The organism is Streptomyces sp. Tek67B01 (assembly GCF_055231995.1).
On the sequence record NZ_JBUYUY010000001.1, the window covers coordinates 5,404,775 to 5,517,686 of the forward strand.

Sequence of the window (112,912 nt, forward strand, 5' to 3'; positions counted from 1 at the left end):
GCCACCGATCCCGAGGAAGCGGTCACCACCGCGATGTTCCTGACCTACACCGCCCAGATGGTCACCGGCCTGCTCGCCGCCGGGGTCCTGGTCCGGTTCCTCGCCTCACGCCGGACCGGGTGAGACGGACCGGCACCGGGCGGCAGCGGGCGGACGGGCGGGATCGGACAGGCCGGGGCGGGGCGTACGGGGCACCGGCGGACGGGCACGGCAGGACAGCGCGGGCGGACAGGCCGGACGGGGGAGCGGGATGCCGGGGGGCGACGGGCTGCGGACATGGGCGGCGGCCGGCGTCGGCTCGCTGCTGGGGGCGCGGGCCCGGCGGCGGTGGGTACACCTGATCCTCGGCGGGGCCCTGCTGATGCCGTACTTCCTCCTCACCGAAGTGGTGGTCGGTGTCATGGCGGGCGTGGGCAACGTCCTCGGCTCCACCCCGCTGACCTTCGCCGCCTACGGCGCCTCCCTGCCCCTGGTCGCCGCGACCGCCGTCTTCGCGCTCGTCCGGCCGATGTCGGTGGGAGCGGTACGGGCCTTGTGCGGGGTGCCGGGCGAGCGGCTGGCGGACGGGCCGGCCCGGTCCTGGCAGGCGCGGGCGCGGACTTCGGCCTGGTGGACGCTCCACCTGGGGGTCGGCGCCGCCATCAGCGGGATGAGCCTCGCGGTGCCGCCCATGGCGGTGGTGCTGATCGCGCTGCCGTTGGTGCCCCGGCTGCGGGAGGTGCCGATGGGGGACGGCTGGTTCCGCTCCACCGCCGCGCCGTACACCGCCCCGCTGCTCGGGATCGGGCTGCTGTGCGGGCTCGTCCTGTGCGCCGCCGCGGCCGGGGCGCTGCTGGCCCGGGCGGCGCCCGTCCTGCTCGGGCCGACCGCCGCCGACCGGTTGGCGGCGGCGGAGGAGCGGGCCGCCGACCTGGCGGTGCGCAACCGGCTCGCGCGGGAGTTGCACGACGCTGTCGGGCACGCGCTGAGCGCGGTCACCCTCCAGGCGAGCGCCGCCCGGCGGGTGCTGGACAGCGACCCCCGCTTCGTACGGGAGGCGCTCGCCGCGATCGAGGACACCACCCGGCGCACGGTCGGCGAGCTGGACGCGGTGCTGGGCCTGTTGCGGGAGGGCGACGGCGCCGACGGGGAGGGCGGGCCGGGGCCCGCGCCGACGCTCGCCGCGGACCTGGAGGGTCTGCTGGCCCGGTCCCGGGCCGCCGGTACCCCGATCACCGCCCACCAGGACCTCGGGCCGCCGGGGGACTGGGCCTGGCTTCCCGCGATCACCTCCCGCGAGGCGTACCGGATCGTCCAGGAGGGTCTGAGCAACGCCCTGCGGCACGGTACGGGCCCCGTCGAGCTGTGGATCGCCGTACGGGGCGAGGAGGACGGTACCCACCGTGAACTGGAGATCACCATGACCAACCCGCCGGACACCGCGGACGGGCCGAAGCCCCGTGGCACGGGGGGCCGCGGCCTGCGCGGCGCCGTCGAGCGGGCCGCCCTGCTCGGCGGCGTCGTCGAGGCCGGACCCGACGGGGGGACGTGGCGGCTGCGCGCCGTCCTCCCGCTGGGCGGGGAGGCGCGATGAGCCGGCCGCCGCTGCGCGTGGTGCTCGCCGACGACGAGCGGATGGTCCGGACCGCCCTGCGCGTGATCCTGGAGGCCGAACCCGACCTCGAAGTCGTGGGCGAGGCCACCGACGGCGCCGAGGCGGTGTCCCTGGTGCGCGCGCTGGCCCCCGACGTGGTCCTGATGGACGTCCGGATGCCCGGGATCGACGGAATCCGCGCCACCGAACAGATCCTCGCCACCACGGCCGAGCCGCCCCGGATCGTCGTCGTCACCACCTTCGAGAACGACTCCTACGTCTACCGGGCGCTGCGCGCGGGCGCCGCCGGCTTCCTCCTCAAGCGCGCCGAACCGGACGAGCTGATCGGCGCCGTACGGCTCGTCGCGCGCGGCGACTCCCTCCTCTTCCCCGCCGCCGTCCGCTCCCTCGCGGCCACCCACGCGGGCGCCCTCTCGGCCACCGCCCCCTGGGTGCGCCGGCTGACCGAACGGGAGGCCGACGTACTGCGCCTGATCGCCACCGGCCTGTCCAACCACGAGGTGAGCGAGCGCCTCGGCGTCGGGCCCCAGACGGTGAAGACGCACGTCGCCGCCATCCTCGCCAAGACCGGCTCCCGCGACCGCACCCAGGCGGTGATCGCGGCCTACGAGGGGGGATTCCTCATGAGGAAAGGCTGAGAACCCGGCCACAATCGGGGCAGAGCGGAACGTCTGACGCCGCTCGCGCGTCTTTCCCGAGGATGAACAAGACGATCAGGCGCGCGTCGGTCTTCTGTCTGCTTCTGGTGGCGGCCCTCTTGGTACGGGTCACCTGGGTGCAGGCGTACCAAGGCCAGGCGCTCGCAGACGACAAGCACAACCGGCGCAACCTCATCGGGCAGTACGAGAACCCGCTGGGGAACATCATCGTGGGCGGCGAGGCGATCACCGGCTCGGTGAAGACCGGCGGCAAGGACTTCCAGTACAAGCGCACCTACGTCGACGGCCCCCTGTACGCGCCGATCACCGGCTACAGCTCGCAGGCCTACGGCGTGAGCATGCTGGAGGGCGTCTACAAGAACGTCCTCAACGGCTCCGACAGCCGACTGAAGACCGCGATGGACATCCTCACCAACAAGCGGGCCACCCCGGGCAACGTGCTGACCACCATCGACAAGGGCGTCCAGAAGGCGGCCTACGACGCGCTGCAGGGCAAGCAGGGTTCCGCCGTGGCCATCGACCCGGCGACCGGGCAGATCCTCGCGATGGTGAACAACCCCTCCTTCGACCCGGGCCGGATCACCGGCGCCACCGACGAGGCGGCCTGGAAGGAACTGTCGGCCGACCAGGGCAAGGCCATGGAGAACGTGGCGCTGCGCAAGCCGCAGGCGCCCGGCTCCACCTTCAAGCTGGTCACCATGGCCGCCGCCATCGAGAACGGCCTGGTCTCCGACATCGACGCGCCCACCGGCATCCCCGGCGCGTACACGATCCCGGGCACCCGTACCGCCCTGCCCAGCGAGGCGGGCAACGACGGCTGCAACAACGTGTCCGTGCGCACCGCGCTGCGCCTGTCCTGCAACAACGTCTTCGCCGACCTGGCCTCCAAGCTCGGCCAGGACAAGATGCGGGCGATGGCGGAGAAGCTGGGCTTCAACAAGGAGACCGCCACCCCGGTCACCGCCCGGCCGGCGAGCAAGTACCCCTCGACGAAGATGTCGATCGACCAGGTCGCACAGACGGGTATCGGCCAGTTCGACGTCCAGGCCACGCCGCTCCAGATGGCGATGGTGACGGCGGCGATCGAGAACGGCGGCAAGCTCGTCGCCCCGCACATGGTCTCGGAGGTCACCGATTCCGGCGGCAACGTGCTGGAGAGCTTCAAGGACCCCAAGTCCGAGCAGGTCATGAGCGCCAAGACCGCCTCGATGCTCCAGGACGCGATGCGCACCGTCGCCACCCAGGGCGGCGGCAAGCCCGCGCAGGTCGCGGGCGCCGAGGTCGGCGGCAAGACGGGCACCGCGCAGCGCGGCGTGAACAACAGCCTGCCGCCGCTCGCCTGGTTCACCTCGTACGGAAAGGCCGACGGCAAGCAGATCGCCGTCGCGGTCGTGATCGAGAACTCGGACACCGACCGTTCCGAGATCGGCGGCGGCAGGCTGGCCGCGCCCATCGCGCAGAAGATGATGGGGGCGTGGCTGAAGAAGTAGCCATCCCCGCGCACGGGGCGCCGCGCCGGGAACCGACACGGTTCCCGGCGCGTTCCCTTACCCATGATCAGAACCGCGCGCCCCCAGGACCTCGACGCCATCGCCGCCCTCCACACCCGGGCCCGTGCGACCTACTACCAGGGCCGTGTCCCCGAGGAGGTCTACGGAGGCGAAGCGGAGCTCGCGCGCTGCCGCGAGGGTTGGGCCCGTGCCATCGTGCGTGCGGGCTCCGAGGGCGGCGTGTTCTGCGCCGAACGGGACGGCGCGCTCACCGGGGTCGCGGCGTTTCGCACCGCCGACGGGGAGAGCACGCTCACCCAGCTCCACGTGGACCCCGACCACTGGCGCCGCGGCACCGGCGCGGCCCTGCACGCCGCCTGCCTGGACGCCTGGCGTCGGGCGGGAGCGGCCAGGGCCCGCCTGGAGGTGTACGAGCACAACCTGCGCGCGCAGTCCTTCTACGCCTCGCTCGGCTGGCGCCCGGAGCCCGAGGCGGCCCGGTCCGGCAGCCACGTCACGCTGTGGCTGCGGGTGGGGGCGGCGTCCGGGGAATGAGACGTTCCGGCGGTTGGTTGAAACGGGAACCGTCCGGACCTCCCGGCCGGACGGAGCCCGAGACCGAGAGAAGAAGGATCATGCGCGTCGAGATCTGGAGCGACATCGCCTGCCCGTGGTGCTACATCGGCAAGGCCCGGTTCACCAAGGGCCTGGCCGAGTTCGCGCACCGTGACGAGGTGGAGGTCGTCTTCCGGTCGTTCGAGCTCGACCCGCACGGCCCCAAGGGCGTGACCGCGCCGGTCGTGGAGATGCTGGCCGAGAAGTACGGCCGCACCCTCGACGAGGCGCGCGGTATGGAGGAGCACGTCGCCGCCAGTGCGCGCGGTGAGGGGCTGGCGTACCGCGTCGAGGGGCGCGATCACGGCAACACCTTCGACATCCACCGCCTGCTGCACCTGGCCGCTGCCCGGGGCCGCCAGGAGGAGCTGCTCGACCTGGCCTACCGCGCCAACTTCGCGGAGGAACGCAGCGTCTTCGAGCCCGAGGTGCTGGTCGCGCTCGCCGTCGAGGCGGGCCTGGACGAGGCGGAGGCCCGTACGGTCCTCGCCGACGACCGCGCCTACGCCGAGGAGGTGCGCGCCGACGAGCGCGAGGCGGCCGAACTGGGCGCCAACGCCGTACCGTTCTTCGTCCTCGACCGCCGCTACGGCATCTCCGGCGGGCAGCCCGCCGAGGTGTTCACCCGGGCGCTGGAACAGGCGTGGGCCGGCCGTGAGGTGACCTCGCCCGAGGTCGCCGACGGCGAGGTCTGCGAGCCCGATGGGGCGTGTGCCGCCCCCGGGGCACGGCAGGCGTCGGCGTAACCGGCGCGGACGGGGGCCCGGGCGGACCGGGCGTGGAGACGGCGGTGGCCTACCAGGCCGCGGCCGCCGCGGCGAGCGCCGGCGTCGGGTCGACCGACAGGGCGGAGGCCAGCGCCGTCAACGACGCCCGCACCGACTCCGGGGAGGCCGCCGGGCCGTAGTGGTTGACCCGGATCATCTCCCGGGCCAGAGCCCCGCCGCCCGCCGCGAGCGGAGCCGTCGGGTCCGCCGAGAGCGCCTTGGCCACCACCTCGGAGGCGTCCGCCACCCGCAGGGTCGTCGCCACGGGCGCGGCTTCCACGGCCACCGGGACGTACGGGGCCACGCCCAACGCCGTCGCGCCCGCGCGGGTCGCGGCGGCCGCGGCCGCGTGCCGGCCCGCCACCGCCGACAGCCCCGCCGCGGCGATCCGGTCCAGGCAGGCCTCCAGCGCCAGCATCTCCAGCTGGGCCGGGGCGTGCGGCAGCGCGGTACGGCCGGCGTCGATCCAGCGCTCCTTCCAGTCCAGCAGCGACAGGTACGAACGCCGGGGCGCGGCCGGGTTCTGCGCGAAGCGGTCCCAGGCGCGCTCCGAGACCGACACCGCCGACACCCCCGCCGGGCCGCCCATCGCCTTCTGCGCGCCGATCACGCACAGGTCCACGCCCCAGGCGTCGGGGAGCAGCGGCTCGGCGGCCACCGAGGCCACCGCGTCCAGCATGAACAGGGCCCCGTGCGCCCGGACGGCCTCGCCGATCTCCGCGACCGGGTTGGTGTTGCCCGTCGCCGCCTCGGCGTGCACCAGCGACACGAAGTCGATCTGCGGGTGCGCGGCCAGCGCCCGGGCGACCTGCTCCGCGGTGACGGCGGTGTGGAACGGCACCGCCAGGTCCACCACCGTCGCCCCGCAGTCGCGCAGCCAGTTGCCGAAGGTGGTCCCGTACGGCCCGGTCACGATGTTCAGCGCCGTCGAACCGGGCCGGGCCCCGGAGCGGATGCACGCCTCCAGCGGCAGCAGCGCCTCGCCCTGGGTGATCACCACGTCCTGGCCGGTCGCGAGCAGCTCCGCCACCCCCCGCTCGATCGACGCGAAGCGGGCGGCGGTCAGCGGCGGGAGGTCCAGCAGGGGGTGGGTCACGGCGGTGCTCTCTTCGTCCGGGGTCACCGGCCGAGCCTACCCAGCACGGACGTAGGGTGCCGCCATGAGCGATGCGCGTGAGGTGAGCGGGGCGGGCCGTCCCGGCGGTGGGCCGGGAGGCGGCCCCGGGGGCGGGTCCGAGGGCGAAGTGCTGCACGTCAAGGGGCGGGTGCTCGTCGGACCCGACGACGTGCGCGACGAACTGTGGGTGATCGGCGGCCGGATCTCCTACGAGCGCCCGCGCGCCGCCCGCCAGATCACCACGGTCACCGGATGGACCCTGCCGGGCCTGGTCGACGCGCACTGCCACGTGGGCCTCGACGCCCACGGCCCCGTCGACGCCGCGACCGCCGAACTCCAGGCGCTCACCGACCGCGACGCCGGCACCCTGCTGATCCGCGACGCCGGATCGCCCTCGGACACCCGCTGGATCGACGACCGCGAAGACCTGCCGAAGATCATCCGCGCGGGCCGGCACATCGCCCGCACCCGCCGCTACATCCGCAACTACGCGCACGAGATCGAGCCGGCCGACCTGGTCGAGTACGTGGCGCGCGAGGCGCGGCGCGGCGACGGCTGGGTCAAGCTCGTCGGCGACTGGATCGACCGCGACGCCGGCGATCTGACCGCCTGCTGGCCCCGCGCGGAGGTAGAGGCCGCCATCGCCGAGGCGCACCGCCTAGGAGCCCGCGTCACCGCGCACTGCTTCGCCGAGGACTCGCTGCGCGACCTGGTCGAGGCGGGTATCGACTGCGTGGAGCACGCCACCGGGCTCACCGAGGAGACCATCCCGCTGTTCGCCGAGCGCGGGGTCGCGATCGTCCCGACCCTGGTGAACATCGCGACGTTCCCGAAGCTGGCGGCGGGCGGCGAGGCGAAGTTCCCGGCCTGGTCGGCGCACATGCGGCGGTTGCACGAGCGCCGGTACGACACCGTACGGGCCGCCTACGACGCGGGAGTTCCGGTCTACGTCGGCACCGACGCGGGCGGCTCCCTGCCACACGGCCTGGTCGCCGCCGAGGTCGCGGAGCTGGTGAAGGCCGGAATCCCGGCGTCGGCCGCCCTGTCCGCCACCGCCTGGGCGGCCCGCGAGTGGCTCGGCCGGCCCGGGTTGACCGAGGGCGCGCCGGCCGACCTCGTGGTGTACGGATCGGACCCCCGGGTTGACGTGGGGACCCTGGCGCAGCCGCTGCGGGTCGTGGTCAACGGCGGCGTCCGGGCGTGAGAGGGGGGAACTCCCGTTCCTTCTGAGGCGGATGATTCGCACACTCGGTCGGAAACCACCCTTTGGGGTGAAGTCACCTCAGGTATGGCCCCGTTCACCCACAGTGCTTAAAGAATCCGAGGGTCGAAGCCGTCGGCGTGCGCGATGTCCCCCATTGGCCGCGCGACGGCACCCATCTCCCCGGGGGTTCCACCATCTTGAACAGCAACACCTTCCGCATGCCCGCGTCCGCCCTGCTCGCCATGGGGGCGGTGGCCCTGCTCACCGCGCCGGCCGCCTTCGCCACCGGAGGCGGCAGCGGCGGCAACGGCGGCGGCGGCGCGGCGGGCGAGGGCAAGGCCGGCGCCGTCGTGCTGCGCGCCGGACTCGACGTCGGCCTGCTGGGAAAGGCCGTCCACGTACCGCTCCAGGCCACGCTCAACGAGGTCAGCGCCCCGGCGGCGGCCGAGAAGACCGCCCTGACCGTGACCCTCGACGGCGCCGAACAGGGCAACCCCGTCAGTGTCCTGCGGGCGGACGTGGCCACCGCCAAGGCGACCGCGGACGCCCACCGGGCGCAGGCCGAGTCGAACCTCGCCAAGGCCTCGGTGCACGTGCCCGGACTCCCACAACTCTCGCTGATCCAGGTCGAGAAGGTCACATCCAAGGCGGTGTGCGAGGCCGGGCGGAAACCGGTGGCCACCTCGAACGTGCTCGGCGCCGTCACCGTCCTCGGCAAGAAGGTCACCCTGTCGGCGGGCGGCCCCACCAAGGTCGAGGTGCCCGGGGTCGGTCTGGTCGACCTGGAGCTGTCCGGTACGCGGACCACCTCCACCACGGCCGCCGCGGCCGCGCTGCGCCTCAAGGTGTCGGTGAACCCGCTGAAGCTGAACGTGGCGCAGGTCGAGGGCGAGATCGTCCTGGCCGAGGCGCACTGCGAGGCCCCTGCGGGCCCCGCGCCGAGCGCGCCCGCCCCCGCGCCGGCGGACGTCAGGACGCAGACGGTGAGCGGGTCCACGACACCCGTGCGCGCCGACCTCGCCGAGACCGGGAGCGGTTCGGCGACCCCGTATGTGGCGGGCGGCGCGCTGCTGCTGCTCGGCGTCGGCGCGGGCGCGCTGATCGTCACCCGGCGCGGCAAGGCCTCGTAGCGCCGCGGGACCGGCGGCCGGGCCCGGGGGGCCCGGGCACGGGGAGTCAGCGCGTGGCGTGCTCCAGCCCCTGGGCGCTCGCGCCCCGGGACGTCACCGCGGCGGTGACCTGCTGGTCGACGCGGGCGTACTCGCTCCGCTTGGCGGCGGTCAGGGAGTCGTCGGCGGCGGCGCACGAGGCGCAGACGACGCGGAACGGAGGCCCCATGTCCGAGTACTGGGTGAGGTATTCGGCCTTCACCACCTCCCAGCGACCCGGGTGCGCGGCGGCCGGAGCGAAGGTGAAGCGGGGCACGGAGGACATGTTGCCGCGCAGTTGGTCGGGCTCGTAGAAGCTGGCGACCTGGTCGCCCATGCCGAAGACCACCCACGTGCCGTTGATCTTCTCGTAGGGCTGCGGCACGTGGTTGTGCGTTCCGATGATCAGATCGATGTCGGGGAGACCGTCGGGGCCGCGAGAGGCGGTCAACGCCTGTGCCAGGTCGCTCTGTTGCCGGTCGGGCGCGGTCTGCCACTCGGTGCCCCAGTGGACGCTGAGGACGACGACGCCGGCGCCCGCAGCCCGGGCGGCGCGGGCGTCGGCGATGATCCGGTTCTGGTCGATGAGGTTGACGGACCACGGCTTGCCGGCCGGGAGCGGGATGCCGTTCGTCCCGTAGGTGTAGTCCAACTGGGCGACCTTGGCGCCGCCGGCCTGGAGCACGGCGGGCGTGGTGGCCTCCTCGGCCGTCCGGGCCGAACCGACGTGCTTGAGGCCGACGCGGTCGAGGTGGTCGAGGGTGCGGGTCAGCCCCGCGTCGCCGTCGTCCAGGGTGTGGTTGGAGGCCGTGGAGCAACTGTCGTAACCGGCGTCCTTGAGGGCGTCGGCCAGCTGGTGCGGGGCCTTGAAGGCGGGATAGCCGGTGTAGGGGCCGCCGGGGGGACCGTACGGTATCTCGTGGTGGCATATCGCCAGGTCGGCGGCGGAGACGATCGGCTTGACCCCGGCGAGTATCTTGCGGAAGTCGTGTCTCTGGCCGGTGCCTTTCGCGTCGTCCGCCGCGCGCTGGATGATCGAGGGGTACGGGATCAGGTCCCCGGTCGCCACCAGGGTGAACGGCTTCCCGGCGGGCACCGCCGGGGCGTCCCGCGCGGGCTTCGGCCCGAGCCGCTGCTCGGCGGCGCCGCCGGCGGCCCCGTGCAGGAGCACCGGTACGGCGTACACCGCCCCGCCGACCAACGCCAGCCCGCCGAGGGCCGCGCCTATCTTCCCCGCTGCGTTCATCCTCGTACCCCCGTGACGACCGCTACCGCTACCGCTGCCGAAACCCGATCCTCGCGCACCCCCGTCCCCACCGCCACGCGACCCGCGCACACCCCGGCCGCCCGGTAGGCATGGGGTCGGGCGGCGGCCGGGCGCGGTCCGGCGCGGGCGGGGCCGGGTCGCGGCGCCGGGCAACCGCCCGGATCGGTGGGACTCGCCGTCCGTGCGGGCCCCCGGCCGGCGGGCGGGAGGCCGTATGTGCCGACCGTCGGGCAGGAGGGCGGTGCGAGGGTTCCCGCCCCCCGGCGGCGGTGGGCCCGAGGGCGGCCCAGGCGGCAACCGCCGTCCGGCACACGGCCGATAGGACGCGGCCCGTCCGTGCCGCCCGCCGGCCGTGCGGCCCCGCTGCCGTGCGGGTCGCCTGGCGACCGGGGCGCGAGCGCGTTGCCGTCGTCCCACCAGGGCGTGTCCGCGAGGTCCCTCCCGGCGGTAGCCGGGGGAGGGACTTTGACGACAGGGCCTAGTGCGAGGCCAGGGCCAGGGCGTGGTCGAGGGCCTGGAGGAGGCGGCCCGTCGTGGGGCGGTCGCGGACCGCGAGGCGGAGCCAGGACGCGTCCAGGCCCGGGAAGGTGTCCCCCCGGCGGACCGCGAAGCCAAGCGCGCGCAGGCGGGTACGGACCTGCTCCGCGCCCGGCACCCGGATCAGGACGAACGGCCCCTGGGCCACCCCCGACACCGAGACCTCCTCGAACTCCGCCAGCCCCGCCAACAGATGCGCCCGGTCCACCGCGATCTGCCGCGCCGCCGCCTCCGCCTCCGCCAGCGCCTCCGGGGTCATGCAGGCCTGGGCCGCCACCAGGGCCGGAGTGCTCACCGGCCACAGCGGCTGCGCCGCCGCCAGCTTCGTGATCACCTCCGGCTCGGCCAGCACGTACCCGATCCGCAGCCCCGCCAGCCCCCAGGTCTTCGTCAGGCTGCGCAACACCACCAGCCCCGGCACGTCCGTCCTCCCGGCCAGCGCCTCCCGTTCGCCGGGGACCGCGTCCATGAACGCCTCGTCCACCACCAGGGTCCGGCCCGGCCGGGCCAGCGCCGCCAGGGTGGCCGCCGAGTGGAGCACGGACGTCGGGTTGGTCGGGTTCCCGACCACCACCAGGTCCGCGTCCTCCGGTACCGCCGCCGGGTCGAGCCGGAACCCGTCCGCCGCCCGCAGTACCACCCGCTCCACCTGGTGGCCGGCGTCCCGCAGGGCCGCTTCCGGCTCGGTGAACTGGGGGTGCACCACCACCGGCCGTACGGCGCCCAGGGCCCGTGCGATCAGCACGAACGCCTCCGCCGCCCCCGCCGTCAGCAGCACCCGCTCGGCCGGCAGCCCGTGCCGCTCCGCCACCGCCGCGCGGGCCGCGCGCCCGTCGGGGTACGCGGCGAGATCCCCGAGGGAGGCCGCGATCCGCTGCCTGAGCCACTCCGGGGGCGTGTGCGTACGTACGTTGACCGCGAGGTCGACCAGCTCCGCGTCCGCGTCCCGTATCTCCGCGTCCCCGTGATGGCGCAGGTCGTGCCCCTGCGCGGTGGCCACGGCGCAGGTCGCCGCCACCGACCGGCGTTTGGGTACGAGGAGTTCCCCGCCCCCCGCGAGCGCCGCCGCCTCCGCCACCGAGCCGGTGCCGACGCCATCGAGCGCCGCGTCCGAGGGGTGCGGTACGGGGATCGTCGCCAACTTCTCCGCGGGGTAGCCGAGCAACGGCACGCCGAAACGTTTCGCCGCGCCCGCGATCCCCGCCTCCCTCGTCTTCGGCTCCACCGTGGCCAGCGCCGTCACCGCGTCGGTGGCAAGCCCCGCCCCCCGCAGCGTCTCCTCGACCAGCGCGCAGACCTCCGCCACGGAGACCCCCGCACGTCCGCCCACCCCGACCACCAGCCGGGTCGCGTACTCGCCCACCGAAGCCCTCCCTCCGTCGTCCTGTCGAGTCATTGTCGGGCCGCCGTCGTCAAAACGTCTCCGCCCCGGCCCGCGCGGGGAAGTGCGCGCGGCGCCGCCAATCGGTATGCAGTGGCACATGGCCGTGATCGTGGCGTTGGGCGCGTTCCTGATGACCCTGGCGGGCGGATGGACGGCGCAGCACGTCACCGACCGCCGCCACCTCGTGCTGGGGCTGGCCGGCGGGCTGATGCTCGGGGTCGTGGGCCTCGACCTGCTCCCCGAGGCGATGCGGGCCGCGGGCCGCCAGGTGTTCGGCGTCCCGCTCGCGCTGCTGCTCTTCGTCACCGGATTCCTGCTCGCGCACGTCGCCGAACGCGTGCTCGCCGTACGGCAGGCCGCGCACGGCGCCGAGAACGGCGCCCCGCACGCCCAAACCCAAGCCGACGCCGACGCCCACGTCCGAGCGCACGATCAGGCCGGCGCGCACCGCACCCCCGAGGTCGGGCTCGCCGCGGCCGCCGCCATGGTCGGCCACAGCCTGGCCGACGGGGTGGCCCTGGGCGCCGCCTTCCAGGTGGGCGGCGGTATGGGCGTGGCCGTAGCCCTGGCCGTCGTCACGCACGACTTCGCCGACGGGTTCAACACGTACACGCTCACCAGCTTGTACGGCAACGCCCGCAGGAAGGCACAGATGATGCTGCTCGCGGACGCCGTGGCACCGGTCGTGGGCGCCCTCTCCACACTGCTGTTCACTCTTCCGGAGGAACCGCTCGGGGCGTACCTCGGTTTCTTCGCCGGCATCCTGCTCTACCTGGCCGCCGCCGAGATCCTGCCCGAGGCACACCACCGGCACCCCGCCCTGTCCACGCTGCTCTGCACGGTGGGCGGGGTGGCCGGGATCTGGCTCGTGGTCGGCCTCGCGGACTGAGCTCACGGCCGAGCCGCCGCCGCGGCTTCCGCGAACCGCCGGGCGACGGACGGCCGCGCCGCCCAGTGCGTGTGCAGGTAGCTGGCGTGCACACCGCTTTGGACGAAGCCCTCGACGCGGCGTTCGGGGTGGGTGAAACCCCAAGCGGGGGCCGCGCCGGCGCCCGGGTCGATCACCGTCCGGTGGAACTCGTGCCCCCGCAGCCGGGTCCCGGCGACGGCGAGCGCGCTGTCCGACACCGCCACCGCCTCGCGGTAGCCCAGCGTGAGGCGTTCCGACATCCGCGCGTCGGCGTCGAGCACCCCGCACATCGGCTTCCCGTCCAGCGACCGCGCCAGGTACAGCAGCCCGGCGCACTCGGCCGCCACCGGGCCGCCCGCGGCGGCGAAATCCGCGACGGCGCGGCGCAGCGGCGCGTTGGCGGAGAGCTCGGGCGCGTACACCTCGGGAAATCCGCCGCCGATCACCAGGCCGGTGGTGCCTTCGGGGAGGGCCTCGTCCCGCAGCGGGTCGAAGGTGACGACGTCCGCGCCCGCGGCGCTGAGCAACTCGGCGTGCTCGGCGTAGGAGAACGTGAACGCCGCGCCGCCCGCGACGGCCACGACGGGCCGCGGTCTTCCGGCGGGCGGTTCGAGTTCCGCCGTCGAGGCCTCCGTCGGGGACCCGTCGCCCTCCGGCGACCACGCCTCGCACTCCAGCGGCGGGGCCGTACGGGCCAGGGCCATCAGGGCCTCCAGGTCGCACCCGGCCCGCACCTGGGCAGCCAGCGCCGCCACCGCGGCCAGGGCGTCGGCCCGCCGCTCCGCCACCGGCACCAACCCCAGGTGCCGCGACGGCGCGGCCACCTGCGGCGCCCGCCGCAGGACGCCCAGGACCGGCATCCCGGCCTCCTCCAGCGCCTCCCGCAGCATCACCTCGTGCCGGTCGGAACCGACCTTGTTGAGGATCACCCCGCCCAGGCGCACCCGGGGATCGAACGACGCGAAGCCGTGCACCAGCGCCGCCACCGACCGCGACTGCGAGGACGCGTCCACCACGAGCACCACCGGCGCGCGCAGCAGCTTCGCGACCTGCGCCGTCGACGCCAGCTCACCCCGCCCCGCGGCCCCGTCGTACAGCCCCATCACGCCTTCGACGAGGGCGAGGTCGCAGCCGGCCGCGCCGTGCGCGAACAGCGGCGCGACCAGTTCCGGCCCGCACATGAAGGCGTCCAGGTTCCGCCCCGGCCGGCCGGTGGCCAAAGCGTGGTAGCCGGGGTCGATGTAGTCGGGCCCGGCCTTGTGCGGGGACACGGCGAGGCCGCGCTCCGCGAAGGCCGCCATCAGGCCCGTCGCCACGGTGGTCTTGCCGCTGCCGGAGGACGGCGCGGCGATCACCAGCCGCGGCATGTGGAGCGAGGTCACCACTCGATGCCCCTCTGGCCCTTCTGGCCGGCGTCCATGGGGTGCTTGACCTTCGTCATCTCGGTGACGAGATCGGCGAACTCCACCAGTTTGTCAGGCGCGTTGCGGCCGGTGATGACCACGTGCTGGGTGCCGGGCCGGTCGCGCAGCACCTCGATCACCTCGTCCACGTCGATCCAGCCCCAGTGCATCGGGTACGCGAACTCGTCCAGCACGTACAGCCGGTGCGTCTCGGCGGCCAGGTCCCGCTTGACCTGCTCCCAGCCCTCCTTCGCCGCCTGCTCGTTGTCGAGCTGCGCGTCGCGCTGCACCCAGGACCAGCCCTCGCCCATCTTGTGCCAGACGACCGAGCCGCCCTCCCCGGAGGCGCCGAGCACCTTCAGCGCGTTCTCCTCACCGACCTTCCACTTCGCCGACTTGACGAACTGGAACACCCCGATCGGCCAGCCCTGGTTCCAGGCGCGCAACGCCAGCCCGAAGGCGGCCGTCGACTTTCCCTTGCCCGGGCCGGTGTGGACGAAGACGAGCGGACGGTTGCGGCGCTGGCGCGTCGTGAGCCCGTCGTCCGGAACGACGGACGGCTGTCCCTGCGGCATTACGCGGCCCTCCTGTTGGGGGTGGTGTTCGAGGTCACTGAGGTACGTACGTTCTTCACCAGGCCGGCCAGCGAGTCGGCCCGCAGCCCGTCGAGCGTGACGGCCGGCCCGCCGAGGTCGGCGGCCAGCGCCCCGGCCAGCCCCAGCCGGACCGGGCCGGTTTCGCAGTCCACGACCACCGAGGCCAGCCCTTGGGCCGCCAGCATCCGCGCGCTGCGCCCGGACAGCTCGCGCGGGTCCCCGCCGAGCGCGCCCGCCGACGTCGCCCGCCCGTCGGTGACGACCACGAGCAGCGGCCGGCGCGAGGGGTCCCGCAACCGCTCGATCCGCAACACCTCGTGGGCCTTGAGCAGCCCGGCGGCCAGCGGGGTCCGCCCGCCGGTCGGCAGCCGCTCCAGCCGGGCCGCCGCCGCGTCCACGGAGGAGGTCGGCGGCAGCGCCAACTCGGCGCCCGAGCCGCGGAAGGTGATCAGACCGACCTTGTCGCGGCGCTGATAGGCGTCCAGCAGCAGCGACAGCACCGCGCCTTTGACCGCGCTCATGCGCTGCCGGGCGGCCATCGAACCCGAGGCGTCGACGAGGAACAGGACGAGGTTGCCCTCGCGGCCCTCGCGGGTCGCCTGCCGCAGGTCGTCCGCCCGTACGACCAGCCCGCGCCCGCTGCGCCCGCGCGCCTTCTGGTGCGGCGCGGCGGCCTGGATGGTCGCGGCCAGGTGCAGCTTCGTCAGTTGCCCCCGGGGACGCCGGGCCCCGGTGGTGCGGCCGTGCGCGGTCCGGGCGCGGGAGCGGCGGCCGGCCGCGCCCTCGCCGAGGCCGGGCACGCTCAGCATCTTGGTCCGGAACGGCTCGGCGGCCCGTACGGGCGCCTGTTCGGGCGCGGCATCGGCACCCTCGGGGGCGGCGGGAGCGGTCCGCGGCTCGGGTGCTTCCTGCGGCCCGGGCGCCTCGGGGGCTTCGGGCGCCTGAGCGGCGTCGGGCCCCTCGCCCTGCGGGGGTACGCCGCCACCTCCGTCGGGACCACCGTCGCCCGGGCCGTCGTCGCCCGAACCACCGTCGCCCGGGCCGTCGTCGTCGGGCCCCTCAGGCTCCGGTTCCGGCTCCTCGTCGGGGAACCGGTCCAGGATCTCGTCCAGCTTGTCCTCGTCGAGGCCGGGCGCGTCGAAGGGGTTGCGGCGGCGCCGGTGGGGGAGCGCCAGCAGCGCGGCCCGCCGTACGTCCTCCTTGCGCACCTCGGTCCGCCCCGCCCAGGCGGCCAGGGCCGTCGCGGTGCGCGCCATCACGATGTCGGCCCGCATGCCGTCGACCTCGAAACCGGCGCAGGTTGCCGCGATCCGCAGCAGCGAGGTGTCGTCGAGCACGACCTTCGGCAGCAGCGCCCGCGCGGCGACCACCCGGGCCCGTACCTCACGTTCGTCATCGGCCCAGCGGTTCGCGAAAGCGGCGGCGTCGTCCTCGTAGGCGAGCCGGCGGCGCACCACCTCGACGCGCTGGGCGGGCTCGCGCGAGGCCGCGACCTCGACGGTGAGCCCGAACCGGTCCAAGAGCTGCGGGCGGAGCTCGCCCTCCTCGGGGTTCATCGTGCCGACGAGGAGGAAGCGGGCCGCGTGGCGTACGGAGACGCCCTCGCGCTCGACGTAGGAGGCGCCCATCGCGGCGGCGTCCAGGAGCAGGTCGATGAGGTGGTCGTGGAGGAGGTTGACCTCGTCGACGTACAGGATGCCGCGGTGCGCGGCGGCGAGCAGGCCCGGCTCGAAGGCCTTCACGCCCTCCGACAGGGCCCGTTCGATGTCGAGGGCGCCGACCAGGCGGTCCTCGGAGGCGCCGACGGGCAGTTCCACCATCCGCGCGGGGCGGACCGTGCCGCCTCCGGGCTCGTGCGGGCCGTCGGGGCAGGCCGGGTCCGGCGCCGCGGGGGCACAGGAGAACCGGCAGCCGGGCACGACGTCCACCTGTGGCAGCAGCGCGGACAGCGCCCGGACGGCGGTGGACTTGGCGGTGCCCTTCTCGCCTCGCACGAGTACGCCGCCGACCGCCGGGCTCACGGCGTTGAGCAGGAGCGCCAGGCGCAGGTCGTTCTGGCCGACCACGGCGGTGAACGGGTAGGGCGTGCTCATGCGGTGGCCCCTCCTTCGTGTGTGGGGGTGTGCGTGCGTGGGCGGTTGCCGGCCGCGGTCGGGGCGTGCGCGGCTTCCGCGGCCCGGGCCCGATGTGCGGGCCCCCCGGGGGCCGCTGCGACCGGTCGGGTGTGGTGCGCGAGTCCGTCCGGGGCCGCTGCCGCGGGCCGCCGGGTGTGGTGCGAGGGGCGGCCGGGGGCCGCCGGCGCGTGCCGGGTGTGGTGTGTGGGTGTGCTGCGGGGTGCCGCTGCGCGGGGCCGTCCCGCACCCGCCCTTCCGCCGTTCCCCGGGGCTCCGCCCCGGACCCCGACCGCGCCCGGGCGCATCCCCGGGCCGGATGGCGCGGAGCGCCGTTTCGGCCCCGCCGGCGTTTGGGGCGCGGGGGTCCGGGGACCGGCCCCCGGCAACGGCGCCGCAAGCCCGGCACACCCGGCCTGTCCGGCGATCGAGGACCGGGTCCGGGCGGAGCCCGGGGAACGGAGGAAGGGCGGGTGGGCGAGAGCCGCCCGCGGGGCCGGGGGCCTCATGGCGCGCCCGGGGGCAGGAAGGGCAGGCCCGTCGGGGCGCCACCCTCGATCAGCCCCAGCAGCGCAGCGGTGTCCGCGTGCTCCTCGATCAGGTCCCCCAGCAGATCCAGCTGCCGCTCCCGCAGCCCCGCGAACGACGTATCCGCCGCCGGAACGAACCGGCGCCCCGCGGCAACCGCCACCTCCCGCAGGAACGCCCGGCGGAAGCCGTCCGACTCCAGCGAGCCGTGCCAGTGGGTGCCCCACACCTCACCGACCCGGCAACCGTCCAGGAACGGCTCCCCGCCCAGCACCTCGGCGACCCCGTGGTGGATCTCGTACCCCTCGACGGGCTCGCCCAGCGCCGAACCGACCGGCCGCGCAAGGGTCTTCTCCGCATCGAACCGCACCCGAACCGGCAGCAACCCGAGGCCCGCCACCGACCCGGCCTTGGACTCGACCTCGTCCTCGATGTGCTCGCCCAGCGCCTGGAACCCGCCGCAGATGCCCAGCACCGGCCGCCCCTCGGCGGCCCGCCGGGCCAGCGCGTCGGCGAGCCCCCGCTGCCGCAGCCACTCCAGTGCCTTCACCGTGCCACGGGTTCCCGGTACGACGACCAGGTCCGCGTCGGCCAGTTCCTCGGCCCGGTCCACGAACCGGACGACCACGCCCGGTTCGGCGGCCAGCGCGTCCACGTCGGTGAAGTTCGACATCAGCGGCACCGCGCACACCGCCACCCGCAGCAGGTCCTCGCCGACCGGAGGGGCCACCACGGACTCCCGTACCGCGCCCCGCAGCGACACCCTCAGCCCGTCCTCCTCGTCGATGCCCAGGCCGTGCCGGTACGGCAGCACGCCGTACGTGGCCCGGCCCGTCAGCCCGCGCAGCATCTCCATGCCGGGCTCCAACAGCGAGACGTCGCCACGGAACTTGTTCACCATGTAGCCGGCGATCAGCGACTGGTCCTCGGGCGACAGCAGCGCCGTCGTCCCGAAGAACGAGGCGAAGACGCCGCCCCGATCGATGTCCCCGACCACCACGACCGGGAAGCGCGCGGCCCGCGCGATGCCCATGTTCACGATGTCGGTCCGGCGCAGGTTGATCTCGGCCGGACTGCCCGCCCCCTCGCAGATCACGGCGTCATACGTGCCCCGCAGCTCCTCCAGGCAGTCCGTGACGATCCCGAGCAACCGCTCCTGACGTCCGCCGTGGTAGCCGCGGGCGCTCATCTCGCCCACCGGCTTTCCCAACAGCACCACCTGGCTGCTGCGGTCACTGCCGGGCTTGAGCAACACCGGGTTCATCAGCGCCGTCGGCTCCACGCGCGCGGCCTGCGCCTGCATCGCCTGGGCCCGGCCGATCTCCGCGCCCTCGCGCGTGACGAACGAGTTCAGCGACATGTTCTGCGCCTTGAACGGCGCCACCTTCACGCCCTGTCGGGACAGCCAGCGGCAGATGCCCGCCGTGACCACGCTCTTGCCCGCGTCCGACGTGGTCCCAGCGACCAGCAGACCGCCGCCCCGCTTCGAGCCGCTCATGCCCGCCCCTTCCCCGATTGCCGGGCCGGCCACCAGGCCGACCGCGCTGCCGATCGCGCTGTCGACCACCGTGTCACCGCACAGCGCAGTGCCACACACGTCCCCAGTGCCACCCACGTCACCCGCTGCGAAAGCCGTACCGCCCGCTCGATGTCCGACACCTCGACCGGCCGCCCGGCGGCGCCGTTCAACACGGCCCGGTGCTCGACCCGGCCGCCGTACGCGAGGGTTCCGCCCAGCCGTACGCCCAGCGCCCCGGCGAAGGAGGCCTCCACTGGACCGGCGTTGGGGCTCGGGTGCGCGGCGGCGTCGGCGCGCCAGGCCCGTACCGCCCCCCGCCGGTCGGGTCCGACCAGTACGGCGGCGAGCGCGGTCAGCCGGGCGCCGGGCCAGCCCGCGACGTCGTCGAGCCGGGCGGAGGCCCATCCGTAGCGCAGGTAGCGCGGCGACTTGTGGCCCACCATCGCGTCCAGGGTGTTCACGGCGCGGAACGCCAGCAGCCCGGGCACGCCGGCGAGGGCGCCCCAGACCAACGCCCCCACGACCGCGTCGGAGGTGTTCTCGGCGACCGACTCCACGACCGCGCGGGCCAACTGCTGCTCGTCCAGGGCCTGCGGGTCGCGCCCGCACAGGTGCGGCAGCCGCTCCCGCGCCACCTCGCCGTCCCCGGCGGCGAGCGCCCCGCCGATGGCGCGGGCCTCCCGACCGAGCGAGGTGCCGCCGACGACGGCCCAGGTGGCGGCGGCGGTCAGGGCGATACGGGCGACCGCGGGCCGGGAGCGCACGGCGCGGGCGCCGAGCGCGCCTATCGCCGCCGCGCCCCCCGCGCACGTCAGGGTGTGGACCACGCCCCGTACCCGGTCGTCGCGCCACAGGGCGCGTTCGAGGGCGGCGGCGGCTCTTCCGAAGGCGGCCACGGGGTGCCCCCGGCGCGGATCACCGAAGATCCGGTCGCCGATCAGGCCCGCCGTGGCGCCGTACGCGAATACGCGATCGGCACGCATGGTGGCAGTTGTGTCCTCGCTCAGGGTCCGCGCCCTGGTTCGTGGTGTCCGGTGGCGAGAGTTCCTGGCTCCCGGGACGCACGGACCGCGTGCTCCCGGTGACAGTGGCGGGACCGCGCCGGATTCGCACCGGACTTCCTCTCCATGCCGCCGTATTGGCTCGGGCAGTCCACCACGCACCGCGAACGCCCGTCAACTTGCCGTTGACCTGCGGCGAGGGGGGTGGGGCGGCCGGGGCGGGGGCATGCGAAAGCTCCCCACGGGAATCCCGCGGGGAGCTTTCGACGGTCGTCGCGTCAGCTGACGATCAGATAGATCGCGTAGGCCACGGCGAGGCCGCAGAGCGCGAAGCACGCGTAGGCGCCGCTGCGGGCCGCGGTGGCGGCCCCACCCTGCTCGGTGGCCGCCTCGTGCCTGGAGAGGCCCACCAGCCCCAGGGTGAACAGGGCCACGAGGGCGACGGTGGCGGAGAGGCTGACCCCGAAGACGGAGCCGAGTGCTGCCCAGTCGATCTTCATACCGCTGATTCCTCTGTCGTTCTCGGGGTCAGACCGCCGCGGCCGGAGCCACGGGTGCCGGGGCGGCCGCCGGGATGGTGGCCTTGAGGTCCTCGTCGGTCACCGCGGCGGTGGTACCGGCGGCGGCGATCGGCGGGACGGTGACGGCGGCCATGGCCGTGGTGACGACGCCGGGAGCCTCGGCCGACTCGGCCTCCGTGACGTTGTGGTGGTCGACGACCTGGCGGCGCGAGATGAACCAGATCGCGGCGCAGGAGGCGACCAGGAAGACCACGACGGCGGCGACGCCGACGTTGCCGGTGCGCATGACCATCTCGGCGCCGGCGCCGACCAGGGCGGCGGCGGGCAGGGTCAGGCCCCACGCGATGAACATGCGGGTGGCGGTGGACCAGCGGACCACACCGCCCTTGCGGCCCAGACCCGCGCCCATGACCGCGCCGGAGCAGGCGTGGGTGGTGGAGAGGGAGAAGCCGAGGGTGGAGGAGGCCAGGATGACGCTCGCGGCCGAGGTCTGGGCGGCGAAGCCCTGCTGCGGGTGGAGGTCGGTCAGACCGCTGCCCATGGTGCGGATGATGCGCCAGCCGCCCAGGTAGGTACCCATCGCGATGGCCATGCCGGCGGAGACGATGACCCAGACCGGCGGGTTCGCACCGGAGTCCAGGGCGCCGCCCGCGACGAGCGCGAGCGTGATGATGCCCATCGTCTTCTGGGCGTCGTTGGTGCCGTGGGCGAGGGAGACGAGACCGGCCGAGGCGATCTGACCGGCGCGGTACCCCTTGGTGGCGGTCTTGCCGCCGACCTTGCCACCGAGCTTGTACGTGAGCCGCGCGGCGAGCATCGCGGCCACACCGGCCACGATGGGAGCGGCGACGGCGGGGATGAGCACCTTGGTGACGACAACGCTGCCGTTGACCGCGCCGAGGCCGGCCGAGGCCACCGCGGCGCCGATCAGGCCGCCCATCAGGGCGTGGGAGGAGCTGGAGGGAAGCCCGACCAGCCAGGTGACGAGGTTCCAGAGGATCGCGCCGACCAGGGCGGCGAAGATCACTTCAGGCTGGATGCCCTGCTCGTTGACCAGGCCCTTGGAGATCGTCTTGGCGACCTCCACGGACATGAACGCGCCGACGAGGTTGAGCACGGCGGACATGGCCACCGCCGTCTTGGGCTTGAGAGCGCCGGTCGAGATGGTGGTCGCCATCGCGTTGGCTGTGTCGTGGAAACCGTTCGTGAAGTCGAACACGAGAGCGGTGATGATCACGATCCCGAGGAGAAGCGTTATGTGCTCCATTTACCCAGGCTTCTGTTTGGCGTCAGTGGCTCGGCGACCGTAAGCAACCTGAGTGAACGGAAGATGAACTGGGGGAGGTCGGGTGGTGTCGCGGCTCCGGGCGCGATCGGGGCCTTCCTCCCGGTTCGGCCCCAGATCCAACGAAAAAGGCACGTCACGGCGGGTGATCGGCTCTCACGGGCAGGCGTTTCCGGGCGTCCCGGTGGCTCCTCGCGCCCCTCCCGACGAGACCCAGATCACGGTCGCCGGCGGCGGGCCGGAAGTGTTACCCGACGTTACCCACCGTTGTCCGGCGGTTGCGGAATGACTTACTCCGGTGGCCTCCACACCGTCGCGCCTGGACACTGGAGCGGTGCGTACCGCCACAGCGACGGCAGCGGCCGTCACCGCGACCTTGATCGGTGCCGGCGCGGCCGTCGTCGCGGCCGGCCGGTACGCCGCCGACGCGGCCCTCCGCCCCGAACCCGGGCGACCCCTGCCCGGCGGCCCCCGACTCACCGTCCACTCCACCGCGGCCGGCCGGGTCGCGCTGACCCGCTCGCTCGCCTCGCTGCGCCCCGGCACGTACGGCCTGGACGCCCCGGGCGTGCACGCGGTGGTCGGCCCGGTCCTCGCCGATGTCCCGCACGGCCCCGACACCGTCGTACGCCGCCTCCTCGCCGTCACCCACGGCAGCCTCGACCCCGGTACCCGGGTCGCCCTCACGCCCCAGGTCCACCTCGGCAACCCGCGCGCGGCCCTCGGGCTCGACCACGCCGACGTCGACGTCCCCGGCGAGCTCGGCCCGCTGCCCGCCTGGTTCGTCCCGGCGGCCCGCGACACCTGGGTCATCACCGTGCACGGACTCGGCGGCACCCGCGAGCACCCGATGGTCGTCATGCCGCTCCTGCACCGCCACGGGCTGCCGGTCCTCGACCTCGCCTACCGCGGCGACCTGGGCGCTCCCCGTTCCCCGGACGGTCTCGGTCACCTCGGCGAGTCGGAGTGGCGCGACGTGGACGCCGCCATCCGCTACGCCCTGCGCTACGGCGCCCGCCGCGTCATCCTGTACGGCTGGTCCACCGGCGCCACCATGGCCCTGCACGCTGCCGAGCGCTCGGCCCTGGCCGGCCGGATCTCCGGTCTGGTGCTGGACTCCCCGGTGCTCGACTGGCACACCACCCTGCGCGCCCTGGCCGCGGCCCGACGCACCCCGGCGCCGCTGATGCCGTTCGTGGTCCGGGCCGCCGAAGGCCGTGCGGGTCTGCGCGTCGACCGGCGTCCCCCGGGCGCGGACCCCGGCGCGCTGCGGATGCCCGTCCTGATCTTCCACGGGCCCGACGACACCATCGCCCCCTGGGGACCCGCCCGCCGGCTCGCCGATGCCCGCCCCGACCTCGTCACCTTGAAGGCGGTCCGGGACGCACCGCACGGCGCGATGTGGAACGCGGCCCCGGAGGACTACGAGGAGACCCTGCGCCGCTTTTTGACCCCTCTTATGTGAAAGCCCTGTGGCAGACGGGGGGACGTGGTGGTCTTGTCCCGGTATGCACGCTCGATGATCCGTGGAAACGGCCCGTTCCGTTTGGGCTTTCGGCCAGTGACGGGCGAGACTGCTTCCGTGACGTCCCGAAAGCCTGATGAGCAGTTGGCTCGCGACTCCAGACTCCGACTCGTCTCCCCGCGCTCCGTCGCCGCGGCCCGCAAGGCGGTGACCGACCGGCGGACGCGAACCACCCCCCGGCCCCCGGCGGGCACCCCCGCGACGGCCGACCTGGCGAACCGGGCCCGAGCCTCACTGGCCGACGCGGTACGGCTGGCCCGCTGGGCCGAGCGGCACCTCGGGGCCGGGGACGGGGGCAGGCCCGCCCCGGCGGGCGCGCTGCCCGCCACCGATGTCGAACGGGCCGCGGAGGACCTGCGCCTGACCCACGGCCAGATCCGGGTCGGCTGGGACCGGGCCCGCCTCTCCGGCCTGGTCGAGGTGCACGGCGGCCACGCCCGGCCCGGCTGGCGCCTGCGCGCCTGGGACCGCGACGACACCGCGGTCCTGCGCGGCTGGGTCGCCCTGTTCGACGCCTGGTCGCTCGTCCACCCGGCCCCCGCCGACATCGCCCCCGCGGCCGTGGCCGAAGTCGTCGAGGCCATGCCCCAACTCCTGTCCCTGCTCCAGCTGTCCGCGGGTCCGGTGACCGTCCCGGACCTGCTGGACCTGCTCGGCCAGCGGGTGACCGAACTGCGCGACGAGCGCTGCGAGGTCCCGTACGCCGCCTCAGCCGCGGACTCCTCAGCCGCGGACCCCTCCGCCATGGACCCCTCGACCGCGGGTGCCTCCGCGCACGACGGCCCCGTGGCCACGGCGGTCACCGCTCAGGCGACCGCGCCGCCCGTCCCCCTCGCCCGCCTGCTGCGCTGGGCGCTCGGCGGCCTCGCCGCCGTCGACGCCGTCACCCTCGGACCCGCCCGGGCCGCCCTCACCCCGCTCGGCAGCTGGGCCGTCTGGGTCAAGCTGGAGCAGATCTGCGTGGCCGCGCAGAGCCCGGCGGGCAACATCGAACAGTCCGCCGCCGCCATGCTGCGCGGCTGCGCCCGACTCACCCCGGGCCCCGCCCGCGCCGAGTACCGGGCCTGGCTCGCCGCCCGGCCCGTCGGACACGCCGTCAGCGAACTGCTCCAGGCCGCCCGCGGGGAGGACGCCCTGCTGCGCGGCCTCGCCTTCGAGGCGCTGCGCGTGGTCGGCGCCCCCGCCGAACCCGACGTACGCGCGGCCGTGCGCGATCCGGCGCTGCGGCCCTACGCCCTGCTCTGGCTCGCCGAGCACGACGGGGTGGACCCCGACGAGGCGCAAGGCGTCCTCACCGCCGAGGAGTCCACCTGGCTCTGGGTGGACACCGCCGCGGCCATCGCGGACCACGGCGAGGCGGAACTGCTCGCCCGCCACCTGGACTCGGCCGTGCGCACCACCGTGCCCCGGCTGCTGGACGAGGTCCGCGCGGTCGGCCACCCCCGCACCGTCCAGGTCCTGGTCGCGCTGGCCGCCGCCCACCCGGACCCGGCCCTGGCCAAGGCGGTCCGTCGGGCCGCGTTCCAGGTCCACACCGGCGGGGCGTAGCACCGAGCGGGCTCGGGGAACGTACGCTGCGCCGGCGTCAGACCTGCGGCGCGTACGTCCCGAAGCTCCAGATGTTGCCCTCGGCGTCGCGGGCCATGTAGTCCCGCGAGCCGTAGTCCTGGTCGGTCGGCTCCATCACGATCTCCACGCCGTGCTCCGCCGCGCGACGGTGGTGCGCGTCCACGTCGTCCACGACCACATAGACCCCGACGGGGCCGCCGTCCGCCATCGCCTTGTCGAAGACCCCGCCGCGGCCCTTGCTGCCGAGCATCACCGCGCCGTTCCCGTACGACAGCTCCGCGTGCATCACGGTGCCGTTCTCCCCTTCGTAGACGGCGACCTGGGTGAACCCGAAGGCCTCGGTCAACTGCTGGATCGCGGCCTTTGCGTCGCGGTAGAGCAGCGTCGGAACGATGGACGGATACCCTGCCATGACGATCACTCCCTCTCGTGCGGTGCGGTGCGGTGCGGTGCGGTGCGGTGCGGTGCGGTGCGTGCGTGCCGCGCGGTGCGGTGCGGGTGCGCGGATCTGCGGTCCTGTGACCGGCCGTGCGGTCATGTGACCCGCACCACAGCATGGCAGGGCTCGTCGACAGTCAGCGGAAGGTGTCGCACTGGGCCATGTCACCGGTCCGGTAACCCTGGTAGAACCACTGCCGACGCTGCTGCGCCGAGCCGTGCGTCCAAGTCTCCGGGGTGACCCGCCCCTGGAACTTCTCCTGGATCCGGTCGTCGCCCACCGCCGCCGCGGCGTCGAGACCGTCCTGGATGTCCTGGTCGGTGAGGCTGGTGATCAGCGGGCGACCGGTGGACTCGTCCGGGGTCCTGGTCGCGTTGTGGGCCCACACCCCCGCGTAACAGTCGGCCTGGAGCTCCACCCTGACCGAGCTGCTGTCGGCGCCCGTCCGTCCGTCCTGGGACTTGCGGAGCGTGCCCGTCAGGTTCTGGATGTGGTGCCCGTACTCGTGGGCGACCACGTAGGCCTGGGCGAAGGGGCCGCCGTTCGCGCCGAACTTCGTCCGCAGCTCCTGGAAGAAGCCCAGGTCGAGGTAGACCTTCCGGTCACCGGGGCAGTAGAAGGGGCCGACCGCCGAGGTGGCCGCGCCGCAGGCGGTGTCCACCTGGCCGGTGAAGAAGACCGTCGAGGCGGGGACGTATTGGGCGCCGCGTCGCTGGAACTCCTGCCGCCAGTAGTCCTGCGTGCTGTTCGTCACGGCGACGAGCCGGCAGTCCTCGCGGGTGTTGGCGTCGTGGCCGGTCCGGCAGGTCTGCTGCACCTGGGCGGCGGAGGAGGGGCTCGTCACCGGCCGGGGGCTGCCGCCCGACAGCCCCAGCTGGTCCGGACCCACCCCCAGCAGCAGCCCCAGGACCAGGGCGATCAGACCGACGAGCCCCCCGCCGATCGTGGCCCTGCCGCCCGGGACGCGGCTGCCGCGCTGGTCCGAGACCTCCGACGTGTCCAGATTGGCGTCGTCGTCGAACTGCATGCCGCACCGCCCTCGCTCCCACGTGACCGCACTCGCGGCGACCGTCACCGTCCTTGCCCTGATACGTGCCCCGGAAGTCGCGGGAGATCCGTGCGCCGAACGAAGGACCGGGCGCGGACCCCGGCCGGGCCGCGGAGACGACCGGCAAACGCCCGCCGGCGGGACGGGAAGCCGGCCGGGCGGCCCTAAAAGTGGTTGCGCCCCCCCGGTAGAATGTCTTCATGGCAAATCTCCTCGCGGATTAGCGGCGTCGAAGCCTCGCGCGTCCTGCCCCCCTTCCGCCGTCCCCACCGCCCTGGAGTATTTCCGTGATCACCGCAACCGGCGTCGAGCTGCGCGCCGGCGCCCGCGTCCTCATCGAGTCCGCTTCCTTCCGTGTCGCCAAGGGCGACCGCATCGGTCTGGTCGGCCGCAACGGAGCGGGCAAGACCACCCTCACCAAGTGCCTCGCGGGCGAGGGCCAGCCCGCCGCCGGTTCCATCACCCGTTCGGGCGAGGTCGGCTACCTGCCGCAGGACCCGCGCACCGGTGACCTCGACGTACTGGCCCGCGACCGGATCCTCTCCGCGCGCGGGCTCGATGTGCTGATCAAGAAGATGCGCATGAACGAGGAGCGCATCGCCACCGGATCCGGGGGCACCCGCGACAAGGCGATGAAGCAGTACGAGCGCCAGGAGACCGAGTTCCTGACCAAGGGCGGGTACGCCGCCGAGGCGGAGGCCGCCACCATCTCGGCCGCCCTCGGTCTGCCCGACCGGGTGCTCGGCCAGCCGCTGCACACCCTCTCCGGTGGTCAGCGCCGCCGTGTCGAGCTCGCCCGGATCCTCTTCTCGGACGCCGACACCCTGCTCCTCGACGAGCCCACCAACCACCTCGACGCCGACTCGATCGTCTGGCTGCGCGACTACCTCAAGAACTACCGCGGCGGATTCATCGTGATCTCCCACGATGTCGACCTGGTCGAGACCGTCGTCAACAAGGTGTTCTACCTGGACGCCAATCGTGCCCAGATCGACGTCTACAACATGGGCTGGAAGCTGTACCAGCAGCAGCGCGAGGCCGATGAGAAGCGCCGCAAGCGCGAGCGCCAGAACGCCGAGAAGAAGGCCGCGGCCCTCAACTCGCAGGCCGACAAGATGCGCGCCAAGGCGACCAAGACGGTCGCCGCGCAGAACATGGCCAAGCGGGCCGAGCGGCTGTTGTCCGGCCTGGAGGCCGTCCGGGTCTCCGACAAGGTCGCCAAGCTGCGCTTCCCGGACCCGGCGCCCTGCGGCAAGACCCCGCTGACCGCGGAGGGCCTGTCGAAGTCGTACGGCTCGTTGGAGATCTTCACCGACGTCGACCTGGCCATCGACAAGGGCTCGCGCGTCGTCATCCTCGGTCTCAACGGCGCCGGCAAGACCACCCTGCTGCGGCTGCTCTCGGGCACCGAGAAGCCGGACACGGGCACCGTGATCCCCGGACACGGCCTCAAGCTCGGGTACTACGCCCAGGAGCACGAGACGCTCGACCCGGAGCGCACGGTCCTGGAGAACATGCGCTCCTCCGCGCCCGACCTGGACCTCGTCGCCGTCCGCAAGACGCTCGGCTCCTTCCTGTTCTCCGGCGACGACGTGGACAAGCCGGCGGGCGTCCTGTCCGGCGGTGAGAAGACCCGTCTGGCCCTGGCCACGCTGGTCGTCTCCTCCGCCAACGTCCTGCTGCTCGACGAGCCCACCAACAACCTCGACCCGGCCAGCCGCGAGGAGATCCTGGGCGCGCTGCGCACGTACAAGGGCGCCGTCATCCTCGTCACGCACGACGAGGGCGCGGTGGAGGCCCTGGAGCCGGAGCGGATCATCCTGCTGCCGGACGGCGTGGAGGACCTGTGGGGCCCGGACTACCGGGACCTCGTGGCGCTGGCCTGAGCCCGAGGGGCCCCGGCGGGCCCCGGCGGGCCCCGCGCGAGGTTGATCCAGTTGCTTATGGATCATTCGGCTCACGTGTGATCCATCATCTGAGTGAGGCGGTCTCATACCGTCGCACCGACACGACGGCCCCGGCCGTACCCGCGCGGGTACGCGACCGGGGCCCGTCCACTTTCCGGCGTCCTGCCCCTGACCTGGTAATTCCTTGCGCGGAGGTGGCAGTGTGACGCAGGTCATGCGGCGGCGGGGGAGATTCCGTCCCGCTCTCGTGTCCACTCCTCGAGAAATGCCGCCGTACCGACCTTGCTGAATGGGTGGCCAGGATCGCGGGGAGGGGTGATCATGAGAAGTCCAGAGCGCACTTCCCATGAGGAGGCACGGGTGGCCGAGACTCTGAAGAAGGGCAGCCGGGTAACCGGCGCCGCGCGCGACAAGCTCGCGGCAGACCTGAAGAAGAAGTACGACTCCGGTGCGAGTATCCGGGCGCTGGCCGAGGAGACCGGCCGGTCCTACGGATTCGTCCACCGGATGCTCAGCGAGTCCGGAGTCGTGCTGCGCGGTCGCGGCGGCGCGACCCGCGGCAAGAAGGCGGCCTCGGCCTGACCCTGGCCGTCACGGACGGTTCTTCGGTGGCCCCCGGTCGGCTGTATGTCCGACCGGGTGGTTACTGTGCAGTCACTTAGCCGGGATTACCGGCCGACTGCACACCGGAGGCACCGAGATGGCTCTGCTCGACAAGGACGGCGTACGGCTCACCGTGGACGACACGGTCGCCACGGTGACATTGACCAATCCGGCCAAGCGAAACGCTCAGTCCCCCGCGCTCTGGCGGGCTTTGGCGGAGGCCGGACGGTCGTTGCCGGGGAGCGTCCGGGTCGTCGTACTGCGCGGCGAAGGCAAGTCCTTCTCCGCCGGCCTCGACCGCCAGGCGTTCACGCCCGAGGGGTTGGAGGGTGAGCCGTCCTTCCTCGATCTCGCGCGCGGTTCGGACGAACTGCTCTACAGCACCATCGCCGAGTACCAGGAGGCGTTCACCTGGTGGCGGCGCAACGACATCATCTCCGTCGCCGCCGTGCAGGGGCACGCGATCGGTGCCGGCTTCCAACTCGCGCTCGCGTGCGACCTGCGGGTGGTCGCGGACGACGTGCAGTTCGCCATGCGCGAGACCAGCCTGGGCCTGGTTCCCGACCTGACCGGAACCCAGCCGCTGACCTCGCTGGTGGGTTACGCCCGGGCGCTCGAAATCTGCGCCACGGGCCGCTTCGTCCATGCCGAAGAGGCCGAACGGGTGGGACTGGCGAACCTCGTCGTCCCGGTGGACGAGCTCGAGGCGGCCGTCCAGGACCTGGCCACGGCCCTGCTGGCCCCGCCGCGCGACGCGGTCATCGAGACGAAGGCACTGCTGCGCGGCGCCGTGTCGCGCCCGTACGACGAGCAGCGCGGTGCCGAGCGGGCGGCGCAGGCCCGGCGGCTGCGCGACCTGGCCGGCCTTTCCGACTGAGCGCCCCGGGTGGGCGCTCCGGCCCGCCGCGAACCCCTCCGGTCCCTCTCAGGGCGCGCACGCGCCCTGAGAGCGGCGGAGGGGTTTCGCGCTTACGGTGGTCGTGAGTCCGCACGCTCGAAGGGACACACGATGACCGAATTCGTGCCAGGGGCGGCCAAGGACGCCGCCGACCGGGGCCGCACCTCCATCGCCGACGGCGTGGTCGAGAAGATCGCCGGGCTGGCCGCCCGTGAAGTGGTCGGCGTCCATGCCATGGGCAGTGGCTCCGGCCTCTCCCGTACCTTCGGCGCCGTCCGCGAGCGCGTCCCGGGGGGCGCCAAGTCCTCCGCGTCGCGCGGGGTGAAGGCCGAGGTCGGTGAGCTCCAGACCGCGCTCGACCTGGAGATCGTCGTCGACTACGGCGTGTCGATCCGCGAGGTGGCCCGGGCGGTCCGGGAGAACGTCATCTCGGCGGTCGAACGGATGACGAGCCTGGAAGTCGTCGAGGTCAACATCGCCGTCAGCGACGTCAAGCTGCCGGACGAGGAAGACGAAGAACCGGAATCCCGTCTCCAGTAGCCGAAGGAGCCCCGCATGAGCATGGCGGTCGTCGGCCTGGTGGCCGGCATGGCACTCGCGTTCGCCGGGTACTTCGGCGGCTTCGGGGCCTTCCTGCTGGTGGCGGCCCTGGGCGCCATCGGCTTCGTCGTCGGCCGGTTCCTCGACGGGGACCTGGACATCGCCGACCTGTTCCGTCCGCGCGACGGCCGGCGCAGGTGAGGCGTCGATGAGCGGTACGAGCACACCGCGGGCCACGCCCCCGCAGGTACCGGCCGCCGAACGGGGATCCATCCGGATCGCCGACCGGGTCGTCGCCAAGATCGCGGCGCAGGCGGCCCGTGAGGCGTTGGCGCAGGCCGGTGCCGTGCCGGCACACCCGCACGCGACCGTCACCGTGCACCACGACATCGCCCGGGTACGGGTGAGCCTGGAGCTCGGGTACCCGTCCGACCTCACCGCCCAGTGCGCGGCCGTGCGTCGCGAAGTGGCGGAGCGGATCGAGCGGTGCGCCGAGATGACCGTGCCGGAGGTGACCATCGACGTCGAGCGTTTGCGCCCCGTCGGGGGCGGCCCGGCCGCCTCCGGTCACGCCCGGCGGCTGCGGTGACGGGTCCGCGCGCGCGGCGCTTCTGGTCGGCGCGGCGGGTCCCGGCGGGGCTGACCGCACTGGTCGTGCTAGCGGTGACGGGGCTGTGCCTCTACGACATCGCGGCGGTACGGGCCCACCGCCCCGGCATGCGCTGGCGCCGGGAACTCAGGGAGCAGTTGGAGCGGCAGACCCCCGCCGACACCAAGGTCGTGATCGCCGGCGCGGTCCTGGCGGCGGCCGGGGCGTTGCTCCTGCTGCTCGCGCTGACGCCCGGGATGCGCCGGCTCCTGACCATGCGGGCCACGGAGGTACGGGCCGGGCTCGGGCGCAAGGCGGCCGGGCTGGTGCTGCGCGACCGGGCGATGGAGGTGCCCGGGGTGCGGTCGGTCCGGGTGCGGATGGGCCGCTCCCGGGTCAGGGTGCGGGCCGCCTCGCACTTCCGCGAACTGGACGAGGTACGGGCCGACTTGGAGGCGGTACTCGCCGTCGGCATCGAGGAACTCGGACTCGCCCACCCGCCGGCGGCGCGGGTACGGGTCCAGCGGAAAGGGTGACGGTGACGCGATGCTCGGGGTGGTGAACCGGGTGCTGATGGCCCTGATCGGGCTGGTGCTGCTGGCGATCGGGGTGTCGGTGCTGACCGGGTCGTGGCCGTCGGCCGGCCGGCACGCACCGCTGCTGACGGCGCGGGCCAGGCGTGCCCACTTGCACGTGGAGGGCTGGTGGTGGTGGGCCGTGCTCGGCGGGCTGGCCCTGTGCCTCCTGCTGGCGCTGTGGTGGCTGCTGGCCCAACTGCGGCGGTCGAAGCTGTCGACGGTGGCGGTGGACACCGGGGACGGTGCGTACGCCCTGCTGCGGGGGCGCGCGTGGGAGGAGGCGGTGGCCGCGGAGGTGGGCGCGCTGGACGGGGTCGCCGGATGCAAGGTCGCGCTGCGGGGTCGGCGGGACGCGCCCGCCCTGCGGGTGCACCTGGAGCTGGAACCGCACGCCGTCCCCTCGGACACCCTGGCCGCCCTCGCGGGCCCGGTCCTGGAGCACGCCCGTGCCTCGACGGGGTTGACCCCGCTGCCCACGGAGGCCCGCCTCGCGGTGACCTCCCACCCCGCGAGCCGGGTCACCTGACGGTCACCCGTACGGGGGCCCCGCCCGCGGCCCGGCGCGAGGCCCCCGAACGGGTTTCGCGGGCCGGGCCCTCTGCCCGCCCCCCGCCAGGACCGTTGCCCCGGGCCGGGCTGCCGCAGGGCACTTCGCCCGGTCGGCGCCGGCCGCCCGCGGTGTCCGCGCCCCCAGGGCCCGGCCCCACGCCGAGCCGCGGACATGACGGCTTCGGCCGTCCGGGTCCGGCCCTGCGCCGGGCCCCGGGCGGCGGTGGCGTCAGTGGTGGTGTCAGAAGCCGTGGCGGGCGCCGCCGTCGACGGGGAGCATGACGCCCGTCAGGTACGACGCCGCCGGGGAGAGGAAGAACGCCGCCGTGCGGCCGAACTCCTCCGGCGTGCCGTAGCGCCGCAGCGGGATGCGCGATTCGTTCGCCGCGCGCGCGGCCGCCGCGTCACCGGACAGGCCGTCCAGCTCCCGCACCCGGTCCGTGTCGATGCGCGAGGGCAGCAGCCCGATGACCCGGATGCCCCGCGGACCCAGGTCCACCGACAGGGACTTGGCGAAACCGGCGAGCCCCGGGCGCAGGCCGTTGGAGATGGTCAGGCCGGGGATCGGTTCGTGGACCGAGCCCGACAGCACGAAGCCGATGACCCCGCCCTCGCCCAGCTCGGCCGCCGCCGCCCGGGCCAGCCGCACCGCGCCCAGGAAGACCGACTCGAAGGCGGCCGTCCACTGCTCGTCGGTGTTGTCGGCCGCCGCGCCCGGAACCGGGCCGCCGACGCTGATGAGGATGCCGTCGAGGCGGCCGAAGCGTTCCACGGCCGTCGCGACGAGCCGCGCGGCCGCCGCCGGGTCGGAGTTGTCCGCCCCCACGCCCACCGCGCCCGGGCCCAGTGAGGCGGCGGCGGCGTCCGCGCGCTCCTGGTCCCGGCCGGTGACGACCAGCTTCGCGCCCTCGGCGGCCAGTTCGCGCGCGGAGGCGTGACCGAGGCCGCGGGTGGCCCCGGTGACGATGTAGACACGGTCCTTCAATCCAAGATCCATGCCGGACACGCTACGCCGCGGCGGTCGCCGGCTCCGATGCGGCCTTGGCGGCGGCCTCGTCGCGGTCCCGCTTCTCCCGGCGCACCAGGATCACCCACCCCACCGGCACGGCCGCGGCGAACAGCCACCACTGCACGGCGTACGCCATGTGCGGGCCGATCGAGTCGTGGTCGGGCTCGGCGACCGGCTCCGGGCTGCCGCCCGCCGGGACCGGCGCGGTGAGTTCCAGGTAGCCGCCGAGCACGGGCCTGCCCACGTACGCCGACTGCTGGGCGCTGTTGACCAGCATCACCTGGCGCTCCGGCAGGCCTTTGCGGTCCTTGATGCCGCTGTCGCCGCTCGTCTCGTCGGCCTTGAGCCGCCCGGTGACCGTCACCTCGCCCGTGGGCGCGGCCGGAACCGGCGGATACGCGGCGGAGTCCTCACCGCCCGGCACCCAGCCGCGGTTGACGAGCACCACCCGGCCGTCGTCCAGCACCAGGGGGGTCACCACCTGGAAGCCGACCTTGCCGTCGTTCGAGGTCCGCATCCGTACGACCACCTCGTGCGCGGAGTCGTAGGTACCGGTGGCGGAGACCGCGCGCCAGTAGTCGTTCCTCGGGACGGTGTGGCCGGGGGAGGTGAGCTCGCTCACCGGGCGCGGCTTCCCGGACAGGTTCCGGGCGATCAGCTCGTTCTGCGCGACCCGGTGCTCATGGCGGTGGTACTGCCAGAACCCCAGCTTGATCATCGAGGGGATGAGGGCGAGGGTGATGAGGGTGAGGCACACCCACTGCCGGGTCAGCACAAAGCGGTACACGCCCACGACGGTACCCCCACCCGCGCGGGCCCCGGTCGCCGGGTGGCGTCATCACGAGGCGCCGGCCGCGCTGCCCACCTTGTCGACGATCCCGGCCTTGCCCTCGGCGCGGGCGCAGTGCGCCCCGCAGTACCAGTGGCCGTCCGCCTCGACGCCCTGGCCGATGATCTGCACGCGGCAGTGCTCGCAGATGGGCGCCATCCGGTGGATGGCGCAGGAGAAGGAGTCGAACACGTGCCGAGCACCGTCCTGGGTCTCCACGTAGAACGCCAGGTCGTAATCGTTTCCGCATACTTCGCAACGGGCCATGCGCCACAGGGTGGGACCGGACGGGCGGCTCGGGGAAGAGGGCGCGTGGCGAGTCGCGCGAGGGTCACCCGTCTGCCGGAGCCACATCCCGCAGGAGCTGGGTGAAGGCGGCCTCGTCGACCACGGGCGTCCCGTAGGACTTCGCCTTCACGGTCTTCGACGTCGCCGAGTCCGGGTCGTTGGTGACCAGGAGGCTGGTGAGCCGCGACACACTCGTCGCGACGTGCAGCCCGGCCTCGACCGCCCGGTCCTCCAGGAGGTCCCGGTCGACGGAGGTGTCCCCGGAGAACGCGATCCGCATGCCCTGCTTGAGCGGCTTGCCGTCCTCGAACCGGCCCGGGTTGGGGTGCGGGCACGGCGGCCGCTTTCGGGAGGGCCGCCAGCTCGTCGCGCCGAAGGGGCCCTGGTAGCCGACGCGCGGCGCGGCCGGCGAGTCCGACCACTCCGTCAACGGGCGGCATTCCAGCAGGGGCAGCCGGACGCCGTCCCGGGCGGCGGCGTGCAGCGAGGGACGGAAGGCCTCGGCCAGCACGCGGGCGTCGTCGAGCGCGTGGTGGGCGCGCTGCTGGACGACGCCGAAGTGCGCGGCCAGGGACTCCAGCTTGTGGTTGGGCAGCGGGAGGTTCAGCTCCTTCGACAGCGCGATGGTGCACAACCGCTGACGGACCGGCGCCGCCGCGGCGGCCCGGGCGTACTCCCGGGCGATCATCTGCCAGTCGAAGATGGCGTTGTGCGCGACCAGCACCCGGTCCGCGAGGCGGCCGGCGAACTCCTCGGCGATGTCCTCGAAGAGCGGGGCGTCCTGGAGCATGTCGCTGGTCAGGCCGTGGATCCACACGGGCCCGGGGTCCCGGCGCGGGTTGACCAGGGTGTACCAGTGGTCTTCCACGTTGCCCTGCGCGTCGAGCCGGTAGACGGCGGCGGAGACTATCCGGTCGTCGCGCGCGAGCCCGGTGGTCTCCACGTCGACGACCGAGTACCCCTGGGGGTAGGCGGTCGGCCACGTCGTCTCTGCGGTCGTTCGGTCGTCGAGCATGGTCACAGAGGATATCGGCCCCCGCTGACACCCGTGTCCCGATGGTGGGGGGTCGGCCGGCGGAACCGGTGGGTCAGCGGGGGCCCGGCGGGTCCGGCGCCAGCAGCGCCCGCGTCAATGCCCTTACGGAGAGCAGGAACAGCCGTTCCGGATCGGGCGGCCTGGTCAGGGCGCGCGAGAGCGCCGGGTCGCCGGGCGCCGCGGCCGGGTCCCAGAGCTCGCCCTCGGCGGGGGACTGGGTGGGGGAGCGTTCGCGATTGCGCTCCACGAGCAGGAAGCCGACGATCTGGAACTGGACGGCGCGCACCGCGTCGGCGGCCCGGGCCCCCCGGAGCCCGGCGGCGCGGACCTCGCGCACGAGGGCCTGCTGGGCGGGCAGGAACATCCGCTCGGTCAGCCCCCGTTCGTGCACCATCGCGATCAGGTGCGGCCGCTCGCGCAGTTCGCGGCGCAGCAGTCGGGCCACGGAGACGATCCGCTCGGCCGGGGTGCGGCCCGACGGCCTGATCTCGCCCATCTCCCGCACGGTCCGCTCCACGAGGGCGTCGAGAAGCGATTCCCGGTTGCCGACGTGCCAGTAGATGGAGGTCACGGCCGTACCGAGTGCCGCGGCGAGCCCCCGCATCGTGAGCGCCGCCGGGCCGCTCCGTCTGACCAGGGACACGGCGGCGTCCAGCACCTCCTCACGGGTCAGCGAGCTTCGTGCCATGGGTACGCCACCGATCTGTCGGTCCGTCAGTTCTCCCGGTCGCGGGTCTTTACCCTTCATCGTCAGCGGTGTAACTGTGTTACAGAGCCCAGTGCGGTCCGGGACGAGGACGACCCCAGTGAAGGGTGGTACACCCATGGCACGCGTACGGTACGGAGCGCGCACGGACGCCGAGATCGCGGCGTCCCGCGAGAAGAGCGCCCGACTCCCCGACATCTGGTCGACGGGCGTGGTCGCGGTCTGGGAGAGCGACCCGGAGGTGGTCGCGGCGGTCCTGCCGCCCCCGCTGAAGCCCGCCGAACGGCCCCTGGTGCGGGCCAACATCAGCAAGGTCGACCTGCCCGGCTACCCGCTCGGCGCCGGCTCGGTGGCCGTCGCCGCCCGCCACGGCGACGTCGAGGGCTGGTACCCGCTGGTCATGCCGATGACCCACGAACGCGCGCTGATCGGCGGCCGGGAGGTGTTCGGCGAACCGAAGAAGCTGGGCGAGGTCACCGTCGAGCGCGACGGCCTGGTCGTACGGGCCTCACTCGCCCGCCACGGCATCGCCTTCGTCGAGGTGCGCGGAGCCGTCGACGGCGCCCTGCCGCTACCCGAACCCACCACCAAGACCGACTTCTACTTCAAGTTCCTGCCCGGCGTCGAGGGCTCGGGCCTCGAAGCCGACCCGGTGCTCGTGCACTGCACGCGCAACGAGAAGGTCCGCCGGCTGGAGCACCTCACCGGCGACGTGGTGCTCCGCGAGTCGATGTTCGACCCGGTGGCCGATCTCCCCGTACGCCGCATCGTGGAACTCACCATCGGCGAGAAGACCACCGACCAGAAGGGCCGCGTCGCCGAACGCGTCAGCGCCCGGGACCTGCTCCCGTACATCCACCAGCGCTACGACGACCCGCTCCAGATCCTCGACGGGCCGCCCGAAGGGAGCGTGTGAGATGCGCCTCGAACCGGGACAGGTCGCCGTCGTCACCGGCGCGGCCGGCGGCATCGGGCTCGCCATGGCCCGCCGATTCGCAGCCGAGGGACTGAAGGTCGTCCTCGCCGACGTCGAGGAGGGCGCCCTGCGCGAGGCGGCTGCCGAACTCTCGGCCGACGGCGCCGACGTACTGGCCCGGCAGGTCGACGTCGGCGAACGCGACTCGGTCATCGCCCTCGCGGACGCCGCCTACGAGGCCTTCGGCGCCGTCCACGTCCTGTGCAACAACGCGGGCGTCGGCTCCGGCGCCGAGGGCCGGATGTGGGAGCACGAGCCCAACGACTGGAAATGGGCCTTCTCCGTCAACGTCTGGGGCGTCTTCCACGGCATCCAGGCCTTCGTCCCCCGCATGATCGCGGGCGGCGCCCCCGGCCACGTCGTCAACACCAGCTCCGGCGACGGCGGCATCGCCCCGCTGCCCACCGCCTCCGTCTACGCCGTCACCAAAGCCGCCGTGGTCACCATGACCGAGTCGCTCTACGCCCACCTCAAGGCCGAGGGCGCGGCCGTCGGCGCCTCCGTCCTCTTCCCCGGACCGCACATGCTGCGCACCGGCCTGTGGGAGTCGCACCGCAACCGGCCCGAGCGCTACGCGAAACAGCGGCCGCGCAAGACCCCGTACCGCAGCCTCGACCAGTACGAGGCCGCGATGAAGCAGGCCGGCCACGAGGTGCGGTTCACCCCCGTCGAGGAGGTCGCGGCGCACGTGGTCGACGGCATCCGCGCCGACCGGTTCTGGATGCTCCCGCAGAGCGAGCACAGCGACCGGCAGATCCGCGCCCGTTCGCGGTCGATGCTCGACCGCGCCAACCCCGCCTACCTCGAAAGCTTCATCCTCGACTGAGGAGCAGAGGAGCTCGCCGTGAACGCGTACGAAGACCCGTACCTGATCATTTCCTCCGACTGTCACGCGGGACTGCCCACCGAGCGCTACCGCCCCTACCTCGACTCCCGATTCCACTCCCGGTTCGACGAGTTCCTCGGGCAGCAGGGCGCCCGCCGCGAGGAGGCCACCCGGCTCGGGGTCCGCAACGAGGCCTTCGCCGACAAGTGGTTCCACGACCACGAGGAAGGACTCCGGGGCGGCTGGGACGTCGGACAGCGCCTCAAGGAGCTCGACGGCGACGGGGTCGCCGCCGAAGTCGTCTTCCCCGACGCGGACGCCGTCGACAGCCGGACCGCCGCCCCCTTCGGCGTCGGCCTCGGCCTCTCCGGCGACCAGGACCCCGAACTCGGCATGGCGGGCGCGCAGGCCCACAACCGCTGGCTGGCCGAGTTCGTCTCCGAACACCCCGAACGGCACTGCGGAGTCGCCCTGCTGCCCATCACCGGCGAGCCGGCGAAGGTCGTAGCGGAGATCCACCGGGCGAAGGAGTCCGGGCTCGGCGCGCTGATGATCCCCTCCATGTGGGTGGACCGGGCGCCCTACCACGACCGCCGCTACGACCCGATCTGGGCGGCGGCAGCCGAGACCTCGATGCCGGTCGTCACCCACTCCGGGGCCGCGCCCCGCCACGAGTACGGGGACCACCTCGGCATCTACGTCTCCGAGGTCACCTGGTGGCCGGCCCGCCCCCTGTGGTTCCTCCTGTGGTCGGGGGTCTTCGAGCGCCACCCGGGACTCAGGTTCGGCGTCGCGGAGTCGGGCTGCTGGTGGCTGCCCAACCAACTGTGGTTCATGGACCGGCTCTATCTCGGCGCGCACGGAGGCAAGAAGCTCTCCCCGTTCGCGGAACTGAAAAGGCCCCCGAGCGAGTACCTGGACCGCCAGGTCTTCATCTGCGCCACCAACACCAAACGGCGCGAACTGGCCCAGCGCTACGAGATCGGCGTGGACAACATCCTGTGGGGCTCCGACTTCCCGCACCCCGAGGGCACCTGGCCCGAAACCCGCGACTGGCTGCGCAGGACCTTCCACGACGTCCCGGTCGGAGAGACCCGCCGGATGCTGGGCCTCGCGGCGGCCGACGTCTTCGGCTTCGACACCGCGAAGCTGGCCCCCCTCGCCCGCCGGATCGGCCCGACCCCGGCGGAGCTCGGGCAGAGCGCCGACCAGGCGTCGGTGGAAGCCTCCTGGGCTGGCTCACGGGAGGTGGGCCGACACTGGCTGACCGGCCACGACTTCCCGACGCTGGGGGTCTCGTCATGACGGGGGACCGCTACACGGTCATCTCGGCGGACTGCCACGCGGGAGCGGACCTGCTCGACTACAAGCCGTACCTGGAGAAGCGGTTCCACGACGAGTTCGACGCGTGGGCCGCCGACTACGTCAACCCGTACGAGGACCTCCTGGCGGACAGCGCGGACCGCAACTGGAACTCGGCCCGGCGCCTGTCCGAGCTCGAAGCGGACGGCATCGTCGCGGAGGTCGTCTTCCCGAACACCATCCCGCCGTTCTTCCCGAGCGCGGCCCTGATGGCGCCCCCGCCGACGGCGGGGGAGTTCTCGCTGCGCTGGGCGGGGCTGCGGGCCCACAACCGCTGGCTGGCGGACTTCTGCGCGGACGCCCCGGGCCGCCGGGCGGGCGTGGTCCAGATCCTGCTGAACGACGTCGAGGCGGCGGTCGAGGAGATCCGTCGCACGAAGGAGGCCGGCCTGACGGGAGGTGTCCTGCTCCCCGGCGCCCCTCCCGGCTCCGGCGTCCCGGAGCTCTACTCCACGGCCTACGACCCGATCTGGGCGGTGTGCGACGAACTCGACGTCCCGGTCAACCACCACGGCGGCTCGGCGTCCCCGCCCCTGGGCGACGAGCCGGCCGCCCGGGCGGTGTTCATGGTGGAGACCACCTGGTTCTCGCACCGCGCCCTGTGGCACCTGGTCTTCGGCGGGGCCTTCCGCCGCCACCCGGGCCTCAAACTGGTCCTGACCGAGCAGGGCTCCGGCTGGATACCGGGCGTGCTGGACATGCTGGACTACTACCACGCCCGCCTCGTCGCAGCCTCCGCCACCGCCGAGGCCAAGTTCGGCGCGGGCCTCGCGGAGTCGATGGGCAAGGGCCCCGGCGAGGTCTGGCGCGACAACTGCTTCGTGGGGGCGAGCTTCATGCGCCCCCACGAGGTCCCGCTGAGGGAGCGGATCGGCCTCGACAAGATCATGTGGGGCAGCGACTACCCCCACGACGAGGGCACCGCCCCCTTCTCCCGCGAGGGCCTGCGCATCGCCTACGCGGGCCTTCCGAAGGAGGAGGTCGCCGCCATGGTCGGCGGCAACGCGGCCCGCGTCTACGGCTTCGACCTGCCCCGGTTGGACGCGGTGGCCGCCACGTGCGGCCCCCTCGTCTCGGAGATCGCCGAGCCGCTGACCGAGATCCCGCCCGAGGCCACGAGCCCGGCCTTCGCCCGCGGCGGCTCGGTCCGCGTCTGGTGAGAGCGCGCCACCCGCCGGAGCGGCTCAGTTGACGTAGCCGAGCCGCTCCGGCGCGATCAGCTCGGCGCCGGTGAAGGCGGACCTGCGGTCCACCTCGATCCGCAGGCGGTGCAGGCCGGCCAGCGGGGCGAGGTCCACCACGCCGGCGGATTCGACGATCCGCAGCCGTTTCAGCTCGGGCAGGTCCACCAGCGGCCCCAGACCGCCGGGGAACCCGCAGCGCAGCAGCATCAGCTCGGTCAGCCTCCGGTAGGGGGCCAGCACGCCCAGGTCCACCGACACGGTGTGCCGGATCTGGAGCGAGGTCAGGCCGGTGAGCGGCTGCCGTCTCGCCAACTGCCCGTACTGTCGCTCTCCGGCGATGGTGAGGTCGCGTACCGCCGGCAGGCCCTCCAGCCCGTCGAGGGTCAGGCCGCGGGCGCCCTGCCACAAGGTGAGCTTCACCAGTCCTTCGGCCGCGGGGATGTCCCCGATGGTCCGCTCCTTGGGCTCGAACCCGATCACCAGCGACCGCAGGGTCGGGATGCCGGCGAGCGGCGCCAGTGAGAGCCCGTCGGGAACGTAGCCGAAGGCCAGGCTCTCCGGGGTCAGTCCGCCGATCGGCTCGATGCCGGTCAGGCGCGGGCAGTCGAAGACCCCGAGGTGTTCCAGCGCGCGGTGTCCGTCGAGGGCCGCCAGGTCCCTCAGCTCCGGACTGCGCTGCATCACCAGCCACCGCAGATCCCGCCGGGCGGTGATCTCCGGCGGCAGCGGCCCGTCCCAGGTGAGGTGCACCCGGTGGATGTGCGGCAGTCCCCGGAAGGCCCTCAGCTGCTCGGGCGTGCGGATGTGCAGGTGGGCGACGCTCAGGGGAGCGCCGGCCAGGACCGCGTCCGCGTAGTCCCCGGTGGGGAAACGGCCCCAGGACTCGGACAGCTCGTGGCCCACCTCGTAGCGGTCGTCGCGCCGGAAACCCGCGATCACCTGGAGCGCCCGGTCGCCACCGATCAGCGCGGCCGTGCGCACGGTCGCCGCGGCCTCCTCCTCACTGAGGTCCACCGGCTCCGGGAGCAGCTCCAGCACCAGCTCGCCCGCCTTGGCCAGTTCCTCGGCCTGGGCCGTGCTGTGCGGGGGCAACAGCAGCGCCGTGCGTGACTGCACCTCGGCCCGTACCCGCGGATCGAGCTCGGGCGCGTGCTCCAAACAGGCCGCGGCCAGCAGCACCAGCCGGCTGCGGTCCCGCTTCACCTTGTCCGCGCGCCGCAGCAACTGCGTCAGCATGCGGGCGCGTTCGTCGGGGCGGGCGTGCCCGACGGCCATCCGGACCACGTCGTCCCAGGCGTCCTCGTGGGCGTTGCGGATCAACACGCCGAAGTCGCGGGCCTCCACCGCCGCCTTGGCGCCCAGGTAGTCCTGGAAGGTGCGGTGCACGAAGTGCACGGAACCCGGCACGGGTTCGCGCAGCAGCCCGCTGCGGATCAGCAGGTGCTTGAACACCCGCTCGGTGCTGCCCTGCGCCCGCACCTGCGGCATGGCGTCGAGCCACTCGTCCAGCATCTCCACGACCTCGTCACGCGCCGCCTCCACCTGCCCGTTGCGGATCAGCCAGTACGCCAGCCGCTGGAGGAGCGCCGTCTGTTCGTCCCGGCTGAGGTAGACCCCTTCGACCCCCGATATGTCCCGCTCGGTGTCGCGGCGGACCAGCAGCATGTCCAGCGCCGCGTCGTAGAGTTCCTTGCGGGCGCGGGGCAGCTGCATCCGCCGGTCCCGGTTCAGCGCGCACAGCAGCGCGCACATCAGCGGGTTCGTCGCCAGCTGCCCCAGGTCGCGCCGAGCGCCCACCGACTGGATCAGCGTCCGCTCGAAGGTGTCGAGCCGCGCCCGCTCCTCGGCCGAATCGCACTCCTCGCGGGCGGAGTCGTGCCAGTGCGTGATGAACGCCCGCACGTTGTCCCGCTCCATCGACACCAGCGACAGCGGGGCGAAGCCCTGTCCCTTGAGCCAGTCCTCCGGGACCGCGGACGGGCGCGTGGTGACGACGTAACGCGCTTTGGGGAAGGCCGCGATCAACGAGCGCAGCCAGGCCTCGGTCCGGTTGCGCAGTCGCTGGGGTACCTCGTCCACCCCGTCCACCAGCACCAGGGCCCGGCCGCTCGCCAGGAGGCCCTCGGTCCAGCCGGGCGGAGCGGTCAACGGGACGCCGGAGGAGCGGAGCCAGTCCTCGGGGACGGGCAGGGCCTCGGAGGCGTGGAAGGAACGCAGCCGCAGGACGAAGGGGACCAGCGTGTTCCAGTGGGCGGGCCGGCGGCGGAAGCTCTGGCGGGCCGCGTTCAGCGCCAGCCACTGGACCAGGGTGGACTTGCCGGAGCCGGCCGGGCCACGCAGCAGCACCCGGTCCGAGCCCGCGATCGCCCGCTCGGCCTCGACGGTGGTCCCGTGGGAGCCCGGCTCCTCCAGGAGCGGGTCGCCGGTCACCGCCAGGCTGATGTAGGCCAGGTCCAGCGGCCACTCCCGCCGGTCCTGGCCGAGCGTCAGCCCGTAGAGCTGGAGGCGGCCGTGGGCTTCGGTGATGTACTGCGTGTACTGCTGCTCGAAGTGCGCCTGTTTCGCGCCGGGGAGTTCCGCCGACTCCTCCAACTGCCGCAGTGTGCGTTCCAGTCGGCCGGTCCGGCGGATCAGTTCCAGGTCGGCGTGGGGCTCGAAGTTCGGGAGGGTGGTGGCGTACTCGACCACGTGGAGGCAACACAGGGCGGCCAGCCGCAGGTAGAGGGCCTCGGCTCGTCCGCCGAGGCCCGGTGGGGGCGGGGGCAGGGCCGCGGCCAGGGTCGCCGGGTCCAGGTCCACGGCGAAGAGCGCCTCCAGCCCCAGGGGTCCCAGCGAGGCGAAGGAGTCGGCGACCGCGTCCAGGGCGGCCAGCCGTTCGTGGTCGGGCAACCCGGCGGCCGCCTCGCCCAGCCGGGCGGCCAGCGCGGTCGTCAGCGTCCGTATCTCCGTGTCGCCCAGTTCCGCCGGACGGCGCCACCGCGCGGCCGGGGCGGCCGGGTCGGGCGTCGTGCCGGCCCCCGGGGCGCGCGTGAGGAGCGACTTCGTCAGCGTGCTCGCCGCCGTACCCGCCACCCGTAAGAGAACTGCCTCGAACCCGGTCACACGGCCCTCCCCAGCCTGGCCGACCAGTATGAGGGGTACCCCCGGTAACCCGGTCGGATACCGATCGGTAACAACCTCTAGCGGCGTCCCCGGGAGCGCCTCTATGGTGCGGGCATGCCGAACCTGCCCGATGTCGTGCTGTGGTCCATACCCGCCTTCGTGCTGCTCACCGTCATCGAGGTGGTGAGCTACCGCCTCCATCCCGACGAGGACGCCACCGGGTACGACACCAAGGACGCGGTCACGAGCGTCACCATGGGGCTCGGCAGCATCGGGTTCGACCTGCTGTGGAAGATCCCGGTCGTCGCGGTCTTCACGGCGGTCTACGAACTGACCCCGCTGCGCGTGCCCTTCCTGTGGTGGACCGCCCTGCTGATGCTGCTCGCCCAGGACTTCCTCTACTACTGGCAGCACCGGCTCCACCACGTCATCCGCATCCTGTGGGCCTGCCACGTGGTCCACCACAGCAGCCGCAGGTTCAACCTCACCACGGCCCTGCGCCAGCCCTGGACCAGCGCGACCACCTGGTGGTTCTACTTGCCGATGGTCGCCCTCGGGGTCCACCCGGCCGCGATCCCCTTCTGCTACGGGATCAACCTCCTCTACCAGTTCTGGGTCCACACCGAGCGCATCGGGAAGTTGCCGCGCGCCTACGAGTACGTCTTCAACACCCCCTCGCACCACCGCGTCCACCACGCCTCCCAAGGCGGTTACCTCGACCGCAACTTCGGCGGCATCCTGATCGTCTGGGACCGGATGTTCGGGTCCTGGGTGGGGGAGACGGAGCGGCCCGTCTACGGGCTCACCAAGAACATCGACACCCACAACCCGCTGCGCGTCGCGACCCACGAGTACGCCGCCATCGCCCGTGACGTACGGGCCGCCCGCACCTGGCGCGAGCGGGCCGGACGGGTCTTCCGGGGCCCCGGCTGGCAGCCGGCCCCCGCCACCGCCGCCGAGCCCGCCAAGGCCCCGGCGGAGCACGCCGCGTGAGCGCCACCGACTCCCGTACCCCCTCCTGGGCCCGCCCGGTACCGGACGACACCCGCGGCCGGGTCCTGCTCGTCGCGTTCGCCGCCGCGTGCGCGCTCGACCTCGTCGCGCTGCTCGCCGGTTGGCACCTGGGGCACGTCCTCGCCAAACCGCTGCTGATGCCGCTGCTCGTCGCGTACGTGGTCACCCGAGGGGCGCCCCGGCTGCTGGTCGCGGCCCTGCTGTTCGGGTGGGGCGGGGACCTGGCGCTGCTCTTCGACGCCGACCCCGCCTTCCTGATCGGCATGGGCTCCTTCGCCGCCGGGCACGTTTGCTACCTCCTGCTCTTCGGCAGGGGCAGGACGCACCCCGCGCTCGGGGGCGCGTACGCCGCCGCGCTCGTCGGCACCGTCGCGCTGCTCTGGAACGACCTCCCGGTCGGACTGCGCGTGCCCGTCGCCGGGTACAGCCTGCTCCTGACCGCGATGGCCTACCGCTCCAGCGCCCTCGGGACGCGCGCGGCGATCGGCGGGGCGCTGTTCCTGCTCTCCGACACCCTCATCGCCACCGGCGTGGCCGACTGGCCGCAGCCGCCCCGCCCGGACCTGTGGATCATGGCCACCTACCTCGCTGCCCAGTACCTGCTGGCCACGGGCGTGCTCGCCACCGGCCAGGCGTACGGTAGGTCAGTCATACAAGACTGAACCAACCTGATCGGGAGGGCAGCACCACCATGCGTGCCACCGTCATCCACGCCCCGCACGACATCCGCGTGGAGGAGGTGCCCGACGCTGCGATCCAGCGCCCCGAGGACGCCGTCGTCCGCGTCCTGCGTGCCTGCATCTGCGGCAGCGACCTGTGGGCCTACCGCGGCGAGGCCGCGCGTCAGCCCGGCCAGCGGATCGGCCACGAGTTCCTCGGCATAGTCGAGGAGACCGGCTCCGCCGTGTCCGGCCTGCGCGCCGGAGACCTCGTCGTGGCCCCCTTCATGTGGTCCGACGGCACCTGCGACTACTGCTCCGAGGGCCTGTACACCTCCTGCGTGCACGGCGGCTTCTGGGGCTCGGTCGGCCACGACGGCGGTCAGGGCGAGGCCGTCCGCGTGCCCCACGCCGACGGCACCCTCGTGAAGCTGCCCGCCGACGCCGCCTCCGACGAGCACCTGCTGACCGGTCTGCTCGCACTGTCCGACGTCATGGGCACCGGCCACCACGCCGCGGTGGGCGCCGGCGTCCGCGAGGGCTCCACGGTCGCCGTCGTGGGTGACGGCGCGGTCGGCCTGTGCGGTGTCCTCGCGGCCAAGCGGCTCGGCGCCGAGCGGATCATCGCCCTGGGCCGCCACAGCGCCCGTACGGACATCGCGAAGTTGTTCGGGGCCACCGACATCGTCGCCGAGCGGGGCGAGGCGGCCGAGGCGGCCGTGCGCGAGCTCACCGGCGGCCAGGGCGCCCACTGCGTGATCGAAGCGGTCGGCACCGAGCAGTCCATGCGCACCGCGGTGAACATCACCCGCGACGGCGGGGCCATCGGGTACGTCGGCGTCCCGCACGGCAGCGGCACCGGCCTCGACCTCGGCGTGATGTTCGACCGCAACATCACCCTGCGCGGTGGCGTCGCCCCGGTGCGCGCCTACATCCCGGAGCTGCTGGAGGACGTGCTGAGCGGCGCGATCGACCCGGCGCCCGTCTTCGACCGGGCCGTCAGCCTCGACGAGGTGCCGGACGGCTACCGCGCCATGGACGACCGCAGCGCCCTCAAGGTGCTGATCAGGCCCTGACGGGCCGGAACGGCCCGCGGGGGCCGGCCGGGCGACTCGCCGGCCGGCCCCCGCGCGCGTTCGGTGCCACCTCACCGCTCGGTTACTTGACGGCCTTGAGCGCGTCCACCACGCCGTACCCGTAGTAGCCGGTCTGACCCCACTTGCTCTGGCAGGTGGTGGCGTCGATCAGCGTGCCCGCGGCGTCGTAGATCTTGTCCGGGCAGGCCGTCTTCGTGGCCTGGGCCTTGAGCATCGCCTGCAACTGCGCGGGCGTGGCCGAGGGATGGGCGCTCTTGAGCAGGGCCGCGACGCCCGCGACGTGCGGGCCGGCCATCGAGGTGCCCTGCTTGTAGCCGTAGCCGCCGCCCGGGAGGGTGGACAGTACGCGGCCGTTGGCGTCCGGGGTGTCCGGTATCTGCCACTTGTCGCCGCCGGGCGCCGCCACGTCGATGACGCCGAGGCCGTAGCTGGAGTAGTAGGAGCGCACTCCCTTGGCGCCGGTGGCGGAGACCGAGACCACGCCCGGCAGCTGCGTCGGCAGGTCCAGGCAGTCGTGCGGGTCGACCGTGCGCGGCGTCGGGGTCCCGTCGTCCGGGCTCGTCGTGTCGGTGATCGAGTGGGAGGCCAGGTCCCAGTTCTCGTTGCCCGCGGACGCCACGTTGAGCACGCCCTTGCGCTCCGCGTACTTGCTCGCCCGACCGAGGGCCTCCACCAGCGCCTTCTGGTCGTCGTCCGACTTGCAGTTGAAGTACCAGGGATCGACGTAGTAGCTGTTGTTGGTCACCTCGATCCCCTTCTCGGCGGCGAACATGAAGCCGCAGACCACCGCTTCGGTGTAGAAGAGGCTGGTCCCGGGCTCGCTCACCTTGATCGCGGCGACCTTCGCGCCCGGCGCGACCCCGACGACGCCGATGCCGTTGCGCGCGGCCGCGATGGTGCCCGCCACGTGGGTGCCGTGGTCGCTGCCGTCCGGGTACGGGCGCCAGGCGCCGTCCGTGGTGTCGGCGACGCCGCCGACGCAGTTGGCCGACTGACCCTTGGAGAAGTTCGGGGCGAGGTCCGGGTGGGTGTCGTCGACACCCGTGTCGATGACGCCCACCGTGACGTCCGGGCTGCCGGCGTTGACGGCCTGCGCCTGGTCGGCCTTGATCGCCCGCAGGTCCCACTGGTCGGGCTGCAGCGGCTCCTGCCCCGGCTGGGCGCTCGCCGCCGCCTTGGCCGCGTCCGCGGCGTCCAGGCGCTGCGTGGTGCCCTCCTCGGTGGTCTGCACCGTCGTGAGGGGAGCCGTGCGGGTGGCGCCGACCGACACGAACAGGCCCCGCTGGGCGCGCAGTTGCTTGGCGAAGTCGGGATTTTGGGAGTGGGCGACGATCACCCCTATCTGCTCGTACGAGGTCACCACCGTTCCGCCGGCCCGTTCGACGGCCTTCTTGGCCGCGGTCACGGTGGCGTACGTGTTCAGGTTCGCCACGTACGACAGCTTCGGGCCGGAAGTGTCGGGCTTCGCGCCGGCCGCCGCGTCCGCCGTCGTGCCGAGGGGCGCGGCGGAGGCCGCGACCGAGGGCAGGAAGGCGAGCGAGGCGGTGAGGGCCAAGGCGACGGGTACGGCGAGACGGCCGTGCCTCTTGGGGGATCGTGACCCCAGCTGAGCCATGGGTTCTCCACATCATCGTGAGAGAGCCGTCCGTGCGCGATCGCGCGGGACGACGGGTTCATGACAGGCGAACCTAGTGGCGACCTTCACCGTTGCGCCATCAGTTCGAGGAATCGGGTGAAACAAGCGAGGCCGGAAACGGGGCGCGGAAACGGAACGCGTTGAACCGTCCCGTCGCGCGAGCCGTGCCGTTGTCAGGGGGACCGGCGTTACCGCCCCCCACACGGAGGTTGTTGTGTCCGTACCCGCCCCCTCGCACCCGCGTCACAAGGAGAGCCCCCGGTGACAACCCAAGCAGCGGCGCAGCCGCCCGGCGGCGTGGAACCACGTCCGGCGGCCCCCACGGCCGAAGCGTTCGAACGCGTCCAGCAGAGCCCTGAGTTCGCCGAACTGCGCCGCTCCCAGCGTTCCTTCGCCTTCCCGCTCACCGTCGCGTTCATCGCCTGGTACCTGCTGTACGTCCTGCTCTCGAACTACGCGGGCGGCTTCATGGGAACCAAGCTCTTCGGCAACATCAACGTCGCCCTCGTCCTCGGCCTCGCCCAGTTCGCGACGACCTTCCTCATCGCCTGGCTCTACTCGCGCCACGCCGCCACCGCCCTCGACCCCAAGGCCGCGGCCATCAAGGCCCGCATGGAGGCCGGGGAATGAGCACACCACTGCACCTGACGGTCGCCGCCGGCGCCACCGAGCACCGCCCGCTGATCATGACCCTCTTCGGGCTGTTCGTCGTCGCCACCCTGATCATCACCATCTGGGCCGGCCGGCAGACGAAGGACGCCGCCGACTTCTACGCCGGTGGCCGCCAGTTCACCGGTTTCCAAAACGGCCTGGCCATCTCCGGCGACTACATGTCCGCCGCGTCCTTCCTCGGCATCGCCGGGGCCATCGCGCTCTTCGGCTACGACGGCTTCCTCTACTCCATCGGCTTTCTCGTCGCCTGGCTGGTGGCCCTGCTGCTCGTCGCCGAGCCGCTGCGCAACTCCGGCCGCTACACGATGGGTGACGTCCTCGCCTACCGGATGCGCCAGCGCCCCGTCCGGACCGCCGCCGGCACCTCCACCATCGTCGTCTCGATCTTCTACCTGCTCGCCCAGATGGCGGGCGCGGGCGTGCTGGTCTCGCTGCTCCTGGGCATCACCAGCGACGGCGGCAAGGTGGCGGTCGTCGCCCTCGTCGGCGTCCTGATGATCCTCTACGTGACCATCGGCGGGATGAAGGGCACCACCTGGGTGCAGATGGTCAAGGCCGTCCTGCTCATCGCCGGCGCCCTGCTGGTCACCTTCCTGGTCCTGTTGAAGTTCCACTTCAACATCTCCGACCTGTTGGGCAAGGCCGCCGAGAACAGCGGCCAAGGCGCGAAGTTCCTGGAGCCCGGCCTCAAGTACGGCAAGGACGGGATCACGAAGCTCGACTTCATCTCCCTGGGCATCGCCCTCGTCCTGGGCACCGCCGGGCTGCCCCACATCCTGATCCGCTTCTACACGGTGCCCACCGCCAAAGCCGCCCGTAAGTCCGTGAACTGGGCCATCGGCATCATCGGCGCCTTCTACCTGATGACGATCGCCCTCGGCTTCGGCGCCGCCGCGCTGCTTAAGCGCACCGACATCCTCGCCTCCAACAAGGCGGGCAACACCGCGGCCCCCCTGCTCGCCCAGGCGGTCGGCGGCGGTCCGGACTCCACCGGCGGCGCCGTCCTGCTCGCCGTCGTCTCCGCGGTCGCCTTCGCCACCATCCTCGCCGTCGTCGCGGGCCTGACCCTGGCCTCCTCCTCGTCCTTCGCCCACGACATCTACGTGAACGTCATCCGAAAGGGCAAGGCCACCGAGAAGGAGGAGGTCCGCGCGGCCCGCTGGTCCACCGTCGTGATCGGCGCCGTCGCCATCGGACTCGGCGCCCTCGCCCGCGACCTCAACGTCGCCGGCCTGGTCGCGCTCGCCTTCGCCGTCGCGGCGTCGGCCAACCTGCCGACGATCCTCTACAGCCTGTTCTGGAAGCGGTTCACCACCCAGGGCGCGCTGTGGTCCATCTACGGCGGCCTGGTCTCCTCGGTCGTCCTGGTGCTCTTCTCCCCGGTGGTCTCCGGCAAGCCCACCTCGATGTTCAAGGACGCGGACTTCTACTGGTTCCCGCTGGAGAACCCCGGCATCGTCTCCATCCCGCTCGGCTTCCTCCTCGGCTGGCTGGGAACCCTGCTGTCGAAGGAGAAGGCCGACCCCCTGAAGTTCGCGGAACTGGAGGTCCGCTCCCTGACGGGAACAGGCGCCCACTGAAATACTCCAGACACCCCTCGTGGCCGTGTCGTACTTCCCTACGACACGGCCACGCCAGGTCTCGTTCGTTCGGGCGCCACAACAAGTCACGGGCGTCGCGTAGGCTCGAAAGAAGCGCACGCATGTCTCACCCGAGCTGCGCGACCTCTATGAACCGGACAGGGGAGGGGGCCCACAGTGCTTCTCGACACGTACGGCCGCGTAGCCACTGACCTGCGCGTCTCGCTCACCGACCGGTGCAATCTGCGCTGCACCTACTGCATGCCCGAGGAGGGCCTGCAGTGGTTGCAGAAGACGGACCTGCTCAGCGACGACGAGATAGTCCGGCTGATCCGCATCGCGGTCACCCGGCTCGGCATCACCGAGGTCCGCTTCACCGGCGGCGAACCGTTGCTGCGCCCCGGCCTCGTCGGCATCGTGGAGCGGTGCGCGGCCCTGGAGCCGCGACCCAAGATGTCGCTGACCACCAACGGGATCGGCCTCAAGCGCACCGCACAGGCGCTCAAGGCCGCCGGCCTGGACCGGGTGAACGTTTCCCTGGACACCCTGCGTCCCGAGGTGTTCAAGACCCTCACCCGCCGCGACCGCCACCACGACGTCATCGACGGCATGGCCGCCGCCCACGAGGTCGGCCTCACCCCGGTGAAGATCAACGCCGTGCTGATGCCCGGCCTCAACGACGACGAGGCCCCCGACCTGCTCGCCTGGGCCGTGGAGAACGAGTACGAGCTCCGCTTCATCGAGCAGATGCCGCTCGACGCTCAGCACGGCTGGAAGCGCGACGGCATGATCACCGCCGGTGACATCCTGGCCTCGCTGCGCACCCGCTTCAACCTCACCGAGGAAGGCGCCGAGGAGCGCGGCTCCGCCCCCGCCGAACGCTGGCTCGTCGACGGCGGCCCGGCCACGGTCGGGGTCATCGCCTCCGTCACCCGTCCGTTCTGCGGGGCCTGCGACCGCACCCGCCTCACGGCCGACGGCCAGGTCCGTACGTGCCTCTTCGCCACCGAGGAGTCGGACCTGCGGGGCGCGCTGCGCTCGGGCGCCCCGGACGAGGAGATCGCCCGCCTGTGGAAGGTGGCGATGTGGGGCAAGAAGGCCGGCTCCGGCCTCGACGACCCGAGCTTCCTCCAGCCCGACCGCCCGATGTCGGCGATCGGCGGCTAGCGGCCACCCGGCACGTCACGAGGCCCCGTCCGGCGACCGGACGGGGCCTCGTGACGTTCCCGGGCGAAGCTCCGGCGCACCTGCGGCGAACCTCTAGCGCTCGCGCTCCGATCCCTCGGGCTGGACCCACTCCTCCAGCTTCACGACGTCCTTCAGGAACCCGCGGACGTCGAGGAACCGGGAGAGGTGCTCGCGGTGCTCCTCGCACGCCAGCCACGTCTTGCGGCGCTCCGGCGTGTGCAGCTTCGGGTTGTTCCACGCCAGGACCCAGACCGCCGCGGCGCGGCAGCCCTTGGCGGAGCAGGTGGGGTCGGTGCCGGGGGCGCTGGTGTCCGTATCAGGGGAGTTCACAGCCTCAACCCTACAAACGGAAGGGCGACGCCGAGCAGCCACGGGGGGAGCTGCCCGGCGTCGGTCCGTCGCTCCGACGGGGGATGCGGAGCGCGTAGGCAGTATGTCACGCAGGACCCGGCGCGGTGCACCGGAACTTCATGATTGATCTGAGGTTTTCTTGAGGTTTCCCGCCTCCAGTGCCGGGTGCACAGGAGGCGGCAGGAAGTGCGAGGGCAGCGAGGGCGCCGACTCGCGTCCCGCGTTGGCGATGACCACCGCGACGTAGGGCAGCAGAGCGCCCGCAACCAGCGTCACGATCGCCACGGGACGCTCCACGTTCCACAGGAACACGGTCGCGAGGACCGACAGGGTCCTGATCGTCATGGAGATCACGTACCGGCGTTGCCTGCCCCGCACGTCCTCACTGAGGCCCATCCGCGCTCCGGTGATCCGGAAGACCTCGGCCCCGTTCCGCTTCGACCGTTCCACGTTCCACCACCCGATCCACCCGCCGGGCACTCCCGGCCCGGACACTTCCACCGTACGCCGCCGCCACCGCGGCGAGGAGAGGGGGTGCCCCCCGATTGGCGCTGTCGGGCATGCGGCGCCCGCGGCCCGGGCCGAGACTGGCCGCACCTGCGCACACCGCGCCACGAGGAGGCTCGACATGCATTGGTTGTGGGCGATCATCGTCGGTTTGGTACTGGGACTGATTGCCAGGGCCATCCTGCCGGGCAAGCAGCACCAGCCGATCTGGCTGACCGTGATCTTCGGCATCATCGGAGGCGTCCTGGGCAACGCCGTGGCCACGTGGATCGGTGTGCACGACACCAAGGGCATCGACTGGATCCGGCACCTGCTGCAGCTCGCCGGGGCGGTCGTCATCGTCGGACTCGGCGACATGATCTACATGGCCCTGCGGGGCGACCGACGACGTCAGATGACCTGACGCCTCCAGGCGTACGACGAAGGGGCCGGCCGGACTCACGTCCGTACCGGCCCCTTCCCGCACACCGCGCGGTCAGCCCGTGACCTCGACCGCCGCCAGGTTCTTCTTGCCGCGGCGCAGCACGAGCCAGCGACCGTGCAGCAGGTCCTGCGGGGCCGGCACCGCGTCCTCGGCGGTCACCTTCACGTTGTTCACGTAGGCGCCGCCCTCCTTCACGGTCCGGCGGCCCGCGGACTTGCTCGCGACCAGGCCCGTCTCGGCGAACAGGTCCACCACCGGGGGGAGCTCCGCGACCCGGACGTGCGGCAGCTCCGACAGGGCGGCGGCCAGCGTCGCCGGGTCCAGGTCCGCCAGCTCGCCCTGGCCGAACAGCGCCTTAGAGGCGGCGATCACGGCGGCGCACTGCTCGGCGCCGTGCACCAGCGTCGTCAGCTCCTGCGCCAGCGCCCGCTGCGCGGCGCGCGCCTGCGGTCGCTCGGCGGTCTGCTTCTCCAGCTCCTCCAGCTCCTCGCGGGACTTGAAGGAGAGGATGCGCATGTAGCCGGAGATATCCCGGTCGTCCACGTTCAGCCAGAACTGGTAGAACGCGTACGGGGTGGTCATCTCCGGGTCGAGCCAGACGGCCCCGCCCTCGGTCTTGCCGAACTTCGTACCGTCCGCCTTGACCATCAGCGGCGTGGCCAGCGCGTGCGCCTGGGCCTGCGGCTCCAGCTTGTGGATCAGGTCGAGACCGGCCACCAGGTTGCCCCACTGGTCCGAGCCGCCCTGCTGGAGCGTGCAGCCGTAGCGCCGGTACAACTCCAGGAAGTCCATGCCCTGGAGCAGCTGGTAGCTGAACTCGGTGTAGCTGATGCCCTCCTGGGACTCCAGCCGGCGGGCCACCGAGTCCTTCGTCAGCATCTTGTTGACGCGGAAGTGCTTGCCGATGTCCCGCAGGAACTCGATGGCGGACAGCCCCGCGGTCCAGTCCAGGTTGTTCACCATGACCGCCGCGTTCTCGCCCTCGAAGGAGAGGAACGGCTCGATCTGCGTACGCAGGCGCGTCACCCAGTTCGCGACCGTCTCCGGGTCGTTCAGGGTGCGCTCGGCGGTCGGACGCGGGTCGCCGATCTGGCCGGTGGCCCCGCCGACCAGCGCCAGCGGCCGGTGGCCGGCCTGCTGGAGCCGGCGGACCGTGAGCACCTGCACCAGGTGGCCCACGTGCAGCGAGGCCGCCGTCGGGTCGAATCCGCAATAGAACGTGACGGGACCGTCCGCGAACGCCTTGCGCAGCGCTTCTTCGTCGGTGGACTGGGCGAACAGCCCGCGCCACTTCAGTTCGTCGACGATGTCCGTCACGGTCGTGACTCTCCTTGAACGAGATAACGAGATAACGCGATAACCAGAAAGCGGGATGAAAGAGGTGCCGAGGGGTTTCCCCGCCAGTCTAGGCGGGCGGAGCGGACCCCTCGGACGCCCTCGCCGCTCAGACGCCCTTGCTGACCGAGCTCATGTTGAAGTCCGGGATGCGCAGGGGCGGCATCGCGGTGCGGGTGAACCAGTCGCTCCACTCGCGCGGCAGGGTCTTCTCGGTCCGGCCGGCCTCCGTGGCCCGCGAGAGCAGGTCCACGGGGGACTCGTTGAACCGGAAGTTGTTGACCTCGCCGATGACCTCGCCGTTCTCCACCAGGTACACCCCGTCCCGGGTCAGGCCGGTGAGCAGCAGCGTCGCCGGGTCCACCTCGCGGATGTACCAGAGGCAGGTCAGCAGCAGACCGCGCCCCTCGTGGCCGGTGCCCGCCACCATCTCCTCCAGGGACTTCTCGCCGCCCCCGTCCAGGATCAGGTTCCCGAAGCCGGGGGAGAGCGGGAGCCCGGTCAGGCCCGCGCTGTGCCGGGTCGTCGTCAGACGGGCGAGCTCACCGTCGCTGACCCAATCCGTCGCCGGGACCGGCAGGCCGTTGTCGAACACCGAGGCGTCGTCTCCGGAGCTGTGCGCGATCACGAACGGCGCGGACTCCAGGCCCGGCGCGTTCGGGTCACTGCGCAGCGTCAGCGGCAGCGCGGACAGCCTGTCGCCGATGCGGGTGCCGCCGCCGGGCTTGGAGAAGACCGTCCTGCCCTCCACCGCGTCCCGGGCGGAGGCCGACCACATCTGGTAGATCAGCAGGTCCGCCACGGCCGTCGGCGGCAGCAGGGTCTCGTACCGCCCGGCCGGCAGGTCGAAGCGGCGCTCCGCCCAGCCCAGGCGCACGGCGAGCTCGGCGTCCAGCGCGGTCGGGTCCACGTCCTTGAAGTCCCGCGTGGCCCGGCCGGCCCAGGCCGAGCGTTGACGGTCCGGGGACTTCGCGTTCAGCTCCAACGTGCCGTTCGGCTGGTCGTGGCGCAGCCGCAGCCCGGTCGAGGTGCCCACGTAGGTGGAGACCAGCTCGTGGTTGGCGAAACCGTACAGCTCCCGGCCGCCCGCGCGGGCCCGGGCGAAGGCCTCGCCGAGGGCGGGGGCGAAGTCCGTGAACACCGCCGAGGAGGTCTCGGCCGGTGCATCGGTGAAGTCGGGCGAGGCCGGGGTGCCGGCGATCAGGGGCTGGGCGTCCTCCGCCGGTGCCGCGTTCCGCGCGGCCGCCTCGGCGGCCCGCACCAGCGGCTCCAGGTCGTCCGCGGTGACGGCCGAGCGCGACACGACCCCCGAGGCCGTGCCCTCCTTGCCGTCGACCGTGGCGATGACCGTGAGGTTCCGGCCGCGGGTGACGCCGTTGGTGGTGAGCGCGTTGCCCGCCCAGCGCAGGTTGGCCGTCGACTGCTCGTCCGCGATGACAACGCATCCGTCGGCGGTGGAGAGTTCCAGGGCCCGCTCGACGATCTCGTGGGGCTTGGTACGAACCGACATCAGCGTCCGGCCTCCTGGGTCGTGTTCAGGATGTTCACGTCACGGAACAGCGCGGACGGGCAGCCGTGGGAGACGGCCGCGACCTGTCCCGGCTGCGCCTTGCCGCAGTTGAAGGCGCCGCCCAGCACGTACGTCTGGGGGCCGCCGACCTTCTCCATCGAGCCCCAGAACTCGGTCGTGGTGGCCTGGTACGCCACGTCGCGCAGCTGTCCCGCCAGCCGGCCGTTCTCGATGCGGAAGAACCGCTGCCCGGTGAACTGGAAGTTGTAGCGCTGCATGTCGATCGACCAGGAGCGGTCGCCGACCACGTAGATGCCGCGCTCCACCCCGCCGATCAGGTCCTCGGTGGACAGACCGCCCGGGTCGGGCCGCAGCGATACGTTGGCCATCCGCTGCACCGGCACGTGGCCCGGCGAATCGGCGAAAGCGCAGCCGTTGGAGCGTCCGAGCCCGGTGAGCTTCGCGATCCGGCGGTCCAGCTGGTAGCCGACCAGCGTCCCGTCCTTGACCAGGTCCCAGCTCTGCGCCCGCACGCCCTCGTCGTCGTAGCCGACGGTGGCCAGGCCGTGCTCCGCCGTCCGGTCACCGGTCACGTTCATGATCGACGAGCCGTACTTCAGCTCACCCAGCCGGTCGAAGGTGGCGAAGGAGGTACCGGCGTACGCCGCCTCGTACCCCAGCGCCCGGTCCAGCTCGGTGGCGTGCCCGATGGACTCGTGGATGGTCAGCCACAGGTTGGACGGGTCCACGACGAGGTCGTAGCGGCCGGCCTCCACGCTCGGCGCCCGCATCTTCTCGGCGAGCAGCCCCGGGATCTGCTCCAGCTCGGAGTCCCAGTCCCAGCCGGTGCCCGTCAGGTACTCCCAGCCGCGCCCGGCCGGCGGGGCGATGGTGCGCATCGAGTCGAACTCGCCGGTGGAGGCGTCGACGGCAACCGCGGTGAGCTGCGGGTGGACGCGTACCCGCTGCTGGGTGGTGGAGGTGCCGGAGGTGTCGGCGTAGAACTTGTTCTCGTGGACGGCGAGCAGCGAGGCGTCGACGTGCGTCACGCCGTCGGCGGCAAGCAGCCGCGTGCTCCACTCGGCCAGCAGTGCCGCCTTCTCCGCGTCCGGCACGTCGAAGGGGTTCACGTCGTAGGCGGAGATCCAGGTCCGGTCGGCGTGCACCGGCTCCGCGGCCAGCTCCACCCTCTCGTCGGAGCCCGCCGCCCTCAACACCTGCGCCGACAGCTTGGCCATCGCCACGGCCTGCGAGGCCACCTTGGCGGCGCCGTCCATGGTCAGGTCCACGCCGGACGCGAAGCCCCAGCTGCCACCGTGCACCACGCGCACCGCGTAGCCGAGGTCGGTGGTGTCGGAAGTCCCGGAGGGCTTGGCGTCCCGCAACCGCCAGGAGGCGCTGCGAATCCGCTCCAACCGGAAGTCGGCGTGGTCGGAGCCCAGCGCGCGCGCCCGCGCGAGCGCCGCGTCGGCCAGCGCCCGCAAGGGCAGCGCGGTAAAGGCCGCGTCGATGGAATGGGGCACGGAATTCCTCCCGGGGTCGGAGCCGGTCGCCCCGATCATGTCGCGCCCGGGGCCGTTGTGCACACTTCTTTCTGTAGAGACTCCACAGAGGCTGCGGCAAGGCCCTGTCGGGCCCCGATTCTGCTTATGCAGGCCCGGACCGATAGGTTTTTGCCCATCACACAGCTAAGCGAAAGGGTGATCCGTTGAGCCGCTCGGTTCTCGTCACCGGAGGAAACCGGGGCATCGGCCTCGCCATCGCCCGAGTCTTCGTGGAAGCGGGCGACAAGGTCGCGATCACGTACCGGTCCGGCGAGCCGCCGCAGGAGCTCACCTCCCTGGGTGTCCTCGCGGTCCGCTGTGACATCACCGACTCGGAGCAGGTGGAGCAGGCCTACAAGGAGATCGAGGACAAGCACGGCGCGGTCGAGGTGCTGGTGGCCAACGCCGGCATCACCAAGGACACGCTGCTCATGCGGATGTCCGAGGAGGACTTCGCGTCGGTCGTCGACACGAACCTCACCGGCACCTTCCGGGTCGTCAAGCGGGCCAACCGCGGGATGCTGCGCGCCAAGAAGGGCCGCGTCGTCATGATCTCCTCGGTCGTCGGCCTGCTCGGCGCGGCCGGCCAGGCCAACTACGCCGCCTCGAAGGCCGCCCTGGTGGGCTTCGCCCGCTCGCTCGCCCGTGAGCTCGGCTCCCGCAACATCACCTTCAACGTCGTCGCCCCCGGTTTCGTGGACACCGACATGACGAAGGTGCTCACCGACGAGCAGCGCGCGGTCATCATGCAGCAGGTGCCCCTCGGCCGCTACGCGCAGCCCGAGGAGATCGCGTCGGTCGTGAGCTTCCTGGCGTCGGACAACGCCGCGTACATCACCGGAGCCGTCATTCCCGTAGACGGCGGATTGGGCATGGGTCACTGATCACCATGAGTGGAATTCTCGAGGGCAAGCGCATCCTCATCACGGGGGTGCTGATGGAGTCGTCCATCGCCTTCCACGCCGCGAAGCTGGCCCAGGAGCAGGGCGCCGAGGTCATCCTGACCGCCTTCCCGCGGCCGACGCTGACGGAACGCATCGCCCGCAAGCTGCCGAAGCCCGCGAAGGTGATCGAGCTCGACGTCACCAACGAGGAGCACCTGGCCCGCCTGGAGCAGCTCGTCCGCGACGAGCTCGGCGGCCTGGACGGCGTCGTCCACTCCATCGGCTTCGCGCCGCAGGACGCCCTGGGCGGCAACTTCCTGAACACCCCGTTCGAGTCGGTCGCCACCGCCATGCACGTCTCGGCGTTCTCGCTGAAGTCGCTCACCATGGCCTGCAAGCCGCTGTTCCCGCACGAGGGCGCGGCCGTCGTCGGGCTGACCTTCGACGCGCAGTTCGCCTGGCCGCAGTACGACTGGATGGGCCCGGCCAAGGCCGCGCTGGAGGCGACCAGCCGTTACCTGGCCCGCGACCTGGGCAAGGAGAACATCCGCTGCAACCTGGTCTCGGCCGGTCCGATCGGCTCGATGGCCGCGAAGTCCATCCCGGGCTTCTCCGACCTGGCGGAAGTGTGGAACTCGCGCTCCATGCTGGAGTGGGACATGAACGACCCGGAGCCGACGGGCCGGGCCATCGTGGCCCTGCTGTCCGACTGGTTCCCGAAGACCACGGGCGAGATCGTCCACGTGGACGGCGGTCTGCACGCCATGGGCGCCTGACCCTTCGAGTCGAGCCCGTTACGTCCGTACGGCGGTGGCCGCGCTTCCCTCCCGGGAGGCGCGGCCACCGCCGTTTCGGCCCCTGTGGGCGCGGGTTTCGCGGGGGGTGAGCGACGTCCGTGATCGGACGTTCGTCGTCTGACCGGATCTTCCCGAGTCGAAAACCGGGACTTGTGCCTGCAAACTGACCGGGCCGGGATCTTCCCGGGTCCTTCGGGGAGGAGGTGCGGGCGTGGGCGCGAGGCAGAGCCGAGCGGTCTCACTGCTGGTCACCTCGGTGGCGCTGGTCGCCCTGCTGGTTCCCGGGGCCGTCGCGCGGCCCGCGGGCGGTGGGAGCGCGCCGGGGGGCCCGGCCGGAGGCCCGAGCACCGGGGGCCCGACCACCGGAGGTCCGGCGAGCGGGGACCCGGCCGTCGTGGACCCGGCCGAGATCCCCGCCGAGCCGCCCGTGCCGTCCGAGCCGGCCGCCCGGGAGCTGTTCGGCGCGGACTGCGACACCGTGATCGACGCTTCGCAGGTGACGGCGTACTGCCACAACAGCTTCCCGCGGACCGACCTGGTACGGCTGCACATCGAGTGCGACCGGTGGTGGGACATCGACGGGGACGGCGCGGCCGTCGCCGTGGGGCCGGCCGGCCGGGTCGAGCTGAGCGGCCGGTGCTGGAAGGAGGTCCGCTCGGCCTGGGTGAGTCACGAACGCGGTTGATCCGACGGGTCCCGCTCGCGACGGCAGGCGAACGGGTAGCCCGCGGCCTCCGAGGCGGCCGTGTCCGCGTCCCCGCGCCGGATCGCCTCGATCAGCCGGGCGTGGTCCAGGTGCGTCTGCGGACTCAGTTCCGGGCCGACGTCCGTCCGCAGCCAGTCCGCCACCAGGTCGCCCAGGTCCGCGTACAGGCCGACCAGTACCTCGTTGTGCGAGGCCGCGACCACCGCCATGTGGAGGCTGACGTCCGCCGCGACGAACAGCTCCGCGTCACCGCTCCGCCAGGCCTCCTCGCGCCGGACCAGCAGCGCGTCCAGTTGGGCGAGGTCCCGCTCGGTGCGACGCTCCGCCGCCAGCCGGGCCGCCGAGGACTCCAGCGTCGAGCGCAGCTCCGCGATGTGCCGGGGGTCGGCCGCGGCGAAGCGCCGGTGCATCACGCCGGCCAGCTCGCTGGTCGCGAGCACGTACGTGCCCGAACCCTGCCGGATGTCGAGGAGACCGTTGTGGGCCAGGGCCCGGACGGCCTCCCGGACCGTGTTTCGGGCGACGCCCAGCAGCTCGACCAGCTCGGGTTCGGTGGGAATGCGCGCGCCCACGGGCCACTCACCGGAGGTGATCTGGTTCCTGAGCTGGGCGATCACCTGGTCGACGAGCGCGGATCGCCGGGGCGAGGTCAGCGGCATGCGGTCGGGGTCCTCTCGAGAGGTGGGACGCGAGGAACGTGCGCCGGGGGTGGACAACCAATCATCCCATGATTCTATGATGGAGCAATGTCCGAGGATGAAGTCCAGACCGTGAACCGGCCCCAGATCACCCCCACGGCTCCGCCGCGGCCCCGCACCGCCTCCACCACCCCGGAGCCGGCGTGGCTCGGTCCCCTGCTCATCGTCGCCGTCGTGCTCGCCGCGCTCAACCTGCGGCCCGCCATCACCAGCCTCGGCTCCCTCTTCGAGGAGACCCGTACCGGCCTCGACATGAGCGGCACCGTCGCCGGACTGATCACCTCGGTCCCCGCCCTCTGTTTCGCGGTCTTCGGCGTCACCGCGCCCCGCCTCTCCCGCCGCTTCGGACCGGCCGCCGTGGTCTGCGCCGGCATGGCCGCCGTCGCCGCGGGCCTGCTGATCCGCCCCTTCGCCGACAACGCCGCCGGGTTCCTCGCCGCCAGCGCCCTGTCCCTGGCCGGCATAGCCCTGACCAACGTGCTGCTCCCGGTGATCATCAAGCGCTGGTTCCCGGACCGCGTCGGCACCATGACCGGCCTCTACTCCATGGCCCTGGCCGCCGGCACATCCCTCGCCGCCGCCGCGACCGTCCCGCTCACCTCCGCCCTCGGCGGTAGCTGGCGCACCGGCCTGCTGGTCTGGGCCGTCCTCGCCCTGGCCGCCGTCCTGCCCTGGCTGCCCATCGCCGCGGCGGCCCGCCGAGCCCGGGACGCCGCCCCCGCCGCCGGGGCCCCCGACACCGGCCCGCGCGTCGCGCGCAGCCGCACCGCCTGGGCTCTGGCCTGCTACTTCGGCCTCCAGGCCACTGGCGCCTACGTCACCATGGGCTGGCTCGCCCAGATCTTCCGCGACGCCGGTGTCTCCGCCTCCACGGCCGGTGTACTGCTCGCCGTCACCATGTTCATGGGCGTCCCGCTCGCCTTCGTGATCCCGCGCCTCGCCGGCCGGATGCGCCACCAGGGCCCCATCGCCGTCGTCCTCGGCCTCTTCGGTTTCCTCGGTTACGCCGGCCTCTGGCTCGCCCCGGCCGGCGGCGCCTGGGCCTGGGCGCTCCTGCTCGGCGTCTCCAACTGCGCCTTTCCGCTGGTCATCACCATGATCGGACTGCGGGCCAAGTCGCCCGCCGGGGTCGTCAAGCTCTCCGCCTTCGCCCAGAGCACCGGTTACCTGATCTCCATACCCGGCCCGCTGCTCATCGGTGCGCTCTACCAGCACAGCGGGGGCTGGGACCTGCCCCTGGCCCTGATGGCCGGGCTGCTGGTCCCGCAGATCGTGCTCGGCGTGCTCGCCGGGCGGGACCGCACGATCGAGGACGAATGCGGCGTGGGAGACTGAGCGGCATGTCGCCCGTACTCGAACCGAACCCCCAGAACGGCCACCGGAAGCTCGGCCTCGTGCTCGGCGCGATGCTCGTCGTGACCGTCGTCATCGCCGTCATCGCCACGATCGCCTCCCCCTGACCCCCGTCTCCCGCCGGGTACGGGGTAGGGACAACCCCCGTACCCCTAGGGGGTCAGGCTCAGGGTGATCTGGGGTGTGCCCCGGATGGGAGCCGCCGCGCCGGATCAATAGATTCGACATCGCGAGCCAGTCCCACCAGCACACCCAGGGAGGCGGCCATGTCGGCCCCCACGCACACCCCGTCCGTCCCCCGCCGTCGCACCCCGCCCGCCGGTACGGGCGCCGACGCCCGGCTGCACTGGTGGGCGCCGGCGCTGCCCGCGCTCGCCTTCTGCTTCCTGCTGCTGCTCCTGGCCGGATCGGGTGAGGCACACGCCGCGAGCGGCGAGGGCCCCTCCCTGGTCCACGTCACCGCACAGCTGTGGCGCGCCGTCGGCTGACCGGCGCACGCCGGGGCGCGCGGGGGGCGCAAGGAGACGCCGCGCCCGGTCCTCGAACCCCTCAACACCCCGCGCCCCATGGTTCGTTTCATGCGAAGCTGGGCTCCATGAGCGCCGACACACCCCGCAGGATCGTCCTCCTCCGGCACGCCAAGGCCGAATGGTCGGACGGCACAGACCACGAACGCCCGCTGGCGGAACGCGGCCGACAGGACGCACCGGCCGCCGGTCGGAAGCTGGCCCGGACCGGCATCGACTTCGATCTGGCCCTCTGCTCGACCGCCACCCGGACCCGCGAGACCTGGAAGCTCGCCGTCCAGGAGCTCCCGCACCGGCCGAGGACCACGTACGAGGAGCGGCTCTACGACGCCTCGCTGGGCGAACTCATCGCCCTGCTGAACGAGACCCCGGACGAGGTGGCCGACCTCCTGGTCATCGGCCACAACCCCGGGATGCACGCCCTCGCCGACGCGCTGTCCGCGACGGCCCAGGGCGACGCGCTCCAGCGGATGAGCCGCGCTGGCTTCCCGACCTCGGCCCTCGCCGTCGTCTCCTTCACCGGCACCTGGAAGTCCCTGGAGCACGGTGTGGGCACCTTGCTGGACTTCTGGACCCCCTCGGACCACTGAGGCCCCGGACCACGCTCGCGCAGGATTGACATACGACAGGTGCCCGGCCGGGATGTCCGGCCGGGCACCTGTCGTGAGCAGACCGCTCGGTCCGTAACGGTGCGGGGATACGGAGGCCCGTCAGACCAAGTCGGCGGCTTCCACTTCCTCGCGGGTGATGCCGAGCAGGTAGAGCACCGCATCCAGGAACGGCACGTTCACCGCCGTGTCCGCGGCCTCGCGGACCACCGGCTTGGCGTTGAAGGCGACGCCCAGCCCGGCCGCGTTCAGCATGTCCAGGTCATTGGCGCCGTCCCCGATCGCCACGGTCTGCGCCAGCGGCACGCCCGCCTCCGCCGCGAAGCGGCGCAGCAGCCGGGCCTTGCCCGCACGGTCCACGATCTCGCCCGTGACGCGGCCGGTCAGCTTCCCGTCGACGATCTCCAACACGTTCGCCGAGGCGAAGTCCAGGCCGAGCCGCTCCCGGAGGTCGTCCGTGACCTGGGTGAAGCCGCCCGAGACCACGCCGACCTGGTAGCCCAGCATCTTGAGCGTCCGGATCAAGGTCCGGGCACCCGGGGTGAGCCGCACCTCGGCGCGCACCTTGTCCACGACGGAGGCGTCCAGACCCGCGAGCAGCGCGACCCGTGCGTGCAGCGACTGCTCGAAGTCGAGCTCGCCTCGCATAGCCCGCTCGGTGACCTCGGCGACCTCGGCCTCACATCCGGCGTGCGCCGCGAACAGCTCGATGACCTCGTCCTGGATCAGGGTCGAGTCCACATCCATCACGACCAGGCGCTGCGCCCGGCGGTGCAGCCCCGCCGACACCACCGCCACGTCGACGCCGATCTGGGCGGCGGCGGTCGCCAGCGCGGTCCGCAACGGCTCCGTCGCGGCGCCGGAGACGGCGAATTCCACGGCCGTCACCGGATACTTCGCCAGCCGGAAGATGCGGTCGATGTTGCCGCCCGTCCCGGTGATCCTGGCCGCTATGGCCGCCGTCGACTCGGCGGTCAACGGGTGACCCAACACGGTCACGTGCGAGCGGCCACTGCCACGCGGCCGGTTGTCGCCGGTGCCGGACAGGATCTCGGCCTGCATCTTGAGCGACTCGGCCCAACTGTGGACGGTGGCCCGCAGCTCGCCTTCCGTGCCGCCGACGGGCATGGTGACGAGGGCGCACAGGACGATGCGGCCCCGGGTGACGACCTGCTCGATGTCGACCACGTCGACGGAGTAGGCGGCGAGGGTGTCGAACAGCCCGGCGGTGATCCCGGGACGGTCCTTGCCGAAGATCTTGACGAGGAGGGTGGGGACGTCGGAGGTCTGCGAAGCGCTCATGGTCCTCTCACCGTATCTTGACCACTCCCGGACCAGGACCCCCGTCCCACCCAGCGGTCACAAGCTTCCCCGTACGTTCGCCCGCGCGCCATCCCGGCGTGGCGTCGGAGTGTCCCGGCGCATCCTTCCGTACGGGGCTCTCGAGGTGGCATTCGACCGGATCTGCTCCCCTACGCGGAGGCTCGACAAGGCCCCGATTCCACATGTGGGCCCGGGCCTGAAATAGTTCCCCCGGATGTTCGCCATCCCTAGACTCCCTGACGTCGGGCTCCCTGACGGCAGGGGGCTTCTCGGGGGACTTAAGTGGGGCTGGAGTGCCGGAACTCGTACTGGAATTGAATGGCAGGACCTGGACGCTCGATCCGTCCAGGTCGTACTCGCTGGGGCGCGATCCCCAGGGGGACATGGTGATCGATGACGCCCGGGTGTCGTGGCGGCACGCCACCATCACCTGGAACGGCCGTGGTTGGAGCCTTGAGGACCACGGCAGCACCAACGGCACCTATGTGCACGGGAGTCGGGTCCAGCAGACCGAACTCGTGCCCGGTACGCCGGTACACCTCGGCAACGCGACCGACGGGCCGCGGCTGAATCCGAGCGCCGCCGTCGCGGCGGCCGCCGCGGCGCCCGCGTACCAGGGGCAGGTCCCCGCGTACGAGGCCCCGCCGCAGCAGCCGCCGCAGCAGCAGGCCTGGCAGCAGCAGGCCGCGCCCCAGCAGCAGGCGCAGCAGCACTTCCCGCAGCAGGCCCAACAGCCGCCGGCGCAGCAGCACGCCCAGGCGCACTTCCCGCAGCAGCAGGGCGGCGCCGCCCACCCCGCACAGGGCGCGGCCCCCGGCTACAGCGACCGCAGCCCGACGACGTTCCACCAGATCGACGTCGGCCGCGTCATGCGCATCGGTCGTGCCCTGGAGAACGAGCTCGTCGTCTCGGACCTCCAGGTCTCGCGCCACCACGCGGAGTTCCGCTCCACCGGCGGCCGTTTCGAGATCCACGACCTCGGCAGTCACAACGGCACCTACGTCAACGGCCAGCCGCTGCCCAAGTCCGGCACCGCGCAGCTCGGCCCGAACGACATCGTCGGCGTCGGCCACTCGACGTTCCGGATCGTCGGGGACCGGCTGGAGGAGTTCGTCGACACCGGCGAGGTCTCCTTCTCGGCCCGCCACCTCACCGTCACCGTCGACGGCGGCAAGCAGATCCTCAAGGACGTCACCTTCGGCGTCCCGGAGAAGTCGCTCATCGGCGTCATCGGCCCCTCCGGTTCAGGCAAGTCGACTCTGCTCAAGGCGCTGACCGGCTACCGGCCCGCCAACCAGGGCGACGTCCTCTACGACAACCGCAACCTGTACAAGCAGTTCGCGGAGCTCCGCCAGCGCATCGGCCTGGTCCCGCAGGACGACATCCTGCACAAGGAGCTCAAGGTCAGCACGGCCCTGAAGTACGCGGCCAAGCTCCGCTTCCCCGGCGACACCGCCGAGTCCGAGCGCGCGGCCCGCATCGACGAGGTGCTGCGCGAGCTCAAGCTCGACATCCACAAGGACAAGAAGATCACCTCGCTCTCGGGTGGTCAGCGCAAGCGCGTGTCCGTCGCCCTGGAGCTGCTCACCAAGCCGTCCCTGATCTTCCTGGACGAGCCCACCTCCGGACTCGACCCGGGCATGGACCGCGACGTCATGCAGCTCCTGCGCGGCCTCGCCGACGACGGCCGCACCGTGCTCGTCGTCACGCACTCGGTGGCCGAGCTGTCCATCTGCGACAAGCTGCTGGTCATGGCCCCGGGCGGCTCGGTCGCGTACTTCGGCCCGCCCGCCGAGGCGCTGAACTTCTTCGGGTACTCCACTTGGGCCGACGTGTTCTCCGCCTTCGAGAACTTCCGCGACTACGACTGGGCCGGCCGCTGGAAGGGCTCACAGCACTACCAGCTGTACGCCGCCGACATCGACGCGGTGGCGCCGCAGCCGGTCACGATGCCCCCGCAGCAGCAGGTGAACCCGCCGAAGCCGCAGGCATGGGGATCACAGCTGTGGACGCTGATCCGCCGCTACGTCTCGGTGATCGCCTCGGACAAGGGCTTCCTGGCCCTGATGGTGCTCCTGCCGGCGGTCCTCGGCGTGGTCTCCATCGTGATCCCCGCGAAGTTCGGCCTCGCCCCTCCGACGCCGCCGAGCCGCTTCAACGGTGACGCCGGCACGATCATGCTGATCCTCTGTGTCGGCATGTGCTTCTCCGGAGCGGCGAACTCGGTCCGTGAACTGATCAAGGAACGGGTCATCTACGAGCGGGAACGCGCGACGGGCCTGTCCCGGTCGGCCTACCTCATGTCGAAGGTGATCGTCCTCGGCCTCATCACGGCCATCCAGGGCGTGATCATCTGCGCCATCGGCTTCACCCCCCGCAAGCTGCCGGCCGAGGGCCTGATCATGCCCCCCGCCGTCGAGCTCTGCATCGCGGTCACGTCCCTGGGCTTCACCGCCATGATGTTCGGCCTGGTGATCTCCTCGCTGGTGAAGACCGCCGAGAAGACCATGCCGCTGCTGGTCATGTTCGCGATCATCCAGGTCGTCTTCACCGGCATCCTGTTCCAGCTCTACGACAAGATCGGCCTGGAGCAGTTCGCCTACCTGATGCCGTCGCGCTGGGCCGTCGGCGCCGCCGGCACCACCCTGAACCTCGGCAAGCTGATGGCGCCGTGGGACCCGGAGAACCCCACCAACACCGACCCCCTGTGGGACCCGAGCGCCGGCCAGTGGTTCCTGGACATCTTCGTCCTGCTCGCCCTCGGCGTCGCCTGCGGCTTCGCGGTGGCCCGCCTGCTGCGCCGCCACGAGCCCGAGGTCATGCGCAAGTAGCACGACCCGCGCCCGACGCGCCACGCACGAACGCCTCAGGGCGGCACCCGGAAGACCGGGGGCCGCCCTGAGGCGCATGGGGGGCTGCTCTGCCGCCAGAGGCCTAGTAGGCGCTGTTGACGTTGTCCATCGAGCCGTAGCGGTCGGCCGCGTAGTTGCAGGCGGCGACGATGTTCGCGACCGGGTCGTAGAGGTCGAACTTCGTGCCCTTGACGTGGTAGGCGGCGAAGGTCGGCTGGATGACCTGGAGGAGACCCTTGGACGGGATGCCGTTCTGGGCGTTGATGTCCCAGTTGTTGATCGCCCGCGGGTTGCCGCTGGACTCACGCATGATGTTGCGGTGGATGCCGGCGTAGGTGCCCGGGATGCCCTCGCGCTTCATGATGGACAGGGCTTGCTTGATCCAGCCGTCCAGGTTGTTCGCGAACACCGGGGTGCGGACCGCGGAACGGCTGGCGGCGGCCTTCGCCTCGCGCGCCTTCTTCGCGGCGGCGGCCGCGTCGGAGGCCGCCTTGGCCTTCGCGTTCTTGTCGGCTATGGCGAACTGCGTGCCGAGGTGCGCCTGCACGGTCTTCGTCTGGGCGCCGTCCACGACCTTCGTCCACGCCACGGGGGCGAGGGCGACCGTCGTCCCGCTCTTCTCGGCGGCGTTGGCCGGAACGAGGGAGAAGGCGAGCGCGGCGGCACCGAGGGTGGCGATGCCGGCGAAGGAGAGCTTCTGGGCCTTGGTCAGACGAAGACTGTGGCCGGGGGTGCTGGTCTCGGACATGCGTGAGCAACCTCTTCGAATAGCGGGGGCCGCAGGAAAGCGCCGGGGGCCCGTCGGGACCGCGGCGCTGTGCGACGTCGACATTCTTAGCGGTGGCAAAAAGGCATGGCAAAGGTGTGACGTACGATCCCGCTTAGTGGATCACGACCGCCCGATCAGGCTTGTTTCCAGCGATCGAAGCTAGGCGCAGCAGTGCTGACAGTGTCTTTACGGGCGTACTACGCAGCTTCGTAAGTGACTTGCGTCCTATGCCCGGGCTCACATCGGGCAGGGGTCGGTCTCACCGAGCGTTGCCGTTGCAATGCGTTCGGTGAGTGACGTCATCCTCAGGTCGCAGCGGACGGCCTCACGCGTCGTCCCCTAGACCGACCCGCCCCCGGCAACCGCCCGGCGGTCGAGCGGCCAAGCGGCCAAGCGGCCGTGCGGGCCCTCGTACCCCCGTACTCGGCGCCCATGCGCCGGCCGCAGACGGCGGGCGCGCTCCCGGACCGGGCCCCACGACCTACGCCCGAGGACCGATCCCGCAGGTCAGAGCCGCCGGTACGGTGAGCCCATGCACCCCAACGGACCCTGCACGGGACTGGCCGCCGTCAGTACCGCGCTGCTGGCCATGAGCCGCCGCCTGGAGGTCCGCGACGTCCTGCGGACGATCGTCGTCTCCGCACGCGAGCTCCTGGACGCCGAATACGCGGCCTTGGGCGTCCCGGACGACCACGGCGGCTTCGCCCAGTTCGTCGTGGACGGCGTCAGTGAGGAACAGTGGCGAAGGATCGGCCCGCTGCCGCGCCAGCACGGCATCCTCGCCGCGATGCTCCACGACGATGGCCCCGAGCGACTCACCGACGTACGCGAGGACCCGCGCTTCGGCGGCTGGCCCGCCGCCCACCCGGAGATGTCGGACTTCCTCGGCATGCCCATCCGGGACGGCGACGAGACCCTCGGCGCCCTCTTCCTCGCGAACAAGCGCCACACGGACCACACGGACCACACCGGCCACGCGGTCGAAACCGGCGGCACGGGCGGCACGGGCGGCACGGGCGGCACGGGGGAGACGGTCGACGCCGGAGACCGGCCCGGCACCCGCGGATTCACCGACGAGGACGAGGAACTCCTCTCCCTCCTCGCGCAGCACGCCGCGATCGCACTCACCAACGCCCGCCTCTACGAACGCAGCCGAGAGCTCACCATCGCCGAGGAGCGCTCCCGCCTCGCCCACGAACTGCACGACGCCGTCAGCCAGAAACTGTTCTCCCTGCGCCTCACCGCCCAGGCCGCCGCCACCCTCGTGGACCGCGACCCCGCACGGGCCAAGGGCGAACTCCAGCAGGTCGCCGCCCTCGCGGCCGAGGCCGCCGACGAACTGCGCGCCGCCGTCACCGAGCTCCGCCCCGCCGCCCTGGACGAGGACGGGCTCGTCGCGACCCTGCGCGATCACGTCCGGGTCCTGGACCGCGCCCACACCGCGCACGTCACCTTCACCTGCGACGGGATACGGGCCCTCCCCGCGACCCAGGAGGAAGCCCTCCTGCGCGTCGCCCAGGAGGCCCTCCACAACGCCCTGCGCCACTCGGGCGCCGACCGCGTCGAGGTCACCCTGACCCGGCATGCCGCCGGCGCGCTGCTGGCCGTACGGGACAACGGCCGCGGCTTCTCACCCCACGCCGTCCGCACCGCCGGCCGCCACCTCGGCCTCGTCTCCATGCGGGACCGGGCCGGCGGCGTCGGAGGCAGGCTCGAAGTCCGCTCGGAGCCAGGTGCGGGCACCACGATCGAGATGGAGGTCCCCGGTGGCTGACACACCCATCCGCGTCCTGCTGGTCGACGACCACCAGGTGGTCCGGCGCGGCCTGCGCACCTTCCTGGAGGTACAGGAGGACATCGAGGTCGTCGGCGAGGCCGCGGACGGCGAGGAGGGCATCGCCCGCGCGGAGGAGCTGCGCCCCGACGTGATCCTCATGGACGTCAAGATGCCGGGCACCGACGGGATCGAAGCCCTGCGGCGGCTGCGCGACCTCGCGAACCCCGCCCGGGTCCTGGTCGTCACCAGCTTCACGGAGCAGCGGACGGTGGTCCCCGCCCTGCGGGCCGGGGCCGCCGGATACGTCTACAAGGACATCGACCCCGACGCCCTGGCGGCGGCCATCCGCTCCGTCCACGCCGGCCACGTCCTGCTCCAGCCGGAGGTCGCGGAGGCCCTGCTCGCGCAGGAGGACCAGCCCTCGTCATCGCCCCGCGCGGGCGCGCTGACCGACCGGGAGCGGGAGGTCCTCTCCCTCATCGCGGACGGCCGCGCGAACCGGGAGATCGCCCGCGCGCTCGTCCTGTCCGAGAAGACGGTCAAGACGCACGTCTCGAACATCCTGATGAAACTGGACCTCTCCGACCGCACCCAGGCCGCCCTGTGGGCGGTCAGGCACGGGATCGTGGACGCCTAGACGAGATTCCCCGCCCCGGTTCGCCTCCGGTGTGAGATTCATACGGTCGGGTGTATGTCGCCCACATGGCGTATCCCGACGGGGGAGCGGCCGTTCTCCATGCATGCCACGGCGGCCGGCCGCGGCCGACGTACTGGAGGAAAGAAGAAACGTGAAGAACTTCAAGAAGGCCACTGCCGTCACCATGATCGCGGGTGGCCTCCTCGCCGCCGGCGCCGGTGTCTCCTCGGCGCACGGCGGTGCGTCGGCGGCGGGCGAGGCCCAGAACTCGCCGGGTGTGGCCTCGGGCAACCTGGTCCAGGCCCCCGTGAACGTCCCCGTCAACGTGGTGGGCAACTCGGTCAACGTGATCGGCCTGCTCAACCCCGCCTTCGGCAACACGGGCGTCAACGCCTGACCCCTCCCGCCCCACCGGCCCCGCTTCCCCCATCTCCCCGGGAGCGGGGCCGCGGCACGTCCGCCCCGGAGCTCTCAGCCCCGCTCCCGCTCCTCCACCGCCGCGTTGTACGCCGCGACCAGCGCCCGCCGCGCCACCCGCTCCACCGGCCGCAGGGCCTCCGCCCGCGCCGCCATCTCCGAGGCGGCCACCGCACCCCCGTGCCCGTTCTCGTACGCCAGCGACACCATCAGGTCCACCCGCTGCGCCAGCGCCAGCACCCGTACCGCCCGCGCCGGGTACCCCGGCGCCAGGACGTCCCGCCCGGCCTCCGCCCGCGCCCGGTACGCCGACAGCGCCGCGTCCGCCACCGGCCCCGACGCCGCCACGTCCAGCCGGCTCAGCACCACCGTCGCCTCGCGCAGCGCCTCCGCGAGCTCCCGCTCCGCCTCACCGAGCGACGGCACGTCCGCCGGCGGGGCCTCCCGTACCGGCAGGCAGTGCCAGACCACCTCGACGTGCACGTCCCCGACCGGCCCCGCCTCGGTCACCTCCGGCACCAGACCCATCGCCGCACCCACCGCGACCACCGCCTCCTCGGCCTCCAACGCCCGCGCGTTGAACTCCGGCGGCCCACTGAGCCCCAGCGGATGCCCCGGCGCGGGCAGCGCCACCCGCAACCCGATCACGCCCAGCGCCCGCATCCGGCCCAGCGCCAGCGTGAGCCCCACCGGGCCCGACTCCCCGGGCAGCCCCGCCACCCGGTGCACGGCGTCCTCGCCCACGATCGACAGCACGGCCTCGTCGGGCGAGACCAGACCGGCCAACAGCGCGTTCCCCCAGGCGGCCAGCCGCCCTGAACGTGGTTCGAAAAGCATCCCCCCACTTTACGGATCGGCCCGGGGGACCGGCCTGGCGCCCGGACCCCTCCGCCAGTGGCGTAGGTTTTCCCCTGGGGCTGCGCCTACCGGTGCACAGACGAACCGAGACTGCAAGGGGAGACAACACGCTCATGAGCGATGTTCTGGAGCTGGTGGACGTATCCGTGGTCCGCGAGGGCCGGGCGCTGGTGGACCAGGTCTCCTGGTCGGTGAAGGAGGGGGAGCGCTGGGTGATCCTCGGCCCCAACGGCGCCGGGAAGACCACCCTGCTCAATGTCGCCTCCAGCTACCTCTTCCCCACCACGGGCGAGACCACCATCCTCGGCAGCACCCTCGGCAAGGTCAACGTCTTCGACCTGCGCCCGCGCATCGGCGTCGCCGGCATCGCGATGGCCGACAAGCTCCCCAAGCGGCAGACCGTCCTGGAGACCGTCCTCACCGCCGCCTACGGCATGACGGCGACCTGGCAGGAGGAGTACGAGGACATCGACGAGCAGCGCGCCCGCGCGTTCCTCGACCGCCTCGGCATGACGGACTACCTGGAGCGCAAGTTCGGCACCCTCTCCGAGGGCGAACGCAAGCGCACCCTGATCGCCCGCGCCCTGATGACCGACCCCGAGCTGCTGCTCCTCGACGAGCCGGCCGCCGGTCTCGACCTCGGTGGCCGCGAGGACCTCGTACGGCGCCTCGGACGCCTCGCCCGCGACCCGCTCGCGCCCTCCATGGTCATGGTCACGCACCACGTCGAGGAGATCGCCCCGGGCTTCACCCACGTGCTGATGATCCGCCAGGGCAAGGTCGTCACCGCCGGTCCCATCGACCTGGAGCTGACCTCCCGCAACCTCTCGCTGTGCTTCGGCCTCCCGCTCGTCGTGGAGCGCAACGACAGCGACCGCTGGACCGCCCAGGGCCTCCCGCTCCGCTAGGCCGCGTTCCGAAAGTGCCTCCCGGCCCTCGGCAGCCCGCCCGCACCCTGTCCCGACCGCGCCCGCCAGACCTACCATGACCATGTGACCAACATCGACGCATGGGTGTGGTGGCTCATCGGCGCGGTCGGACTGGGAATTCCCCTCGTCCTCACGGCGATGCCGGAGTTCGGCATGTTCGCCGTCGGCGCGGCCCTCGCCGCCGTGGCGGCCGCGCTCGGCGCGGGAGTGGTGGCCCAGGTCCTGGTGTTCGTGATCGTGTCGATCGCGCTCATCGCCGTCGTCCGCCCCCTCGCCAACCGCCACCGAGACCAACGCCCCCAACATCTCAGCGGGATCGAGGCGTTGAAGGGCAAAAGCGCCGTCGTCCTCGAACGCGTCGACGGCCGCGGCGGTCGCATCAAGCTCGCCGGCGAGATCTGGTCCGCGCGCACCCTCGACTCGGACACCGTTTTCGAACCCGGCGAGTCCGTCGACGTCGTGGACATCGACGGAGCGACCGCCGTCGTCATGTGAGAACCACCCGACTCGCGGCCCCAGGGTCTGCGAGACTCCGATCAACGGGGCAGCACAGACAGCCGGAAGGGCACGGGGAACCGCATGCAACCGATCATCATCGTCCTGATCATTCTGGTGGTTCTGGTCTTCATCGCACTGGTCAAGACGATCCAGGTGATCCCGCAGGCCAGCGCCGCCATCGTCGAGCGGTTCGGCCGCTACACCCGCACCCTCAACGCGGGCCTCAACATCGTCGTCCCGTTCATCGACTCGATCCGCAACCGGATCGACCTGCGCGAACAGGTCGTCCCCTTCCCGCCGCAGCCCGTCATCACCCAGGACAACCTGGTCGTCAACATCGACACCGTCATCTACTACCAGGTGACCGACGCCCGGGCCGCGACGTACGAAGTCGCCAGCTACATCCAGGCCATCGAGCAACTCACCGTCACCACCCTGCGCAACATCATCGGTGGCATGGACCTGGAGCGGACCCTCACCTCCCGCGAGGAGATCAACGCGGCCCTGCGCGGCGTACTCGACGAGGCCACCGGCAAGTGGGGTATCCGCGTCAACCGCGTCGAACTCAAGGCGATCGAGCCGCCGACCTCCATCCAGGACTCGATGGAGAAGCAGATGCGCGCCGACCGCGACAAGCGCGCCGCGATCCTCCAGGCCGAAGGTGTCCGGCAGTCCGAGATCCTGCGCGCCGAAGGCGAGAAGCAGTCCTCCATCCTGCGCGCGGAAGGTGACGCCAAGGCGGCCGCCCTGCGGGCCGAGGGCGAGGCCCAGGCCATCCGTACCGTCTTCGAGTCCATCCACGCCGGCGACGCCGACCAGAAGCTCCTCGCCTACCAGTACCTCCAGATGCTCCCGAAGATCGCCGAAGGCGACGCCAACAAGCTCTGGATCGTGCCCAGCGAGATCGGTGACGCCCTCAAGGGCCTCTCCGGGGCCATGGGCAACTTCGGCCCCATGGGCGGCGGTTCCGGCTTCAACCCGCAGAACTCCGGCAAGGAGGGCGGCGGCATCCCCGCCGCCCGCGACAAGGACTCCGCGGACCGCCGCGAACAGCCCCCCATCGACTGACCGCCCGCCGCCTCCTGCATGATCAGTGAGGCCCCCCGACCTTTCATGGCGGGGAGGCGACCCACTCATGCGAAGGGGATGGCAATGTCCATGTCCATCTGGGAATCAGTCGCGGTCTTCGCCGCAGGTGTCGGAGCCGGCACCATCAACACCATCGTCGGCTCCGGCACCCTCATCACCTTCCCCGTCCTGCTCGCCACGGGACTCCCGCCGGTCACCGCCAACGTGTCCAACACCCTCGGCCTGGTGCCCGGCTCGATCAGCGGCGCCATCGGCTACCGCAAGGAGCTCAAGGGCCAGCGCTCCCGCATCCTGCGGCTCGGCGCCGTCTCCCTCGTCGGCGGACTCGCAGGCGCGATCTTGCTCCTCACCCTGCCGTCGGACAGCTTCAACACGATCGTGCCCGTCCTCATCGGACTGGCCCTCGTCCTCGTCGTCCTCCAGCCCCGCCTCGCCGCCGCCCTGCGCGCACGCCAGGAGGCCGCGGGCGGTGACACCGGACACCCCGACGGCGGGCCCGCCCTCCTGACCGGCATGCTGCTCGCCAGCGCGTACGGCGGCTACTTCGGCGCCGCCCAAGGCGTGCTGTACCTCGGCCTGATGGGCCTGCTGCTCCACGACGACCTGCAACGGATCAACGCCGTCAAGAACGTCCTCGCCGCCCTCGTCAACGGCATCGCGGCCGTCTTCTTCCTCTTCGTCGCCGACTTCGACTGGACGGCCGTGGTCCTCATCGCCGTCGGCTCCACCCTCGGCGGCCAGATCGGCGCGAAGGTCGGCCGCCGACTGCCCCCGACCGCGCTGCGCGCCGTCATCGTGGCAGTCGGCATCATCGCCATCGTCCAACTGCTGCTCCGCTGAACCACGTAGCGAACCTACGCAGCCCAGCGGGTCCGCGTACGCCGACGGACTAGGCGGTACGCGCCAACCACTCCGGCAGCACCTCACGCCCGCCGGAGCCCAGGGCGAGCAGCATCGCGTCCGCCGGCGACGGGACGAACGGCTTGCGGAGCAGCGGCATCCCCGCCTCCTCCGGAGTACGGGCCGCCTTGCGGTGGTTGTCCTCCGCACACGACGCCACGGTGTTCAGCCAGGTGTCCCCGCCACCCTGGGCCCGCGGCAGTACGTGGTCCACGGTCGTCGCACGCTTCCCGCAGTACGCGCACCGGTGCTGGTCGCGGGCCAGCACCCCCCGCCGCGACCAAGGAGCATGTCTTCGAAACGGCACCCGCACGTACCGGCAGAGCCTGATCACGCGAGGCAACGGAAGCTCCATGGTGGCGGCCCGGACACGCAGCTCGGGATGCGACTGTTCGACCACGGCCTTGTCCTGGAGCACCAGCACCACAGCCCGGTTCAACGTCACCGTCGACAGCGGCTCGAAGCTCGCGTTCAGCACCAGCGTGTCCCGCATCTCGCCCACCTCCCGTGTGCAGGCCCGCTTCCTCCCTGGCGGCAAGGCCCGGAACCACTCTGGCCGCGCGCGCCACGCGGGACAACGCAATAAAAATGCCCGGTCCTGGCCGTCTTTAGACCAGGACCGGGCAAACGCTCGGGAAACGATCAGCCCGCCGGAGCCTCGTACTCACCGATCAGCTGGGCACGGCCCAACGTGTGGAACCTCAGGTTGAACCCGACGACCGCCGGCGAGACGTCCGAGCCGGGCCCGAGCTTCTCCTGGTCCACCGCGTACACGGTGAACACGTACCGGTGCCGCTCGCCGGCCGGCGGGGCGGCCCCGCCGAAGTCCTTCGACCCGTAGTCGTTGCGCACGTGCACCGCCCCGTCCGGCAGCCCCTCGAACTTCCCGCTGCCCGCACCCGCCGGCAACTCCGTCACCGAGGCCGGGATGTCGAAGAGCACCCAGTGCCAGAACCCGCTGCCCGTCGGGGCGTCCGGGTCGAAGCACGTCACGGCGAAACTCTTCGTCCCCGCCGGGAACCCCTCCCACCGCAGGTGCGGCGAGACGTTCCCGGCCGACTGGACCTGGGCATCCCCCAGATCCGCGCCGGGAGCCAGGTCGTCACTCACCACGGAGAAGCTGTGCACCTCCGGGTGGAAGTCGTGCGGAAGAGGAGCCCTGCGCTGCTCGGCCACTACTGAACCTCCTGATCGCTTACCAGTACCGCCCCGAGCCTAGACACCCCTCAGAACCAGTTGCGCTGCGAACCCACGGAGGCGATCCACTGGTTCAGATACGCCGCCCAGTCGGTCCCCTCGTACGACTGCAGACCCACCTGGAAACAGCGGTAGGTGTCGCTGCCTTCGGTGAAGAGGCCGGGCTTCTTGTCCATCTCCAGCACGACGTCCATCTCGCGCCCGTCGGAGACGAACGTCAGCTCCACCTGGTTCAGCCCCCGGTACTGCGACGGCGGCAGGAACTCGATCTCCTGGTAGAAGGGCAGCGTCTGCCGCGTCCCCCGGATGTGCCCGCGCTCCATGTCCGCCGAGCGGAACGAGAACCCGAGTCGACGGAACGCGTCCAGGATCGCCTGCTGCGCCGGCACCGGGTGCACGTTGATCGGGTCCAGGTCACCGGCGTCCACCGCCCGCGCGATCTCCAGCTCCGTGCTCACCCCGATGTTCATGCCCCGCAGGTGCTGGCCCTCGAAATGGGTGATCGGCGTCTCCCACGGGATCTCCAGCCCGAACGGCACCACGTGCAACGCACCCGGCTGCACCTGGAACGCGCCGCCCAGCCGCTGCTTCGCGAAGACGATGTCCTGCTTGTGCTCCTGGTCACCGCCCTCCACCTCCACCCGTGCCTGGAGCCCGACCGACAACCCCTCGATCTGCTGCTCGACGGAGCCGCCCTGGATCCGGACCTCGCCCTGGACGATCCCGCCCGGAACGACGTTCGGCTCGGTGATGACGGTGTCCACCGAGGCACCGCCGGCACCCAGCGCCGCGAACAGCTTCCTGAACCCCATGCTTTGACTCCCCTTGAAGCTCTGTGATGTGAAGGCTCCGGACATGACCCCGACCTTCCGGTCCTTACCCCTACAAACGCGGAACGCCAGGCCCCGGTTGCGAGCGCGCGACCTCCAGTACGCTCGACCGGATGAGCGCGCGACCCGACCGTACGCCCCTGGCCCGGTCCTTCTTCGACCGCCCGGTCCTCACCGTGGCCCCCGATCTGCTCGGCCGCACCCTGGTCCGGCGCACGTCCGAGGGCCCCCTCGAACTACGCATCACGGAAGTGGAGGCCTACGAGGGGGAAGCCGACCCGGGCTCCCACGCCTATCGCGGGCGTACCCAGCGCAACGCCTCGATGTTCGGGCCGCCCGGACACGCGTACGTCTACTTCATCTACGGCATGTGGTTCAGCCTCAATCTGGTGTGCGGCCCGCCCGACCACGCGAGCGGCGTACTCGTCCGCGCCGGCGAGATCACCTTGGGCGCCGACCTGGCCCGCAAACGTCGACTTTCCGCCAGAAATGACAGGGAACTCGCCAAAGGCCCGGCCCGCCTGGCGACGGCCCTGGACATCGACCGTTCCCTGGACGGCACCGACCTCTGCGACGGCCCGGACTCCCCTTTGTCCCTGCTCGTCGGCACGCCCACCACACCCGACCTGGTGAGCAGCGGCCCCCGCACGGGAGTGGGCGGAGCCGGCGCGGACCATCCGTACCGCTTCTGGATCACCCACGACCCGACGGTCAGCCCTTATCGCGCCCACGCGCCACGCCGCCGCTCAACTTGACTCGGCCCGGGCGGACGCCTAACGTAGCCCGAGCCGCTTGAACGGGTCCTGCGTTCGCAGACTCCCGGAGCGGCGAAACCCACTACCTACGACTTGCCCCTGGCGGGGACGATTTCGGCATGCCCGAATTCGAATCCGACGGCCCGATTATGAGCCCCAAGGGAAAAGCGCTAACGTGGTGGAGCGCCGAAAGGCACAAGGCCCCCAACGGCCACCGAATTCAAATCCGCAGACTGCGACTTTCGAGAAGCAGGGCGCGGAAATGATCTGGTAGAGTTGGAAACGAAGGAAGCGCCCGGAGGAAAGCCCCCAGTCACAACTGAGGGTGAGTACGAAGGAAGCGTCCGTTCCTTGAGAACTCAACAGCGTGCCAAAAATCAACGCCAGAAGTTGATACCCCGTCCATTTCGGTGGATAAGGTTCCTTTGAAAAAGTCCTGGCCCCGATTCGTTGGGGGCAGGCAATGAACACAGCGAGGACGTTGTGGTCGACCGGTCTTATTCCGACCTTGGTTGACCCGCTCTAAGTGTGTGTTTCACCCGATTACGGGTAAACATTCATGGAGAGTTTGATCCTGGCTCAGGACGAACGCTGGCGGCGTGCTTAACACATGCAAGTCGAACGATGAAGCCCTTCGGGGTGGATTAGTGGCGAACGGGTGAGTAACACGTGGGCAATCTGCCCTTCACTCTGGGACAAGCCCTGGAAACGGGGTCTAATACCGGATAATACTCCTGCCTGCATGGGCGGGGGTTGAAAGCTCCGGCGGTGAAGGATGAGCCCGCGGCCTATCAGCTTGTTGGTGGGGTAATGGCCCACCAAGGCGACGACGGGTAGCCGGCCTGAGAGGGCGACCGGCCACACTGGGACTGAGACACGGCCCAGACTCCTACGGGAGGCAGCAGTGGGGAATATTGCACAATGGGCGAAAGCCTGATGCAGCGACGCCGCGTGAGGGATGACGGCCTTCGGGTTGTAAACCTCTTTCAGCAGGGAAGAAGCGAAAGTGACGGTACCTGCAGAAGAAGCGCCGGCTAACTACGTGCCAGCAGCCGCGGTAATACGTAGGGCGCAAGCGTTGTCCGGAATTATTGGGCGTAAAGAGCTCGTAGGCGGCTTGTCACGTCGGATGTGAAAGCCCGAGGCTTAACCTCGGGTCTGCATTCGATACGGGCTAGCTAGAGTGTGGTAGGGGAGATCGGAATTCCTGGTGTAGCGGTGAAATGCGCAGATATCAGGAGGAACACCGGTGGCGAAGGCGGATCTCTGGGCCATTACTGACGCTGAGGAGCGAAAGCGTGGGGAGCGAACAGGATTAGATACCCTGGTAGTCCACGCCGTAAACGTTGGGAACTAGGTGTTGGCGACATTCCACGTCGTCGGTGCCGCAGCTAACGCATTAAGTTCCCCGCCTGGGGAGTACGGCCGCAAGGCTAAAACTCAAAGGAATTGACGGGGGCCCGCACAAGCAGCGGAGCATGTGGCTTAATTCGACGCAACGCGAAGAACCTTACCAAGGCTTGACATATACCGGAAAGCATTAGAGATAGTGCCCCCCTTGTGGTCGGTATACAGGTGGTGCATGGCTGTCGTCAGCTCGTGTCGTGAGATGTTGGGTTAAGTCCCGCAACGAGCGCAACCCTTGTCCTGTGTTGCCAGCATGCCCTTCGGGGTGATGGGGACTCACAGGAGACCGCCGGGGTCAACTCGGAGGAAGGTGGGGACGACGTCAAGTCATCATGCCCCTTATGTCTTGGGCTGCACACGTGCTACAATGGCCGGTACAATGAGCTGCGATACCGTGAGGTGGAGCGAATCTCAAAAAGCCGGTCTCAGTTCGGATTGGGGTCTGCAACTCGACCCCATGAAGTCGGAGTTGCTAGTAATCGCAGATCAGCATTGCTGCGGTGAATACGTTCCCGGGCCTTGTACACACCGCCCGTCACGTCACGAAAGTCGGTAACACCCGAAGCCGGTGGCCCAACCCGTAAGGGAGGGAGCTGTCGAAGGTGGGACTGGCGATTGGGACGAAGTCGTAACAAGGTAGCCGTACCGGAAGGTGCGGCTGGATCACCTCCTTTCTAAGGAGCACAGTACCGATTGCAGACAAATGTTCTGCACGGTCAGCTCATGGGTGGAACGTTGATTAGTTGGCACCGGATGGTCTGATGGTTCTCGAGTACTGCTTCGGCGTGGAAAGAGGAGACGGAAGGTCTTCGGTGCTTGGCACGTTGTTGGGTGTCTGAGGGTACGGCCGTATGGCTGTCCTTCTGCGATGCCGGCCCCAGTGAACTTGTGCTTCGGTGCAGGGTGATGGGTGGCTGGTCGTTGCTTGAGAACTACACAGTGGACGCGAGCATCTGTGGCCAAGTTTTTAAGGGCGCACGGTGGATGCCTTGGCACCAGGAACCGATGAAGGACGTGAGAGGCCGCGATAGGCCCCGGGGAGCTGCCAACTGAGCTTTGATCCGGGGGTGTCCGAATGGGGAAACCCGGCAGTCGTCATGGGCTGTCACCCACTGCTGAACACATAGGCAGTGTGGAGGGAACGAGGGGAAGTGAAACATCTCAGTACCCTCAGGAAGAGAAAACAACCGTGATTCCGGGAGTAGTGGCGAGCGAAACCGGATGAGGCCAAACCGTATGCGTGTGATACCCGGCAGGGGTTGCGCATGCGGGGTTGTGGGAATTCTTTTGATCGGTCTGCCGGCCGGTCGGCGAGTCAGAAACCGTTGATGTAGTCGAAGGACATGCGAAAGGTCCGGCGTAGAGGGTAAGACCCCCGTAGACGAAACATCAGCGGCTTGCTTAAGAATCTCCCAAGTAGCACGGGGCCCGAGAAATCCCGTGTGAATCTGGCGGGACCACCCGCTAAGCCTAAATATTCCCTGGTGACCGATAGCGGATAGTACCGTGAGGGAATGGTGAAAAGTACCGCGGGAGCGGAGTGAAATAGTACCTGAAACCGTGTGCCTACAAGCCGTGGGAGCGTCGCGCATTGAGTTTACTCAATGCGTCGTGACTGCGTGCCTTTTGAAGAATGAGCCTGCGAGTTAGCGGTGTGTAGCGAGGTTAACCCGTGTGGGGAAGCCGTAGCGAAAGCGAGTCCGAATAGGGCGATTGAGTTGCACGCTCTAGACCCGAAGCGGAGTGATCTAGCCATGGGCAGGTTGAAGCGGAGGTAAGACTTCGTGGAGGACCGAACCCACCAGGGTTGAAAACCTGGGGGATGACCTGTGGTTAGGGGTGAAAGGCCAATCAAACTCCGTGATAGCTGGTTCTCCCCGAAATGCATTTAGGTGCAGCGTCGTGTGTTTCTTGCCGGAGGTAGAGCACTGGATAGGCGATGGGCCCTACCGGGTTACTGACCTTAGCCAAACTCCGAATGCCGGTAAGTGAGAGCACGGCAGTGAGACTGTGGGGGATAAGCTCCATGGTCGAGAGGGAAACAGCCCAGAGCATCGACTAAGGCCCCCAAGCGTACGCTAAGTGGGAAAGGATGTGGAGTCGCAGAGACAACCAGGAGGTTGGCTTAGAAGCAGCCACCCTTGAAAGAGTGCGTAATAGCTCACTGGTCAAGTGATTCCGCGCCGACAATGTAGCGGGGCTCAAGCGTACCGCCGAAGTCGTGTCATTGCAGCAATAAGCCCCAACGGGTGTTGTGATGGGTAGGGGAGCGTCGTGTGCCGGGTGAAGCAGCAGCGGAAGCTAGTTGTGGACGGTTCACGAGTGAGAATGCAGGCATGAGTAGCGATACACACGTGAGAAACGTGTGCGCCGATTGACTAAGGGTTCCTGGGTCAAGCTGATCTGCCCAGGGTAAGTCGGGACCTAAGGCGAGGCCGACAGGCGTAGTCGATGGACAACCGGTTGATATTCCGGTACCCGCTTTGAAACGCCCAATATCGAATCAGGCGATGCTAAGTCCGTGAAGCCGTTCCGGACCCTTCGGGGAAAGGAAAGTGGTGGAGCCGACGAACCAGACTTGTAGTAGGTAAGCGATGGGGTGACGCAGGAAGGTAGTCCAGCCCGGGCGGTGGTTGTCCCGGGGTAAGGGTGTAGGCCGAGGGGTAGGCAAATCCGTCCCTCATTAAGGCTGAGACCTGATGCCGAGCCGATTGTGGTGAAGTGGATGATCCTATGCTGTCGAGAAAAGCCTCTAGCGAGTTTCATGGCGGCCCGTACCCTAAACCGACTCAGGTGGTCAGGTAGAGAATACCGAGGCGTTCGGGTGAACTATGGTTAAGGAACTCGGCAAAATGCCCCCGTAACTTCGGGAGAAGGGGGGCCATCACTGGTGAAGGAACTTGCTTCCTGAGCTGGGGGTGGCCGCAGAGACCAGCGAGAAGCGACTGTTTACTAAAAACACAGGTCCGTGCGAAGCCGTAAGGCGATGTATACGGACTGACGCCTGCCCGGTGCTGGAACGTTAAGGGGACCGGTTAGTGCGCTTTCGGGCGTGCGAAGCTGAGAACTTAAGCGCCAGTAAACGGCGGTGGTAACTATAACCATCCTAAGGTAGCGAAATTCCTTGTCGGGTAAGTTCCGACCTGCACGAATGGCGTAACGACTTCTCGACTGTCTCAACCATAGGCCCGGTGAAATTGCACTACGAGTAAAGATGCTCGTTTCGCGCAGCAGGACGGAAAGACCCCGGGACCTTTACTACAGTTTGATATTGGTGTTCGGTTCGGCTTGTGTAGGATAGGTGGGAGACTTTGAAGCCGTGACGCCAGTCATGGTGGAGTCGCCGTTGAAATACCACTCTGGTCGTGCTGGATGTCTAACCTCGGTCCGTGATCCGGATCAGGGACAGTGTCTGATGGGTAGTTTAACTGGGGCGGTTGCCTCCCAAAGGGTAACGGAGGCGCCCAAAGGTTCCCTCAGCCTGGTTGGCAATCAGGTGTTGAGTGTAAGTGCACAAGGGAGCTTGACTGTGAGACCGACGGGTCGAGCAGGGACGAAAGTCGGGACTAGTGATCCGGCGGTGGCTTGTGGAAGCGCCGTCGCTCAACGGATAAAAGGTACCCCGGGGATAACAGGCTGATCTTCCCCAAGAGTCCATATCGACGGGATGGTTTGGCACCTCGATGTCGGCTCGTCGCATCCTGGGGCTGGAGTCGGTCCCAAGGGTTGGGCTGTTCGCCCATTAAAGCGGTACGCGAGCTGGGTTTAGAACGTCGTGAGACAGTTCGGTCCCTATCCGCTGTGCGCGTAGGAATATTGAGAAGGGCTGTCCCTAGTACGAGAGGACCGGGACGGACGAACCTCTGGTGTGCCAGTTGTCCTGCCAAGGGCATGGCTGGTTGGCTACGTTCGGGAGGGATAACCGCTGAAAGCATCTAAGCGGGAAGCCTGCTTCGAGATGAGTATTCCCACCTCCTTGAGAGGGTAAGGCTCCCAGTAGACGACTGGGTTGATAGGCCAGATGTGGAAGCCCGGTAACGGGTGGAGCTGACTGGTACTAATAGGCCGAGGGCTTGTCCTCAGTTGCTCGCGTCCACTGTGTTAGTTCTGAAGCAACGAACAGTTGCTGGTTTCTTGAGCTGGAACACAACTACAAAGTGTGCTTGTTCGCTCGAAACCGATAGGGTTTCGGTGGTCATAGCGTTAGGGAAACGCCCGGTTACATTCCGAACCCGGAAGCTAAGCCTTTCAGCGCCGATGGTACTGCAGGGGGGACCCTGTGGGAGAGTAGGACACCGCCGAACAATCTTTCAAAGGACCCTTGGTCCAGCGTTCAACGCTGGACCAAGGGTCCTTTTTGTTTTTGCATCTCTTTACGCCGAAGCGCGGCCATGGGTTGGTTGCGCGAGAATGACTAGCGGTACCCCGAAGACAGGAGTCACACCCATGTCCAACTCTCCCGACGATCGTCCGGAGCGCGAGCCTCGTCGCAACGACGGTGGTGACAGGGGCGGCTACCGCGGGGGCCGTGACGACCGTGGCGGTGACCGTGGTGGTTTCCGTCGCGACGACCGCGGTAGCCGTCCGACCGGTGCTGGTGGCGGCTTCCGCCGTGACGACCGTGGTGGGCGTCCCGCCGGCGGCGGCGACCGTCCCTCCGGTGGTGGTTTCCAGCGTCGTGATGACCGCGGCGGTGACCGCCCGAGCTACCCGCGTCGTGATGACCGTGGTGACCGTCCCTCGGGTGGTGGTTTCCAACGCCGTGACGACCGTGGCGGTGACCGCCCGAGCTACCCGCGTCGTGATGACCGTGGTGACCGCCCCAGCGGTGGTGGCTTCCAGCGCCGTGACGACCGTGGCGGTGACCGCCCCAGTTACCCGCGTCGTGATGACCGTGGTGACCGCCCCAGCGGTGGTGGCTTCCAGCGTCGTGATGACCGTGGTGAGCGTCCCTCCGGTGGTGGCTTCCAGCGTCGCGATGACCGTGGCGGTGACCGTCCGAGCTTCCCGCGTCGTGATGACGACCGCGGGGGTCGTCCCAGCTACCCCCGTCGTGATGACGACCGCGGTGGTTTCCGTGGCGGTCGTGATGACCGTGGCGGTGACCGTCCGAGCTACCCGCGTCGTGACGACCGGGGTGAGCGTCCCTCCGGTGGTGGCTTCCAGCGTCGTGACGACCGTGGTGGCGACCGCCCGAGCTACCCCCGTCGTGATGACGACCGCGGTGGTTTCCGTGGTGGCCGTGATGACCGTGGTGGCGACCGTCCCAGCTACCCGCGTCGTGACGACCGTGGCGACCGCCCCTCCGGTGGTGGCTTCCAGCGTCGTGACGACCGTGGTGGCGACCGTCCGAGCTTCCCGCGTCGTGATGACCGGGGTGAGCGTCCCTCCGGTGGTGGCTTCCAGCGTCGTGACGACCGGGGCGGTGACCGCCCGAGCTACCCCCGTCGTGATGACGACCGCGGTGGTTTCCGTGGTGGCCGTGATGACCGTGGTGGCGACCGTCCCAGCTACCCGCGTCGTGACGACCGTGGCGACCGCCCCTCCGGTGGTGGCTTCCAGCGTCGTGACGACCGTGGTGGCGACCGTCCGAGCTTCCCGCGTCGTGATGACCGGGGTGAGCGTCCCTCCGGTGGTGGCTTCCAGCGTCGTGACGACCGGGGTGGCGACCGCCCGAGCTACCCCCGTCGTGACGACCGTGGCGACCGCCCCTCCGGTGGCTTCCAGCGTCGTGATGACCGTGGTGGCGACCGCCCGATCTACCCCCGTCGTGACGACCGTGGCGACCGCGGTGGCGACCGCGGTGGGTTCCGTGGCGGCCGCGATGACCGTGGTGGCGATCGCGACTTCCGCGCCGACCGTGACCGCGACCCGGTCAAGCGGCTTCCGATCGACGAGGACATCACCGGTCACGAGATCGACGCCGATGTGCGTCAGGAGCTCCTGAGCCTGCCCAAGGGTCTGGCCGAGGAGGTCTCGCGCAACCTGGTCATGGTGGCCCGGCTGATCGACGAGGACCCCGAGCAGGCGTACGCGTACGCCCGTATCGCCCTGCGGCTCGCCTCCCGCGTCGCCGCCGTCCGTGAGGCCGCCGGCTTCGCCGCGTACGCCACGCAGAAGTACAGCGAGGCGCTCGCGGAGTTCCGTGCCGCTAAGCGCATGACCGGCTCGGTCGAGCTGTGGCCGGTCATGGCCGACTGCGAGCGCGGCCTCGGCCGTCCGGAGCGGGCGCTGGCGATGGCCGGTGAGCCCGAGGTGCAGAAGCTGGACAAGGCCGGCCAGGTCGAGATGCGTCTCGTGGCGGCCGGGGCCCGGCGGGACATGGGCGAGCTGGACGCCGCCATCGTGACCCTCCAGAGCCCGGAGCTGGCGTCGAACTCCGTGCAGCCGTGGACCGCGCGCCTGCGGTACGCCTACGCCGACGCCCTGCTGGCCGCCGGTCGTGAGGACGAGGCCCGCGAGTGGTTCGCCAAGACCGCCGAGGCGGACAAGGACCAGGCGACGGACGCCTCCGACCGGCTCGCCGAGCTCGACGGGGTCGAGTTCGTCGACGCCGCCGTACCGGACGACCGGGAGGACGACGACCTCGAGGACATCGCCGACGCCGACGTCGAAGAGGACGATGACGAGGGCGACGAGGACGACGCCGAGGTGGCGGCCGCCGAGCGCGCCGCCGACCAGGCCGAGTACTACGACGAGGACGACGAGGAGTACGAGCCCCTCGACGCCGCCGCCGACGACGCGGAGCGGGCCGAGGGCCGCGACAAGGCCTGACGGCTGAACTGAAAGGGCGGTACCCCCTTCCCGGGGGTACCGCCCTTTCGCATGTCCGCGCCCGGCCGACGCGGGTCAGTCCAGGCTGCGCAGCACCAGACCCGTCGCAGGCTTGGGGCCGAAGGACGTGGACTTGCGGGGCATGGTGACGCCCTGGCGGGCGAGGTCCCGGACCACGTCCTCGCGTACCGGGTGCAACAGCACCGCCGTGCCGCCGTGGCGTTCGGCCATCTCCACGGTCGCGGCGGCGTCGTGGATGTAGGAGATGTGCTCCGGCTCGTCGGGGATCTGCCACAGGGTGTCGAGGAGGGCGGCGTGCAACACCGTCGCGTCCAGCCGGCGCCAGGCCTCGGGGCGATCGTGACGGACGGTGCGTTCGATGAGGGCCGGGTCCGGGTCGGTGACCAGGTGGAAGGTGCCGTCGCCGCTGAGCAGGAAGGCGTTGCCGCGTTCCGACGCGTCGGTGAGGGCTTCCAGGGCGAGCGGGAGCGGGCCCTCGATCGGGCGGACGCGGAACGATCCGTCGAGCGCCGCCAGCGCTCGCGCCTTCGGCAGCCGGCGCAGCATCCGGTGGATGGCGCGGACCTGGAGCGGGTAGCGGGCGGTGTCCACGAGCAGCACGAGGCCGAAGTCCCAGGCGGTGGGCGAGGGGTGTTCCTGCTGGAGGCGCAGGTACGTCGCCCAGCGGTGGTGTCCGTCGGCGATGAGGGCCTGGCGGTGGCCGAGGTCGGCGGTGACGGCGGCCAGGTCGGCGGGGTCGGTGATGGCCCACAGGCTGTGCCGGAACCCGTCCTCGGTGACCGTGGACAGCAGTGGCTCGCCCTGCGCCGTCCGTTCGATGACGGCGGCCGCGCCCGTCGCGGGGTCGCCGCCCCGGTAGGTGAGCAGGAGGGGTTCGAGGTTCGCGGAGGTGGCGCGCATCAGGCCCGCGCGGTCGGTGACCACGTGCGGCATGACGTCCTCGTGGGGCAGGACGATCCCGGCGTCGGCGGTGGTCAGGGCCAGGGCGCCGATGACGCCGCGCTGGAGCACGCCCGGCTTGCGCTGCTCGTAGACGTACAGGGCCGGCTCGGGGTCGGCGCTGAGGACGCCTTCGTCGAGCCAGTGGCGCATGGTGCGTGCCGCCTGTTCGCCCCGGGCGGCGGGGGTGTCGGCCTGGGGGAGGATCAGGCGGACGATGTTGTGCGGGTCGGCGGATTCGAGGTAGTCGACTCCGTCGGGTCGGACGACCACGTCGTAGGGCGGTGAGGTGACGGCGGCCAGGCTGCCGACGCGTTCGGGGTCATAGCGCAGTCCGGGGAAGGGGATCAGGCGCAGTCCTCGGTCCGCGTTACCAGGTGTGGTCATTGGTGCATGGTAAGACGCGTCTCACGGTGCGGGATGATCGGGGGAGCGCATGGGCAGGGCATATACGGACAGGTTCGATCGAAGATCGAGCGGACGAGGAGCGGACACGATGACCCGGCAGAGCAGGACCAGCCCCGCGGGCAGCGGGCGGAGTCTTCACCAGGCGTACGACACGGCCCTGCTGGACCTGGACGGGGTGGTGTACGCGGGGGGCCGGGCCATCGCGCACGCGGTGGAGTCGCTGGGGACCGCCCGGGCGGAGGGCATGCACCTCGCGTACGTCACCAACAACGCGCTGCGGACCCCGGACGCGGTCGCGGGGCACCTGTGCGAGCTGGGGATTCCGACGGAGGCGGCCGAGGTGATCACCTCGGCGCAGGCCGTGGCCCGGCTGATCGCCGATCAGGTGGCGCCGGGGTCGAAGGTGCTGGTGATCGGTGGGGAGGGGCTGCGGGTCGCGTTGCGGGAGCGCGGGCTGGTGCCGGTGGAGTCCGCCGACGAGGAGGACCTGGCGGCGGTCGTGCAGGGGTACGGCGGTCCGGACCTGGCGTGGGGGCGGTTCGCGGAGGCCTCGTACGCGGTCAACCGGGGGGTGCCCTGGTACGCGTCGAACACGGACCTGACGATCCCGGGGGCGCGCGGGATCGCGCCGGGCAACGGGGCCGCCGTGGAGGTGGTGCGGATCGCCACGGGCGCGGAGCCGCAGGTGGCGGGCAAGCCGTTGCCCCCGATGCACCGGGAGACGGTGCTGCGGACCGGGGCGGAGCGGCCGTTGGTGGTCGGGGACCGGCTGGACACCGACATCGAGGGCGCGTTCAACGGGGACGTGGACTCGCTGCTGGTGCTGACCGGGGTGACGGACGCGGCGCAGTTGCTGCGGGCCGAGCCGCAGCACCGGCCGACGTACGTGGACCGGGATCTGCGCGGGCTGCTGACCGGGCAGCCGGAGGTCGTGGCGGCCGGGGACGGGTTCCGCTGTGGTGCCTGGACCGCGGTCGCGTCGGGCGACGTACTCACCCTGCGCGGTGAGGAGGGCGACCCGCTGGACGGGCTGCGGGCGCTGTGTGCGGCGGCCTGGACGTCGGCCGGCGAGGGGTCCTCGAAGCTGGAGGCGGGGAAGGCGCTGGCGCGGCTGGGGCTGTAGGACGCGACCGCGGAAACCCGATGGCGCAGGGTAGGCTAACCTAACTTGCGTGTTGGTCGAGAGTCCCCCCGAACCGAGCGCCGCGCCCGTCGCCGCCTTCCGCGCCCGCCACGGCGCCCGTGCGGCCGGTCTGTTGGCCGCGCTGGCGGTGTTGGTGTTGGTCGCGGTGGCGAGCATCGCCGTCGGCGCCAAGCAGATTCCCCTCGACCAGGTCTGGCACGGCCTGTTCCACTATGCGGGGACCCCGAGCGACGTGGTGGTGCGCGACCTGCGGGTCCCGCGGACCCTCCTCGGGGTGCTGGTGGGCCTCGGCCTCGGGCTGTCGGGCGCGGTGATGCAGGCGCTGACCCGCAACCCCCTCGCGGAGCCCGGCATCCTCGGTGTCAACGCGGGCGCCGCCGCCGCCGTCGTATCTGCGATCAGCTTCCTCGGCGTCTCCTCGCTCGGCGCGTTCGTGTGGTGGGCCTTCCTCGGGGCGGCCGTCGTCTCGGTCGTCGTGTACGTGCTCGGCGGCAGCCGCAGCGCGACGCCGGTACGCCTCGCGCTCGCCGGTACCGCGGCCAGCGCCGCCCTGGTCGGCTACATCAACGCCGTGCAGCTGATGGACAGCAAGGCCTTGGACAAGCTGCGCTTTTGGACGGTCGGTTCGCTGGCGTCGGCCACCATGGACACCGTTCACGAGGTCGCCCCCTTCCTGCTGGTCGGGGCGGCGCTCGCGCTGTCGCTCGGCCGGCCGCTCAACGCCATGGCCATGGGCGACGACACCGCCCGGGCGCTCGGCGCGAACCTGACGCGGACCCGGATCGGCGCGATGGTCGCCATCACCCTGCTGTGCGGGGCGGCGACCGCCGCCTGCGGGCCGATCGTCTTCATCGGACTGATGATCCCGCACCTGGTACGGCTCATCACCGGCCCGGACATGCGCTGGGTGCTCGCCTACTCCGCCGTGCTGTCCCCCGTACTGCTCCTGGGCACCGACGTCATCGGACGGATCGTCACCCGGCCCGCGGAGCTGCAAGTCGGCATCGTCACCGCGCTCGTCGGCGGCCCGGTCTTCATCTACCTCGTCCGGCGCAAGAGGATGGCCCAACTGTGACGCGGACGACGACCACGAAGCCCGAGAGGTCCACGAGGAGCCGGTCGCGGGTACTGCGCGGGCCCGGCGGAACGGCACTGCGCGTGGAGCCGCGCGCCCTGGCCGCCGGGCTGCTGCTCGCGGCGGTGGCGCTGGTCATGGCGGTCGTGTTGATCGGGACCGGTGACTTCGAGATCGCGCCCTGGGACGTGGTGCGGACCCTGCTGGGCGACGGGAGCCCCGCCGACGACTTCATCGTCAACGACCTGCGGTTGCCCCGGGTGTTGGTCGCACTGCTCGTCGGGGCGTCACTGGGGATGGCGGGCGCCGTCTTCCAGTCCGTGTCGCGCAACCCGCTGGGCTCCCCGGATCTGCTGGGCTTCGGCTACGGGTCCGCGGTCGGCGCGCTCACCGTCATCATCGTCTTCCACGGCGGCTCCGGCGAGGTGGCCGCCGGGGCGGTGGTCGGCGGGCTGTTGACGGGCGCCGCCGTCTACCTCCTGGCGTACCGGCAGGGCATCCACGGCTACCGGCTCGTGCTCGTCGGCATCGGCGCCTCCGCGATGCTCGTCGCCCTCATCCAGTACCTGCTGACGAAGGCGAAGTTGGTCGAGGCGACCCGCGCGATGGTCTGGCTGACCGGCTCGCTGGCCGGCCGGGACTGGTCGCAGGTGTGGCCGCTGCTGATGACCTGCGCCGTGGTGTTCCCGCTCGTCCTCGGGCAGGGCAGGGCGCTGCGGATGATGGAGATGGGCGACGACGCCGCGTACGCCCTGGGCGTCAGGGTGGAGCGCAGCCGGCTGTTGCTGATGACGGCGGCGATCGTACTGACCACGGCGGCCTCCGCCGCGGCCGGTCCGATCAGCTTCGTCGCGCTGGCCGCGCCCCAGCTGGCCCGGCGCCTGACCCGCTCGGCCGGGCCGAACCTGCTCACCGCGGCGCTGATGGGCGCGGTCGTGCTGCTGGTGTCCGACTGGGCCTCCCAGCGGGCTTTCGGGGCGGACCAGCTGCCCGTGGGCGTGGTGACCGGGCTGGTCGGCGGTGTCTACCTGCTCTGGCTGCTCGTCACCGAGCGCAAGGCGGGACGTATATGAGCTACGCGAGGAGTGGGCAAGTGCAGCAGCGACTGACCGCGCGGAACGTGACCCTCGGCTACGACCAACGGGTCATCGCCGAGGACCTCTCGGTGGAGATCCCCGACAACTCCTTCACGGTGATCGTCGGGCCCAACGCCTGTGGCAAGTCCACGCTGCTGCGCGCCTTGGCGCGGATGCTGAAGCCGTCGGCCGGGCAGGTCCTGCTGGACGGCCAGGCCATCGCCTCCCTGCCGGCGAAGCAGGTGGCCAAGACGCTCGGGCTGCTCCCGCAGTCCTCGATCGCGCCCGACGGGATCACCGTCGCCGACCTCGTCTCGCGCGGCCGCCACCCGCACCAGGGGCTGCTGCGGCAGTGGTCGCGGCACGACGAGCGGATCGTCGCCGAGTCGATGGCCGCGACCGGGGTCGCGGAGCTGGCGGGCCGGGCCGTGGACGAGCTGTCGGGCGGGCAGCGCCAGCGGGTGTGGATCGCGATGGCGCTGGCCCAGCAGACCCCGCTGCTGCTGCTCGACGAGCCGACCACGTACCTGGACATCCAGCACCAGCTGGACGTCCTCGACCTGTGCGCCGAGCTGCACGAGAACCAGGGCCGGACGCTGGTAGCGGTGCTGCACGACCTCAACCACGCCGCCCGCTACGCCACGCACCTGATCGCCTTGCGGGGCGGGGTCGTCGTGGCCGAGGGACCGCCCTCCGAGGTGGTCACCGCGGAGCTGGTGGAGCGGGTGTTCGGGCTGCGCTGCCAGATCATCGAGGACCCGGAGACCGGAACGCCCCTGGTGATCCCCGCCGCCCGGAAGGCGCGTACGCGACTGTCCGCCTGAGACGGGCTTCCGGGGCCGGGTTCCGGGGCGGAATTTCCGGGGGGCGGACCGGGAGGCGTGCGTCAGAGCATGCTTTTCAGACGGAGCAGGTCGCGGATGCCGGCCTCCAGCCTCACCCGGCCCGAGGCCCAGGCACGGGCGAAGTTCAGCTCGCCCGCGACCAGGGCGAGCAGGTCGTCGCCCGTCATCGCGAGGCGGATCTGGGCCTTGGTGGCCGGCGGGCCGGGCGTCAGGGCGTCGACCCGGATCCGGCCCCCGGCCAGGCGGCCCGTGAAGGTGCGGTCCAGGTCGGTGATGTGGCAGCTGAGGGAGCGGTCGAGCGCGACCGCGCCGCGTACGTCGCCCTCGGCGCGGGCCAGGTTGTCTGAGAGTCGGTCGAGTGCTTCGCGGCACTCCTCGGTGGTAGCCATCGTGATCACGACCGTACCGCAGAGCCGTACGAGGTCGCGGGGCGCTTCGCGGTAGCGTCGGGGCATGACCGACGAAGCACCGGAAGCCGCCGCGGACGCCCCCGACACCCCCGCCGAGCCCGCGGGGCCCGCCGGGCCCGCGCCGCTGGGAGTCGTGCGCACCGCCACCGGCCACGCCGGGGTGGACGGTCTCCTGGAGCGGCTGGCGGACGTCGACCACCTCACGGCGGACGGACACCCCGAGGTGTACGAGGATGTGCACAGGGGGTTGCGCGACGCGCTGACCGCGCTGGACGCACCGCCCGTCCCCGGACCGTACGAAAACAGGAGCTGAACCGAACGTGGCAGGAGTGGCACGCCGCCGCCTGGACGCCGAACTGGTACGCCGCAGCATGGCCCGCTCGCGGGAGCACGCGGCCCAGCTGATCGCCGCGGGCCGGGTGACCGTGGGGGGCACCACCGCCACCAAGGCGGCCACCCAGGTCGAGACCAGCGCGGCCCTCGTCGTCCTCAAGGACGATAGCGACCCCGACTACGTCTCCCGGGGCGGCCACAAACTGGCGGGCGCGCTCGCGGCCTTCCAGCCGCGGGGCCTGGCCGTCGAGGGCCGCAGGGCACTGGACGCCGGCGCCTCCACCGGCGGGTTCACGGACGTGCTGCTGCGCGCCGGGGTCGCCCACGTCATGGCCGTGGACGTCGGCTACGGGCAGCTCGCCTGGTCCCTGCAGAGCGACGACCGCGTCACCGTCAAGGACCGCACCAACGTCCGCGAGCTGACCGTCGAGCTGCTCGACGGAGTGCCGGTGGACCTCGTCGTCGGCGACCTTTCCTTCATCTCCATCGGCCTGGTGCTGCCCGCGCTCGTACGGTGCTGCGCGCCCGGCGCGGACCTGGTGCTGATGGTCAAGCCACAGTTCGAGGTCGGCAAGGACCGGCTGGGCAGCGGCGGAGTGGTGCGCAGCCCCGAGCTGCGCGCCGAGGCCGTACGGGACGTCGCGGCGCAGGCCTGGAAGCTGGGGCTGGGGGTGCTCGGGGTGACCGCGAGCCCGCTGCCCGGGCCGTCGGGCAACGTCGAGTACTTTCTGTGGCTGCGGGCGGGGGCACCGGCACTCGACCCGGGGGATGTCGATCGTGCAGTGGCGGAGGGGCCGCAGTGACCGATACAGCGGGAACGTCAGAAGCGGGAACGTCCGGAGCGGACGGGGTCGGAGCGACGGCGGGGCGGACCGTCTTCCTCGTCGCGCACACCGGCCGGCCGGCGGCCATCCGCAGCGCCGAGCTCGTGGTGCAGGGGCTGCTGAAATCGGGGCTGGGGGTACGGGTCCTCGCCGACGAGGCGGTGGACCTGCCGCTGCCGCCCGAGGTGGAGCTGGTCGCCGAGTGCACGCACGAGGCCCTGGAGGGGTGCGAGCTGCTCATCGTGCTGGGCGGTGACGGGACCCTGCTGCGCGGCGCCGAGTTCGCGCGCGGCTCGGGGGTGCCGATGCTGGGAGTCAACCTGGGCCGCGTGGGCTTCCTCGCCGAGGCCGAGCGGGACGACCTGGACAAGGTCGTGGACCGGGTCGTGACCCGCGCGTACGAGGTCGAGGAGCGGATGACCCTCGACGTGCTCGTGCGGACCAACGGCGACGTGGTCCACCGGGACTGGGCGCTGAACGAGGCCGCCGTCCAGAAGGTGTCCCCGGAGCGGATGCTGGAGGTGGTCCTGGAGATCGACGGGCGCCCGGTGTCCGGGTTCGGCTGCGACGGGATCGTCTGCGCCACGCCGACCGGCTCGACGGCGTACGCCTTCTCGGCGGGCGGACCGGTGGTCTGGCCGGAGGTGGAGGCGCTGCTGATGGTGCCGATCAGCGCGCACGCGCTGTTCGCGAAGCCGCTGGTGACCTCGCCGAACTCGGTGCTGGCGGTGGAGGTGCAGACCGGGACCCCGCACGGGGTCCTGTGGTGTGACGGACGGCGCACGCTGGAGCTGCCGTCCGGGGCGCGGGTGGAGGTCCGGCGCGGGACGGTGCCCGTACGGCTCGCCCGGCTGCACCACGCGTCCTTCACCGACCGGCTGGTGGCGAAGTTCGCCCTGCCCGTGTCGGGCTGGCGCGGTGCGCCGCATTAGTGCGCTATTAGCACATCCGTTCGGGAAACTCTCGAAGGGTGACGTCACATGGCACCGCTGAAACCTCGGTATCGTCGTCCCGTGCTTGAGGAGATGCGGATACGGTCGCTCGGGGTCATCGACGACGCGGTGGTCGAGCTGTCGCCCGGTTTCACCGCGGTGACCGGCGAGACCGGCGCGGGCAAGACGATGGTCGTCACCAGCCTCGGGCTGCTGCTCGGCGGTCGCGCCGACCCTGCCCTGGTACGGATCGGGTCCAAGGCGGCCGTGGTCGAGGGCCGCGTCGTGCTGCCGCCGGGCGCCTCCGCCGCCCTGCGGGCCGAGGAGGCGGGGGCCGAACTCGACGACGGCGCCCTGTTGATCAGCCGGACCGTCTCCGCCGAGGGACGCTCGCGCGCCCACGTCGGCGGCCGCTCCGTACCCGTCGGCCTGCTCGCCGAACTCGCCGACGACCTCGTCGCCGTCCACGGACAGACCGACCAGCAAGGACTGCTGCGCCCGGCCCGGCAGCGCAAGGCGCTCGACCGGTACGCGGGGGACGCCGTCGCCGTCCCCCTGGAGAAGTACACCGGCGCCTACCGGCGGCTGCGCGCGGTCGCCGGCGAGCTGGAGGAGATCACCACCCGGGCCCGGGAACGCGCCCAGGAGGCCGACCTGCTGCGGTTCGGGCTGGACGAGATCGCGGCCGTCGAACCGCTGCCCGGTGAGGACACCGAACTGGCGGCGGAGGCGGAGCGGCTCGGCCACGCCGAATCCCTCGCCTCGGCGGCGCAGGCCGCGCACGCCGCCCTCGCGGGCAACCCCGAGGACCCGGAGGGCATCGACGCCAACACGCTGGTCGCGGGCGCGCACCGGGCGCTGGAGTCCGTACGGGCCCACGACCCGGCACTGGGCGCGCTCGCGGAACGCATCGGCGAGCTGGGCATCCTCCTGGCCGACGTGGCCGGGGAACTCGCCGGGTACGCCGACGACCTCGACGCCGACCCGCTGCGGCTGGCCGCGGTGGAGGAACGCCGCGCGGCCCTCACCCAGCTCACCCGCAAGTACGGGGACTCGATCGACTCCGTCCTGAAGTGGTCACAGCAGAGCTCCGCACGGCTGCTGGAGCTGGACGGCGACGACGAGCGGATCGCGGAGCTGACCGCCGAGCGGGACGGTCTGCGGACCGAACTCTCCCAACTCGCGCAGACGCTGACGGACGCCCGGGTGGAGGCGGCCTCCCGGTTCGCGTCCGATGTCACGGCCGAGCTCGCCTCGCTGGCCATGCCGCACGCCCGGGTCACCTTCGACATCCGCCAGACCGAGGACCCCGAGGGCGTCGAAGTCGACGGCCGGCCCGTCGCGTACGGCCCCGCCGGCGCGGACGAGGTGGAGCTGCTGCTGGCCCCGCACCCCGGCGCGCAGCCCAGGCCGATCGCCAAGGGCGCCTCGGGCGGTGAGCTGTCGCGGGTCATGCTGGCCGTGGAGGTCGTCTTCGCCGGGTCCGACCCCGTGCCCACCTACCTCTTCGACGAGGTCGACGCGGGCGTCGGTGGCAAGGCGGCCGTGGAGGTCGGGCGGCGGCTCGCCAAGCTGGCCCGCTCGGCACAGGTCGTCGTCGTCACCCACCTGCCGCAGGTGGCCGCCTTCGCCGACCGGCAGCTGCTGGTGGAGAAGACCGTCGACGGATCGGTGACGCGCAGTGGGGTCACCGTGCTGGAGGGCGAGGACCGAATCCGCGAACTGTCGCGGATGCTCGCCGGCCAGGAGGACTCGGAGACGGCGCGCGCGCACGCCGAGGAACTGCTGGAGGCGGCCCGCGCGGACGGCTAGGGTCCGCTCGGACGGCTGACCCACGCGGACGGCAAGGGTCCGCGCGGGGGGCCCGGCCGGGTACGGGGGTAGCCCGTGTGGGTGAGGCCGGCGGGCGTCCGGCGGTCCCTACGGCGGAATCCGTACCCGTATGGTCCCGGAACGCGCGTACGGACTGGCATTCTGGGCGACGTCTCTGACTCCCTCACCCTGGAGCTTCGGCCCGTGAGCAGCTCCCCGGTTTCGCCGACCGCCCCCACGCAGCCGTACGGGCGGGAACCGCTGCGTACCGTCCAGATCCTCGGCGGCGCGGGTGCCGGCAGCTGTGCGCACGTGCGCTCCCTCACGACGGGGCTCGCCGCCCGGGGCGTGAGGGTCACGGTGTGCGCGCCCGTCGAGGCGGAGGGCGCGTACGACTTCACGGGCGCCGGGGCCGAGTTCACGCCCGACGCGGCGGCCGCCCTGCGGGCCGCCTGCGCGGGGGCCGACCTGGTGCACGCCCACGGGGTACGGGCCGGGATGCGGGCCGCGCTGGCGCTGCGCGGGGACCGCCGTGCGCGAGGCGTACCGCTGGTGGTGACCTGGCACGGCGGCGCCCCCGAAGTGGCCGGCGCGCTCGGGCGGGTGAGCGGGTTGCTGGAACGGCACGTGGCACGGGCGGCATCGGTGGTGCTGGGCACCTCATCGGACCAGGTCGACCTGGCCCGGCGGCGCGGGGCGCGGGACGCGCGGCTGGCGGCGGTGGCCGTACCGGCGGCGGGGCCGGAACCGGCGCCGGAGCCCGAGAAGATCCGGGCGGAACTCGGCGTGGTGGAGCGCCCGTTACTGATCGCGGTCGGCGGCCTGGTGGCGCGGCGCGGGTACGGGCTGCTCCTGGAGGCGGCGCGGGAATGGCGGGCGCTGGACCCCGTACCGCTGCTGGTGATCGCGGGGGAGGGGCCGCTACGGGCGGAGCTGTCCCGACGCATCGAGGCGGAGGGCCTTCCGGTGCGGCTGCTGGGGCGGCGACGGGACGCGGACCGGCTGCTGGCGGCGGCCGACGTGGCGGTACTGCCGAGCCGCTGGGAGGGCCGGTCGCTGCTGGCGCAGGAAGCCCTGCGGGCCGGGGTGGCGCTGGTGGCCACGCGGGTCGGGGGAGTGCCGGAACTGGTCGGTGACGCGGCGGTGCTGGTGCCGTACGGCGACGCGGGGGCGCTGGCGGGCGCGGTGACGGCCCTCCTCGCCGACCCGGACCGCCGGACCCGCCTGGCCGAGGCCGGGCGGGCCCAGGCGGCGACGTGGCCGTCCGAGGACGACACGGTGGCGCAGGTCCTGTCGGTGTACGACGAGCTGATGGACCGCCGGCGGGCCTAGCGGGGCCCTGCGGGGCTGTCTCCGACCCCCATCCGCCGTTCCTCCCGCAGACTCCGTCCGGGGGCCCGGTGCTCCGCCCAGACCTGCGCCTCAAACGCCGGCGAGGCTGATCTGTCGGCCCCGCCGGGTTGCCGCCGGTGCTCCGCCCGGGCCGGCGCCTCAAGCGCCGGCGGGGCTGAAGAAAGGGGGGCGCGCCGCCTCTGAGGGCCTTCGGGCCTGCGGCCGGGTGAGCGCCCGGACCCGTGCGGGCCGGTCTTTCGGCTCCGCCGGGTTGTGCGACGTTGGGTGTGGCGCGGGGCGCGCTTACCAGCCTCGCCGGCGATTGAGGCGCGGGGTCTGGGGCGGAGCCCCAGGACGACGGCGCGCGCCGGCGGTCCGGCCCGTGCCCCGGCTTCCGCCGGACGGAGTTCGGCGCAGCGGGGCGAAGCCGGCGAGGGCGGTCTTTCGGCTCCGCCGGGTTGCGTGGCGTCCGTTGTGGCGCGGGTCGCGGATGTCAGCCTCGCCGGCGTTTGAGGCGTGGGGTCTGGGGCGGAGCCCCGGGACTATGGCGCGCGCCGGCGGTCCGGCCGGCCTCCGCCGGGCGGAGTTCGGCGCTGGGCACGGACCGGGCTTCGGCGGGGGCCGGCCCGCCGGCGGGCCGGGCGGCGGGGCGGGGCGTCACGAGGGATTGACGTGGCGACGGGCGCGGAGGGCCAGGCTGAGGGAGAGGACCGTTTCGGGGTCGTCCAGGTCCGTGCCCAGCAGCTCCGAGATGCGCGCCAGCCGGTTGTACAGGGTCTGGCGGTTCAGGTGGAGCTCTCGGGCCGTCTCCGCCTTGCGGCCCGCGTGGGCCAGGTACGTCTCCAGCGTCGGCAGCAGCGGCGGCCGCGACGCCGCGTCGTGGACCCGTAGCGCCCCGATCGCACGGTCCACGAACGCCGCGAGGTCGGGGTGTTCCCGCAGCCGCCACAGCAGCAGGTCGATGTCCAGGCGGCGCGCGTCGTACCAGGGCCGGGCGGGCAGGCCGTGGGCGGCCGTCGCCGTCTCCGCCGCGTGGCGCAGGCCCGCCGAGGCCGCCGCCCAACTGCCGGACACGCCGACGACCACCGCCGGCGGCGCCCCCGCCCGGACCAGCCCCGCGCGTTCCACGCCGGCCCGCAGCGCGGCCGCCACCCGGTCCGCCACCGCCGTGCGCTCCGACTCGGCCCGCAGGGACACCAACAGCGGGACGCGGCCCTCCACCGGCCGCACTCCCAGCAGCACCGGCACGCCGACCGCGGACAGCTCCTCCAAAACCGCCCGGGCCAGCACCGCCCAGTTCCCCGACGGCCCCAGCTCCGAGGACAGCCGCATGACCACCGGCAGGAGCGGCCCCGCCCCGGGCTTGAAACCGAGGACGCGGGCCTGGGCCGGGGCGTCCTCCGCGGAGATGCGCCCCTCGGCCAGGTCGGTCAGGAAGTCGCCTCGGCCGCGCGCGGCCAGTTCGTCCTCCTGTCGTGCCTGCATCAGTACCACCGCGAGCACGCCCGCCGTCCGCTCCGCCGCCATCCGGTGCACCGGCAGCAGCGGCGAGGAGACACCCAGCAGGACGACCCGCGCCCGGACCGAGCCCGTGCCGGGGCCGCCGCCCGGGACGTCGATGACCACGGTGTTGGCGGAAGGCTGGGCCTCGCGCTGGCCCCGCAGGCCCTCCCACACCTGGAGCGGGTCCGCGGCGGCGTCGCCGCCCGCGGGACCGGCCGCGTACAACAACTGCCCGTCCGGGGTCTCCAGGAAGACCGGGTTCGCCGTGAAGTCGGCCAGGATGCGCAGCACCTGCGGGATTCCGCCACCGCCCAACAGCGCCTCCGTACATCGCCGATGGACTTCCTCGGCCCGCTGGAGCAGGGCGTAGTGGCCGTTGACGATCTCGGTGTGGACCTCCTCCGTCACCGTGACGAAGGGGACTTCCCGGTGCAACTGGACGAGCGGCAGACCGGCGGCGCGGGCGGTCTCGACGATCGTGGCGGGCAGCCTGGTGAAGCGCGGCCCCAGCTCGACGACGAGCGCGGCGATCCCCCGGTCCGCGAGGCGCCGTACGAAGGCCCGCTGCTCGGCGGGCCGGGTACCCAGGCCCAGTCCGGTGGTCAGCAGCAGTTCCCCGCCCTTGAGCAGGGACGCGATGTTGGGGACCTCGCCCGCGTGCACCCAGCGCACGGTGCGGCCCAGGCGGTCGGCGCAGGCCAGGACCTCCGGCAGTCCGCTGCGCAGTCCCGGCAGTTCCAGCGCCCGCTGAACAGTGATGCCGCCCTGATTGTCCATATCGCGGGACGGTACCGCCCGCCGTGTTCTCCGCACATCACCGGACGGTTTCGAAGCCCGATCTGTCCCCTTGCGACCCGACAACTCGTATGACACGCAAGGAGATTATCGGACCGCTTGCCGATTGTGGTGTGCGTCACCCACCGACAGAGTTGCGCCCCACCCGACAGGAACGAGGACGGCATGAGCACAGACGTCACCGGCACCCCGCCCACGGCGACCGGAGCCCCCCAGGTCCAGCGGCTCAAGGCCAATTCCGTCGGCCTGGTCGGGGTGGTCTTCATGGCCGTCGCCACCGCCGCGCCGATCACCGCCATGACCGGCAACCTCCCCATCGCGGTCGGCTTCGGCAACGGCACGGGCGCCCCCGCCGGCTACCTCTTCGCGACCGCCGTGCTCACCGTCTTCGCCGTCGGGTACGTGGCCATGGCCAAGCGGATCACCGCCGCCGGCGCGTTCTACGGGTACATCTCGCACGGCCTCGGCCGGATCGCCGGCATGGCCTCCGGCATGCTCGCCGTCCTCGCCTACATCGTCTTCGAGGCCTCGATCGTCGGCGTGTTCTCCTACTTCGCCAAGACCACCGTCCACAGTCAGCTCGGCGTCGACCTGCCCTGGATCGTCTACGCCGCCGCCATGCTCGCCGTCACCGCCGTCCTCGCCCACTTCGACATCAACCTGACCGCCAAGGCCCTCGGAGTGATGCTGGTCGCCGAGATCGCCGTGCTGTTCGCCGTCGCCACCGCCGTCCTGATCGCGGGCGGCGGCCCCGACGGCATCCCCGTCGAGCCGGTCGACCCGAGGAACGCCTTCACCGGCACCTCCGCGGGACTGGGCCTCTTCTTCGCCTTCTGGTCCTGGGTCGGCTTCGAGTCCACCGCGATGTACGGGGAGGAGTCCCGCGACCCGAAGCGGGTGATCCCCAAGGCGACCCTGATCTCCGTCGTCGGCGTCGGCCTCTTCTACATCTACGTCTCCTGGATGACCATCGCCGGCAACGGCATGGCCAAGTCGGTGGAACTCTCGGCCTCCGCGAACCCGCTCGACCTGTTCTTCGCGCCCACCGCGACCTTCATCGGCGGCTGGGCCGTGAACGCCTTCCAATGGCTGCTGCTGACCGGCTCGTTCGCCTGCGGCATGGCCTTCCACCAGTGCGCAGCCCGCTACCTGTACGCCATCGGCCGTGAGGGCTTCCTGCACCCCGCGCTCGGCCGCACCCACGCCAAGCACGGCTCGCCCCACGTCTCCTCGGTCGTGCAGACGGCCATCGCCACCGCCCTGGTAGCGCTGTTCTGGCTCACCGGCCAGGACCCGTACATCCACCTCTACACGCTGCTCGCGATCCTCGGCACGATGGCGATCCTCATCGTCCAGACCCTGTGCTCCTTCGCGGTGATCGGCTACTTCCGCAAGAACCACCCCGAGGACCGGCACTGGTTCAAGACGTTCACTGCCCCGCTGATCGGCGGGGTCGCCATGGCCGGCGTGGTCGTCCTGCTGCTGGTCAACATGGAGACCGCCGCCGGTCTCGCCGCCGACTCGTTCTTCTTCGCCCTGATCCCCTGGATCGTCGGTGGCGTCTTCTTCGGCGGCCTGGGCCTGGGCCTGTGGCTGAAGCTCAAGGCCCCCGAGCGCTACGAGATCATCGGCCGTGTCGTGCTGGAGGACTCCGCCGAACGCGCCGACGAGCCCGCCCCGTCCGCGGCGACGGCGCGCTGACGGACAGCTTCGCCGGCGGTCCCGAGACCACGTCCCACGACCACCGCAGCCCCCCACCGTCAGCAGCGCCCCGTCAGCAGCACCCCCGTCAGCGTCGCCCACCGACAGGAGTCCCGCCATGGCCCGTACGCCCCAGATGCACGCGCTCCGCAGACTCGTCGCCGAACACGCGGCGGCCCGCCGCCTCGCCCTGCCCGTCGACGAGGTCCGCGGCCTCGGCCGCCGCGAACTGCTCCGCCGCGCCGCCGCCCTCGGGCTCGGCACCGTCCTCGCCTCCTCCGCCGGCGCGTACGCCGCCGAGTCCGCCCCCGCCCCGAAGCCGCCCGTCTCACCGGCCCGCGTCGCCGTCGTCGGCGCCGGGATATCAGGCCTCACCGCGGCCCTCACCCTCCAGGACGCGGGCGTAGCCTGCACGCTCTACGAAGCCAACCCGAGCCGGGTCGGCGGCCGCATGTACAGCCAGCGCACGCACTGGGCGTACGGCCAGACCTCCGAGATCGGCGGCGAGCTGATCGACACCAGCCACAAGAAGATCCTGGAACTCTGTCGACGCTTCGACCTCCCCGTCGAGGACTTCCTCGGCGGTGGACCGAACGGCGCCGAGGAAATCCTCTGGTTCAACGGCACCTACTACCCGCGCACCCAGGCCGACGAGGACTTCAAGGCCGTCTACCAGGCGCTGCACCGCGACCTCCAGGATGCCGGCGAGGTCTCCTGGAACTCCGCCGGCCCCGCCGGCGTCGCCCTCGACGACATGACCCTCTACGAGTGGATCGAGACCCGTGTCCCCGGCGGCCACTCCTCGCAGCTCGGTCGTTTCATCGACGTCGCCTACAACGTCGAGTACGGGGCCGACACCACGAGCCAATCCGCCCTCGCCCTGGTCCTGCTGATGGGCTACCAGTCCAACCCGGGCAACTTCAACGTCTGGGGCCTTTCCAACGAGCGCTACCACGTCGTCGGCGGCAACGACCGCCTCCCCAACGCCATAGCGCAAGCCCTGCCGGCCGGTTCGCTCGTGATGGGACGAGAGCTGGTCGCGGTGAAGGTGGCGGCCGACGGCACCCAGACCCTGACCTTCAACGACTCCGGGGCCGTCCGCACGGTCGTCGCCGACCACACCGTCCTGTGCCTGCCCCTGCCGATCCTCCAGCGGATCGACCTGTCCGGGGCGGGCTTCGACCCGCTGATGAAGAACCTGTTGCGCGACGCCCGCATGGGCTACTGCACGAAGCTCAACATGCAGTTCACCGCCCGACCCTGGCGCGGCACGGGCCCCTGGCCGGGCGTCTCGGCCGGCGAGTGCTTCACCGACTCGCCCGTCCAGCAGGTCTGGGACACCACCAAGGTCCAACCGGGCACGGGCGGCATCCTGCTCCAGTACGGCGGTGGCAGCCTCGCCGGGGCGCTCACCCCCGGCTCGCCCTTCGCCACCGAGACCGACCCCTACGTACGCGACCTCGCGGGCCGGGTACTGACCGGCGTCGACGCCTTCTTCCCCGGCACCAAGGCCGTTTGGAACGGGCGCGCCCAGCTCTCGGCCTGGCACAAGAACCCGTACTCGCTGGGCGCGTACTCGTACTGGCCCACCGGCTACCTGCACCGGTACGCCAAGTACGAGGGGACCGCTCAGGGCCGCGTCCACATCGGCGGTGAGCACTGCAGCTACGACTTCCAGGGGTTCATGGAAGGCGGCGCCACCGAGGGCGAGCGGGCGGCGCGGGAGGTGATCGCCGCCCTGTCGTAGTGCCGACGGCGAGGCCCGCAGTGGGTCCTACAGCGGCTTGACGTTGTGGTTGAAGCGGAAGACGTTGTCCGGGTCGTACTCCCGCTTCACCGCACCCAGCCGCGCCAGGTTCCGGGCGCCGAGCCCGGCCGCCACCCGCTCGGGACCCTCGTCGCCGGTGAAGTTGAGGTACACCGCGCCGGTGCTCCACGGCCGGGCGTCGGCGCGGACGTCCTTGACCCACTGCCGGCACCGCTCGTCGTCGGCCGGGTCCTCCCACATGCCGAAGGGGTGCACGGCCCAGGGCGCGTCGCGGTAGGGGACCGGCCACTCCTGCGGGCCGGAGGCGATCGCGCCGCCCTGCGGCAGGACCAGGTGCTGGGTGCCCGTCGGCACGGGCATGGCCTGCCCGGCGGCGCAGAAGACGTCCACGAACTCGTCCGGCAGCCCGGTCAGGTACTCCGCCGACCAGTAGTTCCGCATGCCTGCCGGGTCGTCGATCATGCATTGGAGATCGGCGTACGGGATGCCCGTCACCATCTCGACCTCGTGCGGGATCGCCAGGAGCGGCTCCGCGAGCTTGCGGGCCTCCTCCTCGGGTCCCGCGTAGGTCACCAACGCCCCCGCCAGCAGTTGCCCGACCAGGTGCGGCGGGACGAACTCCGCGGGCGGCCCGGTCAGGTAGACCGCGGCCCCGCTCACCTCGGGGGGCCCGGCCTCGACGACCTCCCGGAACGCGCGGACCACGTCAGGTCCGTGCTCGGGCAGATACAGCAGGAACGCGATGGACATGGCCGGCAGGTCGTGCAGGCGCAGCGTCAGCGACGTGGCGACACCGAAGTTCCCGCCGCCGCCGTGCAGGGCCCAGAACAGCTCGGGGTTCTCGTCGGCGGTGGCCTCCACCACGTTGCCGTCCGCCGTCACCAGCTCCACGCCCAGCAGGTTGTCCACGGCCAGCCCGAACTTCCGGTCCAGCCAGCCGCTCCCGCCGCCCAGGACGAAACCGCCCACGCCGGTCGTGGAGGCCCGGCCGCCGGTGGTCGCCAGGTCGTACGGCGCGCAGGCCCGGTCCAGGTGGCTCATCGTGGCCCCGCCCTCGACCCGTACGGCCTTAGCCGCCGGGTGGACGCTCACCTCGTGCATCCCGCGCAGGTCGATGACCACACCGCCGTCGTTGACGGACATCCCGGCGACGCTGTGGCCGCCGCCGCGCACCGCGACGTGCAGGTCCAAGTCCCGCGCGAAACGCACGGCGGTGACGACGTCGGAGACGCTCTCGCACCGGGCGATGACGGCAGGCCTGCGGTCGATCATCGCGTTGAAGACGGTGCGGGCCTCGTCGTAGCCCGGATCACCGGGAGCGAAGACCTCTCCGGCCAGATCCTCGCGGAGCGCGGCGAGTGCGTCGGCCGCCTTGGAGAAGGGTGCCATGACCCACCCCTCCTTCCCTGGAGGGCGAAGAACCCTTCCAGCCTAGGCGGGGGGCACGGTCCCGGCGCGGCGGAGCACGCCGGGACCGGCGGCGTCAGCCTCCGTAGGCCCCGCTGGCCGTCAGCCGCAGCGCCGTGTCGATCAGCGGAACGTGGCTGAACGCCTGCGGGAAGTTGCCCACCTGACGCTGGAGCTTGGGGTCCCACTCCTCGGCCAGCAACCCCAGGTCGTTGCGCAGCGACAGCAGCTTCTCGAAGAGCCGGCGGGCCTCGTCGACCCGGCCGATCATCGCGAGGTCGTCGGCCATCCAGAACGAGCAGGCCAAGAAGGCCCCTTCGTCGCCCTCCAGGCCGTCGACACCCGCGTCCTCACCGGCCGTCGGGTAGCGCAGGATGAAACCGTCGGGGGTGGACAGCTCGCGCTGGATCGCCTCGATGGTGCCGATGACCCGCTTGTCGTCCGGCGGCAGGAAGCCCATCTGCGGGATCAGCAGCAAGGAGGCGTCCAGTTCCTTCGACCCGTAGGACTGGGTGAAGGTGTTGCGCTCCTTGTCGTAGCCCTTCTCGCACACGTCGGCGTGGATCTCGTCGCGCAGCTCGCGCCAACGCTCCAACGGGCCGTCCACGTCCCCGCTCTCGATCAGCTTGACCGTGCGGTCCACCGCGACCCAGGCCATCACCTTGGAGTGCACGAAGTGGCGGCGCGGCCCGCGCACCTCCCAGATGCCCTCGTCCGGCTCGTTCCAGTGCGTCTCCAGGTAGCGGATCAGCTTCAACTGGAGCACCGACGCGTAGTCGTTGCGGGCCAGGCCCGTCATGTGGCCCAGGTGCAGGGCCTCGGTGACCTCGCCGTACACGTCGAGCTGGAGCTGATGGGCGGCCCCGTTGCCGACGCGGACCGGGCGCGAGTTCTCGTAGCCCGGCAGCCAGTCCAGCTCGGTCTCGCCGAGTTCCCGCTCGCCCGCGATCCCGTACATGATCTGCAGGTTCTCCGGGTCGCCGGCGACCGCGCGCAGCAGCCAGTCCCGCCAGGCGGACGCCTCGTCGCGGTAGCCGGTGCGCAGCAGCGAGGAGAGGGTGATCGCCGCGTCCCGCAGCCAGGTGTAGCGGTAGTCCCAGTTCCGTACGCCGCCGATCTCCTCCGGGAGGGAGGTGGTCGGCGCGGCGACGATTCCGCCCGTGGGGCCGTACGTCAGCGCCTTGAGGGTGATCAGGGAGCGGACCACCGCCTCGCGGTAGGGGCCGTGGTACGTGCAGTGCTCGACCCAGCCCCGCCAGAAGTCGGCGGTGGCACCGAGGGCGGCCTCGGCGTCGGGGCACTCGGGGGCGCCCTTGTGGGAGGGCTGCCAGCTGATGGCGAAGGTCACCCGGTCACCCGGCCCGACGGTGAAGTCGGAGTAGGTGGTCAGGTCCTTGCCGTAGGTCTGCGCGTCGGTGTCCAGCCAGACCGAGTCCGGGCCGGCGACGGCCACGGTGCGCCCGTCCACCTTGTGCACCCACGGCACGATCCGCCCGTAGGAGAAGCGCATCCGCAGGGCGGAGCGCATGGGGACACGGCCGCTGACCCCTTCGACGATGCGGATCAGCTGCGGGGCGTGGTCCTCGCGGGGCGGCATGAAGTCGATGACGCGCACGGTCCCCCGCGGCGTGTCCCACTCCGATTCCAGCACCAGCGAGTCACCGCGATAGCGCCGGCGGTCGGCCCGGGGGGCCGGGGTGCCGGACGGGACCGCGGGTCCCACCCGCCAGAACCCGTGTTCCTCGGTGCCGAGAATGCTCGCGAAGACAGCATGGGAGTCGAAGCGTGGCAGGCATGCCCAATCCACGGCCCCGTCCCGGCAGACCAGAGCCGCGGTCTGCATGTCGCCGATCAGTGCGTAATCCTCGATGCGCCCGGACACGTTGCATCTCCAGTCGAACAGCCACGTCCGCCCCTGAGGGCGCTTGCAATGCGCGGATGCGCGGTCTCTTGTGTGTGTAGTCCCCGCGTCGAGCCTAGATTGCCGGATGTGGCGTGGTTACACCGTATGCCGGACTGCTCGGCGGCGATGTGCAGCGATATTCGAGCAGGATATGACGGCACACTAGTGATCCCCTTAAGCCCCGGGACAATACGACTCAGCCGAACGGGTGACCAGGGCGGATACCCGGCCCGGCCGGGTCGCAACCGGGCTCGGCGAAGGTCGGGGAAGGCCGGCGAAGCGCCGCCGGAGGCGGACGGGTCCGGGCGCTGATAGGCTGGTACCCCGTGGACCGGTGGTCTGCCTGTGCGAACCAGGAGCCCCGAAACCGCAGCTTCGGCGCCCCCCGAGACCCTTCCGGATCTCCGCGGAACGGCGTCGGACGCACCTCACCTCGCGACCCCACGGGAGCCCCCTCTTGGCGATGCCGGCACGAAATTCGTCATCCTCGACGACCAAGCACATCTTCGTCACCGGGGGTGTCGCTTCGTCCCTCGGCAAGGGCCTGACTGCCTCCAGCCTGGGTGCGCTGCTGAAGGCGCGGGGCCTGCGGGTCACGATGCAGAAGCTCGACCCGTACCTGAACGTCGACCCGGGCACGATGAACCCCTTCCAGCACGGCGAGGTGTTCGTCACCAACGACGGCGCCGAGACCGACCTGGACATCGGCCACTACGAGCGTTTCCTCGACGTCGACCTCGACGGCTCGGCCAACGTCACCACCGGCCAGGTCTACTCGCAGGTCATCGCCAAGGAGCGGCGCGGCGAGTACCTCGGTGACACGGTGCAGGTCATCCCGCACATCACCAACGAGATCAAGCACCGCATCCGGCGCATGGCGACCGACGACGTCGACGTCGTCATCACCGAGGTCGGCGGCACCGTCGGCGACATCGAGTCGCTGCCGTTCCTCGAGACGGTCCGCCAGGTCCGCCACGAGGTCGGCCGCGACAACGTCTTCGTCGTGCACATCTCGCTGCTCCCCTACATCGGCCCGTCCGGTGAGCTGAAGACCAAGCCGACCCAGCACTCGGTCGCGGCGCTGCGCAACATCGGCATCCAGCCCGACGCGATCGTGCTGCGCGCCGACCGCGAGGTGCCGACCTCCATCAAGCGCAAGATCTCGCTGATGTGCGACGTCGACGAGGCCGCGGTAGTCGCCGCGATCGACGCCAAGTCGATCTACGACATCCCCAAGGTGCTGCACACCGAGGGCCTGGACGCCTATGTCGTCCGCAAGCTCGACCTGCCCTTCCGCGACGTCGACTGGACGGTGTGGGAGGACCTGCTGGACCGGGTCCACAACCCCGACCACGAGGTCAAGGTCGCGCTCGTCGGCAAGTACATCGACCTGCCCGACGCCTACCTGTCGGTGACCGAGGCGCTGCGCGCCGGCGGCTTCGCCAACAGGGCCCGCGTGCAGATCAAGTGGGTCACCTCCGACGACTGCAAGACGCCGGAGGACGCCGCCGCGCAGCTGGGCGACGTCGACGCGATCTGCGTGCCCGGCGGCTTCGGCGACCGGGGCGTCAACGGCAAGGTCGGCGCGATCACCTACGCCCGTGAGAACAAGATCCCGCTGCTGGGCCTGTGCCTGGGCCTGCAGTGCGTGGTCATCGAGGCCGCGCGCAACCTGGCGGGCATCGAGGACGCGAACTCCACCGAGTTCGACGCCTCCACCCCGCACCCGGTCATCTCGACCATGGAGGAGCAGCTGGCCTTCGTCGAGGGCGCCGGCGACCTGGGCGGCACCATGCGCCTGGGCATGTACCCGGCGAAGCTCGCCGAGGGGTCGATCGTGCGCGAGGTCTACGGCGACCAGGCGTACGTGGACGAGCGCCACCGCCACCGCTACGAGGTGAACAACGCCTACCGCGGCGAGCTGGAGAAGAAGGCCGGCCTGGTCTTCTCCGGAACCTCCCCGGACAACAAGCTCGTCGAGTACGTCGAGTACCCGCGCGAGGTCCACCCCTACCTGGTGGCCACCCAGGCCCACCCGGAGCTCCGCTCCCGCCCGACCCGACCGCACCCGCTGTTCGCGGGCCTGGTCAAGGCCGCGGTGGAGCGCCTGCAGTCGGCGAAGTGATCGCGTAAGCGCATAACGTAGGCAGCCGGGGCACGGATCGTGCCCCGGCTGTCGCGTTTCTCGGGAAGGTACTGGGCATGGGCGTCACCATGGGCAACGACAACGGCATCGACATGTCGGACACACGGGAGTCGTGGGAGGTCGTCGCCGCGCGTACCCCGTTCCAGGGCGCGAAGACGGCGGTCCGCTCGGACCAGGTGCGGATGCCGGACGGGGCGGTGGCGCGCCGCGACTACCAGGTGCACCCCGGTTCCGTGTGCGTCCTCGCGCTCGACGAGGAGCAGCGTGTCCTGGTCCTCAAGCAGTACCGGCACCCGGTGCGGCACAAGCTGTGGGAGCTGCCCGCCGGGCTGCTGGACGTGCCGGGCGAGAACCCGCTGCGGGCGGCGCAGCGCGAGCTCTACGAGGAGGCGCACGTCGAGGCGGGCGACTGGCGGGTGCTGGTCGACTTCTTCTCCAGCCCCGGCGGCTCCGACGAGGCGATCCGGATCTTCCTCGCCCGGGACCTGGCGCAGGCGCCGGGGGAGCGCTTCGAGGTCTCCGAGGAGGAGGCCGACATGGAGTTGGCCCGGGTCCCGCTGGAGGAGCTGGTGGATCGGGTACTGGCGGGCGAACTCGGCAACCCCGGCCTGGTGACCGGGGTCCTCGCCCTGTCCGCCGCCCTCGCCCGCGAAGGTGGGATCGACTCCCTGCGCCCGGCCCTCGCACCCTGGCCGGCCCGCCCGTTCGAGGCGTAGGAAACGGTCGCTGGGCCGTATGGGCCGCTGATGTGACGATCGGCTGATCCGATCGGGCGATCTACCCGCCGCGCTCCACACGGACCGTCGCTCTGCGTGAACTACGCTCGGCAACCCTAAGGGCAGGGAGAGGAGCGGATTCCGTGACGGATTTCGTCGGGCGGCGGCGTGAGCTCAAGGAGCTGCGCGAGGACATCGCGCGGACCGGACTCGACACCCTCTCGGGCCGCAAGGCCAAGGCCCCCCGCGCGCGGGTGCTCCTCATCGCGGGGCGTCCCGGCTCGGGGCGCACCGCGCTGGCCGAGGAACTCGTACGGGAGGTCCGCGACCAGTACCCCGACGGATTGCTGAGAGTACGGCTCACCCTGCCCGGCGGGGGAACCGTCGCCACCGAACGGGCGGTGCGCACCCTGCTGGAAGGGCTGGGGCGGCCCACCCCGCCCGGCGCCGGCGAGGACGACCTCAGCTCCGCCCTGCGCACCGCGCTCAAGGGCAAGCGGGCCGTCCTGCTCGTCGACGACGCCGCCGACCCGCACCAGGTCGACGCCTTGTTGCCCGACACCCCCGAATGCCTGGTCGTCGTCACCGCCGAGGGGCCCCTCACCGGGATTCCGGATGTCCGCCCGTGCACCCTGGGCGGGCTCGACACCCCCTCGGCGGTCAAGATGCTCGCCGGTGGCATCCGGGACACCCGCATCACGGTCGACCCGCTCGCCGCCGAAGCCCTGGCCCAGGAGTGCGGGGGGCAGCCCGCCGCGCTCAAACTGGCCGGGGGCTGGCTCGCCGCACACCCGCAGGCCTCCGTCGCCGACGTCGCCAAGCAGCTCCACGACATGCCGCCCGGCGCCGACGGACCGCTCGGCCGTGCCTTCCGGCTCGTCTACGAGTCCTTGCCGCAGCCCGCCCAGCGCACCCTGCGGCTGCTTCCGCTCGCGCCCGCCGGGATCGTCGACTCGCACACCGCCTCCGCCCTCGCCGGTTGCTCCGTGGCAGCCGCGCAGTCCACCCTGGAGGACTTCGCCGGGCTGGGCCTCGTCCGGCACGCGCAGGACGGACTGTTCCTGCTGCCCGGCTGCCTCGCACCGTTGCTGCGGGCGCTGCTGGAGACCAAGGAGCGCCCGACCGAGGTGCAGCTGGCCCGGGCCCGGATGCTGGAGCGGACCGTACGGCTGCTGGGCTCCTGCCGGGCGATGGCCGCGGACGACGAGGAACACGTACGGGAGCGGCTGGACGGGCTGCCGCGCGCGCTGCGCTTCCCCGACCGGCGCGCGGCGGCCACCTGGCTCGACACCCGGTTGCCCGCCCTGGTCGCCTCGGCCTCGCTCGCGGTGGCGGACGGGGAGCTGGACACGCTCGCCCGACGGCTGGTCGCCGCCCTGGTACGGGCCCTGGCCGAGCACCGCGGCACCACCGCCGCGGCGCCCGAGCTGTACGGGCTGCACCGCCTGGTCCTGGGCGTCGCGGAACGCCGCGGTCTGCACCGGGAGCGGGCCGCCGCGCTGCTGAACCTGGCCGATCTGGACGCCGAGACGGGCCGCACCCAAGAGGCGCTGGAGCGCTACCGGGCCGCGCTGGACGCCGGAAAGGCCGCGAACGACCCCTACGCGACGGGCCGCGCGATGGAATCCGTAGGGGGTGCCTACCAGGAGCTGGCGGACTGGCACCGGGCCTGCGACTGGTTCGGCCGGGCCCTGTCCCAGGCGCTCGCCCGGGGTGAGCGCGCGGACGAGGCGAGGCTGTACGGACGGCTGGGCAACGTACACACCTACGCGGGCCGGTACGGGGACGCGCTGCGCAGTTGGCGGGCGGCCGCGGCGGGGTACCGGAAACTGGCCGATGTGCCGGGCCAGGCAAAGGCGTTGAGCGAGATGGCGCGCATTCAGGAATACGCCGGCAGGCCCGCGGAATCGCTGCACACCTGCCGCCAGGCAGTGGAGCTGGCGCGCAAGGCCGGGGACCTGCGGCTCCAGGCCGCGCTCCAGGTCCGGCTGGCCGACACCCTCGACCGGCTGGGCGACCCGGCGGCAGCGCGACTCCACAGGTCCGCAGCCGACAGATTGCTGGGAGACGACCCCGCAGCCTGCGAAATCCGCAGTGATTTCGACTGAGATTATTTGTTTGCAAGGCTAGACAGCGCGTCGTCCTTCATTAGACTGGCTTCACCACGACATCCCGTGGTGCATCCCGTTGCGCGTTCTTGTGGGCGGGTATGTATGGAAGTGCCCCGTTATATCCCCTGAGTCAAGGACCGTGATCGACGATGAAGGTCGGCATCCCCCGCGAGGTCAAGAACAACGAGTTCCGCGTGGCCATCACCCCCGCCGGTGTCCACGAGCTCGTCCGCAACGGCCACCAGGTCTTCGTCGAGCAGAACGCCGGTGTCGGCTCCTCGATCACGGACGCCGAGTACGTCGCCGCGGGCGCCGAGATCCTCGGTACCGCCGACGAGGTCTGGCAGACCGCCGACCTGCTGCTGAAGGTCAAGGAGCCGATCGCGGAGGAGTACCACCGCCTCCGCAAGGACCAGACCCTCTTCACCTACCTGCACCTGGCGGCCTCCCGCGAGTGCACGGACGCCCTGCTGGAGTCCGGCACCACCGCCATCGCGTACGAGACGGTCGAGCTCGCGGGCCGCGCGCTCCCGCTGCTCGCCCCGATGTCCGAGGTCGCGGGCCGCCTGGCCCCCCAGGTCGGCGCCTACCACCTGATGCGCTCGGCCGGCGGCCGCGGCGTGCTCCCCGGCGGTGTCCCCGGCACCCACGCCGGCGAGTGCGTGGTCATCGGCGGCGGCGTCTCCGGCTGGAACGCCGCGCAGATCGCCATCGGCATGGGCTTCCACGTGACCCTGCTCGACAAGGACATCAACAAGCTCCGCGAGGCCGACAAGATCTTCGGTACGAAGATCAAGACGATCGTCTCCAACGCCTACGAGCTGGAGAAGGCCGTCATCGAGGCCGACCTGGTCATCGGCGCGGTGCTGATCCCGGGTGCGAAGGCCCCCAAGCTGGTCACCAACGAGCTCGTCGCCAAGATGAAGCCCGGAAGTGTCCTTGTCGACATTGCGATCGACCAGGGCGGCTGCTTCGAGGACTCCCGTCCGACCACCCACGCCGAGCCGACCTTCCAGGTCCACAACTCGGTCTTCTACTGCGTCGCCAACATGCCGGGCGCCGTGCCGAACACCTCCACCTACGCCCTCACGAACGCGACCCTGCCCTACATCGTGCAGCTCGCGAACCTCGGCTGGGTCGAGGCGCTGCGTCGTGACCCGGCGCTCGCGCTGGGCCTCAACACCCATGACGGCAAGGTCGTTTACGGTCCGGTCGCCGAGGCCCACGGCCTTGAGGTCCTGCCGCTGAACACGCTGCTCGGCTGACCCGTCAACGACTGACGTCAATCTCACGTCTCCGGCCGGACCTTGCCCCCAAGGTCCGGCCGGAGGTGTTTGCGCGCTGCGCGGGGTGGCCGTTCAACTCGCCTCGAACGTAACCCTTTAACCCTTTCGCGCACCCGCGAAACTTCGTAGTGACAGCTCGTACGCCCTTGACAGAGTGGTGTTCGCTTGCCGACACAACGCGGCGGGTCCGGCGGATTGTGTTGCCGCTGAGTGGTGACACGCCATAGAGTCGCCAACCGTCGGCATGGTGCCACGCTGACCTATCGATAAGTGTCCTGGTCACGTCCGAGGAGGTAAGACGACTTGTGAATGAGTCGACATTTGCTCCTGGGGGTGGTCGAGCAGGAGCGCCAGAGCGGGACCGAGGTTCCGCCGGGGCCGAGGCTGTCGGCTCCGTCGCGGTCCGCACCTTCGCAAACCACCAGCACATGACGACGCCCCGAAAGAGCATGGACGGCCTAGACGTGAACTCCAGGGCCGGCGACCCGAGCGGCGAACAGCCCGTGGGATTCGCCGACTACGACCAGGTGCCCGAAGGGCACTTCTACGACCCCGACGCGGAGTACGAGCCCGACCCCGAGTACGCGGCCACTCTCGCCCCCGACGCTGCCCGCCAGCGCCGCGAGCGGATCGGCCCGACCGGACGGCCGCTGCCGTACTTCCCGATCCCGGGCCCGCTGACCGACCACGGTCCCGCGAAGATCATCGCGATGTGCAACCAGAAGGGCGGCGTGGGCAAGACCACGTCGACCATCAACCTGGGCGCCGCGCTCGCCGAGTACGGGCGCCGCGTGCTGCTCGTCGACTTCGACCCGCAGGGCGCGCTGTCCGTGGGCCTCGGCGTCAACCCGATGGAACTCGACCTGACGGTCTACAACCTGCTCATGGAGCGGGGCATGTCGGCCGACGAGGTGTTGCTCAAGACGGCCGTTCCCAACATGGACCTGCTGCCGAGCAACATCGACCTGTCCGCCGCCGAAGTGCAGTTGGTCAGCGAGGTCGCGCGCGAGTCCACGCTCCAGCGGGCGCTCAAGCCGCTGATGCAGGACTACGACTACATCGTGATCGACTGTCAGCCCTCGCTCGGCCTGCTGACCGTGAACG

99 protein-coding genes, 3 rRNA genes, 1 pseudogene and 1 riboswitch (2 of these 104 cut by a window edge) are annotated in these 112,912 nt (G+C 71.6%); of the genes and pseudogenes, 67 read left to right on the plus strand and 36 right to left on the minus strand.

Features of this window, described 5'->3' with window-relative positions; translation table 11 throughout:
* The 6 genes from ACV7NM_RS24280 to ACV7NM_RS24305 all read left to right on the plus strand — a co-directional run.
* A protein-coding gene (locus ACV7NM_RS24280; protein WP_463412254.1) for a hypothetical protein crosses the window boundary here: on the plus strand, positions 1-123 show its 3' end. Its footprint begins 882 nt before the window's first position; 123 of the gene's 1,005 nt are visible here — the last part of the coding sequence; its start codon lies off the left edge, out of view; its stop codon occupies positions 121-123.
* A gap of 127 nt (positions 124-250) precedes the next feature.
* A complete protein-coding gene (locus ACV7NM_RS24285) occupies positions 251-1,573 on the plus strand; it encodes a sensor histidine kinase (RefSeq protein ID WP_463412255.1) in 1,323 nt (440 codons plus the stop codon).
* Positions 1,570-2,232, plus strand: a complete 663-nt coding sequence (locus tag ACV7NM_RS24290; protein WP_463412256.1) for a response regulator transcription factor — start codon at positions 1,570-1,572, stop codon at positions 2,230-2,232. The genes ACV7NM_RS24285 and ACV7NM_RS24290 overlap by 4 nt, the downstream gene beginning before the upstream one ends.
* A 62-nt stretch (positions 2,233-2,294) precedes the next feature.
* Complete coding sequence (locus ACV7NM_RS24295) at positions 2,295-3,743, plus strand: peptidoglycan D,D-transpeptidase FtsI family protein (protein WP_463412257.1); 1,449 nt, start codon at positions 2,295-2,297, stop codon at positions 3,741-3,743.
* 63 nt (positions 3,744-3,806) lie between these two features.
* The gene (locus ACV7NM_RS24300; protein ID WP_463412258.1) at positions 3,807-4,298 is read left to right on the plus strand and encodes an N-acetyltransferase family protein; all 492 of its coding nucleotides are present in this window, start codon (positions 3,807-3,809) and stop codon (positions 4,296-4,298) included.
* A gap of 80 nt (positions 4,299-4,378) precedes the next feature.
* Positions 4,379-5,104 carry a DsbA family oxidoreductase gene (locus ACV7NM_RS24305; protein ID WP_463412259.1) on the plus strand — a complete coding sequence of 242 codons (726 nt, stop codon included), beginning with the start codon at positions 4,379-4,381 and terminating at the stop codon, positions 5,102-5,104.
* A gap of 49 nt (positions 5,105-5,153) precedes the next feature.
* On the opposite strand, the gene ACV7NM_RS24310 is transcribed toward ACV7NM_RS24305, so the two are convergent.
* Entirely contained in the window at positions 5,154-6,221 is a 1,068-nt protein-coding gene (locus tag ACV7NM_RS24310; protein WP_463414051.1) for a pyridoxal-phosphate-dependent aminotransferase family protein, read from the minus strand.
* 148 nt (positions 6,222-6,369) lie between these two features.
* Here ACV7NM_RS24310 and ACV7NM_RS24315 point away from each other — a divergent pair, with 148 nt between their 5' ends.
* Positions 6,370-7,446: an amidohydrolase family protein gene (locus ACV7NM_RS24315; RefSeq protein ID WP_463414052.1), complete on the plus strand. Its 1,077-nt coding sequence runs from the start codon at positions 6,370-6,372 to the stop codon at positions 7,444-7,446.
* 197 nt (positions 7,447-7,643) lie between these two features.
* Positions 7,644-8,576 (plus strand): SCO1860 family LAETG-anchored protein, encoded by a 933-nt coding sequence (locus ACV7NM_RS24320; protein ID WP_463412260.1) that lies wholly within the window; start codon positions 7,644-7,646, stop codon positions 8,574-8,576.
* A gap of 46 nt (positions 8,577-8,622) precedes the next feature.
* On the opposite strand, the gene ACV7NM_RS24325 is transcribed toward ACV7NM_RS24320, so the two are convergent.
* Together ACV7NM_RS24325 and cobC are read right to left on the minus strand one after the other, a co-directional pair.
* The gene (locus ACV7NM_RS24325) at positions 8,623-9,840 is read right to left on the minus strand and encodes a CapA family protein (RefSeq protein ID WP_463412261.1); all 1,218 of its coding nucleotides are present in this window, start codon (positions 9,838-9,840) and stop codon (positions 8,623-8,625) included.
* 499 nt (positions 9,841-10,339) lie between these two features.
* On the minus strand, positions 10,340-11,794 hold the full coding sequence (gene cobC, locus ACV7NM_RS24330) for an Rv2231c family pyridoxal phosphate-dependent protein CobC (protein ID WP_463412262.1): 1,455 nt from the start codon (positions 11,792-11,794) through the stop codon (positions 10,340-10,342).
* An 85-nt stretch (positions 11,795-11,879) separates the two neighbouring features.
* On the opposite strand from cobC, the gene ACV7NM_RS24335 reads away from it, so the two are divergent.
* Positions 11,880-12,671, plus strand: coding sequence for a ZIP family metal transporter (locus tag ACV7NM_RS24335; protein WP_463412263.1), 792 nt, complete (start codon positions 11,880-11,882; stop codon positions 12,669-12,671).
* A 2-nt stretch (positions 12,672-12,673) separates the two neighbouring features.
* Here the strand turns inward: ACV7NM_RS24335 and ACV7NM_RS24340 are convergent, their stop codons facing one another.
* The 7 genes from ACV7NM_RS24340 to ACV7NM_RS24370 all read right to left on the minus strand — a co-directional run bounded on the left by ACV7NM_RS24340 (position 12,674) and on the right by ACV7NM_RS24370 (position 21,638).
* Positions 12,674-14,059: a cobyrinate a,c-diamide synthase gene (locus tag ACV7NM_RS24340; protein WP_463414053.1), complete on the minus strand. Its 1,386-nt coding sequence runs from the start codon at positions 14,057-14,059 to the stop codon at positions 12,674-12,676.
* 11 nt (positions 14,060-14,070) lie between these two features.
* Positions 14,071-14,670, minus strand: a complete 600-nt coding sequence (gene cobO, locus ACV7NM_RS24345) for a cob(I)yrinic acid a,c-diamide adenosyltransferase (RefSeq protein ID WP_463412264.1) — start codon at positions 14,668-14,670, stop codon at positions 14,071-14,073.
* Positions 14,670-16,784 carry a putative cobaltochelatase gene (locus ACV7NM_RS24350; protein ID WP_463412265.1) on the minus strand — a complete coding sequence of 705 codons (2,115 nt, stop codon included), beginning with the start codon at positions 16,782-16,784 and terminating at the stop codon, positions 14,670-14,672. The genes cobO and ACV7NM_RS24350 overlap by 1 nt, the downstream gene beginning before the upstream one ends.
* A 523-nt stretch (positions 16,785-17,307) precedes the next feature.
* Positions 17,308-18,828 carry a cobyric acid synthase gene (locus tag ACV7NM_RS24355; RefSeq protein ID WP_463412266.1) on the minus strand — a complete coding sequence of 507 codons (1,521 nt, stop codon included), beginning with the start codon at positions 18,826-18,828 and terminating at the stop codon, positions 17,308-17,310.
* Positions 18,825-19,832, minus strand: coding sequence for a cobalamin biosynthesis protein (locus tag ACV7NM_RS24360; protein ID WP_463412267.1), 1,008 nt, complete (start codon positions 19,830-19,832; stop codon positions 18,825-18,827). The genes ACV7NM_RS24355 and ACV7NM_RS24360 overlap by 4 nt, the downstream gene beginning before the upstream one ends.
* Positions 19,833-19,868: 36 nt before the next feature.
* A riboswitch (cobalamin riboswitch) is annotated at positions 19,869-20,021 on the minus strand.
* 107 nt (positions 20,022-20,128) lie between these two features.
* Positions 20,129-20,350, minus strand: a complete 222-nt coding sequence (locus ACV7NM_RS24365) for a hypothetical protein (protein WP_463412268.1) — start codon at positions 20,348-20,350, stop codon at positions 20,129-20,131.
* Between the two features lie 28 nt (positions 20,351-20,378).
* Positions 20,379-21,638, minus strand: a complete 1,260-nt coding sequence (locus tag ACV7NM_RS24370; RefSeq protein WP_463412269.1) for an anion permease — start codon at positions 21,636-21,638, stop codon at positions 20,379-20,381.
* Positions 21,639-21,990: 352 nt separating this feature from the next.
* Between ACV7NM_RS24370 and ACV7NM_RS24375 the strand changes: the two genes are divergently transcribed.
* Both ACV7NM_RS24375 and ACV7NM_RS24380 read left to right on the plus strand, forming a co-directional pair.
* Positions 21,991-23,121, plus strand: a complete 1,131-nt coding sequence (locus tag ACV7NM_RS24375; protein WP_463412270.1) for an alpha/beta hydrolase family protein — start codon at positions 21,991-21,993, stop codon at positions 23,119-23,121.
* A 117-nt stretch (positions 23,122-23,238) separates the two neighbouring features.
* Positions 23,239-24,729, plus strand: a complete 1,491-nt coding sequence (locus ACV7NM_RS24380; protein WP_463412271.1) for a hypothetical protein — start codon at positions 23,239-23,241, stop codon at positions 24,727-24,729.
* 37 nt (positions 24,730-24,766) lie between these two features.
* Here ACV7NM_RS24380 and ACV7NM_RS24385 read toward each other — a convergent pair whose 3' ends face one another.
* Both ACV7NM_RS24385 and ypfJ read right to left on the minus strand, forming a co-directional pair.
* Positions 24,767-25,162, minus strand: coding sequence for a VOC family protein (locus ACV7NM_RS24385; RefSeq protein WP_463412272.1), 396 nt, complete (start codon positions 25,160-25,162; stop codon positions 24,767-24,769).
* 163 nt (positions 25,163-25,325) lie between these two features.
* Complete coding sequence (ypfJ, locus tag ACV7NM_RS24390) at positions 25,326-26,216, minus strand: KPN_02809 family neutral zinc metallopeptidase (RefSeq protein ID WP_463412273.1); 891 nt, start codon at positions 26,214-26,216, stop codon at positions 25,326-25,328.
* 308 nt (positions 26,217-26,524) lie between these two features.
* Here ypfJ and ACV7NM_RS24395 point away from each other — a divergent pair, with 308 nt between their 5' ends.
* The 8 genes from ACV7NM_RS24395 (at position 26,525) to amaP (ending at position 31,878) form a co-directional block, all read left to right on the plus strand.
* On the plus strand, positions 26,525-28,123 hold the full coding sequence (locus tag ACV7NM_RS24395; RefSeq protein ID WP_463412274.1) for an ABC-F family ATP-binding cassette domain-containing protein: 1,599 nt from the start codon (positions 26,525-26,527) through the stop codon (positions 28,121-28,123).
* A 381-nt stretch (positions 28,124-28,504) separates the two neighbouring features.
* Entirely contained in the window at positions 28,505-28,726 is a 222-nt protein-coding gene (locus ACV7NM_RS24400; RefSeq protein ID WP_005319113.1) for a helix-turn-helix domain-containing protein, read from the plus strand.
* Positions 28,727-28,844: 118 nt separating this feature from the next.
* Positions 28,845-29,624 (plus strand): enoyl-CoA hydratase/isomerase family protein, encoded by a 780-nt coding sequence (locus tag ACV7NM_RS24405; RefSeq protein WP_463412275.1) that lies wholly within the window; start codon positions 28,845-28,847, stop codon positions 29,622-29,624.
* Between the two features lie 132 nt (positions 29,625-29,756).
* Complete coding sequence (locus ACV7NM_RS24410; RefSeq protein WP_463412276.1) at positions 29,757-30,185, plus strand: Asp23/Gls24 family envelope stress response protein; 429 nt, start codon at positions 29,757-29,759, stop codon at positions 30,183-30,185.
* A 15-nt stretch (positions 30,186-30,200) separates the two neighbouring features.
* Entirely contained in the window at positions 30,201-30,386 is a 186-nt protein-coding gene (locus ACV7NM_RS24415; RefSeq protein ID WP_190181939.1) for a hypothetical protein, read from the plus strand.
* A gap of 7 nt (positions 30,387-30,393) precedes the next feature.
* On the plus strand, positions 30,394-30,774 hold the full coding sequence (locus ACV7NM_RS24420) for an Asp23/Gls24 family envelope stress response protein (RefSeq protein ID WP_463412277.1): 381 nt from the start codon (positions 30,394-30,396) through the stop codon (positions 30,772-30,774).
* A complete protein-coding gene (locus tag ACV7NM_RS24425; RefSeq protein WP_463412278.1) occupies positions 30,771-31,310 on the plus strand; it encodes a DUF6286 domain-containing protein in 540 nt (179 codons plus the stop codon). Before ACV7NM_RS24420 ends, ACV7NM_RS24425 begins: the two co-directional genes overlap by 4 nt.
* Before the next feature lie 10 nt (positions 31,311-31,320).
* Positions 31,321-31,878 (plus strand): alkaline shock response membrane anchor protein AmaP, encoded by a 558-nt coding sequence (gene amaP / locus ACV7NM_RS24430; protein ID WP_463412279.1) that lies wholly within the window; start codon positions 31,321-31,323, stop codon positions 31,876-31,878.
* 264 nt (positions 31,879-32,142) lie between these two features.
* Here the strand turns inward: amaP and ACV7NM_RS24435 are convergent, their stop codons facing one another.
* From ACV7NM_RS24435 to ACV7NM_RS24455, 5 genes are all read right to left on the minus strand, one after another.
* On the minus strand, positions 32,143-32,898 hold the full coding sequence (locus tag ACV7NM_RS24435) for an SDR family oxidoreductase (RefSeq protein ID WP_463412280.1): 756 nt from the start codon (positions 32,896-32,898) through the stop codon (positions 32,143-32,145).
* A gap of 10 nt (positions 32,899-32,908) precedes the next feature.
* On the minus strand, positions 32,909-33,697 hold the full coding sequence (locus ACV7NM_RS24440) for an SURF1 family cytochrome oxidase biogenesis protein (RefSeq protein WP_463412281.1): 789 nt from the start codon (positions 33,695-33,697) through the stop codon (positions 32,909-32,911).
* A gap of 51 nt (positions 33,698-33,748) precedes the next feature.
* Positions 33,749-34,006, minus strand: coding sequence for a hypothetical protein (locus ACV7NM_RS24445; RefSeq protein WP_136216322.1), 258 nt, complete (start codon positions 34,004-34,006; stop codon positions 33,749-33,751).
* 64 nt (positions 34,007-34,070) lie between these two features.
* The gene (locus ACV7NM_RS24450) at positions 34,071-35,042 is read right to left on the minus strand and encodes a DEDDh family exonuclease (protein WP_463412282.1); all 972 of its coding nucleotides are present in this window, start codon (positions 35,040-35,042) and stop codon (positions 34,071-34,073) included.
* 73 nt (positions 35,043-35,115) lie between these two features.
* Positions 35,116-35,751: a TetR/AcrR family transcriptional regulator gene (locus tag ACV7NM_RS24455; protein ID WP_463412283.1), complete on the minus strand. Its 636-nt coding sequence runs from the start codon at positions 35,749-35,751 to the stop codon at positions 35,116-35,118.
* A gap of 136 nt (positions 35,752-35,887) precedes the next feature.
* Between ACV7NM_RS24455 and ACV7NM_RS24460 the strand changes: the two genes are divergently transcribed.
* From ACV7NM_RS24460 to ACV7NM_RS24475, 4 genes are read left to right on the plus strand one after another with little or no spacing between them, the layout of a single operon-like run.
* On the plus strand, positions 35,888-36,685 hold the full coding sequence (locus tag ACV7NM_RS24460; RefSeq protein ID WP_463412284.1) for an acetoacetate decarboxylase family protein: 798 nt from the start codon (positions 35,888-35,890) through the stop codon (positions 36,683-36,685).
* Between the two features lies 1 nt (position 36,686).
* Positions 36,687-37,571, plus strand: coding sequence for an SDR family NAD(P)-dependent oxidoreductase (locus ACV7NM_RS24465; protein WP_463412285.1), 885 nt, complete (start codon positions 36,687-36,689; stop codon positions 37,569-37,571).
* A gap of 18 nt (positions 37,572-37,589) precedes the next feature.
* The gene (locus ACV7NM_RS24470) at positions 37,590-38,876 is read left to right on the plus strand and encodes an amidohydrolase family protein (RefSeq protein WP_463412286.1); all 1,287 of its coding nucleotides are present in this window, start codon (positions 37,590-37,592) and stop codon (positions 38,874-38,876) included.
* Positions 38,873-40,093, plus strand: a complete 1,221-nt coding sequence (locus tag ACV7NM_RS24475; RefSeq protein WP_463412287.1) for an amidohydrolase family protein — start codon at positions 38,873-38,875, stop codon at positions 40,091-40,093. The genes ACV7NM_RS24470 and ACV7NM_RS24475 overlap by 4 nt, the downstream gene beginning before the upstream one ends.
* Before the next feature lie 24 nt (positions 40,094-40,117).
* On the opposite strand, the gene ACV7NM_RS24480 is transcribed toward ACV7NM_RS24475, so the two are convergent.
* Positions 40,118-43,219: an NACHT domain-containing protein gene (locus ACV7NM_RS24480; RefSeq protein ID WP_463412288.1), complete on the minus strand. Its 3,102-nt coding sequence runs from the start codon at positions 43,217-43,219 to the stop codon at positions 40,118-40,120.
* A 114-nt stretch (positions 43,220-43,333) separates the two neighbouring features.
* Here ACV7NM_RS24480 and ACV7NM_RS24485 point away from each other — a divergent pair, with 114 nt between their 5' ends.
* Genes ACV7NM_RS24485 through ACV7NM_RS24495 form a run of 3 tightly spaced genes read left to right on the plus strand, consistent with a single transcriptional unit; the run spans position 43,334 to position 45,968 of the window.
* Positions 43,334-44,212 carry a sterol desaturase family protein gene (locus ACV7NM_RS24485; RefSeq protein WP_463412289.1) on the plus strand — a complete coding sequence of 293 codons (879 nt, stop codon included), beginning with the start codon at positions 43,334-43,336 and terminating at the stop codon, positions 44,210-44,212.
* Positions 44,209-44,895: a lysoplasmalogenase gene (locus tag ACV7NM_RS24490; RefSeq protein WP_463412290.1), complete on the plus strand. Its 687-nt coding sequence runs from the start codon at positions 44,209-44,211 to the stop codon at positions 44,893-44,895. The genes ACV7NM_RS24485 and ACV7NM_RS24490 overlap by 4 nt, the downstream gene beginning before the upstream one ends.
* Before the next feature lie 29 nt (positions 44,896-44,924).
* The gene (locus tag ACV7NM_RS24495) at positions 44,925-45,968 is read left to right on the plus strand and encodes a zinc-dependent alcohol dehydrogenase family protein (protein ID WP_463412291.1); all 1,044 of its coding nucleotides are present in this window, start codon (positions 44,925-44,927) and stop codon (positions 45,966-45,968) included.
* Positions 45,969-46,050: 82 nt separating this feature from the next.
* Here ACV7NM_RS24495 and ACV7NM_RS24500 read toward each other — a convergent pair whose 3' ends face one another.
* Positions 46,051-47,604: a S8 family peptidase gene (locus tag ACV7NM_RS24500; RefSeq protein ID WP_463412292.1), complete on the minus strand. Its 1,554-nt coding sequence runs from the start codon at positions 47,602-47,604 to the stop codon at positions 46,051-46,053.
* A gap of 282 nt (positions 47,605-47,886) precedes the next feature.
* On the opposite strand from ACV7NM_RS24500, the gene ACV7NM_RS24505 reads away from it, so the two are divergent.
* From ACV7NM_RS24505 to moaA, 3 genes are all read left to right on the plus strand, one after another.
* Positions 47,887-48,255 carry a DUF485 domain-containing protein gene (locus ACV7NM_RS24505; RefSeq protein WP_463412293.1) on the plus strand — a complete coding sequence of 123 codons (369 nt, stop codon included), beginning with the start codon at positions 47,887-47,889 and terminating at the stop codon, positions 48,253-48,255.
* Positions 48,252-49,877: a solute symporter family protein gene (locus tag ACV7NM_RS24510; RefSeq protein WP_463412294.1), complete on the plus strand. Its 1,626-nt coding sequence runs from the start codon at positions 48,252-48,254 to the stop codon at positions 49,875-49,877. The genes ACV7NM_RS24505 and ACV7NM_RS24510 overlap by 4 nt, the downstream gene beginning before the upstream one ends.
* A 177-nt stretch (positions 49,878-50,054) precedes the next feature.
* Positions 50,055-51,044 (plus strand): GTP 3',8-cyclase MoaA, encoded by a 990-nt coding sequence (gene moaA / locus ACV7NM_RS24515; RefSeq protein ID WP_463412295.1) that lies wholly within the window; start codon positions 50,055-50,057, stop codon positions 51,042-51,044.
* A gap of 93 nt (positions 51,045-51,137) precedes the next feature.
* Here the strand turns inward: moaA and ACV7NM_RS24520 are convergent, their stop codons facing one another.
* Both ACV7NM_RS24520 and ACV7NM_RS24525 read right to left on the minus strand, forming a co-directional pair.
* Positions 51,138-51,395 (minus strand): hypothetical protein, encoded by a 258-nt coding sequence (locus ACV7NM_RS24520; RefSeq protein WP_361137997.1) that lies wholly within the window; start codon positions 51,393-51,395, stop codon positions 51,138-51,140.
* A gap of 138 nt (positions 51,396-51,533) precedes the next feature.
* Positions 51,534-51,866: a DUF3099 domain-containing protein gene (locus ACV7NM_RS24525; protein WP_463412296.1), complete on the minus strand. Its 333-nt coding sequence runs from the start codon at positions 51,864-51,866 to the stop codon at positions 51,534-51,536.
* A gap of 178 nt (positions 51,867-52,044) precedes the next feature.
* Between ACV7NM_RS24525 and ACV7NM_RS24530 the strand changes: the two genes are divergently transcribed.
* On the plus strand, positions 52,045-52,326 hold the full coding sequence (locus ACV7NM_RS24530) for a GlsB/YeaQ/YmgE family stress response membrane protein (RefSeq protein WP_463412297.1): 282 nt from the start codon (positions 52,045-52,047) through the stop codon (positions 52,324-52,326).
* Between the two features lie 72 nt (positions 52,327-52,398).
* Here the strand turns inward: ACV7NM_RS24530 and tyrS are convergent, their stop codons facing one another.
* From tyrS to ACV7NM_RS24545, 3 genes are all read right to left on the minus strand, one after another.
* Positions 52,399-53,664 (minus strand): tyrosine--tRNA ligase, encoded by a 1,266-nt coding sequence (tyrS, locus tag ACV7NM_RS24535; RefSeq protein ID WP_463412298.1) that lies wholly within the window; start codon positions 53,662-53,664, stop codon positions 52,399-52,401.
* Positions 53,665-53,791: 127 nt separating this feature from the next.
* Positions 53,792-55,192: a metallopeptidase TldD-related protein gene (locus ACV7NM_RS24540; RefSeq protein WP_463412299.1), complete on the minus strand. Its 1,401-nt coding sequence runs from the start codon at positions 55,190-55,192 to the stop codon at positions 53,792-53,794.
* Positions 55,192-56,715, minus strand: coding sequence for a TldD/PmbA family protein (locus ACV7NM_RS24545; RefSeq protein WP_463412300.1), 1,524 nt, complete (start codon positions 56,713-56,715; stop codon positions 55,192-55,194). The genes ACV7NM_RS24540 and ACV7NM_RS24545 overlap by 1 nt, the downstream gene beginning before the upstream one ends.
* A gap of 185 nt (positions 56,716-56,900) precedes the next feature.
* On the opposite strand from ACV7NM_RS24545, the gene fabG reads away from it, so the two are divergent.
* The 3 genes from fabG (at position 56,901) to ACV7NM_RS24560 (ending at position 59,102) form a co-directional block, all read left to right on the plus strand.
* The gene (gene fabG, locus ACV7NM_RS24550) at positions 56,901-57,620 is read left to right on the plus strand and encodes a 3-oxoacyl-[acyl-carrier-protein] reductase (RefSeq protein WP_463412301.1); all 720 of its coding nucleotides are present in this window, start codon (positions 56,901-56,903) and stop codon (positions 57,618-57,620) included.
* Positions 57,621-57,625: 5 nt separating this feature from the next.
* The gene (gene fabI / locus ACV7NM_RS24555; RefSeq protein ID WP_463412302.1) at positions 57,626-58,396 is read left to right on the plus strand and encodes an enoyl-ACP reductase FabI; all 771 of its coding nucleotides are present in this window, start codon (positions 57,626-57,628) and stop codon (positions 58,394-58,396) included.
* 415 nt (positions 58,397-58,811) lie between these two features.
* Entirely contained in the window at positions 58,812-59,102 is a 291-nt protein-coding gene (locus tag ACV7NM_RS24560) for a hypothetical protein (protein WP_463414054.1), read from the plus strand.
* On the opposite strand, the gene ACV7NM_RS24565 is transcribed toward ACV7NM_RS24560, so the two are convergent.
* Positions 59,087-59,782, minus strand: a complete 696-nt coding sequence (locus tag ACV7NM_RS24565; protein WP_463412303.1) for a FadR/GntR family transcriptional regulator — start codon at positions 59,780-59,782, stop codon at positions 59,087-59,089. The two genes, ACV7NM_RS24560 and ACV7NM_RS24565, sit on opposite strands and share 16 nt — an antisense overlap.
* Before the next feature lie 87 nt (positions 59,783-59,869).
* Between ACV7NM_RS24565 and ACV7NM_RS24570 the strand changes: the two genes are divergently transcribed.
* From ACV7NM_RS24570 to ACV7NM_RS24585, 4 genes are all read left to right on the plus strand, one after another.
* Positions 59,870-61,156 (plus strand): CynX/NimT family MFS transporter, encoded by a 1,287-nt coding sequence (locus tag ACV7NM_RS24570; protein ID WP_463412304.1) that lies wholly within the window; start codon positions 59,870-59,872, stop codon positions 61,154-61,156.
* Between the two features lie 5 nt (positions 61,157-61,161).
* On the plus strand, positions 61,162-61,281 hold the full coding sequence (locus ACV7NM_RS24575; protein WP_276615666.1) for an SGM_5486 family transporter-associated protein: 120 nt from the start codon (positions 61,162-61,164) through the stop codon (positions 61,279-61,281).
* Positions 61,282-61,440: 159 nt separating this feature from the next.
* Positions 61,441-61,662: a hypothetical protein gene (locus ACV7NM_RS24580; RefSeq protein WP_463412305.1), complete on the plus strand. Its 222-nt coding sequence runs from the start codon at positions 61,441-61,443 to the stop codon at positions 61,660-61,662.
* A 107-nt stretch (positions 61,663-61,769) separates the two neighbouring features.
* Positions 61,770-62,291, plus strand: coding sequence for a SixA phosphatase family protein (locus ACV7NM_RS24585; RefSeq protein WP_463412306.1), 522 nt, complete (start codon positions 61,770-61,772; stop codon positions 62,289-62,291).
* Positions 62,292-62,411: 120 nt separating this feature from the next.
* Here the strand turns inward: ACV7NM_RS24585 and serB are convergent, their stop codons facing one another.
* Positions 62,412-63,611: a phosphoserine phosphatase SerB gene (gene serB / locus ACV7NM_RS24590; RefSeq protein WP_463412307.1), complete on the minus strand. Its 1,200-nt coding sequence runs from the start codon at positions 63,609-63,611 to the stop codon at positions 62,412-62,414.
* A gap of 314 nt (positions 63,612-63,925) precedes the next feature.
* Here serB and ACV7NM_RS24595 point away from each other — a divergent pair, with 314 nt between their 5' ends.
* A complete protein-coding gene (locus tag ACV7NM_RS24595; RefSeq protein WP_463412308.1) occupies positions 63,926-66,463 on the plus strand; it encodes an ABC transporter ATP-binding protein/permease in 2,538 nt (845 codons plus the stop codon).
* A gap of 103 nt (positions 66,464-66,566) precedes the next feature.
* On the opposite strand, the gene ACV7NM_RS24600 is transcribed toward ACV7NM_RS24595, so the two are convergent.
* Positions 66,567-67,232 carry a transglycosylase SLT domain-containing protein gene (locus tag ACV7NM_RS24600; protein WP_463412309.1) on the minus strand — a complete coding sequence of 222 codons (666 nt, stop codon included), beginning with the start codon at positions 67,230-67,232 and terminating at the stop codon, positions 66,567-66,569.
* A 553-nt stretch (positions 67,233-67,785) separates the two neighbouring features.
* Between ACV7NM_RS24600 and ACV7NM_RS24605 the strand changes: the two genes are divergently transcribed.
* From ACV7NM_RS24605 to ACV7NM_RS24615, 3 genes are all read left to right on the plus strand, one after another.
* A complete protein-coding gene (locus ACV7NM_RS24605) occupies positions 67,786-69,027 on the plus strand; it encodes a GAF domain-containing sensor histidine kinase (RefSeq protein WP_463412310.1) in 1,242 nt (413 codons plus the stop codon).
* The gene (locus ACV7NM_RS24610; RefSeq protein WP_463412311.1) at positions 69,020-69,667 is read left to right on the plus strand and encodes a response regulator; all 648 of its coding nucleotides are present in this window, start codon (positions 69,020-69,022) and stop codon (positions 69,665-69,667) included. The genes ACV7NM_RS24605 and ACV7NM_RS24610 overlap by 8 nt, the downstream gene beginning before the upstream one ends.
* 151 nt (positions 69,668-69,818) lie before the next feature.
* Positions 69,819-70,064 carry a chaplin gene (locus ACV7NM_RS24615; RefSeq protein WP_463412312.1) on the plus strand — a complete coding sequence of 82 codons (246 nt, stop codon included), beginning with the start codon at positions 69,819-69,821 and terminating at the stop codon, positions 70,062-70,064.
* Positions 70,065-70,138: 74 nt separating this feature from the next.
* On the opposite strand, the gene ACV7NM_RS24620 is transcribed toward ACV7NM_RS24615, so the two are convergent.
* Positions 70,139-70,921: a hypothetical protein gene (locus ACV7NM_RS24620; RefSeq protein ID WP_463412313.1), complete on the minus strand. Its 783-nt coding sequence runs from the start codon at positions 70,919-70,921 to the stop codon at positions 70,139-70,141.
* 134 nt (positions 70,922-71,055) lie between these two features.
* Here ACV7NM_RS24620 and ACV7NM_RS24625 point away from each other — a divergent pair, with 134 nt between their 5' ends.
* The 4 genes from ACV7NM_RS24625 to ACV7NM_RS24640 all read left to right on the plus strand — a co-directional run bounded on the left by ACV7NM_RS24625 (position 71,056) and on the right by ACV7NM_RS24640 (position 74,298).
* A complete protein-coding gene (locus ACV7NM_RS24625) occupies positions 71,056-71,850 on the plus strand; it encodes an ABC transporter ATP-binding protein (RefSeq protein ID WP_463412314.1) in 795 nt (264 codons plus the stop codon).
* Positions 71,851-71,934: 84 nt separating this feature from the next.
* Positions 71,935-72,366 (plus strand): NfeD family protein, encoded by a 432-nt coding sequence (locus tag ACV7NM_RS24630; RefSeq protein WP_463412315.1) that lies wholly within the window; start codon positions 71,935-71,937, stop codon positions 72,364-72,366.
* Between the two features lie 84 nt (positions 72,367-72,450).
* Entirely contained in the window at positions 72,451-73,437 is a 987-nt protein-coding gene (locus ACV7NM_RS24635; RefSeq protein ID WP_136216288.1) for an SPFH domain-containing protein, read from the plus strand.
* A gap of 90 nt (positions 73,438-73,527) precedes the next feature.
* Complete coding sequence (locus ACV7NM_RS24640; protein ID WP_463414055.1) at positions 73,528-74,298, plus strand: sulfite exporter TauE/SafE family protein; 771 nt, start codon at positions 73,528-73,530, stop codon at positions 74,296-74,298.
* A gap of 49 nt (positions 74,299-74,347) precedes the next feature.
* Here ACV7NM_RS24640 and ACV7NM_RS24645 read toward each other — a convergent pair whose 3' ends face one another.
* From ACV7NM_RS24645 to ACV7NM_RS24655, 3 genes are all read right to left on the minus strand, one after another.
* On the minus strand, positions 74,348-74,851 hold the full coding sequence (locus ACV7NM_RS24645) for an HNH endonuclease (protein ID WP_463412316.1): 504 nt from the start codon (positions 74,849-74,851) through the stop codon (positions 74,348-74,350).
* Between the two features lie 149 nt (positions 74,852-75,000).
* Positions 75,001-75,534: a YbhB/YbcL family Raf kinase inhibitor-like protein gene (locus ACV7NM_RS24650; RefSeq protein ID WP_463412317.1), complete on the minus strand. Its 534-nt coding sequence runs from the start codon at positions 75,532-75,534 to the stop codon at positions 75,001-75,003.
* Positions 75,535-75,584: 50 nt separating this feature from the next.
* Positions 75,585-76,367 carry a sporulation protein gene (locus ACV7NM_RS24655; RefSeq protein WP_463412318.1) on the minus strand — a complete coding sequence of 261 codons (783 nt, stop codon included), beginning with the start codon at positions 76,365-76,367 and terminating at the stop codon, positions 75,585-75,587.
* A gap of 131 nt (positions 76,368-76,498) precedes the next feature.
* On the opposite strand from ACV7NM_RS24655, the gene ACV7NM_RS24660 reads away from it, so the two are divergent.
* The 6 genes and pseudogenes from ACV7NM_RS24660 to ACV7NM_RS24685 all read left to right on the plus strand — a co-directional run bounded on the left by ACV7NM_RS24660 (position 76,499) and on the right by ACV7NM_RS24685 (position 85,321).
* Positions 76,499-77,140 (plus strand): DNA-3-methyladenine glycosylase, encoded by a 642-nt coding sequence (locus ACV7NM_RS24660; RefSeq protein WP_463412319.1) that lies wholly within the window; start codon positions 76,499-76,501, stop codon positions 77,138-77,140.
* A 556-nt stretch (positions 77,141-77,696) separates the two neighbouring features.
* Positions 77,697-79,221 (plus strand): 16S ribosomal RNA (locus tag ACV7NM_RS24665).
* A gap of 283 nt (positions 79,222-79,504) precedes the next feature.
* Positions 79,505-82,628: ribosomal RNA gene (locus ACV7NM_RS24670) — 23S ribosomal RNA — on the plus strand.
* 106 nt (positions 82,629-82,734) lie between these two features.
* Positions 82,735-82,851 (plus strand): 5S ribosomal RNA (gene rrf / locus ACV7NM_RS24675).
* The 16S, 23S and 5S rRNA genes sit together here, the layout of an rRNA operon.
* Before the next feature lie 181 nt (positions 82,852-83,032).
* Positions 83,033-84,379 (plus strand): annotated as a pseudogene (locus ACV7NM_RS24680) (hypothetical protein); the annotation flags it as partial.
* A 96-nt stretch (positions 84,380-84,475) separates the two neighbouring features.
* Entirely contained in the window at positions 84,476-85,321 is an 846-nt protein-coding gene (locus tag ACV7NM_RS24685; protein ID WP_463414056.1) for a tetratricopeptide repeat protein, read from the plus strand.
* A 75-nt stretch (positions 85,322-85,396) separates the two neighbouring features.
* On the opposite strand, the gene ACV7NM_RS24690 is transcribed toward ACV7NM_RS24685, so the two are convergent.
* Positions 85,397-86,668, minus strand: a complete 1,272-nt coding sequence (locus ACV7NM_RS24690) for a DUF1015 family protein (protein ID WP_463412320.1) — start codon at positions 86,666-86,668, stop codon at positions 85,397-85,399.
* A gap of 109 nt (positions 86,669-86,777) precedes the next feature.
* Between ACV7NM_RS24690 and ACV7NM_RS24695 the strand changes: the two genes are divergently transcribed.
* Genes ACV7NM_RS24695 through ACV7NM_RS24710 form a run of 4 tightly spaced genes read left to right on the plus strand, consistent with a single transcriptional unit; the run spans position 86,778 to position 90,808 of the window.
* Positions 86,778-87,812 carry an HAD hydrolase-like protein gene (locus ACV7NM_RS24695; RefSeq protein WP_463412321.1) on the plus strand — a complete coding sequence of 345 codons (1,035 nt, stop codon included), beginning with the start codon at positions 86,778-86,780 and terminating at the stop codon, positions 87,810-87,812.
* Between the two features lie 49 nt (positions 87,813-87,861).
* A complete protein-coding gene (locus ACV7NM_RS24700; RefSeq protein ID WP_463412322.1) occupies positions 87,862-88,908 on the plus strand; it encodes a FecCD family ABC transporter permease in 1,047 nt (348 codons plus the stop codon).
* Positions 88,905-89,981 (plus strand): FecCD family ABC transporter permease, encoded by a 1,077-nt coding sequence (locus ACV7NM_RS24705; protein ID WP_463412323.1) that lies wholly within the window; start codon positions 88,905-88,907, stop codon positions 89,979-89,981. Before ACV7NM_RS24700 ends, ACV7NM_RS24705 begins: the two co-directional genes overlap by 4 nt.
* The gene (locus tag ACV7NM_RS24710; RefSeq protein WP_463412324.1) at positions 89,978-90,808 is read left to right on the plus strand and encodes an ABC transporter ATP-binding protein; all 831 of its coding nucleotides are present in this window, start codon (positions 89,978-89,980) and stop codon (positions 90,806-90,808) included. The genes ACV7NM_RS24705 and ACV7NM_RS24710 overlap by 4 nt, the downstream gene beginning before the upstream one ends.
* A gap of 62 nt (positions 90,809-90,870) precedes the next feature.
* On the opposite strand, the gene ACV7NM_RS24715 is transcribed toward ACV7NM_RS24710, so the two are convergent.
* Positions 90,871-91,218: an SCP2 sterol-binding domain-containing protein gene (locus tag ACV7NM_RS24715; RefSeq protein WP_463414057.1), complete on the minus strand. Its 348-nt coding sequence runs from the start codon at positions 91,216-91,218 to the stop codon at positions 90,871-90,873.
* Positions 91,219-91,282: 64 nt separating this feature from the next.
* On the opposite strand from ACV7NM_RS24715, the gene ACV7NM_RS24720 reads away from it, so the two are divergent.
* From ACV7NM_RS24720 to ACV7NM_RS24740, 5 genes are all read left to right on the plus strand, one after another.
* Positions 91,283-91,552, plus strand: a complete 270-nt coding sequence (locus ACV7NM_RS24720) for a hypothetical protein (RefSeq protein ID WP_463412325.1) — start codon at positions 91,283-91,285, stop codon at positions 91,550-91,552.
* A gap of 7 nt (positions 91,553-91,559) precedes the next feature.
* Positions 91,560-92,375 (plus strand): TlyA family RNA methyltransferase, encoded by an 816-nt coding sequence (locus ACV7NM_RS24725; protein WP_463412326.1) that lies wholly within the window; start codon positions 91,560-91,562, stop codon positions 92,373-92,375.
* Positions 92,372-93,328 (plus strand): NAD kinase, encoded by a 957-nt coding sequence (locus tag ACV7NM_RS24730; RefSeq protein WP_463412327.1) that lies wholly within the window; start codon positions 92,372-92,374, stop codon positions 93,326-93,328. The genes ACV7NM_RS24725 and ACV7NM_RS24730 overlap by 4 nt, the downstream gene beginning before the upstream one ends.
* Before the next feature lie 93 nt (positions 93,329-93,421).
* A complete protein-coding gene (gene recN / locus ACV7NM_RS24735; protein WP_463414058.1) occupies positions 93,422-95,140 on the plus strand; it encodes a DNA repair protein RecN in 1,719 nt (572 codons plus the stop codon).
* Between the two features lie 204 nt (positions 95,141-95,344).
* Positions 95,345-96,472 carry a glycosyltransferase family 4 protein gene (locus tag ACV7NM_RS24740; protein ID WP_463412328.1) on the plus strand — a complete coding sequence of 376 codons (1,128 nt, stop codon included), beginning with the start codon at positions 95,345-95,347 and terminating at the stop codon, positions 96,470-96,472.
* A 657-nt stretch (positions 96,473-97,129) separates the two neighbouring features.
* Here ACV7NM_RS24740 and ACV7NM_RS24745 read toward each other — a convergent pair.
* Positions 97,130-98,752, minus strand: coding sequence for a PucR family transcriptional regulator (locus ACV7NM_RS24745; RefSeq protein ID WP_463412329.1), 1,623 nt, complete (start codon positions 98,750-98,752; stop codon positions 97,130-97,132).
* Positions 98,753-98,935: 183 nt separating this feature from the next.
* Between ACV7NM_RS24745 and ACV7NM_RS24750 the strand changes: the two genes are divergently transcribed.
* Complete coding sequence (locus tag ACV7NM_RS24750) at positions 98,936-100,471, plus strand: APC family permease (RefSeq protein WP_463412330.1); 1,536 nt, start codon at positions 98,936-98,938, stop codon at positions 100,469-100,471.
* Positions 100,472-100,589: 118 nt separating this feature from the next.
* Positions 100,590-102,218 (plus strand): flavin monoamine oxidase family protein, encoded by a 1,629-nt coding sequence (locus ACV7NM_RS24755; protein ID WP_463412331.1) that lies wholly within the window; start codon positions 100,590-100,592, stop codon positions 102,216-102,218.
* A 27-nt stretch (positions 102,219-102,245) separates the two neighbouring features.
* On the opposite strand, the gene ACV7NM_RS24760 is transcribed toward ACV7NM_RS24755, so the two are convergent.
* Positions 102,246-103,628, minus strand: coding sequence for an FAD-binding oxidoreductase (locus tag ACV7NM_RS24760; protein ID WP_463412332.1), 1,383 nt, complete (start codon positions 103,626-103,628; stop codon positions 102,246-102,248).
* A 94-nt stretch (positions 103,629-103,722) separates the two neighbouring features.
* Positions 103,723-105,528, minus strand: a complete 1,806-nt coding sequence (locus ACV7NM_RS24765) for a glycoside hydrolase family 15 protein (protein WP_463412333.1) — start codon at positions 105,526-105,528, stop codon at positions 103,723-103,725.
* A gap of 484 nt (positions 105,529-106,012) precedes the next feature.
* Between ACV7NM_RS24765 and ACV7NM_RS24770 the strand changes: the two genes are divergently transcribed.
* The 5 genes from ACV7NM_RS24770 to ACV7NM_RS24790 form a co-directional block, all read left to right on the plus strand.
* Positions 106,013-107,674 (plus strand): CTP synthase, encoded by a 1,662-nt coding sequence (locus ACV7NM_RS24770; RefSeq protein ID WP_463412334.1) that lies wholly within the window; start codon positions 106,013-106,015, stop codon positions 107,672-107,674.
* A gap of 77 nt (positions 107,675-107,751) precedes the next feature.
* Complete coding sequence (locus tag ACV7NM_RS24775; protein WP_463412335.1) at positions 107,752-108,411, plus strand: NUDIX domain-containing protein; 660 nt, start codon at positions 107,752-107,754, stop codon at positions 108,409-108,411.
* Positions 108,412-108,554: 143 nt separating this feature from the next.
* Complete coding sequence (locus ACV7NM_RS24780) at positions 108,555-110,519, plus strand: AAA family ATPase (protein WP_463412336.1); 1,965 nt, start codon at positions 108,555-108,557, stop codon at positions 110,517-110,519.
* Between the two features lie 152 nt (positions 110,520-110,671).
* Complete coding sequence (ald, locus tag ACV7NM_RS24785; RefSeq protein WP_463412337.1) at positions 110,672-111,787, plus strand: alanine dehydrogenase; 1,116 nt, start codon at positions 110,672-110,674, stop codon at positions 111,785-111,787.
* A gap of 449 nt (positions 111,788-112,236) precedes the next feature.
* Positions 112,237-112,912, plus strand: partial view of a ParA family protein gene (locus ACV7NM_RS24790; RefSeq protein ID WP_240801789.1) — the 5' portion only. It continues 362 nt past the right edge of the window; only the first 676 of its 1,038 coding nucleotides appear in the window; its start codon is at positions 112,237-112,239; its stop codon lies off the right edge, out of view.

Excerpts from the sequence above, each read along its gene's own strand:
- ACV7NM_RS24620 (WP_463412313.1), bottom strand. The coding sequence starts at position 70,921 with ATGCTTTTCGAACCACGTTCAGGGCGGCTGGCCGCCTGGGGGAACGCG.
- ACV7NM_RS24775 (WP_463412335.1), top strand. The coding sequence starts at position 107,752 with ATGGGCGTCACCATGGGCAACGACAACGGCATCGACATGTCGGACACA.
- ACV7NM_RS24600 (WP_463412309.1), bottom strand. The coding sequence starts at position 67,232 with ATGTCCGAGACCAGCACCCCCGGCCACAGTCTTCGTCTGACCAAGGCC.
- ACV7NM_RS24755 (WP_463412331.1), top strand. The coding sequence starts at position 100,590 with ATGGCCCGTACGCCCCAGATGCACGCGCTCCGCAGACTCGTCGCCGAA.
- ACV7NM_RS24405 (WP_463412275.1), top strand. The coding sequence starts at position 28,845 with ATGGCTCTGCTCGACAAGGACGGCGTACGGCTCACCGTGGACGACACG.
- ACV7NM_RS24465 (WP_463412285.1), top strand. The coding sequence starts at position 36,687 with ATGCGCCTCGAACCGGGACAGGTCGCCGTCGTCACCGGCGCGGCCGGC.
- ACV7NM_RS24760 (WP_463412332.1), bottom strand. The coding sequence starts at position 103,628 with ATGGCACCCTTCTCCAAGGCGGCCGACGCACTCGCCGCGCTCCGCGAG.
- ACV7NM_RS24585 (WP_463412306.1), top strand. The coding sequence starts at position 61,770 with ATGAGCGCCGACACACCCCGCAGGATCGTCCTCCTCCGGCACGCCAAG.
- ACV7NM_RS24635 (WP_136216288.1), top strand. The coding sequence starts at position 72,451 with ATGCAACCGATCATCATCGTCCTGATCATTCTGGTGGTTCTGGTCTTC.
- ACV7NM_RS24420 (WP_463412277.1), top strand. The coding sequence starts at position 30,394 with ATGAGCGGTACGAGCACACCGCGGGCCACGCCCCCGCAGGTACCGGCC.
- ACV7NM_RS24605 (WP_463412310.1), top strand. The coding sequence starts at position 67,786 with ATGCACCCCAACGGACCCTGCACGGGACTGGCCGCCGTCAGTACCGCG.
- ACV7NM_RS24750 (WP_463412330.1), top strand. The coding sequence starts at position 98,936 with ATGAGCACAGACGTCACCGGCACCCCGCCCACGGCGACCGGAGCCCCC.
- ACV7NM_RS24500 (WP_463412292.1), bottom strand. The coding sequence starts at position 47,604 with ATGGCTCAGCTGGGGTCACGATCCCCCAAGAGGCACGGCCGTCTCGCC.
- ACV7NM_RS24365 (WP_463412268.1), bottom strand. The coding sequence starts at position 20,350 with ATGAAGATCGACTGGGCAGCACTCGGCTCCGTCTTCGGGGTCAGCCTC.
- ACV7NM_RS24350 (WP_463412265.1), bottom strand. The coding sequence starts at position 16,784 with ATGAGCACGCCCTACCCGTTCACCGCCGTGGTCGGCCAGAACGACCTG.
- ACV7NM_RS24715 (WP_463414057.1), bottom strand. The coding sequence starts at position 91,218 with ATGGCTACCACCGAGGAGTGCCGCGAAGCACTCGACCGACTCTCAGAC.
- amaP (WP_463412279.1), top strand. The coding sequence starts at position 31,321 with ATGCTCGGGGTGGTGAACCGGGTGCTGATGGCCCTGATCGGGCTGGTG.
- ACV7NM_RS24295 (WP_463412257.1), top strand. The coding sequence starts at position 2,295 with ATGAACAAGACGATCAGGCGCGCGTCGGTCTTCTGTCTGCTTCTGGTG.
- ACV7NM_RS24495 (WP_463412291.1), top strand. The coding sequence starts at position 44,925 with ATGCGTGCCACCGTCATCCACGCCCCGCACGACATCCGCGTGGAGGAG.
- ACV7NM_RS24355 (WP_463412266.1), bottom strand. The coding sequence starts at position 18,828 with ATGAGCGGCTCGAAGCGGGGCGGCGGTCTGCTGGTCGCTGGGACCACG.
- ACV7NM_RS24565 (WP_463412303.1), bottom strand. The coding sequence starts at position 59,782 with ATGCCGCTGACCTCGCCCCGGCGATCCGCGCTCGTCGACCAGGTGATC.
- cobO (WP_463412264.1), bottom strand. The coding sequence starts at position 14,670 with ATGCCGCAGGGACAGCCGTCCGTCGTTCCGGACGACGGGCTCACGACG.
- ACV7NM_RS24300 (WP_463412258.1), top strand. The coding sequence starts at position 3,807 with ATGATCAGAACCGCGCGCCCCCAGGACCTCGACGCCATCGCCGCCCTC.
- ACV7NM_RS24655 (WP_463412318.1), bottom strand. The coding sequence starts at position 76,367 with ATGGGGTTCAGGAAGCTGTTCGCGGCGCTGGGTGCCGGCGGTGCCTCG.
- ACV7NM_RS24745 (WP_463412329.1), bottom strand. The coding sequence starts at position 98,752 with ATGGACAATCAGGGCGGCATCACTGTTCAGCGGGCGCTGGAACTGCCG.
- ACV7NM_RS24690 (WP_463412320.1), bottom strand. The coding sequence starts at position 86,668 with ATGACCACACCTGGTAACGCGGACCGAGGACTGCGCCTGATCCCCTTC.
- ACV7NM_RS24510 (WP_463412294.1), top strand. The coding sequence starts at position 48,252 with ATGAGCACACCACTGCACCTGACGGTCGCCGCCGGCGCCACCGAGCAC.
- ACV7NM_RS24770 (WP_463412334.1), top strand. The coding sequence starts at position 106,013 with ATGCCGGCACGAAATTCGTCATCCTCGACGACCAAGCACATCTTCGTC.
- ACV7NM_RS24285 (WP_463412255.1), top strand. The coding sequence starts at position 251 with ATGCCGGGGGGCGACGGGCTGCGGACATGGGCGGCGGCCGGCGTCGGC.
- ACV7NM_RS24460 (WP_463412284.1), top strand. The coding sequence starts at position 35,888 with ATGGCACGCGTACGGTACGGAGCGCGCACGGACGCCGAGATCGCGGCG.
- ACV7NM_RS24335 (WP_463412263.1), top strand. The coding sequence starts at position 11,880 with ATGGCCGTGATCGTGGCGTTGGGCGCGTTCCTGATGACCCTGGCGGGC.
- recN (WP_463414058.1), top strand. The coding sequence starts at position 93,422 with ATGCGGATACGGTCGCTCGGGGTCATCGACGACGCGGTGGTCGAGCTG.
- ACV7NM_RS24720 (WP_463412325.1), top strand. The coding sequence starts at position 91,283 with ATGACCGACGAAGCACCGGAAGCCGCCGCGGACGCCCCCGACACCCCC.
- ACV7NM_RS24640 (WP_463414055.1), top strand. The coding sequence starts at position 73,528 with ATGTCCATCTGGGAATCAGTCGCGGTCTTCGCCGCAGGTGTCGGAGCC.
- ACV7NM_RS24695 (WP_463412321.1), top strand. The coding sequence starts at position 86,778 with ATGACCCGGCAGAGCAGGACCAGCCCCGCGGGCAGCGGGCGGAGTCTT.
- ACV7NM_RS24450 (WP_463412282.1), bottom strand. The coding sequence starts at position 35,042 with ATGCTCGACGACCGAACGACCGCAGAGACGACGTGGCCGACCGCCTAC.
- ACV7NM_RS24660 (WP_463412319.1), top strand. The coding sequence starts at position 76,499 with ATGAGCGCGCGACCCGACCGTACGCCCCTGGCCCGGTCCTTCTTCGAC.
- ACV7NM_RS24410 (WP_463412276.1), top strand. The coding sequence starts at position 29,757 with ATGACCGAATTCGTGCCAGGGGCGGCCAAGGACGCCGCCGACCGGGGC.
- ACV7NM_RS24540 (WP_463412299.1), bottom strand. The coding sequence starts at position 55,192 with ATGTCGGTTCGTACCAAGCCCCACGAGATCGTCGAGCGGGCCCTGGAA.
- ACV7NM_RS24325 (WP_463412261.1), bottom strand. The coding sequence starts at position 9,840 with ATGAACGCAGCGGGGAAGATAGGCGCGGCCCTCGGCGGGCTGGCGTTG.
- ACV7NM_RS24625 (WP_463412314.1), top strand. The coding sequence starts at position 71,056 with ATGAGCGATGTTCTGGAGCTGGTGGACGTATCCGTGGTCCGCGAGGGC.
- ACV7NM_RS24645 (WP_463412316.1), bottom strand. The coding sequence starts at position 74,851 with ATGCGGGACACGCTGGTGCTGAACGCGAGCTTCGAGCCGCTGTCGACG.
- ACV7NM_RS24445 (WP_136216322.1), bottom strand. The coding sequence starts at position 34,006 with ATGGCCCGTTGCGAAGTATGCGGAAACGATTACGACCTGGCGTTCTAC.
- ACV7NM_RS24530 (WP_463412297.1), top strand. The coding sequence starts at position 52,045 with ATGCATTGGTTGTGGGCGATCATCGTCGGTTTGGTACTGGGACTGATT.
- ACV7NM_RS24340 (WP_463414053.1), bottom strand. The coding sequence starts at position 14,059 with ATGCCGCGGCTGGTGATCGCCGCGCCGTCCTCCGGCAGCGGCAAGACC.
- ACV7NM_RS24570 (WP_463412304.1), top strand. The coding sequence starts at position 59,870 with ATGTCCGAGGATGAAGTCCAGACCGTGAACCGGCCCCAGATCACCCCC.
- cobC (WP_463412262.1), bottom strand. The coding sequence starts at position 11,794 with ATGACTCGACAGGACGACGGAGGGAGGGCTTCGGTGGGCGAGTACGCG.
- ACV7NM_RS24360 (WP_463412267.1), bottom strand. The coding sequence starts at position 19,832 with ATGCGTGCCGATCGCGTATTCGCGTACGGCGCCACGGCGGGCCTGATC.
- ACV7NM_RS24435 (WP_463412280.1), bottom strand. The coding sequence starts at position 32,898 with ATGGATCTTGGATTGAAGGACCGTGTCTACATCGTCACCGGGGCCACC.
- serB (WP_463412307.1), bottom strand. The coding sequence starts at position 63,611 with ATGAGCGCTTCGCAGACCTCCGACGTCCCCACCCTCCTCGTCAAGATC.
- ACV7NM_RS24415 (WP_190181939.1), top strand. The coding sequence starts at position 30,201 with ATGAGCATGGCGGTCGTCGGCCTGGTGGCCGGCATGGCACTCGCGTTC.
- ACV7NM_RS24485 (WP_463412289.1), top strand. The coding sequence starts at position 43,334 with ATGCCGAACCTGCCCGATGTCGTGCTGTGGTCCATACCCGCCTTCGTG.
- ypfJ (WP_463412273.1), bottom strand. The coding sequence starts at position 26,216 with ATGCAGTTCGACGACGACGCCAATCTGGACACGTCGGAGGTCTCGGAC.
- fabI (WP_463412302.1), top strand. The coding sequence starts at position 57,626 with ATGAGTGGAATTCTCGAGGGCAAGCGCATCCTCATCACGGGGGTGCTG.
- ACV7NM_RS24455 (WP_463412283.1), bottom strand. The coding sequence starts at position 35,751 with ATGGCACGAAGCTCGCTGACCCGTGAGGAGGTGCTGGACGCCGCCGTG.
- ACV7NM_RS24385 (WP_463412272.1), bottom strand. The coding sequence starts at position 25,162 with ATGGCAGGGTATCCGTCCATCGTTCCGACGCTGCTCTACCGCGACGCA.
- ald (WP_463412337.1), top strand. The coding sequence starts at position 110,672 with ATGAAGGTCGGCATCCCCCGCGAGGTCAAGAACAACGAGTTCCGCGTG.
- ACV7NM_RS24580 (WP_463412305.1), top strand. The coding sequence starts at position 61,441 with ATGTCGGCCCCCACGCACACCCCGTCCGTCCCCCGCCGTCGCACCCCG.
- ACV7NM_RS24575 (WP_276615666.1), top strand. The coding sequence starts at position 61,162 with ATGTCGCCCGTACTCGAACCGAACCCCCAGAACGGCCACCGGAAGCTC.
- ACV7NM_RS24475 (WP_463412287.1), top strand. The coding sequence starts at position 38,873 with ATGACGGGGGACCGCTACACGGTCATCTCGGCGGACTGCCACGCGGGA.
- ACV7NM_RS24290 (WP_463412256.1), top strand. The coding sequence starts at position 1,570 with ATGAGCCGGCCGCCGCTGCGCGTGGTGCTCGCCGACGACGAGCGGATG.
- ACV7NM_RS24305 (WP_463412259.1), top strand. The coding sequence starts at position 4,379 with ATGCGCGTCGAGATCTGGAGCGACATCGCCTGCCCGTGGTGCTACATC.
- ACV7NM_RS24710 (WP_463412324.1), top strand. The coding sequence starts at position 89,978 with ATGAGCTACGCGAGGAGTGGGCAAGTGCAGCAGCGACTGACCGCGCGG.
- ACV7NM_RS24370 (WP_463412269.1), bottom strand. The coding sequence starts at position 21,638 with ATGGAGCACATAACGCTTCTCCTCGGGATCGTGATCATCACCGCTCTC.